Genomic DNA, 114865 nt, shown 5'->3' on the forward strand with positions numbered 1-114865 from the left:
TCGGCCCAGCGTGCGAGGTTCGGATGTGCCTCGAACCGGTCGCCCGCCATCGCCTGGAGCCGCAGCCAGAAGCGCGACGCCAGGGTCGGTCCGCTCGCATCGCGCCGCGCGCGGGTCAGGATCGCGCGCGGCGCCCCCATCGCCTGCGCGAGGTCATGCGCGGCGATCCCGATCCGCTGCTCCAGCCCGACCAGCCCCAGCAGCGAGCGGATACGCGGTGCCAGCCAGGGGTCGGGTGCGGGCCGCCCCGGCCAGACGCCTTCGTTCAGCCCCCCCGCGATCATCAGATCGGCGGTCTGGAGACGCGCCTCGATCGGCCCGTAAATGGCGAGGCGGGGATACTGCCCCTCGCGCGGAATGGCGCGCACGGCGATCTCGTCGAACAGGCTGCGCAACAGGCCCGGCAGTTCGGCGGGATCGACGCGGGCCGGGCCGTGATCGGCCTGTTCCTCATAGCCCGCAAGGAACTCCGCCGCTGCGCGTCCCTGCAGCCCCGTCCACAGCGCATCGCCGCATAAGGTCTGCCCGCATTCGCGCAGACAGGCGAGCAAGCTGCGCAAGCTCTGCGGCCCATCGCCGAAGGTCCGCCCCACCGCCTCCAGCATCGGCGCGGCCTTGACCCAGAAGGCGGCGGCGGTCGGCTTGTCGGCAACATGCGCGGCGATGCCCTCCAACCCAGGCGCGGGCCGCGGTCCCCGAAGGGCGCGATCGAGCGCGCGGACGCCGTCCAGCCACTCGACCCGCTCCATATTCCCATGGATCAGCGGATGCTTGAGCAACGCCAGCAGCGGCAGCGGCGCGAAATGCTGCGCCGCCGCCTCGGCCAGTTGGAGCAGGAAGGTGCCGGGCAACAGGATCGACAGGGGCCGCCCCGCCGTATCATCGATCAGGATGTTCCAGCGCCGACAATGCGCCGCCACCCGCCGCGCCAGCGCGCGGTCGGGGGTGACCAGCGCGGCGGTACGGCCCGGCTCCTCGATGGCCTCGCGCAGGGCCAGCGCGATCGCCTGCGCCTCTTCGGCGGGGGTGGCGAGTTCGATGGTGGACACCCCCGACAAGCGCCGGTCGTCCGCAGGCAGGTCGGTCCATTTGCCGGTGAAGTCGGCCGGCGCCATGGCATTGGCGATGGCGCGCCCGCGCGCGGCCCCGGCGTCATAATCGCCGCCGCCGCGCCACACCGTCACCTCGCCGCGCGCGACGCTCATCCGGTCGAGCAGCAGCTTCAGCGCGAATTGCGGATGCGTCTCGATCGACCGGCGGGTGCGCCCGGTCTCGGGATCGGGCTTGTGCGGGCCCAGCGCATCCCATTCCTCGTCGGGCATGGTCAGGTCCAGCCCGGCGAACACCACCGATCCGCCCGGCATTTCCGACACGCAACGTAGCAGCCGCGCGACGGCGGGTGCGGTGTCGGTGACGCCCGCCGCGCAGACGAAGCCGGCGGGCTGCGCCTCGGCCCAGCGCTCGGCGGTACGGTCGAGCAGCAGGGTCCGCCGCCGGGCCGCGTCGATCCGCCCCATCCGTTCCAACACGGCGGGCCAACGGTCGAGCACGACCGAGAAGGTCGCCAGCGCCGACTGCCAATGCTCGGTCAGTTCGGGGCCCAGATCGAGCGCGGCCAATTCCGCCGGATCAACCTCTTCGACCAGCATCTGGTCCAATGTGCGGGCCAGATCGCCCGCCAGCCGCACCGCCTCCGCCGCCGTCACCGGCTGTCCCGCCCGGGCGCGCTCCTGCTCGACCAGCCGGGCCAGGATCATGCGTCTGGCCGAGGGCGAGATGGCGGGCGGCGGCGGCGCCTCCGCATCGGCGGGGTCGAGCGCCGAGCCCGCCGCCTCGCCCAGTTCGGGATCGCCCAGCGCCACCATGCGCGGCAGGATCAGGCCGCCGCCGCTCGCGCGCACGAACGCCTCGGTCACCGCACGGACGCCGCGATTGGTCGGCAGCAGGATCATCCCCTGCGCCAGCGTCAGCGGATCGCCGCCGGTCCGCCGCATCAGTCCGGCGACCAGCGCGTCGGCGAAACCGCGATGGGCGGGGATGGTGTGCAGCCGGGGGCGGCGCGGCTCAGCCATCCGCGAGGATCAGCTCCGTCTGCGGAATGGCGCGCGGCGTACCGACATCGAACCACAGGCCCTGATGCACCTGGCCATAAGCGCGTCCGGCCTCGATCGCGCGGTTCCAGAAGATATTGGTCGAAAAGGGCCCCTCCGGCGCATCGGCGAGCAGGCGCGGATGCAGGATCTGAAGCCCGGTATAGGAAAAGGGCGCGACCCGGTTGGGCGCGCGCCGCGCGGTGATCCGCCCATCGGCCCCCAGATAGAAGTCTCCCCGCCCCTGATGGTTATGCGCCCGCGCGAGCGGCACCATCAGCAACAGCGCATCCATCGTCTCGTCGTCCCAGCGCGAGGCGAGCAGGCGGATCGCATCGACCGGCCCGTCGATCCACAGATTGTCGCTGTTGACCACCAATATGGGTTCGTCGCCCAGCAAGGGACGCGCCTTGACCAGCCCGCCCCCGGTTTCGAGCAATTCCGCTCGTTCGTCCGAGATCAGGATCTCGATGCCCGGAAAACGATCCTTCAGATGCGCTTCGAGCTGGTCGGCCAGATAATGGACATTGACCACCGCCCGCTCGACCCCCGCCGCGACCAGCCGGTCGAAGACATGGTCGATCAACGGCTTGCCCGCTACCGACACCAGCGGCTTGGGGCGCGTGGCGGTCAGCGGGCGCATCCGCTTGCCGATGCCCGCCGCCATCACCATCGCGGTGCGCGGCACCTGGCCGGAGGGCATGGGACGGAGCGAGAGTTGCCGGGTCATCGGTCGCTTCCTTGGCCTGCCAGGCGTTGCGGATCGCCGCGCAATTCGGGCGGGACATTGTCGTCGAACCAGGCCGCGACGGGCGCGAGCACCGGCTGCGACAGGTCACGTTCCAGATAGGACCAGACGCGCGGGCACAGCCCCGCATAACGCGGCTTGCCGTCCCGCTTCCATAGCCGGGTGAAGATGCCCAGGATCTTGGCGTTCCGCTGTGCGCCCAGCACATGATAGGCATCTAGGAACGCATCGCCCTCGCCCGTCTCGGCCAGATAGCGCGCCAGCATCGCCTGTTCGATCGACGGCTCCACATCGCGCCGTGCGTCCTGCAACAGCGAAACGAGGTCATAGGAGGCATGGCCCGCCAGCGCGTCCTGAAAGTCGAGCAGGCCCAGCGTGCGCAGCGGCCCAACCAGCATCAGATTTTCGACATGATAGTCGCGCAGCACGGTCACCGGGCTGTCGGCGATGGCGTGCGCGAACACCCGCTCCCAGGCGGCGCGATAGCCCTCGACATCGACGTCCAGACCGACCGCCGGGCAATACCACTGCGTAAACAGCCCCGCCTCGCGGTGGAGGACGGCGGCGTCATAGGGGGCCAGCCCCTCGGGCGCATGGCCGCGCAACCGAGCGAGCAGATCGACCGCGTCGCTGTAGAGCTTCACCGTCGCCTCGGGATCGGCCTCAATCGCCTCGCGCATCCGGTCGTCGCCGAAATCCTCGATCAGGACGAGGCCGCGCACCTCATCCGCGCCGAGAATGGCGGGCGCGGCGAACCCCCGCCCGACCAGCCAGCGCGCGAGCGCGATGAAGGGGCGCGGGTCCTCCTGCGGGGGCGGCGCATCCATCAACACGGCGCTGCGCCCCTCCAGCGTCACGCGGAAATAGCGGCGGAACGAGGCATCACCGGCGAGCGGGGCGATCACCGCCCCCTCCCATCCCAGCGTCGTCAGAAAGGCGGCGGCATCCGCCGGAGGGGTCATATCGGCCATCGGCTTTCCCAGCCCGAGGGCACCTTCGCTGTCAAGACACGTCCGCCGCCCGCATCCATTTCCAGTGTCAGGGCCAGCGCCTGCGGCCACGCCCCCTCGCCCGCCCGGTCGGGCCATTCGACGATCAGCGCGGAATCCCACAAGGCCTCGTCCAGGCCCAGTTCCTCCATCTGCTCCGGCCCGTCGAGCCGGTAGAGATCGACATGCAGCACCGGGATCACGGTTTCCGGCGGGGCATAGGGCTGGACGATGGCGAAGCTGGGGCTCGGCGCCTCTCCGGGCAGGCCGAGCGCGGCGAGCAGACCGCGCGCGAGGCTGGTCTTGCCCGCGCCCAATGTGCCGGTCAGCGTCACCACGTCACCGGGGCGGAGATGCGCCGCCAGCCGCCGTCCGAAATCCTCGGTGGCGGCGGCATCGGCCAGGTGGATCGTCATGGCTTGTCCTTCTCGATCACCCGCCGCGGCAGTTCGACCGTCACCAGCGTCCCCTCGCCCGGCTCCGACAGCAAGGCGATAGTGCCGCCATGCGCCTCGACGAACTGCTTGGCGAGCGGCAGGCCGAGGCCGAGCGCGCGCTCGCCCGTCGCCTTGATCCCCGGCTCAGCGAAACGGTCGAAGGCGCGGGCGACGGACTGTTCGTCCATCCCCTGCCCGTCGTCCGACACCACGATCCGCGCCCGCGCCGAATCGCCGTCCGCGTGGAGCAGGATGCGCCCACCCTCCGGCGTCTGTTCGACCGCATGGCGCAGCAGATGCTCGATCGTCTCCTGCAAGCGGCGGCGGTCACCGGTGATGCGGCCCAGCGAGCGCTGTATCTCGACCGCGAAGTCCAGCTTGCGCCGCCCGGCGATCGGCCGGATCGTATCCGCCGCCGCCCGCGCGACGCGGGCGAGTTCGACATCCTCGCGCGCGATCTCCGCATCCACCTGATCCCGGGTCAGGTCGAGCACGTCATCGACCAGCAGGCCCAAGCGCTCGGTCGATTCCAGTATCGCCTCGACATAGCTCGTTGCCGTTTCCGGCAGGGGCCCCGCGAACCCGCCATGCAGCATCTCGGCGAAACCGCTGATCGAGGTCAGCGGGGTGCGCAATTCGTAGCTCATATTGGCGACGAAGGCGGTCTTCACCTTGTCCGCCGCCTCCAGCGCATCGGCGCGGTCGCGCAGCGCTTGCTCGGCCCGCCGGCTATCGGTGATGTCCAGCAGCGTGAACAACGCATTGCCGTCGGGCAGCGGCACGCCCGCGAATTCGAAATGACGGCCATCGGCAAAGGCGACGCGCCCGCCGCGCTGCTGCCGCTCGATCGTCGCGGACCGAACCAGATCGACGATCAGCCCGGACCGGCTCGGCGTCGCGAGGCGTTCGGCGACGCGGTCGGCAAAAGCATCGACGCGCGGATGGCTGGTCAGGAAATCCTCCTCCAGCCCCCATAGCGCGCGGAAGCGGTTGTTCCAAAGCTGCAACCGGCCATCGGCGGCGAAGACGCCCAACGCCTCGAACAGATTGTCGAAGGTCGCGGTCCGCACGCGCAGCAGCGTGTCGCGCGCGGAGGCGAGTTGCACCTCCTCGGTCCGATCCTCGAAGATCAGCAACAGGCCGCCATCGGGCAGCGGCTGCGCCACGACGCGCAGATGCGTGCCGCCGGGCAGATGCCATTGTTCCTCGATCCCGCCGCTCGCCTGGCGGAACCAGCCGACCCGCTCGGCCTTCCAGCCGGGGAAGTCGCGAACCTCGGGGCTGCGATTGGCCTCGCGCATCCGCTCCAGGATACGGTCGAACTCGGGATGATCGGCCAGCCACTCGGCCTTCATCGCGAACATGCGGCGGAAGGGCTGGTTGCAGAAGACGAGGCCGCGGTCCGGTCCGAAATGGGCGACCGCCGCCGACAACCGGTCGAGCATCGCGCGCTGTGCTTCGGCGAAGCGCTTGGCCCCGGCGCGCGACTGTTCCAGATCCTCGATATCGACCGCGAAGCCCGCAATGCCACCGGTCGGCAGCGGCACGTCGAAGATGCGCAATGCGCGCCGGGCCCCGTCGATCGTCGCAGGCAGCACCTGCTCATGCGGCCGCCCCTGGTCGCGTGCCGCCGCCGCCCCCGCCAGCGGACCGCCGCGTCCCGACCCCTCGACCAGTTCCAGCCCACGCCCGACGACATCGGCGGCGTCGCGACCCTCGACCGCCTCGACATAGGCGGTGTTGACCATGGCGAGGCGCAGATCGGCCCCACGATACCACATGGGCAAAGGGGCCGCCTCGATCAGCCCGGTCAGCGCCTGAAACGCATCGCCCAGCCGCTTGGCCTCGGCATCCAGCCGAACGATCTCGTCCTGCGTCTCGGTCATGTCGAAGACCCAGATGACGACCGCGCCCGCCGCCCCTTGATCGCCGGGCGCGCGCGCACCGTCGAACAACAGGGTCCGTTCCGACCCCTGCGGGCGAAAGATGCGGCGAAAGCGGCGACCGGTCTTCTGCGCGGCGTTCAGATCGGCGGCGAGGAGCGCGGCGTCATCGACCGCCAATCCCGTATCGCCCGATGTCAGCTCTTCCAGGAAGCGCGCGACGTCCGGCAGGCCCAGCCAGTCGGCCAGCCGCCGGGGCATTTCGATCCGCCCGTCGCTGCGCATCAGCATCGCCTGGGCCGGTCCCGCGCGCAGCAGCGCGTCGAGCCGGTCGCGCTCCACCCGCACCGCCGACGCCTCGGCCCGCGCGCGAATCCCCAGGAACAACAGGACCATGCCGATCAGGATCAATCCGCACGCCCCCGCCCCCAACAGCGCGGCCTCGACGCTATCGATCGCGATCATCCGATAAGGTCCGGGCCAGAAAGCTGCATTCCCGCATCTCTAGCCCGATCGGCACGCGCTGCGCCACATCGAACAGCGGCGGAACGGCACCCGCCCAAGAAAAAGGGGGACGCCCTTTCGGACGCCCCCCTTTTCCGTTGCCGTCGGGTCGAAACCCGATGGTCGCATCAATAGCGATAGTGATCCGGCTTGAACGGACCTTCGACCGGCACGCCGATATAAGCGGCCTGCTTCTCCGACAGCTTCGACAGCTGGACGCCCAGCTTTTCGAGGTGAAGCGCGGCGACCTTCTCGTCCAGGTGCTTGGGCAGAACATACACTTCGTTCTTGTAGTTCTCACCCTTGGTCCACAGCTCGATCTGGGCGAGCGTCTGGTTGGTGAACGAGGCCGACATCACGAAGCTGGGGTGGCCGGTCGCGCAGCCCAGATTCACCAGGCGGCCCTTGGCCAGCACGATGATCTGCTTGCCGTCGGGGAACTCGACCAGGTCGGTGCCGGGCTTCACTTCGGTCCACTTGTAGTTCGACAGGGCGGCGATCTGGATCTCGCTGTCGAAGTGGCCGATGTTGCAGACGATCGACATGGGCTTCATCGCCTTCATGTGATCGGCGGTGATGACGTCGGCATTGCCGGTCGCGGTCACGAAGATGTCGGCGCGCTTGACGGCCTCATCCATCGTCACGACCTCGAAGCCCTCCATCGCCGCCTGCAGCGCGCAGATCGGGTCGATCTCGGTCACGAGCACGCGCGCACCGCCGTTGCGGAGCGACTGGGCCGAGCCCTTGCCCACGTCGCCGAAACCGGCGACCGCGGCGACCTTGCCCGCCAGCATCACGTCGGTGGCGCGACGGATCGCGTCGACCAGCGATTCCTTGCAGCCATAGAGGTTGTCGAACTTCGACTTCGTCACCGAGTCGTTGACGTTGATCGCCGGGAAAGGCAGTTCGCCCTTCTTCGCGATCTCGTACAGGCGGTGAACGCCGGTCGTGGTCTCTTCCGACACGCCCTTCAGGTTCTGGACGGTCTGGGTCAGATAGCCCGGCTTCTTGGCGATGAAGGCCTTGACCGAACGCTGGAACTCGACTTCCTCTTCATTCTCCGGCTCGCCGAAGGTCTGACCGGCTTCCAGCTTGGCGCCCCACAGCGCGAACATGGTCGCGTCGCCGCCATCGTCCAGGATGATATTGGCAGTCGTGCCGTCACCATTCTTATCCCAGTCGAAAATGTCGCCGACATAATCCCAATATTCGGCCAGCGTCTCGCCCTTCACGGCGAAGACGGGAATGCCGGCGGCGGCGATCGCGGCGGCGGCATGGTCCTGGGTCGAATAGATATTGCAGGTCGCCCAGCGGACATCGGCGCCGAGCGCGGTCAGCGTCTCGATCAGCACGGCGGTCTGGATCGTCATGTGCAGCGAACCGGTGATGCGCGCGCCCTTCAGGGGCTGCGACGCGCCGAATTCCTGACGCAGGGCCATCAGGCCGGGCATCTCAGTCTCGGCGATCTTGATCTCGGCACGGCCGAAATCAGCGAGGCTGATGTCCTTGATGACATAATCGTTCTTGGTGGCGGCAGTCGTGGACACGACGAAACTCCGTGCAAAATGGAGCCGACCAAGACGCATAGGCACGCCGATCGGCACGGCGCCCGCCTTAGCGGCGATCGCCCCCGGGATCAAATATAAAGATATCTTTATATGCTTCAGTGTGAATGGGCAGCAGCTTGCTGTCGCCCCCCACGGGCGTCAGGCGGTGCCCCCGCCCATAACGAGTTGACGCGGATCGACGCCCGCCACGCCGAACGCCGCCCGCCACCGGCCTTCCGCCGGTACGTCATAGAGGATGTCGAGTTCGCCCCCGACATTGAACCAGCAGCCGGGCTCGCGCAGTTCCTCCTCCAACTGGCCCGCATCCCATCCGGCATAGCCCAGCGCGACCACCCAGCGGGCGGGTCCGCGCCCCTCGGCAATGGCACGCAGCACGTCGACCGTGCTGGACAGCATCCATTTGCCGCCGACATCGACGCTGTCCTGCCCCTCCCAATCATGGGAGTGCAGGACGAAGCCGCGCCGGGGCTCGACGGGGCCACCGAGATGGACCGGCGCGTCGGGCACGTCGCCATGGGGTATGTCGAACTGGTCGAGCAGCGCGTGAAAGCCGAGCCCCTCGATCGTGGTGCCCAGCCCGATGCCCAGCGCGCCCCCTTCGTCATGGGCGCACATGGCGATGACGGCATGGTCGAAACGGCGATCGGCCATGCCCGGCATGGCGAGCAGGAATTGGCCGGAAAGATAGGTCAGTTGATGCACCACCCGACTATAGGGATCGTCGCTTCGCCTCGCCATAGCTTGAAATGCTCAGAGCTTCGGGCATGTACGCCGGACCAACGCCCGGCGCGGTGCCGGGCCGATTGCCCTTAGGATCAGGATGATGACGATCAAGGTCGGAGACCGCCTCCCCACCACCACGCTGGTCAAGGTGACGCCCGAGGGCCCCGAACAGGTGACCACCACCGATTTCTTCGCGGGCAAGCGCGTCGCGCTGTTCGCCGTGCCGGGGGCCTTCACCCCGACCTGCTCGGCCCAACACCTGCCCGGCTTCATCGCCCAGGCGGACGCGCTGAAGGCCAAGGGGGTGGACGAGATCGTCTGCACCTCGGTCAACGACGTGTTCGTCATGAAGGCCTGGGGCCAGGTCAATTCGGCGGGCGCGATCACCATGCTGGCGGACGGCAATGCCGACTTCGCCAAGGCGGTCGGCCTGACGATGGACGGATCGAAATTCGGCATGGGCACGCGCAGCCAGCGCTACACCATGCTGGTCGATGACGGCGTGGTCGAGCAGTTGTTCGTCGAGGCGCCGGGCGAATTCAAGGTCAGCTCCGCCGAGCATCTGCTGTCGGCCCTCTGATCCGGCGAACCGCATGCCCGGTCGGATCGGAGGCGGAACAGTGCGGCTCGGTCAGGCGTTTTTCCACCATCTACCGACCAGCATAACGAGAGGAACCTTGGTCATGACCACCTATGTCCCCCCCGAGAAGCAGGCTCCGTCGAAGAGCTTTGCGGAAAAGGCGCAGGGTGCGGCCAAGGCCGCGGGCGACACGGTGAAGGAACATCCTTACGCCGCCGCCGGGATCGCGGCCGGTGTCGCTGCGGCAGTGGCGGGCGCGGCGTTCGGCGCGGCAAAGCTGCGCGGTACGTCCGAAGACGAGAATTCGTCGCAGGGCGCGTGACGTGCGGGGCGCTTTGACGAAAGCGCCCCGCCCCTTCACCATCCTGCGGATGGTCCCCCTCCCCAAGCCTGGCTTGGGGAGAAATCGCGGATAGCCGCCATAACCCAATTCCGCCGCTCCGTTCAGCCTGAACGGAGGTTCTGCGGCTACCGATCCGCGTCATAAAAACGTAGTCCGCTTGCCAGAACCGGTGACACGGCTAAGCTCCGGGCGATGACTCAAGCCCTACAGATCGTCGAGGAACTCGACCGCCTTTATACCGCCTCCGTCAATCGTTTGAAGGAGGCGCTGACCGCCTATCTGGGCGACGGCACCGTGCCGACGCTGGAAGACCGCGCGCATGGCTGCTTCGCCTATCCCGAAATCCGCCTGATCTATCGCGGCGTCGGCGGGCGCCCCGCGCCGATGCGCTCCTTCGGTCGCCTCGTGTCGCCCGGCGACTACCGGATCAGCGTGACCAAGCCCGCGCTGTTCAAGGAATATCTGGTCGAACAGCTGACCCTGTTGATCGAGGATTACGATGTCGAGGTCCAGGCGGTGCCGGGACGGCAGGAAATCCCCTTTCCCTATGTCCTCGACCCCGGCCATGCGCTGAGCCTCGACACGGTGTCGGCGGCCGAGCTGGCGCGCTTCTTCCCCGCGACCGAACTGGCGCATATCGGCGACGAGATCGCCGACGGTCTGTGGATGACCGCCGACGGCAATCGTCCGCTGGCGCTGTTCGACGGGTTGCGCACCGATTTCTCGCTGGCCCGGCTGCGTCACTATACCGGCACCCCGCCCGAGCATTGCCAGCGCTTCGTACTGTTCACCAACTATCACCGCTATGTCGATGAATTCGTCCGCTGGGGCGCGTCGCAACTGGGCGAGGGTTCGCGCTTCACCGCACTGTCGGGCGCGGGCGGCGTGGTGATCGAGCGGCCGGAGGATGTCGACAAGATCGTCACCGACAGTGCGTGGCGGCGGCACCAGATGCCCGCCTATCACCTGGTCGCCAAGGACGGCACCGGCATAACACTCGTCAATATCGGCGTCGGCCCGTCCAACGCCAAGACGATCTGCGATCACCTGGCCGTCATGCGACCCGAGGCATGGCTGATGATCGGCCATTGCGGTGGCCTGCGCCCCAGCCAGCGGATCGGCGACTATGTGCTCGCCCATGCCTATTTGCGCGACGACCATGTGCTGGACGATGTGCTGCCCCCCGAAATCCCGGTGCCCGCCATCGCCGAGGTTCAGGTCGCGCTGGCCAAGGCGGCGGAGATCGTTTCCGGCCAGTCGGGCGACGAGCTGAAGCGGCGCCTGCGCACCGGCACGATCGTCACCACCGACGACCGCAACTGGGAATTGCGCTATTCCAAGTCGGCGCTACGCTTCTCGCTCAGCCGCGCGGTCGGCATCGACATGGAGTCGGCGACGATCGCGGCGCAGGGCTATCGTTTCCGCGTGCCCTATGGAACGTTGCTCTGTGTCTCGGACAAGCCGCTGCACGGCGAACTCAAGCTGCCGGGCCAGGCCAACCGCTTCTACGAGCGCGCGATCAGCGAGCATATGCGGATCGGTATCGAGGCCTGCGAACAGCTTCGACGCGAGGGCAACAAGCTGCACAGCCGCAAGCTGCGCGCGTTCAACGAGCCGCCCTTCCGCTGATCGGCAACCGGGGGCGGAGCGAAGCGTTACGGTGACGAACCGAAGCTATTGGCAACCAGTTGGGGGATTTTGACATGGTCGACACCACCGACCCGAAAAAGCCACGCCCGCCCCGCCGCCGCGCCGCGCCCAAGACGGCGGGTGCCCCCGCCCCGCGCAAGCGCCCCGCACCCAAGGCGGACGTCGCGACCGAAGAACCGGTCCCGCCCCCGGTTGCCGACGAGGCGGAAGGCGCCGCTCCCGAAGCGCCAAAGCCTGCGACCAAGCCCAAGGCCCCGCCCAAGCCCCGCTCAACCAAGCGCACCGCGCCGCGCAAGGCCCCTCCGCGCAAACCCGCCGCGATCACCGCCGCGCCTGCTCCGGTTCTGGGCAAGCACGGGCTGGACCGGGTCGGAGGCAAATGGGGCGTCGCGTCAATCCTGGGGAGCCTGGCGGCGGCGGCCGGGCTGACGGCGGCGTTGTTGTCGCTGAAGGGGAGTACGGCGAAGCGGGATGGGGATCCGGACGGCGAAGAAAGCAGTTGATTTCCTCCGGTCCGTTCAGCCTGAGCGAAGTCGAAGGCCACGGGTAAGTTCGGAAGACCGTCGCCCCAGCGCAGGCTGGGGCCTTTCTCGATTGCAGGATTTCGCTGCCCAAGATCCCAGCCTTCGCTGGGATGACGGGTGTGATATCTCTCGGCTTTCGACTTCGCTCAGGCTGAACGGACGGGAAGAACCAATCTTCCTCCCCTGCAAGGGGAGGTGGCAGTCCGCAGGACTGACGGAGGGGTGTCACCGCTCGCGACCCTGCCCCTCCACCACCGCTTCGCGGCGGTCCCCCTCCCCAAGCGCAGCTTGGGGAGGAATGAGTCCGACCTCGTCATCCCCGATGGGGGGACCGCTCGCATCAGCGCGTGGCGGAGGAGCGGGCAAAGCCCAAGACGTACCCCGCACCCTCCACATGCAAGATCACCAACCCTGCGGCTTGCCCTTGTTCTGCTGATCCAGCCACGCCTTCAACGGCGCGAAATATTCGACCAGCGCCTTGCCCGACATCTCGCGGCTACCGGTGAAAACCTGAAGCGCGTCGGGCCAGGGCTTGGATTGCCCCATCGCCAGCATCGCGTTCAGCTTCTCGCCGACCGCCTTGTTGCCATAGAAGGAGCAACGGTGGAGCGGCCCCTTCCATCCCGACTGCTGGCACGCCGCCTTGTAGAACTGGAACTGAAGCACCCGCGCCAGGAAATAGCGCGCATAGGGCACGCCCGCCGGGATATGATATTTGGCACCCGGATCGAACTTGGTTTCGTCGCGCGCGACCGGAGGCACCACGCCCTGATACTTCAGCCGCAGCGCGTCCCAGCCCGCCTGATACTGGCCCGCCGGGATCTGCCCAGAGAACACGCCCCAGCGCCATTTGTCGATCAGCAGGCCGAAGGGCAGGAACGCGACCTTGTCCATCGCCTGGCGCAGCAACAGGCCGATATCCTTGTCGGCGCTCGGCACGCGGGCCGGATCGAGCAGGCCGATCTTCACGAGGTAATCGGGCGTGATCGACAGGGCGACGGTGTCGCCGATCGCCTCATGGAAACCGTCATTCGCCCCGTTCTTGTATAGGAAGGGCTGGGTCTTATAGGCGCGCTGATAATAATTATGGCCCAGCTCGTGATGGATGGTCACGAAATCGTCGGCATTGACCTTGGTGCACATCTTGATCCGGATGTCGTCCAAATTGTCGACGTCCCAGGCCGAGGCGTGGCAGATCACTTCGCGGTCGGCGGGCTTCACGATCTGCGACCGCTGCCAGAAACTCTGCGGCAGCGGCGCGAAGCCCAGCGACGAGTAGAAGCCCTCGCCCGCCTTGACCATCTTGATCGGGTCATAGCCCTTGGCCTTCAGCAGTTCGCCGGTGTCGTAGCCGACATCGCCCGCGCCCTTGGGGGCGACGAGGTCATAGATATTGCCCCATTCCTGCGCCCACATATTGCCGAGCAGGTCGGCACGGATCGGGCCGGTCTTGCCCTGCACCGCGTCGCCATACTTCTCGTTCAGCTTCCAGCGGACATAGGTGTGCAGCGCCTTGTACAGCGGCTCCACCTCGCCCCAGATCTTGTCGGTCAGCTGCGCGAACTGCTCCGGCGACATGTCGTAGCCCGAGCGCCACAGCGAACCGGCATCGGCATAGCCCAGTTCCTTGGCGCCCTGGTTGGCGAGCGTGGTCATCTGCGCATAATCGGCGCGCATCGGGGCGCCGACATTGTCGTGCCAGCTGACCCACATCTCCTTCAGCTTGGCGGGATCGCGCTCGCTGCCCATCGCGGCCTCGATATCCGATCCGTTGATCGGCTGGCCGTTCAGCACGCCCTTGCCCTTGCCATAGGAAGAGGACATGCGGGTCGTCAGGGTGGAGAGCTGCGCCGCCGCACCCGGCGTGGTCGGCGCGGGCAAGGTGATGCCGCCACGCAGCAGATCCAGCTTGCGCTTGGTATCATAGGACAGACCCGGCACCGCCTGATAGCGCGCCGCGCCCAGGCCATAGCGGACGGCCAGATCGGTCATCTCCGCACCCGAGGCGGCGGCCAGCGCATCGGTGTCGTCGGTGATATAGGTCGCGTTGACCCAGGCGATCTGCTGCGCACCCACCGACTTTTCGGCCAGCGTCTTCTCGGCTTCGGCGACGAAGGCATCGGCGGCGGCGGGCGTCGCCGGGCCCTGCGCGGCCTGCGGTGTCGACGCGGCGGTCTGCGCCTGGGCGGTCCCGGCCAGCAGGAACGCCAGCACGGTGCCGGAAACGGCGGAACGGATCATGCTATCCCCCAAAGATCATGGCTCGCCCTCGAAACGGGGCGGATGGCGTGCAGTTGCGCGGCTTTGCCCGCCGCCGTCAAGCGCTCAGGAACTGTGCGATCGCCGTACCCAGCTCCGGTTTCGTCACCGAACTCATATGGTTGCCGGGAATCTCGACATAGCGGCCACGCGGCAGCGCCTCAGCCAGATCGACCGCCGCACCATTGTCGAAATCGTCGACGCCCGCCACGACCAGCGTGGGCAGATCGAAGGCTTGGATGGCCGACAAGGACGTATCGGCAAAGGTCTGGAGGATATGGAGCAGCGCCACCGGATCGCCTCCAGTGGTCTTCAGGAACGCCTCCGCCATCCATTCCGGCGTGCCGCGCTCATGCTCGCCCAGGCGGGTGAGGATATTGGTGAAGTGATCGACCCGCCGGTCGGTGTGAAGCAGCCCCTCCAGCCCCATCCCTGCGAAGATCGCCTTGCCCGGCGCCGCGCCCGTCGCGAGCATCCGGCTGACCGTCCGCGCGCCGAGCGAATAGCCGCCCAGATCATAGTCGGTCAGCCCCAGATGCTCGACCAGCGCATGACCGTCGCGGGTCAGCGCGTCCTTCGGATAGGCGGCGGGGTCGTGCGGCTTGCCACTTTCCCCATGCGCCCGAAGATCGGGCATGATGACCCGGTAGCCCTTGGCCGCGATGGCGGCGGCATGGCCGTAGCGGATCCAGTTGGTATAGGCGTCGGAGAAATAGCCGTGGATCAGCACCACAGGCCGCCCCTCCCCCATTTCGCGCCACGCGATCGGCGTTCCGTCGAAGCTGTCGAAGAAGCGGGTTTCGGGGGCGGTGTCGGCCAAGGCTCAGGTCTCCGATGGGCAAGCGGTACGCCAGCCCCCTAATCGGATCGGGCGGGATGTGCACGTCTTGATCGGTACATTGGGGGCCCTTCTTTTCCCTCGCCCCTCATAGAGGGGAGAGGGTTGCGCAGACTTGGTCTTTGCGCGAGCAAAGGCTTAGTCGGAGCTGGGTGAGGGGTGAGCGCGCGGAGCGCGCGCGAGCCTGTGGCTCGCTCAACCCCTCACCCAAGCTGCGCTAGCCAGCAAGCTGGCAAGCTCCGCTAACCCTCTCCCCTGTCCAGGGGAGAGGGACGAAGGAGGGGGAGGAATTCAGGGCATTCCGAACTCGCCCCCTATCCGACGTAAATCCCCGCGACCCGCCAACCGCCATTCTCCCGCTCCAGCGTCACCGTCTCGACCACCTCCGCCGCGTTATCGAAGCGCGTGTTGAACCGCACCATCCGATAGCCGGCGGGCGGGGCCGGGATGTCGTCCTGGCTGACGAAGGTCCGCGACACGACCTTCCCCAGCGGCGTTCGTACCTTTTTGGAGGTCGCAGCCCAGACCTTCTCGGTGTTGAGCTTGCGGAAGGCGGCATTGGTCGCGCGGTAGCTCTCGGCCCATTTCCCCTCGTCGATCAGTTGCAGGAAACGCTGCGCGGCGTCGACCACCGCCGGATCGCGAGCGGGGGTCAAAACGGGAGTCGGTGCCGTTTGGGGCGGCGCGGCGATCATATGGGTCAGGCCGCCAAGGGCCAGCAGGCTGAGGGCAAGGGTCATGAGCATCGCTCCGATAAGGGTCCGGGTGCGGCCTTTGCCGGGCCCGACGCCGTCGAGCGGCGCGCGTCCCTGATCCGCCGTCTCGAGAGGCGCGTCGTCCCCGATCCTCATGTCCCCGGCATTTTCGGGGGTGGCCACGACCGGCAATCCGCCCTCCGCGTCGAGCAACAGGCGCGCGGCCTCGCGGCTGCTCGATACCGATAATTTGCGCCGGGCGTCGCGCAGCCGCTCGTTGATGGTGTGGACCGACAAGTCGAGGCTTTGAGCGATCGACTTGGCGTCATGGCCTCGGACGATCAGACGCAGCGTCTGTTTCTCCTTCTCGGTCAGTGCCCCGATGCCCTGTTTCGCCCGCATGGTCATGGGACCCGACTATGCCTCGCCTGGGGTCCCCGCCACCCTCAAAAAATTGTACCTGCCCGGCAAAGGCCGTCATCCCCTGGACGCGCCGTTCCAGACTTTACAGCACTCCTTACAAGGACGCCTCAAGACCCATGGGATTCCATGAATTTTCCGCAGAAATCCACGAGTCGCGTGCATGGACAAAAGGGGTACAAACGGCTAGCCGCCATGAATGGCAGCCTCGCTTTTCCTGTTGGTCGCAGTCGTCCTGGCCTTTGCCGGGGGGAGCGGGCCCTGGGTCCTGATTGCGACCGTCGCCGTCGCGACCGCGGCGGGGACCAAGCTGCCCGATCTGGATACGCCGTTGCAGCTTCAGCATCGCAGTGCGCTGATCCACAGCATCCTGCCCTTCTATGTCGCGCTGTTCGACATCCGCACCTGGGGCGTCGCGGCGGGGCTGGGCTTCGGGGTCGGCTTTCATCTCGCCGCCGATCTGTTTCCCGGCACGATGCGGGGCTTCGCGACGATCAAGCTGCCGATCTGGGGATCGATCGGGGTGCTGCCTTCCTATCTCTGGATCGCGATCAACGCCGCCGCCAATCTGGCGGGTGCGCTGATCGTGCTGGAATGGATCGCCGCCGACCGGGTCGCGGCCTGTGCGCTGGCGGCGACCGGCGTGTTGGGGGCCAGCTATCTGCTGCGTGCGCAGGGCGGGCTTTATGCGCTGGCGGTGATCGTCGGGATCGGTTGGCTGATCATCCGATAGCCCGATTGGCGGCGGCGGTGCTTTGCGATAAGGCATGGGCCTGCCACGAGAAGCAGGATGATCGGGAGCGGATGCCGGACCCATAACCGGACCCTCGATGACCGCAGCCAACGCTTCCCCCGCCGACACCCTTCCCCCCAGCCCGATCGGGCGCCCGCACAGCCTGCTCGAGGATGCCTATGCGATCTTCATCGGCGTCACGCTGTTGATCGTGGGACTGGTGTTCCTGAAGGCGGCGGGGCTGGTGACCGGCGGGATCGCGGGCGTCGCGCTGCTGCTGTCCTATCTGATCCCGCTGCCGGCCGGCGTGTTGTTCACGCTGGTCAACATCCCCTTCTTCCTGTTCGCGCACAAGGTGATGGGCGCGCGGTTCGCGGTGAAGACGGTGCTGGTCAATATCGGGATCGGCGCGGCCTCGGCGATCACCCGCGTCTCGGTGCATGTCGACAGCGTCCATCCGGCCTTCGCCGCGCTGGTCGGGGGCACGGTGATCGGCATGGGCATCTTGGCGCTGGCCCGGCATCAGGCCGGGGTCGGCGGGACCGGCGTGATCACCATCTGGCTCTATCGCAAGCGCGGATGGAATATGGGCATGACCCAGGTCGCGCTGGACGTCTTCATCCTGGCGATGGCCATCCCGGTCGTATCGGGAGTGCAGATGATATGGTCGGCGATCAGCGCGGCGGCGATCAGCCTGATCCTCTTCGCCTGGCACCGGCCGGGGCTTTACATGGGGCGGTGAGTATATCCTCCCCGGCACGGGGAGGTGGCAGCGCGCGAGCGCTGACGGAGGGGGGCTTCCTCATAGGGCATTCCTTGCGGAGAGCCCCCTCCACCATGCTGCGCATGGTCCCCCTCCCCGTCGCCGGGGAGGAGTTTTACGTCAGCCCTTCTTCAGGTGGCGGCGGCCGAGCAGTTCGGCGATCTGCACCGCGTTCAGCGCCGCACCCTTGCGCAGGTTATCCGACACGCACCACAGCGACAGGCCGTTATCGACCGTCGAGTCCTCGCGCACGCGGCTGACGAAGGTCGCGAAATCGCCGACGCATTCGACGGGCGTGACGTATCCGCCGTCCTCACGCTTGTCGACCAGCATGACGCCAGGCGCCTCGCGCAGGATGTCCTGGGCTTCCTCGGCCGAAATCTCGTCCTCGAACTCGATGTTCAGCGCCTCGGAATGGCCGACGAACACCGGCACGCGGACGCAGGTGGCAGTGACCTTCACCTTGGGATCGAGAATCTTCTTGGTCTCGGCCACCATCTTCCACTCTTCCTTGGTCGAGCCGTCGTCCAGGAAGCTGTCGATGTGCGGGATCACGTTGAAGGCGATCTGCTTGGTGAACTTCTTCGGCTCGGCCGGATCACCGACGAAGATGTTGCGGCTCTGCTCGAACAGTTCGTCCATGCCCGCCTTGCCCGCGCCCGACACCGACTGATAGGTCGCGACGACGACGCGCTTGATCGTCGCCTTGTCGTGCAGCGGCTTCAGCGCCACGACCATCTGCGCGGTCGAGCAATTGGGGTTGGCGATGATGTTCTTGGCCGTATAGCCGTCGATGGCGTCCGGGTTCACCTCCGGCACGATCAGCGGCACGTCCGGGTCCATGCGGTAGAGCGACGAATTGTCGATCACGATGCAGCCGGCGGCGGCGAACTTCGGCGCATAGATTTTGGTCGCGTCGCTGCCGATGGCGAACAGCGCGATGTCCCAGCCGGTGGGATCGAAATGCTCGATATTCTTGATGGTGAGTTTCTTGCCGGTCTCACCAAATTCGATCTGGTCGCCCTGGCTGCGCGAGGACGCGACGACCGCGATCTCGTCGATCGGGAATTCCCGCTCCGCCAGAATGTTGAGCATTTCCCGGCCGACATTGCCCGAAGCACCGGCGACCACCACGCGATAACCCATTCAATCCTCCACTCGGAAGCGTGAGCCGGTAGCGACATTGCGCGGATACGTCCACCAACTTTGCGAAAAGTGCGCATTTGTGCTGGGCAAGCGGAGGTTGGCGTCCCCCTCAGCAAGGCCCCAGCCTTCGCTGGGGCGACGGAGCTTATGTCGCTCCAGCGAAGGCTGGGGCCTCCCGCCTCATGCCAATCGGTCGAAGAGATCATCCCATTCAGGGTTTGATGCTTTCGATCAGCCGTATTTTCCATTCCCGCTTCCATGCCTTCATCGCTTTCTCTCGGGCGATGGCATCGTCAATACGCTCGTGCTCCTCGGCATAGACCAGCCGGTGCAAGCCATAGCGGCGACAGAATTCCGCACCCTTGTCGGTGCGGTGCTGATGAGTGCGGGCGGCGAGATGCGCGGTGACGCCGATATAGAGCACGCCGTCCGGCTTGTTGGTCATGATATAGACCCAGCCCGACATCGGTCAGCCTATACGGCGAAAGGCCCCAGCCTTCGCTGGGGCGACGGATAAAGCGTCAGTCATGCGTGCTCGCCGCCCAGGTGGCATGGGCGATGCCGTGGACGGACTGGAAGTGGTCGGTGATGCGGTCGAGTTCTCCCGCCTCGACGATGGTGCTGGTCAGGGTGGCGGTGACGGTCACCTGGTCCTCACCCAGTTCCTGGGTATCCAGTTCGGCCACCGGGAGCCCGGCCCCCTCCAGATGCTCGACCAGCAGATCGCCGACCGGCCCGGCCTGCGCGGCGTCGGTGGTCAGGCTGACCGAATAGGTCGCCTCGACATGCCGCCCCTCGACCGGGATACGGTTGATCGCATCGACCAGCGGGCGCAGCGCGGTATTGGCGAGCAGGACCACGACGGTCAGCAGCACCGCCTCCGCCACCATGTCGCTGCCCGCGATCGAGCCCACCGCCGCCGAGCACCAGAGGGTCGCCGCGGTGTTCAGCCCGCGAACGTTCATCCCCTCCTTCATGATGACGCCCGCGCCCAGGAAGCCGATGCCGGAGACGACATAGGCGATGATGCGGATCGACTCGACATCGCCGCCCAGCCGCTGGCCCAGATCGACGAACGCCGCCGCGCCGATCGCGACCAGCGCGTTGGTGCGCAGGCCCGCCGTGCGTTGGCGGTACTGTCGCTCCGCGCCGATCACGGTGCCGAGGATGAAGGCGGTCAGATAGCTGACCAGTGTGTCGAGGAACGGCCAGAGGTGGAAGGTCTTCAGGAATGCCATGTGAAGGCCCCTAGATCCTCCCCGTTACGGGGAGGTGGCAGCGCGCCAGCGCTGACGGAGGGGGCGTGCCGCTTAGGTCGACCTTCGTGGCACGCCCCCCTCCACCATGCTGCGCATGGTCCCCCTCCCCGTGCCGGGGAGGATTGGGATCACTTCTTCGCCGGCTTGTCCTTCACCGTGCGGTCCAGGAAGTTCAGGATCGTATGCCACAGATGCTCCGACACGCCCGGCCCGCCGACGCGGTGGGTCTGGCCGGGGTAGAGCATCATCTCGAACGGCGTGTCGGTCTTCTGCATCTCGGCCGCGAAGGCGGTCGCATTGTCCAGGAAGACGTTATCGTCCGCCATGCCGTGGATCAGCATCAACGGATCGCGGATCTTCGCCGCCTCTGTGATGGCTTGCGACGTCGCATAGCTTTGCGCGTCGGTACGCGGATCGCCCAGATAGCGCTCGGTATAATGGGTATCGTAGAGCTGCCAGTCGGTGACGGGCGCGCCCGACACCGCCGCCGCATAGACGCCCGGCGTCTTCTGAAGCATCTTGATCGACATATAGCCGCCGTACGACCAGCCATAGGTCGCGATCCGGCCCGCATCGACGAAGGGCAGGTTCTTCAGGTAATTCGCGCCCGCCAGCTGGTCGGCGACCTCGACCGTGCCCATCGCGTGATAGATGGCGTCCTCGAACGCCTTGCCGCGATTATAAGAGCCGCGATTGTCGATCTGGAAGAATATCCACCCCTGATCGACCAGATATTGCGGCAAAGCGCCCTGCCAGCCGCGCGTGACCTGCTGGCCCGTGCCGGGACCGCCATAATGCTGGAAGAAGACGGGGTAGCGCTTGCCCGGCTCCAGCTTCGGCGTGATCATTTCCCAATAGAGGGTCGTGCCGTCATCGGCCTTGATCGTGCCGAACTTGGTTTCGCGGTGGCTGGCGAGATAGGGCGCATAGGGATGCCCCGCGACAATGGCGTTCTCGTTGATCCAGCTCAGCCGCTTGCCGGTCGTGTCGGCCAGATAGACCTGGGTCGGCTGGGTCGGGCTGGAGCGCGAGACGATGAAGCGGCTGGCCGACGAATCCATCGACGCGCTGTTGGTATAGCCGCGCTCGGTCAGGCGGGTGATGACATTGGGATGCGCGATGTCGACGGCATAGAGATGCTGTTCGAGCACATCGTCCTTCAGGCCGGTGAAGTACAGGCGGCCCTTGGCCTCATCCACGCCGACCAGATTGGTGACGACCCAGGCCCCCTTGGTCAGTTGCGCCCACTGACCGTTTGCGAAGTGATAGAGATGGCCATAGCCGTCCCGCTCCGACCGCCAGATGAGACTTCCGTCCTTCAGCGGGCGATAGGCGTCGGACAGGTTCAGCCAGCTCCGGTCGCCCGAACGTTCGGTGAAGAGGAGGGTCGACTGGCCGGTCTTGGGATCGACGCGCAGCATGTCGAGCGTCTTCTGGTCGCGGCTCTGGCGCTGGACCAGCATCGCCGAGCCGTCCGGCGTCCAGTCGACGCGCGCCAGATAGATATCCGGGTTGGTGCCGAGATCGACCTTCACCCGGCTCGATCCGTCCGCCTTCATGACGTAGAGGTCGACCAGCGCATTGGGCGTGCCCGCCGCCGGATAGCGCTGTTCATAGACCTTGGTCCCCGCCGCGCCGATCGCCGCGCGGACCGCGACCTTGACCGGCGCCTCGTCGAAGCGCTCGACCGCGATATAACGTTCGTCGGGGCTCCACCAGTATCCGGTGAAGCGGTGCATTTCCTCCTGCGCGACGAACTCCGCCTCGCCGAAATGGATGGTGCCGCCGCCCTCCTTGGTCAGCGGACGCGCCTCGCCGCCGCCCAGTGGCATGGACCAGAGATTCTGGTCGCGCACGAAGCTGACGAAACCGCCCTTGGGGCTGACGATCGGGTTCAGCTCGCCGCCCGGCGTGTTGGTCAGGCGGCGGACCTGCCCGTCCAGCCCGGCGAGATAGAGGTCGCCGTCCAGCGGCACCAGGATCGACTTGCCGTCGGGCGCCCAGTCATAGGCGACGATGCCCTTCGACCCGCTGATCCGCGCGCGCTCGCGCTGCATCTTCTCCGCCTCGGACAGTTCGGCGCCCGAGCCGACCTTCTTCGAATCGACCAGCATCCGCTCTTCGCCGGTGCGGGTGTCGCGCGCCCACAGGTCCAGCCGCTCACGCTCATCGGCGCGCGGGCGCAGCGAGGTCAGGAGCGTGCCGTCGGGCGACAGGCGAAGACCGCGCGGCTGCGACCCCGACAGGTCCGGGCTGCCGAAGACGCGCTTCAGCGTCAGTTCGCCCTGCTTTTCAGGCTCAGCGGCCATGGCCGGTGCCCCCATTCCCGATGTGATCGACGCCCCCACCGACGCCAGCGCCAGACCCAGCACCCATTTGTGCATTCATACCACTCCAGACCCATATCCGCCGGATCGGTCCCGGCGCGTCGCCGGGCGTTATCGCGACGCCATGCCGATCCGGCAAGCGCGATCCTCCCCGGCCCGACCGGATCCTCCGGAACCCACGGAAAACCGGCCATTTCGACGTCAATTCTTCGTAAACCCGCCATTAACGAAATTTGTTTAGACCCTTCGGGCGGGAACGACACGAGGACATCATCCCCGGCGTCGCGATCCGTACATTATCGGAACGGACATGGCGGCGACCATCGCATTCGACATTCAGAACGATCGGCGGGGTGACATCCGGGCGATCCTGGCGCGCTCGGGCAGCGCGGGGCATCCTCATGTCCAGTCGTTGCTCCTGCCACAGGCGCTGCTGCACGACCTGACCGATGCGGTTCATGCGGTGTGCGCGGTCCATGGCAACCATCCGTGCATGATCGATTACGCCATGGCGCGCGGCATCCAGATCGAAACGCTGCCCTGGTTGATCCAGTCGTCCAACGCCTTCGCCCATGAGCGGGCCTTTCTCGCCAATCTGACCTCGGCGGCGGGTCCGCTTCCCTCGACACCGGGTCAGGCGCAAACCGATGCGGCGCTGACCCAGTTGCGCCAGACGCTGGAGATGCTCGCCAATTCGGATCGTCGCGGATGCGCGACGGGCGCGGTCTGCGCGCTGATCCTCGACTGGCGGACCATCCGACAGCTTCTGGACCAGGCCGCCCGCCGCTTCGGCCTGTCCGCCCCCGTCAACCAGTTGCCCGAGCCGTTGCTCGACATGACCGAGGAAGAGGCGGCGACGCTGGGTCTGGCGCGGGCGCGCGGTTTCGGCGCGACTCAGTTGCTCGTCCAGCATCGGGTGCTGTGGGATTTGCTGGAGGCGCGAGCCAGCGCGCGACGCGGCTAGGGACGACCGACCCCGCGCGTCGTCCGCCCGTCGCGCGAAACACTCGGCCGGGCGAGCTACCGGCCCGTTAACCATCTTGAACAGTTCACGATTAATCCGCCGGGCTTAGCGTGATCGTCATGAAAGCCCTGGTGTCCAAAGCAGTCCTCTCGCTCTGCGCACTGACGGTCGCCGTGTCGGCCGAAGCGCGATCGCTGCTCGATTATGTCGGGCAATGCGTGCCCTTCGCGCGCGAGGCCTCCGGCATTTCCATTTATGGCGACGCCTGGACCTGGTGGAACCAGGCCGAAGGGAAATATCCGCGCGGCCATAACCCCCGCGTCGGCGCGGTCGTCGTCTTCGAAAAGACCAGCCGCCTGCCGCTGGGCCATGTCGCGGTGGTCAGCCGCGTGGTCGAGGACCGGGTGCTGATGCTGACCCACGCCAACTGGTCGATCCAGAATGGCGAGCGCGGCCATGCCGAACAGGATGTGACGTTGTTCGACGTGTCCCCCGCCAATGACTGGAGCATGGTGAAGGTCTGGTTCCGCGACTCGGACGGGTTGGGCAGTTCAACCTATCCGATCTACGGCTTCATCTATGGCAAGGGCCGCGCCGCACCCGAATTGACCAGCGACAAGCCCGATTATGTCGGCGCGCTGATCGACGCCTATGTCGCCCGCTGATTGCCAGTAGCAATCGACATTCATTCTATTCCTCCCCTGGAAGGGGAGGTGGCAGGCCGAAGGCCTGACGGAGGGGTGTCCCCCTTGGAGAGGTCGGCCAAGCTTACGACGGGTTACACCCCTCCACCATGCTTCGCATGGTCCCCCTCCCCTTACAGGGGAGGAATGAAATCGGCATGGCCCGAATGTCGCCCGCTGATTGCTAAGAGGTCATCGTCGATCTAGATTGCTTCCACTTCAGGGAGAAGGTCTATGATGTTGTTCATGACGCTCGCGCTGATCGCCGATAGCGGTATTGTCCGACCGTCGATGCCGCCCCTTGGCGAGGTGCCGCAACGCTGCGTCCAGACGGAAAAGCGGGTCAGCAGGAATGCCCCCTCCGCCGGTCCCCGAAAGCTGAACGAGATGCCCGACGCCGAAGCGCGGTTCGCGGTGCTGCGCAGTGTCGATGGCTGCCCCATCCCCGCCAAGGTCAGCCAGGAAACGGCGAAGCGATAAGTCCTTCCTCCCTCGCGAGAGGGAAATACGGTCAGTTCGTGGCTGGCCGGTGGATCACGCCGCCGGTCATCGCCTGCGCCACACCGGTCGTGCCCGGAAAGCTGATCGGGCGCTCGTTCAGCCGCCTCACCGCCATATAGGCGAAACCCTCGGCCTCCATCGCGTCGCCGTTCCAGCCCAGCGCGTCGGTCGGCTCGGGCGTCAGTCCGGTTTCCTGCCCGATCATGCGGAGCATCGTCGCATTGTGCCGCCCGCCGCCCGCGACCAGCAGCCGCCGGGGACGCTGGGGCAGATGATCCAGCGCCCGCGCGACGGTCCGCGCGGTAAAGGCGGTCAGCGTCGCCGCCCCGTCCGCCGCCGACAGGCCCCGCGCCGGTTGTATGGTGAAGTCGTTGCGGTCGAGCGACTTGGGCGGGGCCAGATCGAACCAGCCATTGTCCATCATCGTGTCCAGCACGGTGGGCTCGACCCGCCCCGTCGCCGCCAACGCGCCGTCCGCGTCGTAACGCTGGCCGGTCTCCACCTCCATCCAGCTATCGATCAGGCCGTTGGCGGGCCCGGTGTCGAACGCGACCAGCGCTCCGTCGCGGCCGACCCAGGTGATGTTCGCGACCCCGCCCAGGTTGAGGATGGCGACCGGCTTTTCCAGCCCGGTGGCCAGTGCCGCATGATAGACCGGGATCAGCGGCGCCCCCTGCCCGCCCGCCGCGACATCGGCGGAGCGGAAGTCGGACACGGTGACGATCCCCGTGGCATCGGCCAGCGCCTGTCCGTCACCGATCTGCCAGGTCCAGCCGCGATCGGGGCGGTGCGCCACGGTCTGGCCGTGGAAACCGATGACATCGACCCGCCCCGCCTCGACACCCGCGTCGCGCAGCAGCTTCTGCACGACCATCGCATGGGTTCGTACGATCAGGTCGCCCGCCGCGACGATGGGCGGGCTGGCACGCGGGCGATCGAAGGTCAGCGCCATCGCGGTCGCCTCCGCCAGTTCGGCGCGCGCGCCGTCCGAATAGGTTTCGGAGCGAAAGGCGACCGGGCGCACCAGCGCCTCGCCATCCGTCTCGACCAGTGCGGCGTCCACGCCGTCTAGCGAGGTTCCCGACATCAATCCGATCGCCAGCATCGCCAATTTAACCTTTGTGAACCCGCCCCCCTCATGCCGGGATCACGGGGGCCTGTCGACCACCTGGCGCAAGCACATCTGGAAAAGCGTTCCGATCTGGACTATGTGCGCGCGTATCCCATGGCAACCAAACTCCCCACTCCGCCGCGCGTCGGCATGGTCTCGCTCGGCTGTCCCAAGAATCTGGTCGACAGCGAACGCATCCTGACCCAGCTTCGCGCCGATGGCTATCAGATGTCACCCGACTATGCCGGGGCGGACGTCGTGCTGGTCAACACATGCGGCTTTCTCGACTCCGCCAAGGAGGAAAGCCTGGAGGCAATCGGCGAGGCGATCAAGGAAAATGGTCGCGTCATCGTGACCGGCTGCATGGGCAAGGAAGCCGAGGCGATCCGCACCCGCTTCCCCGACGTGCTCGCGATCACCGGCGCGCATGAATATGAGCAGGTGGTGGAGGCCGTCCACGCCGCCGCGCCCGCGAACCTGTCGCCCTATATCGACCTGATCCCCGATGCCGGGCTGAAGCTGACCCCGCGCCATTACAGCTATCTGAAGATTTCGGAGGGCTGCAACCACCGGTGCAGCTTCTGCATCATCCCCAGCCTTCGCGGCGACCTGGTCAGCCGCCGCCCCGACGCGATCCTGCGCGAGGCGGAGAAGCTGGTCGCGGCGGGTACGCGCGAGCTGCTGGTCATCAGCCAGGACACCTCGGCTTACGGCATCGACATTAGGCGCGAGCCCCGCATGTGGAAGGGGCAGGAGGTCGTGCCGCACATGACCGACCTGGCCCGCGAACTGGGCAAGATCGCCCCCTGGGTGCGGCTGCACTATGTCTATCCCTATCCTCATGTGGATCAGGTGATCCCGCTGATGGCGGAAGGCTTGGTGCTGCCCTATCTGGACATTCCGTTCCAGCATGCCGCGCCGTCCGTCCTCCGCCGCATGAAGCGCCCCGGCAACGATGCCAAGGTGTTGAGCCGCATTCACCAGTGGCGCGACATCTGCCCCGACATCGCGATCCGCTCGACCTTCGTGGTCGGCTTCCCCGGCGAGACGGAGGAGGATTTCGAATATCTGCTCGACTGGCTGGATGAAGCCCAGCTCGACCGGGTCGGCGCCTTCCGCTTCGAACCCGTCGAGGGCGCCGCCGCCAACGCGCTGCCCGATCACGTCCCCGAGGAGGTGAAGGAGGAACGCTACGCGCGGATCATGGAAAAGACCGCGGCCATCTCCGCCGCCAAGCTCGCCGCCAAGGTGGGCCGCACCCTGCCGGTCATCATCGACGCGGTGGACGAGGAGGGTGGCGCGACCGGCCGTTCCCAGGCCGACGCACCGGAGATCGACGGTGAAGTCTTCCTCCGCGATGCCGGGCATCTGGCGGTCGGCGATATCGTACCCGTCGTAATCGAGGATGCGGACGACCACGATTTGTACGGCGTTCCCGTTACCGGAAACGCGTGAGCATCCATATCCGATAGCCCCGGGCGTTGCCCGGCCCCTCCACCACTCGCTGACGCGAGCGGTCCCCCTCCCCAAGCAAAGCTTGGGGAGGATTGAGGCCTGTCGTCCGCCGGGTATCCCAATTCCTTCCCAAGCTTTGCTTGGGGAGGGGGACCGCCGCGAAGCGGTGGTGGAGGGGCATCCTTCCCACCTTGCTCAGGCCAAGCGGCGCGAGGGGCTCCATTGCAACGACCGTTCCCGCTGAGCGAAGTCGAAGCGCACGGCCCGAACCCGTTGCGCCGCTCCCACAAACCTGCTTCCTTGCCCCCATGAGATACCCGACATTGCTGGCGGCGATCGCGCTGATCGCCCCCGCCCCGCTCGCCGCCCAAGCCCTGACCCCGGCGGAAACCCAGAAGATCGACGCGCTGGTGCAGAAGACGCTGGCGGACACCGGCGTCCCCTCCGCCTCGATCGCGGTGGTGCGCGGCGGCAGGATCGTCCTTGCCAAGGCTTACGGCAAGCAGTTCGAAGGGCAGACCGGCCCCGCCGACCCCAAACTCCCCTATCAGATCGCCTCCGTGTCGAAGCAGTTCACCGCCGCCGCGATCCTGTTGCTGGCGGACGAGGGCAAGCTGTCGTTGGATGACAGCGTCTCCAAATACATCCCCGGCATCACCGATGGCGACAAGATCACCATCCGCCAGTTGCTCAGCCACACCTCGGGCCTGCGCGACTATTGGCCGCAGGATTACAGCTTCAAGGCGATGGCGACCCCGACCAGCCCGCAAGGCATCGTCGACCGATGGGCCAAGGCGCCGCTGGACTTCGCCCCCGGCACCCAGTGGCAATATTCCAACACAGGCTATGTCGTGGCGGGCATGATCGTCGAGAAGGTCGCCGGGCAATCCCTGCTCGATTTCCTCCAGGCGCGGGTGTTCCGCCCGCTCGGCATCCGTGCGGTGGATCAGGACAAGGCGGTCGGCCCCGGCTTCCCCCAGGGCTATCTGCGCCACGCGCTCGGCCCCGTCCGGGTGGAGACCCCCGCCGCCCCCGGCTGGCTCTATGCGGCGGGCGAGCTTTCCATGTCGGCGGAGGATCTCGCCAAATGGGACGTGGCGCGGATGAACCGCACGCTGCTGCCCGCGAAGGACTGGGCCGAGCAGGAACGTCCGGTCAAGCTGACCGACGGCTCCAACACCAATTACGGGCTGGGCGTCGGGGTCGGCAACGACAATGGCCGCCGCATGGTCGAACATAGCGGCGAGGCGGTGGGCTTCCTGAGCGAGAATATCGTCTATCCCGACGACAAGGCCGCCGTGGTGGTCGCGGTGAATGCCTGGTTCGCCGACGCGCAGAACCGCATCGCCAAGGGGATTTCGGACATCGTCCTCCCCGCCCCCCAGGCCAGTGCCGAGGACGCCGCCGCGCTCGACCGGACCAGGCGCGTCTATGCGCAGTTGCAGGCGGGCAATCTCGACCGCACGCTGCTGACCGAGGACGCGGCCTATTATTTCACCCCGGCGACCATCGCCGATTACAGGACCAGCCTGTCGCCGCTGGGCACGCCGGCCAAGATCGAGCAGGTCGGGCGCACCCGCCTGCGCGGCGGGTTCGTCAACCGGTCCTACCGCGTCACCTATCCGTCGCGGTCGCTGCGGATCAGCACCTATGCCGAACCCGGCACGGGCGGAAAGATCGAACAGTTTCTGGTAAGCCCCTCCGAATGATGGACTTCTCCCCCCTGCTGCAACCCGATCGCGGGCAGCCCGCGCGTGCGGTCACGCTTCTCGCGCCGTCCGGCTTCGACGCCTGGCTGACCCGACAGCCCGCCGCGATCCGCGCGCTGGCGGCGGCGCAGCGCTTCACCGCCAAGCCCGACAGCGTGCTGCTGATCCCGCACGAGGCCGATATCGCCGTCGTCGCAGGCGTGGCCGATCCCGCATCGCCCTGGGCACTGGCCAAGCTGGCGGAGTCCTTGCCCGAGGGCAGCTACCGCCTCGACGGCGCGGAGGTCGGGGCGAATGCCCTGGGTTGGCTGCTCGGCCAGTATCGCTTCACCCGCTATCGCAAGGCGGAGGATGCGGGGCCGCGTATCCTGTTGACCCGCGACGCCGGTCACCGCGACGAACTGCTCCGCATCGCCGCCGCCACCGCGCAGGTCCGCGATCTGGTCAATACCGGCGCGGGCGATCTGGGCCCCGCCGAACTGGAGGCGGAGGCCCAGGCGCTGGCCCGCGCGCATCGTGCGGAGATCAGCGTCACCACGGGGGAAACGCTGGCCCGCGATTATCCGATGATCCATGCGGTCGGCCGGGCGGCGGTGCGCGAACGCGGGCCCCGGCTGATCGAACTCCACTGGGGCGATCCCGGCCATCCGCGCATCGCCATCGTCGGCAAGGGCGTGTGCTTCGATACCGGCGGGCTCGATATCAAGCCATCGGCGGGCATGCGCCTGATGAAGAAGGACATGGGCGGGGCGGCCCACGCCCTGGCGCTGGCCGGGCTGGTGATGGCGGCGAGACTGCCGGTGCGGCTCCACCTGCTGATCCCGGCGGTCGAGAATGCCGTGTCCGGCGCGTCCTTCCGCCCCGGCGACGTGCTGAAGACCCGCAAAGGCCTGACGGTCGAGAACACCAATACCGATGCCGAAGGTCGCCTAATCCTGGGCGACGCGCTGACCCGTGCGGGCGAGGAGAAGCCCGAACTGATCCTCGACTTCGCGACCCTGACCGGCGCGGCGCGCGTGGCGCTGGGGCCGGACCTGCCGCCGCTGTTCACCGATGACGAGGCGTTGGCGGCGGACCTGCTGGCGGCGGGCGTCGCCGAGGAAGACCCGGTCTGGCGGCTGCCGCTCTGGGACGGTTATGACGAGATGCTGAAGTCCGACATCGCCGACATGGTCAATGCCCCGGACGGCGGTTTCGCGGGGGCGATCACGGCGGCGCTGTTCCTGCGGCGCTTCGTGCCGAGGGAGACGGCCTGGGCGCATCTGGACGTGTTCGCGTGGCGGCCATCCACCAAGCCGGGACGGCCCAAGGGGGGTGACGCCTATGCGCTGCGCGCGGCGTATCGAATGTTGAAGGGGCGGTATTCGGGCTGACGACCAGTCCCCAACCGTCATCCCAGCGAAGGCTGGGATCTTTTGCGGCCATACCGATCCGCCGCAAAAGGCCCCAGCCTTCGCTGGGGCGACGGTGGCCTCCCGGCGTTACAACCCCGCCGCCGCCTCGATGATCGGCACGAACTTCGCGGCGGTCAGGCTCGCGCCGCCGACCAGCGCGCCGTCGACATTCTCGACCGCCAGCAAGGTCGCCGCATTCTCCCCCGTCACCGATCCGCCGTAGAGAATCCGCACCCCGTCCGCCGCATCGCCGATCAGCATCCGCAGCTTGGCGCGCGCGATGGAATGGATCGTCGCGATCTCGTCCAGCGTCGGCGTGCGCCCCGTGCCAATCGCCCAGCGCGGTTCATAGGCCAGGGTGAACCAGCTTCCATCCGCATTGTCGGGCACCGACTTCTCGATCTGCGCCTGCACCACGCGCTCGGCGCGGCCCGCATTGCGCTCCGCCTCGGTCTCGCCGCAGCACAGGATGACGTTCAGCCCCTGGCGATGCGCCGCCGCCGCCTTGGCCCAGGCGTCCTGGCTGGTCTCGCCCTGGTCCGCACGACGCTCCGAATGGCCGACAATGGTGAAGCGGGCGCCCGCTTCCTTGACCATCGCCGCCGAAACGCAGCCGGTATGCGCGCCCGAATCGGCCTCGTGCACATCCTCGGCGCCGATCGACAGTCCGGGCACCCGCTCGGCGGCGGGGCCGATCAGGGTGAAAGGCACCGCCATCGCGACATCGACGTTCGGGGCCGCTTCCGCCGCCCGCGCCATGGCGTCCAACTCGGCCAGAGCGGCGCGCGAGCCGTTCATCTTCCAGTTGCCCGCCACCAATTTGCGCCTTGCCATATTGAGGCTCCCATTGAGTCGTCTGTTTTACGTGTTCAACACCGATAGCGTATTGCGCTTGTCGCACAAGCTTGATGCGGGGCCGCCTCGCCCCTAAAGCACGTCCCGATTTTCTTTCTTGCCGATCGGTCGTCCATGCTCAGCTTCTTCCGCCGGATCATCAATTCCAAGGCCGGCGTCGTCGTGACCTTCATCGTCCTCGGCGTGATCGCGATCGCGTTCGCGGCGGGCGACGTGTCGAACATCGCCGGCATGGCGGGCGGTCTGGGCGGCTCCGACGTCGCCAAGGTCGGCGGCGCGAAGGTCACCGCCAACGACCTGCGCACCGCCGCGCAGAACGAGGTCGCGGCCTATCGCCAGGAACAGCCGACGCTCGACATGGCGCAGTTCATCGCGGCGGGCGGGTTCGAAGGCGTGCTCCAGCGCGAGATCACCGGCCTGTCGCTCGAACAGTTCGGCAAGGATCAGGGCATGGTCGTGTCCCGCCGCCTGGTCGACGGCCAGATCGCCTCGATCCCCGCCTTTCGCGGGCCCAATGGGCAGTTCGATCCGGCGCTCTATCAGCAGCTTCTGGCACAGCGGAAGATGACCGACGCGCAGGTGCGGACCGATATCGAGCGGACCAGCTATGCGCAGCAACTGACCGTGCCGACCATTGGCGCCACCCAGTTCGCGATGCAGATGGCGCTGCCCTATGCCTCGCTGCTGCTCGAAAAGCGTGAGGGCGAGGTCGGCTATATCCCGACCCGTCTGGTGCCCGCCGGGGCCGCGCCGACCGATGCCGAGATTCAGACCTTCTATCAGCGCAACGTTCAGCGTTACACGCTGCCCGAGCGCCGTGTCGTCCGCTATGCGCTGGTGACGCCCGCCGCCGTCGCGGCCAGCGCGACGCCCAGCGAGGCGGAGATCGCCCGCTATTACCAGACCAACCAGTCGCGTTATGCCGCGACCCAGAAGCGTGATGTGACCCAGGTGATCGTCGCCGATCAGGCGGGCGCCAACGCGCTGGCGGCCAAGGCGAAGGGGGGTGCCTCGCTCGCCGATGCCGCCCGCGCCGCCGGGCTGGAAGCCTCGACCCAGAAGGGCGTCGACAAGGCTGCCTACACGACGCAGGCCTCCACCGCCGTTGCCGACGCGGTGTTCGGCGCCGCGCAAGGGTCGGTCGTCGGTCCGGTTCGCGGCACGCTGGGCTTCGTCGTCGCCAAGGTCGATGCGATCACCCAGGTTCCCGGCAAGACGCTGGCGCAGGCACGGCCCGAGATCGTCGCGGAACTGGCCAAGCAGAAGCAGGCCGCAGCGCTGGGCGAGATGCGCAACACGATCGAGGACGCGCTGTCGGGCAATGCGACCTTCGACGAGGTCGTTACCGATCGCAAGCTTCAGGCGCAGACCACCCCGGCGGTGACCGCGCAAGGGGCCGCCCCCGATGCGCCGACCTTCCAGCCCACACCGGAGCAGCGCGCGATGATCACCGCCGCCTTCACCGCCGAGGAAGGCGATGCGCCGCAGATCGTGCCGGTCGGACAGGATGGCGGCTTCGCGGTCGTCGGCGTCGGCCAGATCCAGCGCTCCGCCCCGCGTCCGCTGGCGCAGGTACGCAACCAGGTCCTCGCCGACCTGAACGCCGACCGCGCCCGTACCGCCGCGCGCAAGCTCGCCAATGCAGTGTTGGCCAAGGTGAACAAGGGCATGCCGATGGCGCAGGCGTTGAAGGAAACCGGCCTGGCCGTGCCGCCGGTCCGCCCGATCGCCGCGTCGCGCCGCGATCTGGCCGCCGCGCAGAACACCCCCGCCGCCGCGCCGCTCGCGCTGCTCTTCTCGATGCCGCAGAACAAGGCGCGCACGCTGGAGGCGCCGCAGAACGAGGGCTGGTACATCCTGCGCGTGAACAAGATCGAGGCGGGCAACGCCGCGGGTAACGAAGCCGCGATCCGCGCCGCGCGCGCCGATATCGGTCGCCTGATCGGCCGTGAATATGTCTCGCAATTCGCCCGCGCCGTCCGCGACTCGGTCGGCGTGAAGACCGATCCCAAGGCGGTGGCGAAGGTCCGCGCAGAACTGCTGAACAATGGCGGCAACTGAGGCGAACGCCGCCGACGGCGCCGCCGACCGGCTTAACGCCGGTCGCCCGGTGCTGATCTGGCGGCGACAGATCGCCGACACCGAAACCCCGGTGGCGGCGGCGCTCAAGCTGATCGAGCCGGGTCGCGGCGACTTCCTGCTCGAATCGGTCGAGGGCGGCGCGACGCGCGGGCGCTACAGCCTGATCGGCCTCGCCCCCGATCTGGTGTTCCGTGCGCACGGCCATGCGGCGGCGATCAACCGTCGCTGGGCCACCGATCGCGAGGCGTTCGAGCCCTGTTCGCAGGCAACGCTCGCCGCGCTCCGCAGCCTGGTCGCCGAATGCCGCGCCGACGTGCCGGAGGGGCTGCCCTCCGCGCTCGCCTGTCTGGTCGGCTATTTCGGCTATGAGACGGTCGGGCTGGTCGAGGATTTGCCCCAGCCGGAGAGCGATCCGCTCGGCCTGCCCGACATGATCTTCGTGCGGCCGACCGTGATTCTGGTCTTCGACCGGCTGGCCGACGCGCTTTATCTGGTCGCGCCGGTCTGGCCCGATGCCGCACGCGATGCCGGCCGGATGATCGCCGAGGCGGAGGAACGGCTGGACGCGACCGCCGCCCGGCTGGCGACGACGGCGCTTCCCTCGCCCGTCCGCGCCGACCTGCCCGAGCCCGCCTACATCCCCGCTTTGCCGCAGGGCCGCTATGCCGAGATGGTGGCCCGCGCGAAGGACTATATCGTCGCGGGCGACATATTTCAGGTGGTGCTGGCACAGCGTTTCTCCGCGCCCTTCGCGCTGCCGCCCTTCGAACTGTACCGCAGCCTGCGGCGGATCAACCCCTCGCCCTTCCTCTACCATCTCGACCTGCCCGGCTTCTCGCTGATCGGGTCGAGCCCCGAGATTCTGGTCCGCGTCCGCGATGGCGAGGTGACGATCCGCCCGATCGCGGGCACGCGTCCGCGTGGACGTACCGGGGCAGAGGATGCCGCGAACCGCGACAGCCTGCTCGCCGATCCCAAGGAACGCGCCGAGCATTTGATGCTGCTAGACCTGGGCCGCAACGATGTGGGTCGAGCGGCATCGGCGGGCAGCGTGCGGGTGACCGACAGCTATACGGTCGAATTCTACAGCCATGTCATGCACATCGTCTCCAACGTCGTCGGACGGCTGGGCGACGACAAGGACGCGCTGGATGCCCTGTTCGCGGGCTTCCCTGCGGGCACGGTCAGCGGCGCGCCCAAGGTCCGCGCCTGCCAGATCATCGCCGAACTGGAGCCCGAGCGGCGCGGCGCCTATGCGGGCGGCGTCGGCTATTTCTCGCCGGACGGGTCGATGGACTCGTGCATCGTGCTGCGGACCGCCGTGGTCAAGGACGGGACCATCCACGTCCAGGCGGGCGCGGGCATCGTCGCCGACAGCGACCCCGCCTATGAACAGCGCGAATGCGAAGCCAAGGCCGGAGCGATGCTCGCCGCCGCCAGGGACGCGGTGGCGCGGGCGGGCGAAGGCGGTTTCGGGCAATAGGGGCGGTTCGGGCGTTTGCCGATTGGGCCGGACGCCTCTTTAAGACCGATGAGCGAGAGGTAGCCCGACCACACCCTCGAACCACCCCGGCGAGGGCCGATCGACATTCACCCATTCCTCCCCTGGAAGGGGAGGTGGCAGGCCGTCAGGCCTGACGGAGGGGTGTCGCACTATCGAGAGGGGGACACCCCTCCACCATGCTGCGCATGGTCCCCCTCCCCTTGCAGGGGAGGAATGAGGACACCGCCGCCTGAATGTCGATCAGGCCCAAGAATTCAAACGAACACGCCAATCCTTTTTTGCGCGCAGAGGCGCGGAGGACGCAGAGATATCATACACGCCCGGTAGCGCGCTTCATGAATCCTCAGATGGCAAAAGCGGACTGCCGTCGCCTCAGGCTCAACCTCTCTCCGTCCTCCGCGCCTCCGCGCGAACACATTCTTCGCGTCTTCGCGTGAAAATGTATCCGGACCGGTTCCAGACCCCGGCCTTCGCCGAGGTGTTTCGAGATCAAGTAATGGCGTCAGGGGCGACGACCGCCTCAATCCCCGTCGGCAGCCGGCGGGGTCTGCTCCGCGCGGCGGGCGCGGCGTTCGTCGGCGAACTGGCGGTTCCAGGTCATGCTGCATCCGCTCTGCCCGCCCGTGCCGACCGGCGAGCAGGTATCGGGGATGCCGCCCGCGACACGCCCGACCTGGTCCATCGTCGCGGCGCGGTTGACCCAGCTCTGGTTCTGCGCCGGGATCGGCTTGTCGTCACGCAGGCCCTTGGGGATGCGATAGGGTTCGTCGTCGCGGCCGCAGACCACCACTTCCTCGGCGGTGCTTTCCGGGCATTTCTGATCGCCGGTCAGCGTCACCTGCCGCACCCGCTTGGGCGGCTGGCCGGTCGCGGCCTGCTGGTCCTGCGTCGCCTGTTGCGCAAACGCGGCGCCCGGGGTCAGCAAGAGGGCGGCAATCAGGGCGGCTCGGACCATGGCAACAGGACTCCTTTGAGACATCAACGTCGAACGCGGCGCATGGCTCCACGCTGAACGGTTCGCCCTAACGGCGTCTTTCGGGCGAAATTGCGGCCATGTATCGTCAAGTCCGTCCGGGCCCGGCATACCGCCCCACATCCCGATTGCGTCAAGCAGGCGTTGCACCGCCCGCACGATCGGCTATGGCGGTCCCCATGATCCTGGTCGTCGACAATTACGACAGCTTCACCTGGAACCTCGTCCATTATCTTCAGGAATTGGGCAGCGAGGTGGAGGTGGTCCGCAACGACGCGATCTCGGCGGGCCAAGCGCTGTCGTCGGGGGCGCAAGCCTTTCTCATCTCCCCCGGCCCCTGCACGCCGACCGAAGCGGGCGTCAGCCTGGACCTGGTCGCCGCCGCCGCCGATGCGGGCCGTCCGCTGCTGGGCGTATGCTTGGGCCATCAGGCGATCGGCCAGCATTTCGGCGGGCTGGTCGAACGCGGCGGGCTGATGCACGGCAAGACCTCGCCCGTCCATCATGACGGCACGGGGCTGTTCCGGGGCCTGCCCTCCCCCTTCACCGCGACCCGCTATCACTCGCTGATCGTCAACGACGTGCCCGACAGCCTGGTCGTCAATGCGCGGGCCGAGGATGGGACGGTGATGGGCTTTCGTCACGCGACGCTGCCGATCCACGGCGTCCAGTTCCACCCTGAGAGCATCGCCACCGAATATGGCCATGCGATGCTCGCCAATTTCCTGCGCGAGGCCGGGATCGCGCACGACCTGCCCGAACGGCTTCGTCCCCCGGTCGAGCGTGCGGCGTGACCACCATCGCGCTGCTGCCCGATCCCGTCAGCCCGCTGTCGCGCGAGACGGCCCATGCCGCCTTTGCCGACATTCTCGACGGGCGGGCGGATGACGAGGCGACCGCCGACTTCCTGACCCGGCTGGCCGAGCGCGGCGAAACCTCGATCGAGATAGCCGAGGCCGCCCGTGCCATGCGGCAAAGGCTGATCCCGATCGAAGCGCCGCCCGGCACCATCGATGTGTGCGGCACGGGCGGCGACGGGCATCACACGCTCAACGTGTCGACCGCCGTGTCGCTGGTCGTCGCGGCGCTGGGCGTGCCGGTCGCCAAGCACGGCAACCGCGCCGCCTCGTCCAAGGCCGGCGCGGCGGACACGCTGGAGGTGCTGGGCCTCGACATGGAGCGTGCCGGACAGGTGGCGCAGGCGAGTCTAGCCGATATCGGCATCGCCTTCCTCTTCGCCGCCAACCACCATCCCGCCATGGCGCGGATCACCCCGATCCGGCGGCGGATCGGGCGGCGGACGATCTTCAACCTGATGGGTCCGCTCGCCAATCCGGCGCATGTCGGGCGTCAGTTGATCGGCATCGCGCGGCCCGATTATGCGACGGTCTATGCCGAAGCGCTGGAGCAGCTCGGCGCGGAGGCCGCGCTGGTCGTGTCGGGCGAAGAGGGCCTTGACGAGCTGTCGGGTGCGGGGCCCAGCATCGCGGTGTCGGTGGGCGGCATCGACGCGCCCGCCACGATCTCGCCGGAGGATGCGGGCCTGCCCCGCCATCCCATCACCGCCATCCGTGGCGGCGACGCGCGGCACAATGCCGAGGCGCTTCGCCGTCTCCTCGCCGGAGAGCCGGGCGCGTATCGCGACGCCGTTCTCCTCAATGCCGCCGCGGCCCTGCTGGTCGCCGGGCATAGCGCCGACCTGTCCGAAGGGGCCGTGGCCGCTGCTCGCGCGATCGATACGGGTGATGCCGCGGCGCTTCTCGATCGATGGATTGCCTACCGATGACGATGCTCGACCGCATCCTGGAAACCAAGCGCGCCGATGTCGCCGCGCGCAAGGCGACGATGTCGCTCGCCGATCTCGACGCCAAGATCGAAACCGTCTCCGCGCCCCGCGGCTTTCGCGCCGCGCTGGACGCCAAGACCGGCCATGCGCTGATCGCCGAGGTGAAGAAGGCCAGCCCGTCCAAGGGCCTGATCCGCGCCGATTTCGATCCCCCCGCCCATGCCCGCGCCTATGAGGCCGGGGGCGCCGCCTGCCTGTCGGTGCTGACCGACGAACGCTGGTTCCAGGGGGCAGACGCGTTTCTGGAGCAGGCCCGCGCGGCGGTGTCGATCCCGGTGCTGCGCAAGGACTTCATGGTCGATCCGTGGCAGGTGCATGAGTCGCGCGCGCTGGGCGCCGATGCGATCCTGATCATCGTCGCGGCGCTCGACGATACGCAGATGCAGGAGATCGAGGCCGCCGCCATCGAATGCGGGATGGACGCGCTGGTCGAGGTCCATGACGCCGCCGAGATGGAGCGCGCCGCCCGGCTCAAGTCGCGGCTGATCGGGGTCAACAACCGCGATCTGCGCGACTTCACGGTCGATTTCCAACGCACCTATGAACTGGTCGGGCGCGCGCCGGAGGGCAGCACCTTCGTCGCCGAGAGCGGCCTGACGACCCGCGCCGATCTCGACGCGATGGCCCAGCATGGCATCCATTGCTTCCTGATCGGCGAAGCCCTGATGCGCGAACATGATGTCGAGGCGGCGACCCGCGCGCTGATCGGATGAGCGGCCTTACCCATCTGGACGATAGCGGATCGGCGCGGATGGTCGATGTCAGTGCCAAGTCGGTGACCGCCCGGCAGGCGGTGGCGGAAGGGCGCGTCACCATGTCGCCCGAGGCCGCCGCCGCGATCCGCGCGGGCAGCGTCCAGAAGGGCGATGTGCTGGCCGTGGCGCGCGTCGCGGGCATCATGGCCGCCAAGAAGACCAGCGACCTCATCCCGCTGTGTCACCCCCTGCCGCTCAGCAAGGTCGAGATCGACCTGGCGCTGGATGCCGAGGGAGTCACCGCCACCGCCACCGCCGCGACGGCGGGGCAGACGGGCGTGGAGATGGAGGCGCTTGCCGCCGTTACGGTAACGCTGCTGACCGTCTATGACATGGCCAAGGCGTTGGATAAGCGCATGACGATCGGCGACATTCGCCTGTTGTCGAAGACCGGCGGCAAGTCCGGCGACTGGCACGCCTGACGCCGGGAACGCGGCCGGGAACGCGGATCGCGGTCTAAGCGTCCTTGGGCCAACAGGAGTGACCGTCATTCTTCTACCCGTCGCCGAAGCCCAGCAGCGCCTGCTCGCCCTCGCCACCGAGCGTCCCATCGTCGAACTGCCCTTGCGCGAGGCCGCCGGTCGCTGGGCCGCGCGCGACATAGCGGCGATACGGACCCAACCGGCGAGCGACCTGTCGGCGATGGACGGCTATGCGATCCGCTTCGCCGATATGCCGGGCCCCTGGACCGTCATCGGCGAAAGCGCGGCGGGGCGGCCCTTTCCCCATGCGATCGAAGCGGGTCAGGCAACGCGTATCTTCACCGGCGCGGCGCTGCCCCCCGGAGCCGATACGGTGCTGATCCAGGAGGAAGCGGGCCGTGACGGCGCGACATTGACCCTGACCGGCGAGGGGCCTGCGCATCGCGGGCGCAACGTCCGGCGGCGGGGGCTGGATTTCACGGCGGGCGACCGGCTGATCGCCGCCGGGCAGCGCCTGACCCCGGCCCGCATCGCGGTGGCGGCGACCGGGGGGCATGGCACCCTGCCCGTCCGCCCGCGCATCCGCGTCGCCATCGCCGCAACCGGGGACGAACTCGTGCCACCGGGACTTGGCGACCCCGACGCCCTGCCCGAATCGAACGGCGTGATGCTCGCCGCGATGCTGGCCGACCTGCCGGTCGACATCATCGATCTGGGTATCCTGCCCGATGATCTGGGGCGGTTGCGTGACGCTTTCGCGGGGGTGGACGCCGATCTGCTGGTTACGACCGGCGGCGCGTCGGTGGGCGATCATGACCTGGTCCAGCCCGCCTTGAAGGCCGCCGGGGGGAGCATCGATTTCTGGCGCATCGCGCTGCGCCCCGGCAAGCCGATGATGGCGGGGCGGCTGGGCGAGACGGTGGTGCTCAGCCTGCCGGGCAACCCGGTTTCGGCGTTCGTCACCGCGACGCTGTTCGTTCGTCCCCTGATCGCGCACATGGCGGGCGCGGCGGACCCCTTCCCCGCGCCGATCCCCGCGATATTGGGAGAGGATCTGCCCACCAACGGGCCGCGCATCGACTATCTCCGCGCCGCGATGATCGACGGACGGGTCCATGCGGCGGCGATCCAGGACAGCTCGATGCTGCTCACTCTGGCGCGTTCGACCTGCCTGGTGATCCGCCCGCCGCATGCCCCGGCGGCTCTGGTGGGCGACTCGGCGGAAATCCTGATGCTCGCTTGACGCAAGCCCAAACGTTCCATATAAGTTCCACGTCTGTTCTGGACGGAGGATCGCGATGCTCACCGCAAAGCAGCATGAGCTTGTCTGCTTCATCAATGACCGTTTGAAGGAAACCGGCGTGTCGCCGTCCTTCGAGGAGATGAAGGAGGCGCTGGACCTCAAGTCCAAGTCGGGCGTCCATCGCCTGATCTCCGCGCTGGAGGAACGCCACTTCATCCGCCGCCTGCCCAATCGCGCGCGCGCGCTGGAGGTGTTGCGGATGCCCGATCGGCCCGAAAAGCCCCTGGCGGCTTCGGCATCGGCTGCGACCTCCGACACGGTCCGCGGCCCGTCGCTCCGCCCCGTGGCGGAGCCCGCCAACGACGTGGTCGAAATCCCGCTGCACGGCCGGATCGCCGCCGGCCTTCCCATCGAGGCGTTCGAGGGTAGCTCGACCCTGGCCGTGCCCGCCGCTCTGCTGGGTTCGGGCGAGCATTATGCGCTGGAAGTCTCGGGCGATTCGATGGTCGAGGCGGGGATTCTCGACGGCGACTATGCGCTGATCCGCCGGACCGATGTGGCACGCGACGGCCAGATCGTCGTCGCGCTGATCGACGAGGCCGAAGCGACGCTCAAATATTTCCGTCGCGAGGGTTCGATGGTTCGGCTCGATCCGGCCAACCGCGCTTATGATCCCCAGCGTTACGCCCCCGCGCAAGTGCGGGTGCAGGGCAGGCTGTCGGGTATCCTGCGCCGCTACGACTGAGCCGGAGGGGTCGCTGTCGCGGCGGCCTCGATCCAGGGGTGACGGTCGCCCGGTCGATGCACCATGTCGACCTGCGGCGGACCAAGCCGGATGGTCACTCCGCCCGTCCGTCGCAGGGCTGGCGCATCGAGCTTCAGCCAGCGCGGACGGCAATCGGGCGGCAAGCGGCGGTCGGCGATGACGATGTCCATGCGTTGGCATAGCGCGATCAGGTCGCGCCAGGGCACCGCATAGCCGCTCCGGGTTGCGGCGATCCGCCAGACCTTGCCGTCCCGCTCGACCCGCGTGACGCACATATCCGGCCCGCATCGTGCACCGGGTCGATCGGCGAGCGCCTGCGGTTCCCCGTCGGCCCCTCCCATTTCCGACAGAGCCGAGCGCATATAATCGCCCGCCCGGTCGCGCAGCAGGGCGACTCCCTTGCCGCTGACCATCGCGACATGGCGTCCGTCCCCCGTGACGATCAGGTCGGGCGTCGGGGCGAGCAGCATCGCGATGAAGCCCAGGGCGAGCATCGGCAGACCCAGCCACCGCCAGCGGGTCCGCCACAGCGCCACCCAGAGACCGCCGCCCACCGCCGCCGCAAAGGCCCAGCCCGGGGCGACCGGCAGCGCGACGACCGCGCCGGGCATCGCGGCGACCTGGTGCGCCAGCGCCAGCAGCAGGCCCAGCGACCGCCCGAGCAGCCACCAGAAGGGTCCGGCCACCCCCAACGGCTCCAGCAGCAGCGCGATCATCTCCAGCGGCATCGCGACGAAGGTGGTCCAGGGGATGGCGACGATATTCGCCATCGCGCCATAAAGTCCGGCCTTGTGGAAATGGAAGATCGCGATCGGCATCAATGCCAGCTCGACCATCAGCCCGGTCACCAGCAGCGCCGCCAGATGGCGAAGCGCCGACCACCGCCAGTCCGGATGCGGCCCGAACCAGCGCCGCATCGCGGGATGATCGTGCAGCGCGACGATGGCGGTGATCGCCGCGAAGGAAAGCTGGAAACTCGCCCCCATCAGCGCCTCGGGCCGGAAGAGCAGGACGATCAGCGCCCCCGCCGCCACCAGCCGCAGGGTCATCGCCTCCCGCCCCAGCGCGAGCGCCGCCAGCACCAGCATCGCCGCCACACAGGACCGGATCGTCGGCACCTCCGCCCCGGTCAGCCAGGTATAGCCGATCGCCGCGACCGCCCCCGCCGCCGCCCCCAGCAACGGCAAGCGGACCCGCAACGCCAGCCAAGGCCATAGCGCCAACAGCCGCACGGTCAGGACCATGACGATCCCGACCACGGCGGTGATATGCAGGCCACTGACCGACAACAGATGGGCGAGCCCCGCCCTGCGCATCGCCTCCGCATCCGAATCATCGATCGCGCCCACATCTCCGGTGGCGAGCGCCGCCGCAATGCCGCCTTCGCTGCCCGCGATCCGCGCCGTGATCCGCGCCGACAGACGCTGCCGAAGCCCCATGGCCTTGGGTGCGGGACGCAACAGCGTAACCGGGGCGAAGCCACGCCCGGTCGCGCCGATCCCCTGAAACCAGGCGGCCCGCGCAAAGTCATGCCCGCCCGGCGCGACCGGACCCGCAGGCGGCATCAACCGGGCCCGCAAACACACCCGAGCGCCCGCGCCCAGCCCTTCGATCGCATCCTCCTCCGCCAAGGAAACCCGGATGCGCGGCGGCAAGGTCAATGCGCGTCCCCGACCATCGCGCGCGGCCAGCGGATGCAGCATCAGCCGCACGACCCGCCGTGCCGCCAGCCGATCCACCCCCTCCACATCCGCCACCAATGTCGCGATGGTCGGTCGGCCGAGCACCGGAGCCCCCACCGATTCGGCACGCGCCCAGGCGAGCAACACCCCCGCGCTCACCAGCAACGCCGCCATCCCCAGCATGCGCGGCACCCGTCCGCCATCCGCCAGCGTCGCCGCGCCGAGCCCCATTCCGGCCAGCGCCAGCACCACGGCGATCCACGCACGTGGATCGGGCAGCATGAACCATGCGGCGATCCCGACGCCCAGCATCACCGGCAGCCATAGCGGCAACTGGTTCCGCTCCGCCTCGGCCCAATGTTCCAACACGCGAAGGCGCGGCATTTGGCGGCGCGGACGCTTGATGCTAGGGGCTGCGGCGGCTGAATGGGCCATCGGATTTCATGATTGGGAGTATGCGCGGTTGAGCGCAACAGATGATATCGCCGCCGGATCGAACGCCACGCCCGTGGTGACCCGCTTCGCGCCCTCGCCGACGGGTTTCCTGCATATCGGCGGCGCGCGCACCGCGCTGTTCAACTGGCTGTTCGCCAAGGCCAATGGCGGCAAGTTCCTGCTGCGTATCGAGGATACGGACCGCGCCCGCTCGACCCAGCCCGCGATCGACGCGATCCTCGACGGCATGCGCTGGCTGGGCCTGGATTGGGACGGCGAGGCGGTGTTCCAGTTCGCCCGCGCGGATCGCCATGCCGAGGTGGCCAAGGAAATGATGGCGCGGGGCCACGCCTATCGCTGCTACATGACCCAGGAGGAGATCGCCGCCCAACGCGAAGCGGCGCAGGCCGCCAAGCAGCCGTTGCGGATCCGCTCGCCCTGGCGCGACGCTGACCCCGCGACCGCCCCCGAAGGCCAGCCCTTCGTCGTCCGCCTGCGTGCGCCGCGTGAGGGGGCCGTGACGATCGAGGACCGGGTACAGGGCAGCGTCACCGTCCAGAATGCCGAACTGGACGACCTGGTCCTGCTCCGCTCGGACGGCACGCCCACCTATATGCTGGCGGTGGTGGTCGACGATCACGACATGGGCGTGACCCATGTGATCCGGGGCGACGATCACCTGAATAACGCCTTCCGCCAGTTGCCGATCTACAAGGCGATGGGCTGGGCCGAGCCCGTTTACGCGCATATCCCGCTGATCCACGGATCGGACGGTGCCAAGCTGTCCAAGCGGCACGGCGCGGTGGGGATCGAGGCGTATCGCGACGAGATGGGTATCCTGCCCGAAGCGCTCGACAATTACCTGCTCCGCCTGGGTTGGGGGCATGGCGATGCCGAAATCATCGCGCGCGAGGATGCGGTGAAGTGGTTCGACCTGTCCGCCGTGGGCAAGGCCCCGTCGCGCTTCGACCTGAAGAAGCTCGAGAACCTCAACGGCCATTATATCCGCGAAGCCGATGATGCGCGCCTGGCCGACCTCGTCGCCCAGCGGATGGGCGTCGAGAATGTCGCGCTGCTGACCGCCGCGATGCCCTCGCTGAAACCGCGTGCCGCGAATCTCAACGAACTGGCCGATGGCGCGCGTTTCCTTTTCGCGACCCGTCCGTTGACCATGGACGAGGCGGCGCAGGGCCTTCTCGACGAAAAGGCACGCAACATTCTCGTTTCGGTACACACCGCGCTTGACGCGGTGCACAACTGGGATACGGAGCTTTTGGAAGACGCGGTACGCAAGGTGGCCGAGGCAGAGGGCGTCAAGCTCGGCCAGGTCGCCCAGCCGCTCCGCGCCGCTTTGACCGGACGCAAGACGTCTCCGGGGATCTTCGACGTGCTCAGCCTGTTGGGCCGTGAGGAAAGCCTGGGTCGGATCGCGGACCAAATGACCGCAGATAGGAAGGATCACTGAGCATGAGCGATACCGCGAATTTCAACATCGGCGGCAAGGGCTTCGACTATCCGGTCATGTCGGGCTCGATCGGCCCGGACGTGGTCGACATCCGCAAACTCTATGCCCAGACGGGCGCCTTCACCTATGATCCCGGCTTCACCTCGACCGCGTCGTGCCAGTCGAAGCTGACCTATATTGACGGTGACGAAGGCGTGCTGCTGCACCGCGGCTACCCGATCGGCGAACTGGCCGAGAATAGCAGCTTCATGGAAGTGGCCTATCTGCTGCTGAACGGCGAACTGCCGAACAAGGCGGAACTGGAGGGCTTCAACACCACGATCACGCGCCACACCATGGTGCATGAGCAGTTGGCCGCGTTCTTCCGTGGCTTCCGCCGCGATGCGCACCCGATGGCGATCATGTGCGGCGTGATCGGTGCGCTGTCGGCCTTTTATCACGATTCGACCGACATCCACGATCCGGTGCAGCGGACCATCGCCTCGCACCGCCTGATCGCCAAGATCCCGACGATCGCGGCGATGGCGTATAAGTACAGCGTGGGCCAGCCCTTCCTGTACCCGGACAACTCGCTGTCCTACACCGGCAACTTCCTGCGCATGACCTTCGGCGTTCCGGCCGAGCCCTATGAGGTGAACCCGGCGGTCGAAAAGGCGATGGACCGCATCTTCATCCTCCATGCCGACCATGAGCAGAACGCATCGACCTCGACCGTCCGTCTGGCGGGTTCGTCGGGCGCCAATCCGTTCGCGTGCATCGCGGCGGGCATCGCCTGCCTCTGGGGTCCGGCGCATGGCGGCGCGAACGAAGCCGCGCTCAACATGCTGCGCGAGATCGGCACGCCCGAGCGCATCCCCGAGTTCATCGCGCGCGCCAAGGACAAGAACGATCCGTTCCGCCTGATGGGCTTCGGTCACCGCGTTTACAAGAATTACGATCCGCGCGCGACCGTGATGCAGAAGACCGTGCGCGAGGTGTTCGACGCGCTGAAGGTCAACGACCCGTTGTTCGAGACGGCGCTCCGCCTCGAAGAGATTGCGCTGAACGACGATTATTTCGTCGAGAAGAAGCTGTTCCCGAATGTCGACTTCTATTCGGGCGTGATCCTGTCGGCGATCGGCTTCCCGACCGAGATGTTCACCGTGCTCTTCGCCCTGGCCCGCACCGTCGGCTGGGTTGCGCAGTGGAACGAGATGATCACCGATCCCGACCAGAAGATCGGCCGTCCGCGTCAGCTCTACACCGGCCCGACGCAGCGCTCGTACGTTCCGGTCGAGCAGCGCTAAGTCATGAACCGGGCCCGGCCGATCCTGATCGCCATCGGCGTCCTTCTGGCGCTGACGGGGCTTTTGTGGATCGGTCAGGGCCTGGGTTATATCCGCTGGCCACAGGAGAGCTTCATGCTCGGCCAGGGCGAATGGGCCGATCGCGGCGCGTTCGTCGCGATCGCCGGACTGGTGCTGATCCTGGTCGCGCGGCGCTTGCCCAGGCGGCGCTGATCGATCCGGCGGATGTGGAAAAGGGCTCCTTCGGGGGCCCTTTTTCTATCGGGCGCGCAGGCCCAAAGTGAAGGTAGCGCCCAGCCCCGGCTCGCTCTCGACCGTCAGGTCGCCGCCCATCGCCCGCGCCAGCCGCCGCGCGATATAGAGCCCCAGGCCATTGCCGCCGGGCTCGGACGGATCGACCCGCTCGAATTTCTCGAAGATGCGCGGCTGGTCTTCGGGGGCGATCCCCTTGCCGTGATCGGTGACGCGGACCATCGCCCAGTCATCCTCCCGCGCGACGCTGACCACCACTTCCCCGCCATGGGGGGAGTAGCGCAGGGCATTGCCGATCAGGTTGATCAGGATCTGAAGCGAGCGGCCGAAATCGCCGATCGCGCTCATCCCCTCCGCCATGCCGGGGCGACGGATCGTCACCCCGGCCGCATCGGCACGCACGGCCAGCAGTCCGGCGGCACGGCGCGCGACATCGGCCAGATCGAGCGGTGTCGCGGCCAGGCGGAAGTCCGGCTGCTCGATCGCCTGCAACTCGACCAGATTGTCGACCAGCCCCAGCAGATGCCGCCCCGCATGGGCGATATCCCCGGCATATTCGGCATAGTCCGCCGCGATCGGCCCGTCGGCACGCGCCGCGATGCTGTCGGCGTTCGCGACGATCCGGGCGAGCGGCGTGCGAAGCGCTCGGTCGAGCCCGGCGGTGAAGCTCTCGGTCAAGGGCGGCTGATGGATCGGCGACGGGGTGTCGCCCTCCCCCTCGCCCGGCTGATCGATCAGGAAGGTCGCACCGGTCAGCCCCGCGATGCCGCCCATCCCGTCATGCCGGATCGCCGCCGACAGCCGGACGGGCGCATCGGTCGGGCGAAGCCGGGCGCAGCGACCGTCGAGCGGCGCGGCGTCGCGCATCAACGCATGGGAATCCCCCGTCGCGGGATCGAAGGCGAACAGCGCGTTCAAAGGCTGCCCGAGCAATGCGTCGGGATCGAAGCCGTATCGCATCCCCGCCTCGCGCGACAGGAAGGTCAGGCGCAGCGCGGCGTCGGTCTCCCAGCGGAAATCGGCTCCCATCGCGGCATGGTCGGGCGGCGTCGCGACGGGCCGCCAGGCGGATTGGTCTCGCCAGCCGCTGACGCTCAGCCTTATCTGCCCCGTCTCGGGTCGCGCCTGCACCCACAGGTCGAGATCGCCTTCGTCATCGGCGACCCGCACCTTGCGCGACACGGATATTCCCAGACGGCGCGCCAGGCGTGCGATCCGCGCGATGGGCGCGACCGCCATCGGATCGTCCGCGCCGCCGCCAGCGCGCATGTGGAGCAACTCGATGGGCGGGTCGGCGGAGAGGAGATGATCGCCCGCGTCCAATATGGCGCGCGCCACCATCGATTCGCCGGGGCCGTCGATCGAGGTCAACGCGCCGCCCCCTCGTCCAGCCGCGCCATGGCATCGCGAAAGGCGCGCGGCAGGCCCAGCGTGGCGATGGCGCGCCGCGCGTCCGCCGCCGGGATCGCCATGATCGCATCCAGCGCCTCGGCAAAGCCGTCCACGTCGCGTCGCCCATCCGCCTCCGACAGGGCAAGCCCGATCCGCGCCACCGCCGCGCGGCCCAGGTCGAGCGACCGCAGGACCAGCCAAAGCCGATCGCCCTCCGGCTCCAGCACGATGTCGCGCAATTCTTCATGCTCAATGCCCGTGGCATGGGCGAGCAGCGCGATGAACAGGCCGAGTTGCCGATCCGACAGGCTTTCCAGCAGAAGGTCGGGCAGTTCGGCGGGACGCGCATCGATCGCCTCGGCCAGCCTCAGGACCGCGGCCCCCGGGCCCTCCGCCTCGCCATGCGCGGCCAGCACCCGCTCCGCCGCCTGCGCCAGGGCACGGTCCAGCCCCGCATCGTCGCCCTGACGCAGCGCGGCGGCGACCGTCCAGACCAGATTGCGACGCACCGCGCCGGGCAAGGCGATCGCCTCGCCATCCGCTTCCACCATGCGCGCGCGGCCCTCGGCGGCCAGTACGGCGCGGGCCGACGCGGCGACGATCCGGTCCGGCGCTTCGATCAGGCGAACGAGCAGGCTGGGCGCGTCGCCCGCCATGTTTTCCATGGGCAGCGCTTCGGCCAGCATCTGCTGGCGGACCTGCGCGACCAGTTCGGCGACCAGATCGGGGGCGTGGAGCAATCCCGCGCGCCGCATTCGCGCTATCGCCTCCGCTGGCGAAGGCGGAGCGACGGGATCGCGTTCGCCATCGTCCTCGGCGCGCAGCCGTTCGGCCTGGTGCAGCAGGTCGGCGGCGGTCGTTTCGACCAACGCGTTCAACCGCGCCGCGACCTCGAACCGTATCCGGTCGGTCAGTCGCGAATCATCGTCGAGCCGCAGGTCGGCCACCGCGCCCTGACGCCGTGCGGCGGCACGCATACGCGCCATGGCCACCCGCTCGGATAGCCGAGCGTGCTGCCAATCAAGGGCATCAAATGGGTCCGGTGCGACCGCCATCCGGCATCGCTAATGCCTTTGATGTTAAAGCGACACTAAACTTGCGCGCGTAATGTCTCGATTGCGGACGCCAAAGTGACAATCGCATAGATGATCGCGATCACCAGTCCGCCGAGCGTCATGCCCAGCATGGTCGCGGGCAGGACGACGAGGAGATAGGCCGGAGGGCTGGCCCACCAGCGCCGCCGAAAGCGATACAGCGCCGCCCGCTCTGTCAGAATCGCCAGGACGATCAGCATGATGGCGAACATCGGCGCCAGATCGTCGGCCCATAGGCGATAATGCTGCCACCCCAGCACGGCGATGGCGAGCGCGGCCAGCCCGGCGATCAGCGCCGAATGCGCCCGCACCGCCCCCTGTTCGTCGCGAAGCCCCGCCAGCGTCTCGGCCAGCCCCAGACCCAGCGTACCGATGATCGTGACGATCAGTCCGAAAGCGGGCAGCCCGAAACCGATCAGCACCAGGCCCAACAGGCCCAGTCCGGTCCCCACTCCGCCCGCGACATGCGCGGGCACGGCCCGCTCGACCAGACGCGGCAGGCTCAACCGTGCGATGGGGGCCAGGATATAACGATCGAACCAGCTCCGCCGCCCTGACACCAGCCGGGCGACCACCGCGCGCCCCTGTGCATCCAGGGCCTCGGCGCGGTGGACGATGCCATGCCCGGCCTTTTGCGCATCGCCGGGCAGCAGGATATGGGTCGCATGCGCCTGTGCCGCGAGCCTTAGCAGCGTCGATTGCAGGTCGTAATCGCGCGGCAGGGCGGCGACCTCGGCCACGCGACGCGGATCGACCCGCGCGACGCCCGCCCAGGCCATCTGGCCGCCGACCCGCTCCAGCCCCGCCTCGGCCCCCGCCTCCGGCACGACGACCAGCGCGTCATGGCCGGTGTCGCGCAGCACGAGCGCGATCGTGTCCTCGGTGGTGATCAGGCCGTCGGCGAGCACCACCAGTCGCGACAGGGGATGCAGCTTTTCCGCCGCTTCCACCGCGCTGCGCACCGTGTCGACCACCACACCGCGCTGGGCGATACGGGCGATGGCGCCCAGCAATTCGGGGGTCAGCCGGGCGACCACGATGATGATCTGCGCCGCGCCCGCCGCGATCAGCAGCCGGGCCTGATATTCGATCAGCGTCACGCCGGCGAACGGCAAGGTGGCCGTCAACCGCCCGGGGCGGTCGTCGGCGTCGTCAATCGCAAAAAGAAGACCGGACAGCATCGTCCGCTGTTAGGCGCTCGGGGCGGTCCTTGCCAGCCCCGACCGCACGCCCTCGCCCACCTCGCTAAAACGCGGGATTCAAAGGCGGGCGACGAGCTTCCCGATCTGGTCGAGCAGCGCGGCGTCGCGGCCGTCGCGCTCCGCCGCCTGGGCGGCCAGGGTCATCAGCGGCAGGGCGTTGACGCTCGCCGCCAGTCCCTTCAGCCGCAGGGCGGCCTCACGCCATTCCTGACCGTTTTCCGCCAGGTGCATCACCTCCAGCACATGGGTGACGCCCTCGACGAAAGCACGGCGCAGATCCTGGATGACGGCGGGCTCATCGCCGGCAACTGCCGCCAGGGCGGAGTCGATCGTTCCATGTTCGTAAGTCATTGCCCCCTCATAAACCGGAACCCGCCCGCCACGGAATAGCGCAAATCGCTTCCTGCGGCGGGCAAACGTGATAAACCGACCCATTGTGACACGGGGGCTTTGATGATCGTGGATGTGCGCGCGGAGCGTCAGGACAGGTCGGACATGCCGGAAACGGCGTCGGATATGGCCGACCATGGCGCGCCGTATACGGCCCATAATGACGCGCCGGACATGGCCGCGATGACCGGCAGCCCCTGGCTGGACGAAGGGGCGGGCCCCGATCCCGTGGCCGAGGAGCCCGCCGCGCGCTGGCCGATGATGCTGGCACTGGCGGGGGCGATCGGCTGGGTCGGGGCGGTCGCCGCCTGGGGCCTGTCGCGCTCGGGCGAATTGTCGATCGCCACCCTGCCGCCCCTGATGACGCTCGCGCTGGCGGGGCCGATGACGATCGCCGTCCTATGGCTGATCGTCCAGCGCAACAGTCGCGCCGAGCAGCGCCGCTTCGCCCTGACCGCGCATGAGATGCGGGCGGAGGCGGCGGCGCTGGAACGCGCGGTCGCCGCCATCGGCCAGGCGCTCGCCACGAACCGGGGCGAACTCGCGGCGCAGGCGGAAAGCCTGTCCGACATGATGGAACTGGCGCAAAGGCATTTCACCACCATCGCGCGCGACCTGACCGACGATATCCAGATGGTCGAGGCACATGGCCGCACCCTGGCCGATGTCGCCGCGACCAGCGGAGCCAGCCTGACCCAGTTACTCGGCGCGCTGCCCCAGGCTGCGGAGGATGTCAGCGAGGCGAGCGACCGGATGGCCGATATCGTCCGCGCGGCGGAAACGCATGTCGCCGCGCTGGACGCGCAACTGGTCGCGCTGGGGCGGCGCGGACAGGATGCCGACACCATCGCCAGCGGCGCGGCGATGCGCCTGGCCACCCATATCGAACAGATGGAGGCGACCAGCCGCTCCGCCAGCCAGCATCTGGAGAAGATCACCGCCACCGTTGCGACGACCATCGACGCCCTGCTCGACCGAACCGCCCAGGCCATCGATCGATTGGGCCAGAGTCTGGGTACGCAAAGCGAAACGATGCTGGCCATGATCGGCGCGAACCAGACGGCGCTGGACAGTGCGGCGCGCGACAGCGCCGAAGCGCTGGCCGAGCGGATCGCCGGTGTCGATGCCGCCGTCGCCCGGCTGACCGAGGAACTGGATGCCCAGCGTATCGCGGGCGAGGCGATCGTCCAGTCGCTCGACGGCGAACTGGAACGGGTCGAGACGCGGATCGCGCTGCTCCATACGCAGGGCACCGAAAAGTCGCAGATGCTGGCCGCCTCGATCAGTGCGCTCGGTGGATCGGCCGATGCGATGACCGGCGCGCTGGAGGCGGGCGAACAGATGGCCAACCGCGTCATCGGCACGACCGAGACGCTGCTGATCGCGCTCGACGCCGCCGCGCGCGAGATGGACGAGACCCTGCCCGAAGCGCTCGACCGGCTGGACCAGCGGATTCTGGGCAGTCACGAGATCGTCGTGCGGACCAAGCCCGAACTGCTGGCGCTGGTCGCCGCGGCGGAGAGCACGCACGAGGCGATCGAGGCGATTGCCGACGTCATCGCCGAACAGCGCCAGACGCTGGAAACGCTGTCGGGCTCGCTGATCGAAACCCTGTCGAGCGGGCGCGCCAAGGCGGATGCGCTGGGCATGATGGTGGACGAGACCATCGAACGCTCGCACCGTTTCGCTGACGAAGCCGCCCCCAAGCTGGTCGATGCGCTGCTCCGGGTGCGCGAAACCGCCGCGACCGCCGCCGAAAAGGCGCGCGAGACGCTGGCCGACGTCATTCCCGAGGCCGCCCATGCGCTGGAACTCGCCAGCGCCGAGGCGATGCGCCGCGCCACCGGCGACACGGTCGAGCGTCAGGTCCATGCCATCGTCGACGCGACACAGGGCGCGGTCGAAGCCGCCACCCGCGCGACCGAGCGGCTGGCCAAGCAGGCCGATCTCATCGTCGAAAAGACCGCGATCGTCGAATCCCGGCTGGAGGAAGCACGGACCGAGCGCGAGGAAGCCGAACGCGACAATTTTGCGCGTCGCGCCTCGCTGCTGGTCGAATCGCTCAACTCGGCGTCTATCGACATCGCGAAAATCTATGCGCCCGAAGTCACCGACAGCGCCTGGGCCGCCTATCTGAAGGGCGATCGCGGCGTCTTCACCCGGCGGGCCGTGCGGATCCTCGACTCGCATCAGGCGCGCAACATCGCCGATCTGTACGATGACGATGCCAAGTTCCGCGACCATGTGAACCGCTACATCCATGATTTCGAAGCGATGTTGCGCGGGGTGCTTGCCCAGCGGGACGGATCGCCGCTGGGCGTGACCCTGTTGTCGTCGGACATGGGCAAGCTCTACGTGGCGCTCGCCCAGGCGATCGAGCGATTGCGGTAACGGGGCGGACTTCCGACCAGGCTCGGTGCGAACCGAGGTTCGAGACACGCAAGGGATCAAGCGGGCCAGCCACCCCCCGCTCAGCCTGAGCGAAGTCGAAGACCACGCCCCGCCCTCGCCTCATCCGTTCAGCGCATAGACCCGCAACCGATGCCCGTCCGGATCGAGCGCGACGAAGCTTCGCCCGAAAGGCCGGTCGGTCGGCGGCATCAGCATGGTCACGCCTTGCTCGACCCAGTCGGCGTGGCACCGGTCGACACCTTCAGTGCTCTGCTTGAACCCGATCTCGATGCTGCCTGTCACCCCGGTCGCGGGCGGATCGATCACGTCGCGACGCCAAAGGCCGAGCGCCTGACCGGACGACAGGAGGAACAGGACAAAGGCCTCGCTGGCATCCACAGGCTCGCGGTCCAAGACCCGGCGATAAAAGTCGGCACTGACGGCCGGATCGGCGACGTGCAGCAGGATGGTGGTGGTGGGACATTCCATGACGAGGCTCCTTGGTTCGAGAGGAGATTTGCCTAGTCGGGACCCGCGTCAGTTTCCGTCAGCAGGAAACGCTCCTGCGGAATGCCCTGGGCCTCGCTCCATTCGCGCAGCAGCACCGCACGGCGACGCGGATAGCGATCGGGCAACGGGCGGGCGGTGACGATCCGGTCGATGCGGAAGGTGCGATAGTCGCCCCGCAACTCGCACCAGCCGAGCAGCACGTCCGCCCGGTCGAACAGCGCGATCGCGAAGGGCCAGATGATCCGTTCGGACGCAGCCCCCTCGGCATCGCGGTAGATCAACGACAGGCGGCGCTCGCTGCGGATCGCTGCGCGCAAGGGCGCGGGATCGACCTCCGCCTCATACGCCTCGGAGCGCGAGGCGATGAACAAATGGGTGCCGCGCATCGCCTCGGCCTGTTCCGGCGTCATCGCGCGCATGATCCGCGCGACCGCACTGCGCGCCGCCTGCCCCATGGCCGGGTCCGCTCGCTCGGCCACCCAGCGCGCGCCGAGCACCAGCGCCTCGACCTCCTCAACCGGGAAGCTCATCGGGGGCAACAGAAAACCGGGTTTCAGGCGATAGCCCAGCCCCGCCTCGCCCTCGATATCCGCGCCCATCGCCTGAAGCGTGGCGATGTCGCGATACAGGGTGCGCAGCGATATACCGAGTTGCTCGGCCAGATGCCGCCCGCTGACGACGCGGCTCTGGCGGTGGAGCAGGTGCAGCAGGTCGAACAGGCGGGACGCGCGCGCCATGTCAGACGCCCCGGCTCACCCCGCTCCAGTCGAGCATATCGGCGGTGATCCAGCCATAGACATAGTTCAGGTAGAACAGCCCGAACATCATTGTCGCGACGATCGTGGTGCGAAGGAAGAAGCGGCCGATCAGAAAGACATGCGGCGCGCTTTCGGCGGTGCCGGGGATATGTTCCGCACCGACCTCGTGCGTAGTCCTGACCCCGAAGGGCAGGACCAAGAACACGGCGAGGAACCAGAACAGGACGTAGATCGCGAGGGCCGACGTCCAGTGCATGGCTTATCCCTCGATCAGCAGGACGTCGACGATCGGCTTCTTGCCGGTCCAGCGGGTAGCGACCTTGCGCACCGACAGGCGAATGTCCTCGCGCAGCTTGTCGGTGGCGCGGCGCGGGCCGTCCACCGCCTTGGCAGCGGCGGCGATCGCCTCGGCGATGAACGCATCGCGTTCGTCCTCGACCGGCACGCCCTGGACACGGACCTGCGGGCTGCCGACCAGCCGGCCCTTGGCAACCGCGACGCCGACCGAAATCTGGCCGTTGATCGCCAGCTTGCGCCGCTCGTTCATGGTCGAGCCGTCCGAGGGCAGGATGACGTCGCCGTCCAGCACCAGCCGACCGACCGGGACATTGCCGATCTTGGTGGCATTGCCCGGCAGCAGGCGGACCATATCGCCGTCCGACTGAACCAGCGTCTGCGGCACGCCCTGCGTCGTCGCGAAGCGGGCATGTTCCATCATGTGCCGCATCTCGCCATGGACCGGCATCAGCGTGCGTGGCCGCAGCCATTTGTACATCTGCGCCAGTTCGGGCTGGCCGGGATGGCCGGAGACATGGACATGCGCCTGGCGCTCGGTGACCATGCGGACGCCCTTGCCCGCCAGGATGTTCTGGATACGACCGACCGCCGTCTCGTTGCCCGGAATCTGGCGCGCCGAGAAGATCACCGTGTCGCCGGTGTCGAGGCGGATCGTGTGGCTGCCCTCGGCGATGCGCGACAGGGCGGCGCGTGGCTCGCCCTGGCCGCCGGTCGCGACGATCAGGACGCGGTCCTTCGGCAGGCGCATCGCGGTCTCGGGATCGACCGTCTCCGGGAAGCCCTTGAAGTAACCACAGGCCTTGCCGACCTTCAGGATCCGGTCGAGCGAACGGCCGGTCACGCACAGCTTGCGCCCCGTCTCCTTGGCCACCTCGCCCAACGTCACCAGACGCGCGGCATTGGAGGCGAAGGTGGTGACGACCACGCGCCCCTTGGCCTTGGCGACCGTCTCGGCGATGCCGGGGCGGACGCTGGCTTCCGAGCCCGAGGCCTCGGTGTTGAACGCATTGGTGGAATCGCACACCAACACGTCGACCCCACGGTCGCCGATCGACGACAGTTGCGCCGGGCTGGCGGGCTTGCCGATCACCGGGGTCGCATCAAGCTTCCAGTCACCGGTATGGAAAACCCGCCCGACGGCCGTTTCGATCAGCAGCGCATTCGCCTCGGGGATCGAGTGCGACAGCGGCACGAAGGTGAAGTCGAACGGACCGACCTCAAAGGTCTTGGCCGTTTCCATCACGCGGATCTTGACGCGGTTGGCGCTGCCCTCTTCCTCCAGCTTGCCGCGGACGAGCCCGGCGGTGAAGGCAGTGGCATAGATCGGCACGCCCAGGTCTTCGGCCAGATAGGGCAGCGCGCCGATATGGTCCTCATGACCATGGGTCAGCACGATGCCGACCAGATCGTCCAGCCGGTCCTCGATGAAGCTCAGATCGGGCAGGATCACATCGATGCCGGGATAGGCCGGATCGGCGAAGGTGATGCCGCAATCGACCATCACCCACTTACCTTCGGTGCCGTACAGGTTCACGTTCATGCCGATTTCGCCCGAGCCACCGAGCGCGCAGAACAGCAATTCTTTCTTGGGAGTCATTCACTTCCTGACAATGGAAGCCCCTCCCCGCTGAAAGCGGGGCCCAGGGGCATTTCGGATTGCGCCGGTCAGGGCGCGGTCATTCCTTCGCGGATACGGACGCCCTGCGGCTTTTCGCGGGCTGTCCGATCCGAAACTTCAGCGTCCAATATGGGCGCGTTCCCACAGGATCGCCAGCCCCTGAATGGTCAGGTCGGGTTCGATATGGTCAAAAACATCGGTATGCGGGCTGAGCAACGCCGCCAGGCCGCCGGTCGCCAGCACCTTGACCGGGCGCCCGACCTGCGCCTTCAGCCGCGCGACCAGCCCCTCGATCATCGCGACATAGCCCCAGAAGATGCCGATATGCATCTGGTCCACCGTGTTGCGGCCGATCACGCTCCGGCTCGCCGGTGCCTCGATGGCGATACGCGGCAGCTTGGCGGCGGCGGTGACGAGCGCGTCGAGCGACAGGTTGATGCCCGGCGCAATGATCCCGCCCTTATAGGCCCCCTGATAATCGCTGATGTCGAACGTCGTTGCGGTGCCGAAGTCAATGGTGATCAGGTCGCCCGGATGAAGCTCATGCGCTGCGATGGTGTTGACCGCCCGGTCCGCGCCGAGCGAAGCGGGCTCGTCGACGTCGATCGCGATCCCCCATTCCACCGGCGCACGCCCCGCGATCAGGGGCTCGACCTTGAAATATTTCTGCGCCAGAACCTGGAGATTATGAAGCGCACGCGGCACGACGGTGGCGATGATGACGCCGGTCACGTCCTCGCGCGCATAGCCTTCGAGCGCGAGCAACTGGCTGAGCCACACCGCATATTCGTCGCCCGTGCGGCGCGGATCGGTTGCGATACGCCAGCGCCCCTTGATCGTCCGCCCGTCGAGCAGCGCGAAGACCACGTTCGTGTTCCCGGCATCGATCGCAAGCAGCATGGTTCGTCCCTCAGACCAGGAAGATGTCACCGGCGTGGATGACATGGGTCACGCCATTCGCCAAGCCGAGCCGCAGCGCCCCGTCGCTTGCCAGCCCCTCGAACGCGCCGGTCAGCACCTGCCCGTCGGGCAGCTTCGCGGTCAGCGAAGTGCCGCGCGGATGGGCCCGTGCCTCCCAGCGTTCGATGACGGCGGACAGGCCATGTTCGCGCCAGATCGCGACCCAGCGGGTCATCGCGTCGGCGAGCAGCGCCTGCATCGTCGCGGGCGCGACATCGACGCCATGATCGCCGAGCGCGGTCGTGGCGCGGTCGGGAAGCTGCGGGGCCGACGCCAGATTGATCCCCATGCCGATGACGACCGCATCGCCGCTACGCTCCAGTAAAATACCCGACAGCTTGGCGCCGTCGATCAACAGGTCGTTGGGCCATTTCAGGCTCAGCCGCGTGCCGATATCGGGAAGGCAGGCCCGAACGGCCTCCTCGATCGCGACGGCGGCAACCAGCGCTAGCGTGGCGGGCACGGGGTCGCCAGCGCGCAATCGCACCAGCGTCGACCCATAGAAATTCCCCGAAGGCGAAGACCAGTCCCGCCCCTGGCGTCCGCGCCCCGCCGTCTGGCGATCGGCGCGGAGCCAAAGGCCGTCTTCACTGCCCGCTTCCGCAAGCTGGCGAAGATCGGCATTGGTCGATCCCGTTTCCGGGACGTGCAGCAATCGGCTCAGAACAGCGCCCGTGCCGCCGCCAGCGACCAGGCGCCGAGCAGCGGGATCGCGAGATACCCGACCGGCGAGACGAACAGCGCCGACAGGGCGATCAGGCCGTTCTCGACCGGCTGGACGTCGCTATTGTCCCAAACCCCGGCTGGCTCATCGAAGAACATCGTCTTGATGATGCGCAGGTAATAATAGGCACCGATCACCGAGGCGACGACACCGATCACCGCCAGCGGGAACAGGCCCGCCGCGACCGCCGCATTGAACACCGCGAACTTGGCGTAGAAGCCGAGCAGCGGCGGAATGCCCGCGACCGAGAACATGAAGAACGCCATCGCCCAGGCCAGCGCCGGACGCGTCCGCGACAGGCCCGACAGGCTGGCAATCGACTCCAGCGGATTGCCGTTCTCATCGCGCATACGGATGACGATCAGGAACGCACCCAGCGTCATGATGACGTAGATGGTCAGATAGGTCAGCACCGCCGCGACGCCCTGCGCCGTGCCCGCCGCCAGACCGATCAGCGCAAAGCCGACATTGTTGATCGACGAATAGGCGAGCAGCCGCTTGATGTTGGTCTGCCCGATGGCCGCGACCGCACCCAGGATGATCGACGCAAGTGCCGCGAAGGTCACGATCTGCTGCCACTGCTGCGCGGCCGAGCCCATCGCCTCGACGGCGACGCGGATGGCCAGCGCCATCGCCGCGACCTTGGGGGCCGAGGCGAAGAAGGCCGTCACCGGGGTCGGTGCGCCTTCATAGACGTCCGGGGTCCACATGTGGAACGGCACCGCCGACATCTTGAACGCCAGCCCCGCAAACACGAACACCAGGCCGAACATCAGGCCCAGCGAGCGCGTCCCCATCGCCGCGTCGCGACCATAGGCGCCCGCGATCTGCGCGAAGTCGGTCGAACCGGTGAAGCCATAGACCAGCGAGATGCCATAGAGCAGGATACCCGAAGCCAGCGCGCCCAGGACGAAATATTTCAGGCCCGCTTCCGCCGAACGGCTGTCGCGACGCATGAAACTCGCCAGCACATAGGCCGACAGGCTCTGCAGTTCGAGACCGACATAGAGGGTCAACAGGTCGCCCGCCGACACCATCATTCCCATGCCGACCGAGGAGAGCAGCATCAGGATGGGATATTCGGGCCGCAGATCCTCACCCGGCGAGCGGGTGAAGAAGCGCGGCGCCATAATGATCGCCACTGCGGTCGCCAGATAGATCAGCACCTTGGCAAAACCGGCAAAGGCATCCGCCCGGTACAGGCCACCGAAAGCCAGGCCGCCGGTGGTTGCCGGGCCAGCGAGCGCGATCATCGCCCCCGCCAGCACGAACACCGCCGCAATCGAGATGCCACGCGTCGAGGCGGTTCCGCCCCAGGCAGCGACGAGCATCAGCGCAATCGCGCCGAGGGTCAGCACCAGCTCGGGCAGGACCATCAAAAGGTTCAACGAATAGCTCATCAGTGCGCCTCCCCGTGCGCAGCTTGGTGCTCAGGGGCATGGGTGGTCACAAGCGCAGGGTTACCGGCGGTGGGGCGGCTGTCCGAACCGGGGTTCGCCCGGTCGATCCGCTGCAACAGCACGGCGACGTCCTTGCGCATCGGCGCCAGGAAGCTCTCCGGATAGACGCCCATCCACAGCGTCACCGCCGCGATCGGGGCCAGCAGCCACAACTCGCGCGCCGACAGGTCGGGCATCGCCGCCACCTCGTCCGACTTGATCTCGCCATACGCGACCCGCCGGTAGAGGTAGAGCATGTACGCCGCGCCCAGGATGATGCCGGTCGTGCAGAGCAGCGCGGTCCAGGTCGACACCTGATAGGTGCCCATCAGCGACAGGAACTCGGCGACGAAGCCGCTGGTGCCCGGCAGACCGATCGACGCCATGGTGAAGAATAGGAACAGCACGGCATATTTCGGCATGTTAATCGACAGCCCGCCATAGCGTGCGATCTCGCGGGTGTGCAGACGGTCATAGATGACGCCGACGCACAGGAAGAGCGCGCCCGACACCAGGCCGTGGCTGAGCATCATGATCATCGCGCCTTCGATGCCCTGCTGGTTGAAGGCATAGAGGCCGATGGTCACGATCGCCATGTGCGCGACCGACGAATAGGCGATCAGCTTCTTCATGTCGGACTGCACCAGCGCGACCAGCGAGGCATAGATCACGGCGACGGCCGACAGCGCGAAGATCAGCCAGGTCAGCTGTCCGCTCGCCTCCGGGAACATCGGCAGCAGGAATCGCAGGAAGCCATAGCCACCCAGCTTCAGCAGCACGCCCGCCAGGATGACCGAACCCGCCGTCGGCGCCTGCACGTGCGCATCGGGCAGCCAGGTGTGGACGGGCCACATCGGCATCTTGACCGCGAACGAAGCAAAGAAGGCGATCCACAACCAGGTCTGGACCGAGGCCGGGAAGTCATAGGCGAGCAGCGCCGGGATCGAGGTCGTGCCCGCCGTGCGCGCCATATAGAGCATCGCAACGAACATCAGGAGCGAGCCGAGCAGCGTGTACAGGAAGAACTTGTACGACGCGTAGATGCGGTTCGCCCCGCCCCAGATGCCGATGATCAGATACATCGGGATCAGGCCGGCTTCAAAGAAGACGTAGAAGAGGAACAGATCCTGCGCCGCGAAGGTGCCGATCATCAGCACCTCGGTGAACAGGAACAGGCCCATATATTCGGGCACCCGCTTGTCGATCGCGCGCCAGCTGGCGCCGATGCAGATTGGCATCAGGAACACGCTGAGCATGATCAGCAGCAGCGCGAAGCCATCGATGCCGAGCGACCAGCCGAACGGGCCGAAAATGCCCGGCGCATGTTCGACGAATTGCCACTGGGCGCCGCCCACGTCGAATTGCGTCCAGAGCACGATGCCCAGGGCGAAGTCGACCAGCGTGGCGGCGAGCGCCAGCATGCGCGCGCCCTGCGCGTTGAGGAAGAGGCAGGCGATCGCGGCAACAGCCGGGACCGCCAGCATGACGGAGAGGATCGGGAAGCCCTGCATCACGCGATCAACCCAAAATGGCCCAGGTGACGGCCGCGGTCAGGCCGATCAACATGACGAAGGCATAGCTGTAGAGGTATCCCGTCTGGAAGCGCGCCGCACCCTTGCTGCCGAGCTGGACGAGCCAGGCGACACCATTGGGGCCGAAGCGGTCGATCGTCTTCTCGTCGCCACGGTGCCACAGGAACCGGCCGATCGCGAAGGCGGGGCGCACGAAAAGGAAATGGTAAATCTCGTCGAAATACCATTTGTTGAGGAGAAAGCGGTACAGGATGCGGAACTGGTCCGCGAACTTGGCCGGGAATTCCGGTGCGCGGATATAGGTCAGATACGCGGTCAGCAGACCGAGCAGCATCACCACCGTCGCCGACAGCTTCACCCACACTGGCACCCCGTGCATCGCATGCATCAGATGCTCGTTGAAGGCGACCGCGCCCTTCCAATAGCTCTCTCCCGACTCCGGCTCGATGAACCAGCCGTGGAAGACGAAGCCCGCCGCGATCGCCCCGATCGACAGGACGATCAGCGGGATCAGCATGACCAGCGGGCTCTCATGCGGATGATATCCACCGGTGCCCTCCGGCAGGTCGGTATGCGCCGCGCCGTGGACGTGCGGCTCATCGCCGGCATCCTCGGCATGGGCGACATTGTGATGCGCCTCGTCGTGATGATGCGCATCATGAGCATGCGCATGATCGTCATGGCCATGGCCGTGCGCGTCATGGATCGCGTGCTGGATATGCTCCGAACCGGTCCAGCGGGGCTTGCCCCAGAAGGTCAGGAACATCAGGCGCCACGAATAGAAGCTGGTCAGCAGCGCGGCGATCACGCCCGCCCAGAAGGCAAAGCCCGAACCACCCGCATAGGCGACTTCGATGATCGCGTCCTTTGAATGGAAGCCCGCGAAGCCGAACGCCATCGGATTACCGAACAGAGCCGGGATACCGACGCCGGTGATCGCCAGCGTACCCATCATCATCGCCCAGAAGGTGAGCGGGATGTGGCGGCGCAGACCGCCATAGTAACGCATGTCCTGCTCATGGTGCATCGCATGGATGACCGAGCCTGCGCCCAGGAACAGCAGCGCCTTGAAGAAAGCGTGGGTGAACAGGTGGAACATCGCCGCGCCGTAAGCGCCGACGCCCGCCGCGAAGAACATATAGCCGAGCTGCGAACAGGTCGAATAGGCGATGACGCGCTTGATGTCGGTCTGCACCGTGCCGACGGTCGCCGCGAAGAAACAGGTGCAGGCCCCGATCACGGTGATCACACCGAGCGCGGTCGGCGAGGTCTCGAACATCGGCGACAAGCGACACACCATGAACACGCCCGCGGTCACCATGGTCGCCGCGTGGATCAGTGCCGACACCGGGGTCGGGCCTTCCATCGCGTCCGGCAGCCAGGTGTGCAGACCCAGCTGCGCCGACTTGCCCATCGCGCCGACGAACAGCAGCAGGCAGAGCACGGTCATCGTATCGAACCGGTATCCGAGGAAACCGATGGTCGAACCCGCCATGCCGGGCGCGGCGGCCAGGATCGCAGGGATCGAGACGGTGCCGAAGACCAGGAAGGTGCCGAAGATGCCGAGCATGAAGCCCAGATCGCCGACACGGTTGACGACGAACGCCTTGATCGCGGCGGCATTGGCCGAGGGCTTGCGGAACCAGAAGCCGATCAGCAGGTAGGACGCGAGACCCACGCCTTCCCAGCCGAAGAACATCTGGACCAGATTGTCCGCCGTCACGAGCATCAGCATCGCGAAGGTGAAGAGACAGAGATAGGCGAAGAAGCGCGGCTGATCCGGCTCCTCGCTCATATAGCCCCAGCTATAGAGATGGACGAGCGCCGAGACGCTGGTGATGACCACCAGCATGATCGCGGTCAGCGAGTCGACGCGCAGCGACCAGTCGACCGACATGTCACCACTGGTGATCCAGTGGAGCACCGGCGTGACGGTCGCGACATTGGCGCCCGACAGATAGCCGATGAAGATCGGCCATGACAGCGCACAGGAAATGAACAGTGCGCCGGTCGTGACGACCTTGGCGGGCACGTTCCCGATGGCCTTGTTGCCGAACCCCGCAATGGCGGCGGCCAGCAATGGCAGGAAGACGATAGCGAGGATCAACCCGATTACCCCTTCATCCGGTTGACGTCGTCGACCGCGATGGTGCCGCGGCCACGGAAATAGATGACCAGGATCGCCAGACCGATCGCCGATTCACCGGCGGCCACGGTCAGCACGAACATGGCAAAGACCTGACCCACCAGATCCTGAAGCGCGGCCGAGAAGGCGACGAGATTCAGGTTCACGGCGAGCAGGATGAGTTCGATCGCCATCAGGATGACGATCAGGTTCTTCCGGTTCAGGAAGATACCCAGCACCCCCATGGTGAACAGGATCGCCGCAACGACCAGATAATGGACGAGACCGATCGTCACAGTTCCACCCCCTGCCCGATGGGCTGATTGATGTTGCGGATCGCCTCATGCGGCTGACGCGCATTCTGCTTGGCGATGTTCTGCGGACGGACGCCGCCGCGCTTGCGGTGGGTGAGCACGATCGCGCCGATCATCGCGACGAGCAGCACGAGCCCTGCACCCTCGAAGATGAACAGATAGCGCGTGTACAGCAGGTTGCCGATCGCCTGGATGTTGGACACCTCCGGCGCGATGGGCGCGGCACGGGCGGCCAGTTGGACACCCCCGACGCTCCACGCCTGAAACGCGATGATGACCTCGGCCAGCAGCGCCACCGCGAGCGCCAGGCCCAGCGGCAGGTAGCGCGCAAAGCCCGCCCGCATCGCCGTGACCTCGATATCGAGCATCATGACGACGAAGAGGAATAACACCGCGACCGCGCCCACATAGACGATGACCAGCAGCATCGCGATGAACTCGGCCCCGCACAGCACCATGAGGCCCGCGGCGTTGAAGAACGCCAGGATCAGCCACATGACCGAGTGCACCGGATTACGCGACGCGATCGTAAGCCCTGCGGACACGATCACCACGGTCGCGAAAATATAGAAGGCGATAGCCTGTATCACTGCCTGTCAGGCCCCTTTTCTGTCCGCCCCGAACCGTTGGTCGCGGGCTTTAACGGTACGGCGCATCGGCGGCAAGGTTCGCCGCGATGGCGCTTTCCCAGCGGTCACCGTTATCGAGCAACTTCGACTTGTCGTAGATCAGCTCTTCGCGGGTCTCGGTCGAAAATTCGAAGTTCGGACCCTCGACAATGGCGTCCACGGGGCAGGCCTCCTGGCACAGCCCGCAATAGATGCACTTGGTCATGTCGATGTCGTAGCGTGTCGTGCGGCGGCTGCCGTCGTCGCGGGGCTCCGCCTCGATCGTGATCGCCTGAGCAGGGCAGATCGCCTCGCACAGCTTGCACGCGATGCACCGCTCCTCGCCATTGGGATAGCGACGCAATGCGTGCTCGCCCCGGAAGCGCGGAGAGATGGGGTTCTTCTCGAACGGATAATTGATCGTCGCCTTCGGCTTGAAGAAGTAGCGAAGGGTCAGCGCGTGGCCCTTCACGAACTCCCACAGCGTAAAAGCCTTGACGTACTGAGCGACGCTCATGCCGGAACTCCCACGCGCGCATACATCAGCACGCCAGACACCAAGAATACCCAGAACAGCGACACCGGCAGGAACACCTTCCAGCCCAGCCGCATCAGCTGGTCGTACCGGTAACGCGGCACGGTCGCCTTCACCCAGGAAAAGACGAAGAAGAAGAAACACATCTTCAGCAGCAGCCAGACGATGCCCGGCACGACATAGAGCGGCGCCCAGTCGAACGGCGGCAGATAGCCACCCCAGAACAGGATCGCGTTCAGCGCGCACATCAGGATGACGTTGGCATATTCACCCAGCCAGAACAGCGCGAACGACATCGAGCTATATTCGGTCTGGTAGCCCGCGACCAACTCCGACTCCGCCTCGGTCAGGTCGAACGGTGCGCGCTGCGTCTCGGCCAGTGCCGAGATGAAGAACATGATCGCCATTGGGAAGAGCAGCGGGTTGAGGAAGAAGCCGTTGACCGGAATCCCCAACACGCTGCGCTGTGCCTCGACGATGTCGGTCAGGTTGAAGCTGCCCGACCACATCACGACCGAAATCAGGATGAAGCCGATCGCCACTTCATAGGACACCATCTGCGCGGCCGCACGAAGCGCCGAGTAGAAAGGATATTTCGAGTTCGACGCCCAGCCCGACAGGATCACGCCGTACACGCCCAGCGACGAGGCGGCGAGGACATAGAGCAGGCCGACATTGATGTCGGCGACGACCACGCCCGGCTGGAACGGCACCACCGCCCAGACGATCAGCGCGACCGTGAAGGTGATGATCGGCGCCAGCAGGAACAGCCCGCGATTGGCGGCGGCCGGAACGATGGTTTCCTGCAGGAAGACCTTCAGACCGTCGGCGAAGGACTGGAGCAGACCGAAGGGGCCGACCACGTTCGGACCGCGGCGCAGCGCCATCGCCGCCCAGATCTTGCGGTCGACATAGATGACCATCGCGACGGCCAGCATCAGCGGCAGCGCGATCGCCAGAATCCCGACCAAGGTCGCGATTCCCCAGGCCCAGCCATAAGGAAGGCCGAGCGTCGTGTTGAAAAACGCGGTCACTCCGCTGCCTCCGCATAGCTCTCACCATGGACCAGTTCGGCCGAGCAGCGCTGCATCGTCGGGCTGGCGCGGCAGATCGCGTTGGTGAGGTAGAAGTCCTTGATCGGATAACCCTCGATCACACCGGTCGCGGTCGCGTCGAGCGATGGCGCAGCCCAGTCGAAGGTCACCAGGTCGAGCTTGCCCAGCACCGGAACCTCGGCGGCCATGGCAGCGCGCAGTTCGTCCAGCGTGTCGAAGGGCAGCGTCTGGCCCAGCACTTCCGACAAGGCGCGGAAGATCGTCCAGTCGTCGCGCGCATCGCCCGGAGCGAACACCGCCCGCTCGCCGCGCTGCACCCGGCCTTCCAGATTGACCCAGGTCCCCGACTTCTCGGCATAGGTGGCGCCCGGCAGGATGACATCGGCGTGATGCGCGCCCTTGTCGCCATGATGGCCGACGAACACCTTGAAGCTGCTGCCGAACTTGGCGAAATCGACCTCGTCGGCGCCCAGGAAGAAGGCCAGCTTCGGCGCGGCCGCGACCACGTCGGCGATGCCGCCCTTCTGCGCATAACCGAGCATCAGCCCGCCCATGCGCGCAGCCGCCATGTGAACGACGTTATAGCCATTCCAGGCCGAACCATCCTCCAGCGTCCGCACCAGATTGAACTGGTCGACCAGCTTCAGGCTCGCGCCATGCGCACCCTTCAGCGCACCGCCACCGACGATCACCATCGGACGCGCGGCCTTGCCCAACAATTCGGTGACAGCCTCGGGCAGGTTGCCCAGCACCGACAGGTCGGCGCCCAGCCACTCGACCTTATAGGTCAGGTCGGTCTCGGGGCCGATCGCGAAGACCTTGGCGCCCTTCTTGATCGCCTTGCGGACGCGGGTGTTCACCAGCGGCGCTTCCCAGCGCAGGTTGGTGCCGATCAGCAGGATCGCATCGGCCTTCTCGACGCCAGCGATGGTCGTGTTGAAGTTGACCGCGGCCAGGCTCGACGTGTCGTAATCCATGCCGGTCTGACGGCCCTCGAGCAGGGTCGAGCCCATCTTGCCGAGCAGCGCCTTGGCGGCGAACATCGTCTCGCAATCGACCAGATCACCGGCGATGGCGGCGACGCTCGAACCGGCGTTCACGTCACGGATCGCGGCGAAGGCCTCGTCCCAGGTCGCGGGCACCAGCTTGCCATCGCGGCGAATGAAGGGACGATCGAGACGGCGACGGACCAAGCCGTCGATCGCGTGACGCGTCTTGTCGCTCGCCCACTCCTCATTCACCTCGTCATTGATGCGCGGCACGCAGCGCAGCACCTGACGACCCCGGCTGTCGAGGCGGATGTTCGTCCCCACCGCGTCCATCACGTCGATGGCCAGTGTCTTCTTCAACTCCCAGGGACGCGCCTCGAACGCATAGGGCTTGGACGTCAGCGCGCCCACCGGGCACAGGTCGACGACATTGCCCGACAGTTCGCTCGACACGGCCTGTTCGAGATAGGACGTGATCTGCATGTTCTCGCCGCGATAGATCGCGCCGATCTCCTCCACGCCCGCAACCTCTTCGGCGAAGCGGACGCAGCGGGTGCACTGGATGCAGCGGGTCATGACCGTCTTGACGATCGGCCCCATATACTTCTCGGTGACGGCCCGCTTGTTCTCGTCATAGCGGCTATGGCCCTTGCCATAGGCCATGGACTGATCCTGCAGGTCGCACTCGCCGCCCTGGTCGCAGATCGGGCAGTCCAGCGGGTGGTTGATCAGCAGGAATTCCATCACGCCTTCGCGCGCGGCCTTCACCATCGGGGTGGTGGTGAAGATTTCCTGATTCTCCGCCGCCGGCAGCGCGCACGACGCCTGCGGCTTGGGGGGCCCAGGCTTCACCTCGACCAGGCACATGCGGCAATTGCCCGCAATGGACAGCCGCTCATGATAGCAGAAGCGCGGGATTTCCTTGCCCGCCAGCTCACAGGCCTGGAGCACGGTGGCGCCCTGGGGCACCTCGATCTCGACGCCGTCGACTTTGACCTTAGGCATTATTCGGCAGCTTCCATCATCGGGGCGTTGCCGCCCGTCTCGCCTTTGCGTTCGCGAATGCGGCGTTCCATCTCCGGGCGGAAGTGGCGGATCAGGCCCTGGATCGGCCAGGCCGCCGCGTCGCCGAGCGCGCAGATGGTGTGGCCTTCGACCTGCTTCGTCACCTGGAACAGCGTGTCGATCTCGGCCACATCGGCATCGCCGGTGCGCATCCGCTCCATCACGCGCCACATCCAGCCGGTGCCTTCACGGCACGGCGTGCACTGGCCGCAGCTCTCATGCTTGTAGAAGTACGACAGGCGGCTGATCGCACGGACGATGTCGGTCGACTTGTCCATGACGATGACGGCCGCCGTGCCGAGGCCCGAACCGACCGCCTTCAGGCCGTCGAAGTCCATCGGCGCGTCCATGATCTCGGCAGCGGGCACCAAAGGCACCGACGAGCCACCCGGGATCACCGCGAGCAGATTGTCCCAGCCGCCGCGAATGCCGCCGCAATGCCGCTCGATCAGCTCGCGGAACGTGATCGACATGCTCTCCTCGACCACGCAGGGGCGGTCGACATGGCCGGAAATCTGGAAGAGCTTGGTGCCCTTGTTGTTCTCGCGCCCGAAGGACGAGAACCATTCGGCCCCGCGCCGCAGGATCGTCGGGGCGACCGCGATCGATTCGACATTGTTGACCGTGGTCGGGCAGCCATAGAGGCCCGCACCCGCCGGGAAAGGCGGCTTCAGGCGTGGCTGGCCCTTCTTGCCCTCCAGGCTCTCGATCATCGCGGTCTCTTCGCCGCAGATGTACGCGCCCGCGCCGCGATGCACGAAGACGTCGAAGTCGTAACCCGAGCCACAGGCATTCTTGCCCAGGAAACCCCGATCATAGGCCTCGGCGACCGCCGCGAATAGCGTCTCGGCCTCGCGGATATATTCGCCGCGGATATAGATGTACGCCGCCCGCGCGCGCATCGCGAAGCCCGCGACCAGCGCGCCTTCGATCAGCTTGTGCGGATCGTGGCGGATGATCTCGCGGTCCTTGCAGGAACCCGGCTCGGACTCGTCGGCATTGATGACCAGGAAGCTCGGCCGGTCGGGGCGCGGTTCCTTGGGCATGAAGCTCCACTTCATGCCGGTCGGGAAGCCCGCACCGCCGCGCCCGCGCAGACCCGACGCCTTGATGACGTCGATGATCTTGTCCTGGCCCAGTTCCAGCAGCGCCTTGGTATTGTCCCAATCGCCGCGCTTCATCGCCGCGTCGACGTTCCACGGCTGATAGCCGTAGAGATTGGTGAAAATGCGGTCCTTGTCAGCGAGCATTATGCGCCCCACTCCCCGCGATAGTCGTGATTGTCGCCGACCATGGCGGTCAGCGTGGTCGGACCGCCCAGCGGCTCGACCGTGTGGCGACCCGGCTCCTGGGTGCCGGTCTTGGGGCTCTCACCCTTGGCCAGCGCCTCCAGGATCGCGACCGTGCGATCGTAGTCCAGATCTTCGTAATTGTCGTCGTTGATCTGGACCATCGGCGCGGAGGCGCAATTGCCCATGCACTCGACCTCGGTCAGGGTAAACAGGCCGTCAGGCGTGGTCTTCCCCTTGATCAGACCCTTGTTCTTGCAGGCCGCCAGCACGTCGTCCGACCCGCGCAACATGCACGGCGTCGTGCCGCACACCTGGACATGATAGCGACCGACCGGCGCCAAGTTGAACATCGTATAGAAGGTCGCGACCTCATAGATGCGCATATAGGCGACACCCAGCTGGCGCGCGACGAACTCGATCACCGGCACGGGCAACCAACCTTGCGTCTGCGTCTCGGCGCCGACCTGACGCTGGGCCAGGTCGAGGAACGGGATCGAGCAGGACTGTTCGCGACCCTTGGGATAGCGCGCGAGGATCTCGTTCGCCTTCTTCTGGTTCTCGTCCGTCCAGGCGAAATTGCCCCAGCGGGCGCGGACTTCGGCCTCGTCGGGAATGATGGCTGCGTCGGCCATTAGCGAATGAACTCCACGCGCGACACCTTGTCGTTCTCGAAGGAATAGATGGACATGACCTCGAACGCCTCGCCACCCGGCGCGCGTTCGACCTTTTCATGCAGCAGCACGGTTTCACCGAACGCCTGTTCGGAGACGATTTCGGCGTGGTTCTGCGGGAACTGTGCGAACATCGCCTTCAGCCCCGAGCGAACGCCCTCGCGCCCTTCGCGCAGGACGGCCCCGCGATAACCCGCTTCGCAGGCATCCTCGGTCATCAGCGCGACATAGGCGTCGGCGTCCTGTGCGTTGTAATGCGCGACCATCTGGCGTGCGATCGCGATGCGCGCAGGAGTATCGATCGCGCTCAACGATCGCACTCCCCGAACACGATATCCATCGCGCCCAGGATCGCGGTCGTGTCGGCCAGCATATGCCCCTTGGACATGAATTCCATGGCCTGGAGGTGGCTGAACGCGGTCGGGCGGATCTTGCAGCGATAGGGTTTGTTCGATCCGTCGGAGACGAGATACACGCCGAACTCGCCCTTGGGGCTTTCGGTCGCGACATACACTTCGCCGGCGGGGACGTGATAGCCCTCGGTATAGAGCTTGAAGTGGTGGATCAGCGCTTCCATCGAGCGCTTCATCTCGGCGCGCTTGGGCGGCGTGACCTTGCGGTCGGTCGCCAGCACCGGACCTTCGGGCATCTGCGCCAGGCACTGCTTCATGATCCGGGCCGACTGGCGCACTTCCTCGACGCGCACCATGAACCGGTCATAGCAGTCGCCGCTGGTGCCCACCGGCACGTCGAAGTCCACCTTGTCATAGGCGTCGTAAGGCTGCGACTTGCGCAGATCCCAGGGAATGCCCGAGCCGCGGATCATCGGGCCGGAGAAGCCCCACTTGATCGCGTCCTCGCGGTTCACCACCGCGATATCGACGTTGCGCTGCTTGAAGATGCGGTTGTTGGCGACCAGGCCGATCGCATCCTCGAAAAGCTGCGGCAGACGGGTGTCGAGCCAATCGGCGATATCGGTCAGTAGCTTGAGCGGCACGTCCTGATGGACGCCGCCGACGCGGAAGTAATTCGCGTGCATGCGCGCGCCCGAGGCCCGCTCATAGAAGTTCATGCAGTCTTCGCGAATCTCGAACATCCACAGGTTCGGCGTCATCGCGCCGACGTCCATGACGTGGCTGCCCAGGTTGAGCATGTGGTTCGAGATGCGCGTCAGCTCGGCGAAGAACGTCCGCAGATATTGCGCGCGGATCGGCACTTCCAGATCGAGCAGCTTCTCGACCGCCAGCACATAGCTATGCTCCATGCACATCGGCGAGCAGTAATCGAGGCGATCGAAATAGGGCAGCGCCTGCGAATAGGTCTTGTATTCGATCAGCTTCTCGGTGCCGCGGTGCAGCAGGCCGACATGCGGATCGACCCGCTCGACGATCTCGCCGTCCAGCTCCATGACGAGGCGAAGCACCCCGTGCGCCGCCGGATGCTGCGGGCCGAAGTTGATCGTATAGTTCTGGATCGACACGTCACCCGTGGTCGGGTCGGCCGCATCCGTCTTGTTGAGCAGTTCGTCGACATAGTCGCTCACTGATTCTGTCCTCCGCCCTTGCTAGGCACCACGTCCGGGTCCTTGGGCTTGTCCTCGGCCTTGTTGCCCGGATGCGGCTGGCCCGCGCCTGTCTGCTTGGGGCTCTCGGTGGTCTTGCTCTCGGGCGCGTTGGCCGCGGCGGTCTTGTCGGGGGCAGCGCCCGCCCTCTTCACCGCATCGGCGCTCGCCGGAGTCTGTGCGCCCTTGCCCTCGGGCTGCGCGCCCTTCTCATCGCCCGGCAGCACATATTCGGCGCCTTCCCACGGGCTCTGGAAGTCGAAATTGCGGAAGTCCTGCGCCAGCTTCACCGGCTCATAGACGACGCGCTTTTCCTCTTCCGAGTACCGCAGCTCGGTATAGCCGGTCAGCGGGAAGTCCTTGCGCAGCGGATGGCCGCGGAAGCCGTAATCGGTCAGGATGCGACGCAGGTCGCTATTTCCCGAGAACAGCACGCCGTACAGGTCATAGACCTCGCGCTCTAGCCAACCCGCGACCGGCCACAGGCCCGTCACCGACGGCACCGGCTTGTCCTCGTCGGTCGAGACATGGACATGCAGGCGATGGTTGCGGGTCAGCGAAAGGAGGCAATAGACCACCTCGAAACGCTCGTCGCGCTCGGGATAGTCGACGCCCGCGATTTCCATGAGCTGCTGGTACTCCAGCCCCTTGGTATCGCGCAGCGCGATCATGGCGGGCACGAGGTTCGCACGGTCGACGACCAGCGCGACCTCACCGACATGCTCACGCGCATCGATCAGCCAGGGGCCGAGCGCGGCGCCAGCCGCATCGATCACGCCGTCGTTCGAGGCGAAACGGGGAGCAGGCGCCCTCACCGTTCGATGCTCCCGGCGCGACGGATCTTCCGCTGCAACTGCATCACGCCATAGAGCAGCGCCTCGGCAGTCGGCGGACAGCCGGGGACATAGATGTCCACGGGCACGATCCGGTCACAGCCGCGCACCACCGAATAGCTGTAATGATAATAGCCGCCGCCATTGGCGCAGCTACCCATTGAGATGACGTATTTCGGGTTCGACATCTGGTCGTACACACGACGCAGCGCCGGGGCCATCTTGTTGCACAGCGTGCCTGCGACGATCATCACGTCCGACTGGCGCGGCGACGCGCGCGGTGCGGCGCCGAAGCGTTCCATGTCGTAACGCGGCATGTTGACGTGGATCATCTCCACCGCGCAGCACGCCAGGCCGAAGGTCATCCACCAGAGCGAGCCGGTGCGCGCCCATTGGAACAGTTCCTCGGTCGAGGTGACGAGGAAGCCCTTGTCGGTCAGTTCGCCGTTCAACCCGTCGAAAAAGCCCTGGTCGGGCTGAATGACGGCCTGGCCGTCATGGACGACTCCGCCATGGGCCTGCGGCTTGAACTCGACCGGACCGGAGTGAAGATTTACTCCCAATCCAATGCTCCCTTCTTCCACGCATAGACGAGCCCGAGCGCGAGCTCGCCAATGAAGATCATCATCGAAAACCAGGCGGTCCAGCCGAGGCTGAAGACACTCACCGCCCAGGGGTACAGAAACGCCGCTTCCAGATCGAAGATGATGAACAGGATCGCGACGAGGTAGAAACGCACGTCGAACTGGCTGCGCGGGTCTTCGAACGCGGGGAAGCCGCATTCATATTCGGACAGCTTCTGCTCGTTGGGCTGATGTGCGCCCGTCAGGCGCGCCACGAGCATGGGCAGAAACACAAAGGCCGTCGACAGTGCCAGGGCAACGCCCAGGAACAGGAGGATCGGCAGATATTGCGACAGATCGACCAAGTTTTCTCTCGCAGATGCGGAACTGGATGCGGATGGCTTTAGGCCGATGGGTCGGCCGGAGCAAGCCAGCGGAGGCATGAGAATGAATCGCAACTGAACCGTGCCACTCATCCCCACCGACAGGAAATTACATGGTATTTTCGTGTGTTAAGCGCAAGAGGCAGGCCCTCTTGCGCCCAAATTCCCGAAAATCGCTTATCGCAGGGCGTTCGCCAGCAGCTTGTGCAGCTTGGAATGCAGCCCTTCGTTGGCGGCCAGATACTCGCCGCGCTCGAGCGACTTGTCGCCGCCCCGGAAATCGCTGACGAAACCGCCGGCTTCTCGCACCAGCAGCATGCCCGCCGCCGCGTCCCAGGGCTTCAGCCCGGACTCCCAGAAACCGTCATAGCGACCGGCGGCGACCCAGGCGAGGTCGAGCGCGGCCGAGCCGAAGCGGCGGATGCCGGCGACCTGCGGCGCGATCGCACCGAAAATGCGGCTCCACTGGACGAAATCGCCATGACCCAGGAACGGGATGCCGGTGGAGATCAGTGCTTCCGACAGATCGCGGCGCGACGACACGCGCAGGCGGCCGTCCTGCAACCAGGCGCCCCGGCCCTTCTCGGCCCAGAAGCTCTCATCGGTCAGCGGCTGATAGATCAGGCCGGTCGTGACCTCGCGCTTGCCGTTCGCGAGCTGCTCCTCGACCGCGATCGAGATGGCGAAGTGCGGGATGCCGTGGAGGAAGTTCGAGGTGCCGTCGAGCGGATCGATGATGAAGCGCGGCTTGGACGGATCGCCTTTGACCTCGCCGCCCTCCTCCATCAGGAAGTTCCAGTCGGGACGCGCCTTCTTCAATTCCTCGAAGACGGTTTCCTCGGCGCGCTTGTCCGCCATCGACACGAAGTCAGCGGGACCCTTGCGGCTGACCTGGAGGTGCTGGACCTCGTTAAAGTCGCGGCGGAGACGCGGGGCGGCCTTGCGCGCCGCGCGTTCCATGATGGTGAGAAGCCCGGAGTGCGAGGCCATGATCGTCCTTTCGATCGCGCCGCTGCATCTCCACGGCGCCGGAAGTGAAAAGGCCCGCCGCGAACGACGGGCCGGGACGGCGGATGACGGGGTCGCGCTTATATCGCGCCGGTCATCCGCCGATACCGATTAGTCCGCGCGGCGGACGTAGGTCTGTTCGTACACGTCGACGACGATGCGCACGCCGCTGGCGATGTGCGGCGGCACCATCACGCGGACGCCATTGTCGAGGATGGCGGGCTTGTACGACGAAGAAGCGGTCTGCCCCTTCACCACCGCGTCGGCCTCGACGATGGTCGCCTCGATCTGATCGGGAAGCTGGACCGAGATCGGGCGCTCCTCGTGCAGTTCCATCACCACGTCCATGCCGTCCTGAAGGAAGGCGGCGGCATCACCCAGCAGGTCGCGCGGCAGCGTGATCTGCTCATAGGTTTCCTTGTCCATGAAGGTCAGGTCGTCACCCTCGGCGAACAGGAACTGGAAGTCCTTGGTATCCAAGCGAACGCGCTCGACCGTCTCGGCGGAGCGGAAGCGGACGTTGGTCTTGCGGCCGTCGATGAGGTTCTTCATCTCGACCTGCATATACGCACCGCCCTTGCCGGGCTGGGTGTGCTGAATCTTCACGGCGCGCCAGATGCCGCCTTCATACTCGATGATGTTGCCGGGACGAATGTCCACGCCGCTGATCTTCATGGGTCTTCAACCTGCTGGAAAGAGCGAAGGATGCCGGGGCGTGAACGCGGCCCGGCGGTCCGTGGACGTCGCTTTAACTCGAAGCGGTCTTTCCGGCAAGCAGCGGATAGGGATCGACCGGCTCGCCCTGATACCAGGCGTCGCCCGCGCGCATCCAGCTGATCCCGAAATGGAGATGGGTGTTGCCCGCGCCCGCATTGCCGGTATCCCCAACATAGCCGACCACCTGCCCCTGCGCGACCCGCTGTCCTTCGGCGAGGCCCGGCGCATAGCTTTTCAGATGCGCGTAATAGAGGCTCCAGCGCCGGTCCAGCGAGCGGATATAGAGCGTGTGGCCGCCCCGCGCGCTGTCGAACAGCTTCTCGACCGTGCCGGGCAGTGCCGCCACGACCGGGGTGCCGCCGGGGGCCATCAGGTCGATCCCTCGATGCTGGCGCTCGCCGCCTTCGCGCGGGTCGCCCCAATCGTGGCGGAGCGAAGTCACCGAATAGTCGGCGATCGGCATGATCAGCGCCGCCGCGCCGCCCGTCACGCCGCCGGAGGCCGGCGCCTGTGCTTCGGGCACCACGACATCGCCCGATCCGAAGGACAGCATCGACAGAAAGCCGCCGACCCCGACCACGATCAGGCCCAGCATCACCCAGCCGAAACGCGACAACGGGCCCCTGCCCGCGCTTCGCCTCATTCCTGCGGCACTTTGCGCGTGCCCGGTGGCGCGATCGCGCTTGCGGGAGGAGAGCCGACGCCGCTCGGCGACGCCGCCCCGGTGCCCGGCTCGATCGGATAGGCGGGTGCGGGCGTGGGATGCGTCGCCACCGCCACCAATGCCATGGCCACCCCCGTCCCCAGGGCGATCGCCAGTCTCTTCATGCGCCGCTCCTCCGCGCCGTTCGTAAACTGTCTGTTGAACGCAGGCGAAGGACGCTTGTTTCCGATGCGCAACGGATGGGCGATTATACAGGCGGGGCCCCGCAGGGCCTGCGGCCAATCGACATTCAAGCTACCTCTTCTTCCCTCTCCCCTGGATAGGGGAGAGGGTTAGCGAAGCTTGCCAGCCTGCTGGCTAGCGCAGCTTGGGTGAGGGGTTGAGCGAGCCAAAGGCTTGCGCGCTCTTCGAGCGCCCACCCCTCACCCAGCTCCGACTAAGCCTTTGCTTTCGCAAAGACCAAGTCTGCGCAACCCTCTCCCCTCTATGAGGGGAGAGGGAAAAGAAGGGCATCTGCGAATGTCGATCCGGCCGATCGCGATCGAACATGGACCAATGCCATGCCCCGACCGAAGCGCCTTACTTCAACACCTCGGCAAAGGCCTTGACCGCCGCCGCCTCGTCGCCGTTCCACACCGCGCCCGACACCGCCAGGAAGTCCGCGCCCGCCTTGACCAGCGTTCCCGCATTCTCGGGCGTGATCCCGCCGATCGCGACGCAGGGGAGTTCGAACAGGGTCGACCACCAGGACAGCACCACGGGTTCGGCGCGATGCTTGGTTTCCTTGGTCGTCGTCGGATAAAAGGCACCGAAGGCGACATAGTCCGCCCCGGCCTCGCCGGCCTCCATCGCCAGATGGCGGCTGTCGTGACAGGTCACGCCGATCTGCACCGCCGGTCCCAGCACGTCGCGCGCCTCGCGGGCGTCGCCGTCCTCCTGGCCCAGATGGACCCCGTCCGCACCCAGCCGCTTGGCCAGGCTGATACTGTCGTTGACGATGAACGCCACCTCGCGGTCGGCGCAGATGCGCTGAAGCGGCTCGGCCAGCTTGGCGGCGGCGTGCTGATCCATGTCCTTCACGCGATACTGAAAGGCCGCGACCGGCCCGGCATCGAGCGCGCGCGCCAGACGGTCGGCGAAACCGCCGGTCACGTCGAGCGGCGAGATGAGGTAGAGCTGGCAAGGGGGCCGCCGCATGTCGCGGACAAAGGCGCGCGCGAAATCGGGATCGAGGGGGCCCAGGGGATCGTCATCAAGCGTCATGCCGCCTTCCCTAGCGCCTGACGCACGCCCCGTCACCTGTGACGGCGGCGGAAGGAATGGGCGTCCCGGTTCCCCAACCGAAACGCCCAGCCCTGCAAGAACTTATTCTTCGTTCTTGTAGATCGCGATCAGCTTGTCGAGCATCGCCAGCGCTTCGTCGCGCGGACGCTGGAAGGTGTTGCGGCCGATGATCGAGCCGTTGCCGCCACCGTCGCGAATGTCGCGCGCGTCCTGATAGACGGCATCGGCCCCCTTGGCGGCACCGCCCGAGAAGACGACGATGCGGCGGCCCGCAAAGCTCGACTGGACGACATGGCGCACGCGGTCGGCCTGGTTCGACCAGTCGGTGCCCTCATAGACCTTCTTGGCCTCGGGCTGTTCGATATGGTCGGTCGGCAGTTTCACCTTGATGATATGCGCGCCGAGCAGCGCCGCCATGTGCGCGGCATAGGCCCCGACGTCGAGCGCCAGTTCGCCGTCCTTGGTCAGCTTGCCGCCGCGCGGATAGCTCCAGATGACCGTGGCGAGGCCCGCCTCGCGCGCTTCGGCGGACAGGATCGCGATCTGATCCATCGCATCGAAAATCCCGTCGGAGCCCGGATAGATGGTGAAGCCGATCGCCGCGCAGCCCAGCCGCACCGCATCCTGCACGCTGCCGGTGACGGCCTGGGTGATCGAGGTGCCCCAGCTGTTCGAGCTGTTGATTTTCAGGATCGTCGGAATCTGCCCGGCAAAGGTGTCGGCCCCCGCCTCCAGCATGCCCAGCGGCGCGGCATAGGCGGAGAGCCCGGCATCGATCGCCAGCTGGAAATGGTAATGCGGGTCATAGGCGGACGGGTTGACCGCGAAGCTGCGCGCCGGGCCGTGCTCGAAACCTTGGTCGACCGGCAGGATGATCAGCTTGCCGGTGCCGCCCAGCTTGCCCTGCATCAGAATACGGGCGAGATTGGCCTTCACCGCGGCGGGCGTGCCTTCATATTTGTCGAGAATGGCTTTCACGGTCGGGGTCATGAATTCTCTCCAGATCGGGTCGTTGGGTCGGAAAAACGGGGCGTCAGAGCATCAGCCAGCGGCGCATGGCCTGCTCGACCTGCTCCATCCGGGTGGGCGAAGCATGGCCCAGCACCTTGACGATATGATTGCGCGGAATAGACAAAATCTTGTCGACCTGTACCTCGCACTCGACGGTCAGGCCGGTATGCTCGCGGGGCGAGAAGGCGACACGGAACAGCGCCTCGCCGCCGACCACCGAGGTCATCGGGCACACGGTGATGGTGTTGTGGGTCTCGTTGTACAGGTCCGACTGGACGACCAGGAAGGGACGGTGATCCCTGCCCTCGCCCGTGGTCGCAAGTACGATGGCGGCGTGGGAAATCTTCACGCGTCCGGCTCCTGCGCCGCCGAATCCGTGGCGAGCGCGTTCCAGAAGGCGAAATCCTCCGCCGTGTCGCGCTTGGAGGCGCGGGTCGACTGGCGACGCGCCTCGCGGCGATAGGCTTCGTCGTGCAGGTCGACATAGCGGCGCACCGCTTCACGCGCGATGTCGCTCTTGCTGCGCCCCTGGGTGCGCGCCACGGCCGCCAGCCGCTCTTCCAATTCGGTGTCGAGGCGGACGCCAAGCATTGCCCATTCCTTCGTTTAACGCGTTAAACCTAGCAAGTCCGACAAGTGGATTCAAGCATTGTCGAGCGCCCACGAAAAAACCCCGCCGCCCGGAAGGCGACGGGGTTCTGTCGGATCGTCCCTGCTAAGAGGGACGGTCAGTGAAGCATCAGGCCGTCAGCGCGGCGACGCCGGGCAGGTCCTGCCCTTCCATCCATTCCAGGAACGCGCCACCGGCGGTCGAGACGAAGCTGAACTGTGCCCCCACACCCGCCTGGTTGAGCGCGGCGACCGTATCGCCGCCGCCAGCGACCGAGACGAGGCTGCCATCCTGAGTCAGTGCCGCCGCCGTCTTGGCGAGCGCCACGGTCGCCATGTCGAAGGGCGGCGTCTCGAACGCGCCGAGCGGACCGTTCCAGACGAGCGTCCGGCAATTCTTCAGCACATCGCCCAGCGCCTCGACCGCATTGGGGCCGAGGTCGAGGATCATCTCGTCGGCGGCGACCTCGTGCACATTGACGGTGCGGGTCGCGGGGTTGGGCTTGAACTCCTTGGCGACGACCACGTCATAGGGCAGGTGCACGGTGCAGCCCGCCTTGTCGGCGGCATCCATGATCTCCTCGGCGGTGCCGGTCAGGTCATGTTCGCACAGCGACTTGCCCACATCGACCCCGCGCGCGGCGAGGAAGGTGTTGGCCATGCCCCCCCCGATGATCAGGTGATCGACCTTGCCGACCAGATGCTTGAGCACGGCGAGCTTGGTCGAGACCTTGGCCCCGCCGACGACCGCCGCGACCGGATGCTGAGGGTTGCCGAGCGCCTTTTCCAGCGCGTCGAGTTCGGCCTCCATCGCTCGGCCCGCGAACGCCGGAAGCTGGCGCGCCAGCCCTTCGGTCGAGACATGCGCACGGTGCGCCGCCGAGAACGCGTCGTTGACGTAGAAGTCGCCCAGCTTGGCGATCGCCGCCGCCAGTTCGGGATCATTCTTTTCCTCGCCCGCATGGAAGCGGGTGTTTTCCAGGATCGCGATATCGCCGGGGTTCAGAGTCGCGACCGCGGCTTCCGCCGCCTCGCCCGCCACATCGTCGATGAAGCGAACCGGGCGGCCCAGCACGTCGCTATAGGGCTGGGTCAGCATCGCCAGCGAGAATTCGGGGTTACGCTGCCCCTTGGGGCGGCCGAAATGGGCCAGGATCAGGACGATCGCGCCCTTGTCGGCCAGTTCGGTCACGGTCGCGATCGTCGCGCGCAGGCGGGTGTCGTCGGTGACGCGGCCATCGGCCATCGGCACGTTCAGATCCTCGCGGACCAGCACGCGCTTGCCGGACACGTCACCCATATCGTCGAGCGTCTTGAAAGCCTTGGTCATGATTCCTCGATCCTGATGTTATCGCCGATGCGGATCGTGCCGCCCTCGATCACGCGGGCACATGCGCCGCCGCGCCAGTCGGGCTTAAGAGCCGCCTGCAAGCCGTCGGCGATCGCGTCCATGCGGTGGCACGGATCGCATTCGATGGTGATTTCCAGAAGCACGGGCCCGATGCGTAACCGAGTGCCCGCTATTTGGGGAAGGTCGAAATCCTCGACCAGCAGGTTCGCGCGGCGCTCCTGCCAGGGGATGTCGCGGCCGATCTCGGCCAGTGCGGCGTCCCAGTCGGCACGCTCGATCAGCGTCACCTGCCGACGCCCACGGCCACCATGTTTCAGCCGCCCGCGCGCATCGCCTTCCACCCCGCCGTCCAGGGTGACGATGGCGGTGTCGATCACCTCCATCGGCCCCTTCGGCACGGCGTGGCGGGCGATGCCGGCCAGACGCCCGGTCATCCCCCGCCCCTCGTTCATTACAGGAACTTCGCCATCGCGGTCGCGGTGTCGACCATGCGGTTCGAGAAGCCCCATTCATTGTCGTACCAGGACACGACGCGCACCAGCTTGCCGTCGATCACCGCCGTCTCCAGGCTGTCGACGGTCGAGGACTGGGGCGAGTGCATCAGGTCGATCGAGACCAGAGGCTCGTCGGTATAGACCAGCACACCCTTCAGCGGGCCTTCCTCGGCGGCCGCCTTCAGGATGGCGTTGACCTCTTCCTTGGTCGTGTCGCGCGCGGGCGTGAAGGTCAGGTCGACCAGGCTGACGTCCGGCACCGGCACGCGGATGGCCGAGCCGTCCAGCTTGCCCTTCAACTCGGGCAGAACCTCACCCACCGCACGGGCAGCGCCGGTGGTGGTCGGGATCATCGACATGGCGGCGGCGCGGGCGCGGCGCAGGTCGGGGTGGATCTGGTCGAGGATCTTCTGGTCGTTGGTGTACGCGTGGACCGTGGTCATCAGGCCGCGCTCGATCCCGATCGCGTCGTTCAGCACCTTGGCGACCGGCGCCAGACAGTTGGTGGTGCACGAGGCGTTCGAGACGATGGTGTGCTCGGCGGTCAGCTTGTCGTGGTTGACGCCGTAGACGACGGTCAGGTCGACATTCTTGCCCGGCGCCGAGATCAGCACCTTCTTGGCGCCCGCCGCGAGATGCTTCTCGCACGACGCCTTGTCGGTGAAGAAGCCGGTGCACTCCAGGACCAGGTCGACGCCCAGTTCCCTGTGCGGCAGGTTGGCGGGATCGCGCTCGGCGGTGACGCGGATGCGCTTGCCGTCGATGACGATGTCGTTGCCCTCGGCCGAAACCTCACCCGGATAGCGGCCATGGACGCTGTCGCGGCTGAACAGCCAGGCGTTGGACTTGGCGTCGGCCAGATCGTTGATCGCGACCAGTTCCAGGGCATCGCCGCCGCGCTCCAGGATGGCGCGCGCGACCAGTCGACCGATGCGGCCGAAACCATTGATTGCAACCTTGACCGTCATGCCAGCAAGCTCCTGTGTGTCTTTGCCGCGATGCCTGAACGGCACCGCCCCGGTAGGATGGAAGTCACCATCATAGTGATTCCTCTCGCGCCACGCCTTTCGGAGCCGACGGGTTCGCTGTCAACCGCCCCTCGGCCTCGCATCGTCCAATTGCGGGTTGCCGCGAGAGGTCATCCTGCTAAGCCGATCCCATGCCCGAACCTATTGCCGACGATGTCCTCTCCTCCGTCGAGCGCATCGACCGCGCGATCGCCCGCATCGAACAGACGATCCGCACCCGCGCAGCCAAGGAAGACGCGCTCGCGAGACGCCATGCCGCCCTCAAGGCCCGCATGGCCGACGCCGTATCCGCGCTGGACGAAGTGATCAGCCGGGGGAGCGCCGTCTGATGGCCGAAGTCACGATCACGATCGGCGACCGCCCCCATACCGTCTATTGCCAGGAAGGCGGCGAGGCGCGGGTCCGAATGCTCGGCCAGATGCTCGACCAGCGTTGGCCGGCGGCGATGCGCGCCTCGGGCGGGCATAATGGCGAACGCGCGCTGCTGTTCGTCGCGCTGATGCTGGCCGACGCGCTGGAAGAGGCGGAGCGGCGCCCGCCCGCCGGAGCCGCGGTCAGCGAGGCCGCGCTCACCCGGATCGCCGAGCGGCTGGAGGGATTGGCCGATGCGCTGGATTCCGAAGGACGCGGGCCCCTTGAGTAAGCCGCGCCTCTCCCCTACATGGGTCAGTGGCGGGCTCTGCCCGGTACGAGCCACGATAATCCCTGAGGCTATTCTTCATCCAAGGGGGCTGTCCCTGCCCGGACCCTGGTCCGACGTACATGGTCCCCACCTGACGTATCGGGCGTCGGTGGATATTACGGCAAACGGCCATGGCGGTCCCGCCACCTGCCTTCCTCGTCCATGACGGACAAGCGCGCCCTTCGTGCCCGGATGCGGGCGGCGCGTGACGCGCACGGCCCCGGCCTGCTGCCGGTGGCGCGCCCCTTTCTCGACCGATTGCTGCCTGGACAGATCGTCGCCGCCTATCGCCCGATCGGGGCGGAGGCCGACCCGGCGCTGTGGGTCGAGGCGGCATTGCACGCCGGTGCGACCATTGCCCTGCCCCATGTCGTCGACCGCGCAAGCCCGATCAGGTTCCTGACATGGGCGCAAGGGCAGGATCTGCACATCGGCGCGTTCGGCCTTCACCAGCCCGATCCCCATGGCCCCGAATGCGCCCCCGACATCATCCTGACGCCGCTGCTGGGCTTCGACCGGCGCGGCAACCGGCTGGGACAGGGCGCGGGGCATTATGACCGCGCCTTCGCCGCGCACCCCGATACCTGGCGTGTCGGCATCGCCTGGAGCTTGCAGGAGGTCGAGGTGCTGACCCCAGACCCGTGGGACGTACCGCTCCACGCCATCGCCACCGAATCGGAATGGATCGTCCCATGACCCCCAGTTGGCGCAAACCCGCCGGAATGCTGCTGATCGTCGCGATCATCGTGCTGTGGGCGGTGCTGGTCGCCAGCCTGTCGGGCGTGGTGGGCCAGTGGCACTGGGTGTTGCAACTGACGTTCTATGTGGTCGCCGGGATCGTGTGGATCACGCCGATGAAGCCGCTGTTGCGGTGGATGGAGGGGGGCCGGGGTTAGGGCTTCCCTTCGACTTTGGCAGCGCGCCGGAGTTTATCCTGAGCGGAGATCCAATCGCGTCGCCCCAGCGCAGGCTGGGGTCTTTCTCGATCGCAGTGGCCCGTCGCCAGAGATCCCAGCCTTCGCTGGGATGACGAATGGAATGTCGGGAGAAATGGAACGTCCCCGTAACCCGGAAACGAAAACGCCATCCCGAAGGATGGCGCGAGTGACGGGGCTCGAACCCGCGACCTCCGGCGTGACAGGCCGGCGCTCTAACCAACTGAGCTACACCCGCTTGAAAGCCATATGATGCCGCATATATCCGGCATCGGCCCTTTCGGGGATTTCGATATTTTCCACCATTCCCAGGAAGGAATGGCGCGAGTGACGGGGCTCGAACCCGCGACCTCCGGCGTGACAGGCCGGCGCTCTAACCAACTGAGCTACACCCGCTGAAAGCGTCGAGGCGCGCCAACTAGGCGAGCCTCCCGACCCTGTCAACGCTTCATTTCGAACTTTCTTGCGGAACGTCCTCCGGGTCGCTGTCACGGTCGAGATAGGTCAGCGTGCCATGCTCGAACAGGAAGCCCGCAATGTCCGGCTTGCCCGCCGCCTTCAGCACGGTTTGCAGGATGATCAGCAGCGGAACGGCCAGCAGCGCGCCCAGCGTCCCCCACACCCATCCCCAGAAGCTGAGCGAGACCAGGATCATGACCGGGCTGATGGTCAGGCGGTGCCCGACGATCAGCGGGGTGATCAGGTTCGCCTCGATCAGGTGCATCCCGTACATGATCGCGGGCGGGGCGAGCGCGACCCAGATGTCGCTGAACGTCATCAGCCCCCCGACCGCGAGCAGCAGCGCGCCGATCACCGGCCCGAAATAGGGGATGTAGTTGAGCAGCGCGACGATACCGCCCCACATCAACGGATAGGGCATGCCGAACAGCGACAGCGCCCCCGCCACCGCGCCGCCCAGCGCCAGGTTGATGATGGTGATGGTCCCCAGATAGGCGGATACGTCGTCGACCACCTCCTGGATCACTCGCGCGGTCGCCATCGCGCCGTCGAAGCTGGTCCGCCCCCGGATCGTCTCGCGCCGCATCCGAGTCCAGCCCGACAGGACGAAGAAGACGACGAGGACGCCGAACAGGAACTGGACGATCAGCGTCGGTGCCGAGGTCGCGGCAAGCTCCAGGATCGAGCTGGGCGGCGACACCGCGCTCGTCTGCGGCTGGCGGATCGGGGTCGAGGCGACCTGCCGCAGCGCCTTGTTCACATAGCGTTCGAGGTTGGAATACAGGTCGAGCAGCGGCGCCAGATTGTCCTGGATGCGTCCGATCCGACTGGGGAGCAGGCGAAAGAAATCGGTCGCGGGCACGATGATCGCGGCCAGCGCGATATTGGCGACGACGAGGAACAGCAAGACGCACAACAGAGCCGCCAGCGGAGACGGCACCCGCCGCCGCTCCAGCCATTCGAGAATGGGGACCAGCGCGATCGCGATGACCAGCGCGGTGGTCAGCGGCAGGAAGAACTCCGCCCCCTCCTTGAGGGCGAAGGGCAGCGCCAGGGTGAACCCCGCCCCCGCCGTCAGCGTCAGCCCGGCGAGCAGGCGGTCACGCCGCATCGCGATCCGCATCGCCTCCCGCGAGCCCATGCCCGCCGGGGTCCCCAGGATCGAATCGCCGGCCATGGGAGCCTTGGCGGTCGCGTCGTCATGCACGTCACTCATGACGATCACGTTAGCGGCTTTCCCCGGTCAGGAAAGCCGCTAACGCCGTGCGGGGATGACGTTTGTGTCATGAAGCGCACCGATCACCGGCGCGCACGGCCTTACCAGGCGCGCGGGATGCCGCCGGTCCGCTCGGCGACCGCATTCTCGATCGACTGGAGCTGCGTGCGGGACAGCACGCCCGCCTCCATCAGGTGACGCATCAGTTCTTCGGTCAGGGCCGCCAGAAAGTGCAATTCCGCACGCTCCGACGCGCCGTCTTCGTTCAATGCGTCCATCGCCAACTCCCGGATCTGATCGACCGCGACTGTGTAGCGATGCCCAGGCACCGGTGAAAGTATCTTTTCTGCACAAGGGATCAGCGGTTGACGTTTACGTCAAGGATAACCATCACCAAGCCATGGATCATCGACCACCCCCTTCCCCCGAAATCATGGCCCAGGGCCTTGTCGCGCTGCTGGATGTCGAGGAGATCGACACCGACCTCTATCGCGGCGCGCGGCGCCCCGGCGGCGAGGGGCGGGTCTTCGGCGGACAAGTGATCGCACAGGCGCTCCAGGCCGCGCAACGCTCGACCGAGGCGCCGCGCACCGCCCATTCGCTCCACGCCTATTTCATGCGGCCGGGCGACGAACGTTATCCGATCGTCTACCGCGTCGAGCGCGATTTCGAGGGGCGCAGCTTCGCGACCCGGCGGGTGATCGCGATGCAGAAGGGCAAGCCGATCCTCAACCTGGCCTGCTCGTTCCAGACGCCGGAGGAAGGGCTGCATCATCAGGACGCGATGCCCGACGTCCCCGCGCCCGATACGCTGACGCCCGAACGGGAGTTGCTGGCAGCGCTGGGCGACCAGATCCCCGCGCCGCTCCGCGCCTTTCTCTCGCGTCCCCGCCCGATCGAACTGCGCCCCGTCGATCCCCGGCAGTTGCTCAAGCCCGAGCCGCGCGCGCCGTCCCAGTCGATCTGGTTCCGCCTCGTCGCGCCGGTCGGGGACGATCCCGCCCTGCACCGCGCGATCCTGGCCTATGCCAGCGATTTCGCGCTGCTCGGCACCTCGACCCTGCCGCACGCGGTCCACTGGCTGATCGACGATATGCAGACGGCCAGCCTCGACCACGCCCTGTGGCTGCACGAGCCCTTCCGGGCGGACGAATGGCTGCTCTACACGACCGACAGCCCCTGGGCGGGCCATGCGCGCGGGTTCAACCGGGGCCGCATCTTCACCAGCGACGGACGGCTGGTCGCCAGCGTCGCGCAGGAAGGGCTGATCCGCCTGCGCACGCCCAAGGCCAGCGATTAACGGCGCAGCATCTCGCGGACCGACTGGGTGGCGCTGCGGGTATCCTCGGCCAGTTTCTTGACTTCGGCGGCGACGATGCCGAAGCCGCGCCCGGCGGGGCCCGCCCTTGCCGCCTCGATGCTCGCATTCAGGGCCAGCATGTTGGTCTGTCCGGCGATGGCGGCGATACGGTCGACGAGGCCCTCCATGTCGCGAAGCATGGTTTCCAAAGCGGTCTGGCGATCCTCGGCCATCAGGCGAAACCGCTCCGCCTGATCCAGCCGCTCGCCCGCCTCCGCCTCCAGCCGGACCCGGTCCGTCATGTCGGTGGCGAACTTCACGATCTTGTACGGCACGCCCTCGGCGTCGAGGATCGGGGTGTAGGTGGCCTGAAGCCAGAGGGCCATCCCGTCGGCGCGCCGCCGCTCGAACCGCCCGGCGATGAACCGCCCCGCCGCCAGATCGGCCCAGAAGCGGGCATAGGCAGGCGACCGGACATGATCGGCACTGCAAAAGCGGCTGTGATGCACCCCGACCGTCGCCGCGCGCGAATAGCCGATCAACGACAGGAAGATGTCGTTCGCGGCCAGCACATGGCCCTTCAGGTCGAATTCCACCACCGCCTGCGACAGGTCGATGGCGGCGAGTTTGCCATGCGCCTCCCCATCGGTCAGGCAGCGCCCGGTGATATCGGTCGCGATCATCAGGACCTGGGTGACGGTCCCGTCCGCATCCAGGACGGGCAGATAGCGCGCCTCCAGCCAGATCGACCGCCCCTGCCGTCCCACCCGGCGATAGACCCCGCTATGGGGCACACCCCGACGCACATCCGACCAGATTTGTTCATGATCCGCCGACCTGGCGATATCGGGCTGACACAGCATCGCATGCGACCGCCCCACCAATTCGGTAGCGGTATGACCGAAGACGTGAAGGAAATTGTCATTGGCCCATTGGATGACGCCATCCGTATCGAACACCACCAGCAGATGCGCCCGATCGATCGACCGGAACATCATGTCCTCCCGCTGCCAAATCTGGCCGACCTTCGCGGGGAAAAGTTCGATACCCATGGGCCTACATTGCCCAAGATGACCTAAACCTCTGTTAATATTTCGTTGCCGATGCGATATGATCTAAATTAGGCCCAAGCCGTTTCGGCCATACCCGATTTCGGATTTGACAGGGTAGAACCGCCACCCGATCCTCGATTCCGCAAAAAGCGATGACCGGCGTCGCTTTTCGCGATAGGAATATCGGTCCGACGCGGATCGACGGTCCGACGGGCGAGTATCGAGAGGGTGACGGCAATGGCGGCAACGTCCGTCGAGGAAGAACAGAGTACCGAACGCTATCGACAGAAGCGTGACGCCATCCTGGCGGCGGCGGCCCAGGCGATCAACGAACAATCGGCCAAGGGCATGACCTTCGCCGATGTGGCGCAGCGCGTCGGGTTGAACACCACCAGCGTCACCTATTATTTCCGTCGCAAGGACGAACTGGCGGCGGCGGCGTTCGAGCATACGCTGGATCGGCTGCTGGAGATGCTGGCGCTCGCCGCCGAGGCACCCACGCCACAGGCCCGCGTCGCGCGCTATCTGTCGATCAACATGGCCCGGCTCGCCCGGATCGAGCGGGGCGAGGAAGCGCCCTTCGCCGTCCTGTCCGATCTGAGGGCCATGGAGGAGCCGATCCGCGGTCGCCTGATGGCCGGGTGGCAGAAGGTGTTCCGCGCCACGCGCAGCCTATGGGGTCCCGCCCCCAGCCGCGCGCATACCGACCTGCACGGCGCGCGGGCGCATGTCCTACTGGAAAATACCTTCTGGCTGCCGATCTGGCTGGTCCGCTACGAACTGGACCAGTTTCCCCGCGTCGAGGAACGGCTGCTCGACGTGTTGACCCATGGCATCGCGGCGGGGGGATCGACCTGGTCCCCCGCCATGCTCGACCTGGACGCGCGGATGGCGCAGCGGACCGAGCCGGGGCGCGAGGCGTTTCTGCTGGCCGCGACCCGGCTGATTAACCAGCTCGGCTATCGCGGGGCCAGCGTGCAGCGGATCGCCAGCGAGCTGAACGTCACCAAGGGCAGCTTCTACCACCATCTCGACGCCAAGGACGATCTGGTCGCCGCATGTTACCGCCGCAGCTTCGACACGATCACCGCCGCGCAGCAACTGGCCGATGCGGCCGGGGGCAGCCATTGGCACCGGCTGTCCAGCGCGATCGCGACCCTGCTGGACGTCCAGTTCGCCGAGCGCGGGCCGCTTCTCCGCACCACCGCGCTGGCCAGCCTGCCGGGCGACGTGCGCGCGCAGATGGTCGAGCGGTCCAACGGGATCGCGCGGCGCTATGCGGGCACGATCATGGATGGCGTGGCGGAAGGATCGATGCGCGCGGTCGATGCGCTGATCGCGGCGCAGGCGCTGATGGCGATCCAGAATGCGGCCTTCGACATGCGCAAATGGGCGGGCACGATGGAGCGCCCCCACGCCATCGCGCTCTATGCCTCGACCATTCTTTACGGGATGTTCGACGACCGTTTCCTGGACTAGCTCCTGCGGCATTCATGCCACTCCTTCTTCCCTCTCCCCTGGACAGGGGAGAGGGAAGAAGGAGCTTGCCAGCCTGCTGGCTAGCGCAGCTTGGGTGAGGGGTTGAGCGAGCCAAAGGCTCGCGCGCTCGCTTGCGCAAGCGCAGCACCCCTCACCCAGCTCCGACTAGGCCTTTGCTTCGCAAAGACCAAGTCTGCGCAACCCTCTCCCCTCTATGAGGGGCGAGGGAAAGTAAGGGCATATTGGAATGTCGATCCGGCCTGGGGCGCACAATTTGCAACAATTGCGGCTGTCGCCCGACATGATCGGGCGACAGCCCTGGGCGAGAAGGGCCATCGATCGGAGGGGATTTTCCGCTCCGCCGCAAAGGACCCGAAACCCATGCGAAAGACCCTGATCGGCCTTTCCCTCGCCACCCTGCTGACCGCCACCGCCGCGCAGGCCCAGACCTCGGCCCCCCCTCCCCCGCCGCCCGGCCGGATGGGTGGTGCGATGATGGGGATGCAGCCCGATGCCTCGGGCAACATCACCCGCGCCGCCGCCATCGCCGCTGCCGACCAGCGCTTCGCCGCGATGGACGCCAATCACGACGGCACCGTGACCCCGGACGAAATGCGCGCCTATCGCGAGCAGCGCCGTACCGAGTGGCAACAGCGTCGCCAGGGCGGCGGTGACCGCCCCGGCCGTCGCGCCCCGCAACCCATCACCGCCGACGCCTTCCGCGCCCGTGCCGTGGCGATGTTCGACCGTCTCGACACCAATCATGACGGCAAGATCGACGCGGCCGAGCGCGCCGCCGCCCCCCGGTTCAGTGGCCGCCGCCATGGCGGCATGGCCCCCGGAGCTCAGCCTGCCCCCCAGCAGGACGACTGAGCCGTCGGGCGGGGCGACCGATCCCCCCATCGGTCGCCCCGCTTGCGAGCCGCGCTTGCCATGCTAGACCCCTCCCCCATGTCCGACACGCCGCACCTGCTGCTCGTCGATGACGAGCGTTCCATCCGCGAGCCGCTCGCCGTCTATCTGACCAAACAGGGGTTCCGCGTGACCCAGGCGGGCGATGCCGCCTCGGCGCGCACCCGGCTGGCGGCCTATGCCATCGACCTGGTCATCCTCGACATCATGATGCCGGGCGAGGACGGGCTATCGCTGTGCCGCCATATCGCGGCGACCAGCGAGGTGCCGGTCATCCTGCTGACCGCTCGTGCGGAGGAGACGGACCGGATCGTCGGGCTGGAGATGGGCGCGGACGATTATGTCGTGAAGCCCTTCTCCCCGCGCGAACTGGCGACCCGGGCCAAGGTCGTGCTCCGCCGGACCCAGGCGGGCGGCGCGCGGCTCCATGCGCCGGACAGCGGCTCCTACGCCTTTGCGGGCTGGGTGCTGAAATCGGGCGAGCGGTCGCTGGTCGATCGCGAGGGCGTGTCGGTGATGCTGTCGACCGGCGAATATAATCTGCTGCTCGCGCTGGTCAGCCGTCCGCGCCAGGTGCTGACCCGCGACCAGCTGCTCGACCTGACCCAGGGGCGCGAGGCCGCCGCCTTCGACCGAGCGATCGACAATCAGGTCAGCCGCCTGCGCCGCAAGATCGAGGCGGACCCCAAATCGCCCGAGATCATCAAGACGGTCTGGGGCGGCGGCTATACGCTGGCCGCCGAAGTGACGCGCCTGTGAGACTCCGCTTCTGGCCGCGTCGGCTGGCGGCGCAGATGGCGCTGCTGCTCGCCATCGCGCTGTTCGTGGCACAGGCAATCAACTTCGCGCTGCTGTTGCACGAGCGGCGAACGTTGCTGCTGGAACAGACATCGGGGCCCGCCATTGCGCGGCTGACCGACGCGATCGACCGCGCCGCCAATGGCCGCCCGCCCGCCCCCGATCGCGGCCGGGTGCGTATGTCGCTCTACAATCCGATCCGCCCCGACCTGCCGCGCGTGCCCGCGGTGGAGGCGCTGGTGCGCGAGGGGCTGGTCGAATCGGGGCATCCGGTGCTGCGCGTCGTCACCGGCATCCGCCCGTTCCGCCCGGAGGATTTCGATTGGGCCCGCCGCCGTGTCGACCGGCGCCGTCCCCCGGCGCAGGAATTGCTGATCGCCGTCGAGCGAAAGACCGGCGGCTGGCTGGTCACGCGCTCCTTCTGGCCCAATGACGGGATGTTCCTGGTCTGGCGGCTGATCGCGCAGACATTGATCCTGTACGGCGTCATCCTGCTGCCCGTACTGTGGATCGGACGGCGCATATCGCGCCCCTTGCGCGACCTGACCCGCGCCGCCGAACGTTTCGACCCGCGCGAGCCCGGCGAGCCCATTCCCGAACAGGGGCCGCTCGACGTCTCCGGCCTGATCGCGGCGTTCAACGCGCTGCGGCTGCGGATCGGGGCGATGCTGGAGGAAAAGGATCGGATGCTCGGCGCGATCGGTCACGACCTTCGGACGCCACTGGCGGCGCTTCGGGTGCGCATCGAGTCGGTCGAGGACGAGCAGGACCGGCTGCGCATGGCGGACACCATCGCCGAGATGAACAAGACGCTGGAGGACATACTTTCGCTCGCCCGTGCGGGGCGACCGAGCGAAGCGGAGACCGATGTCGACCTGAACGCGCTGGTCGATGCGGTCGTCGCCGATTTCCTCGACCTGGGACAGGATGTGACCTTCGAGGAAGGCGGGCGGCTCCGGCTGAAGCTGCGCCCCACGCTGATGCGGCGCGCGGTGCGCAACCTGATCGAGAATGCGGTCAAATATGGCCATTCCGCCGATGTGCGCATCGATGCGCAGGCCGATCATGTCGCGATCATCGTCGCCGACCGAGGCCCCGGCATCGCCGCCGATCAGTTGGAGGCGGTGTTCGATCCCTTCATCCGCCTGGAAAGCTCGCGCAACCGGGATACGGGCGGCATCGGACTGGGCCTGGCGCTGGCCCGTTCGATCGTGCGCGAGGCGGGCGGGGATATCCGCCTCTCCAACCAGCCCGAAGGAGGGTTGGCCGCAACGATCACGCTGCCGAGATAATCCTTCCCGGCACGGGGAGGATTGGGCTCAGGCGTCCTTGGCCACCCTCAGCATCGCCAGTGCCGCCAGTCCCATCACCCCCGCCGCGATCGCCATCGCCCAAACCAGATCGCCGGGGAAGAAATGGCCGACCACCGCCCCCATGATCGACGACACGATCAGTTGCGGCAGCACGATGAAGATGTTGAACAACCCCATGTAAATGCCCAACTTCTCCGCCGGGAGCGCCGCCGACAGGATCGCATAGGGCATGGTCAGGATCGACGCCCAGGCGACGCCGACGAACACCATCGCCCCCAATAGCCACCAGGCGTCCCGGATCACCAGGAACGACGCGAACCCCGCCGCGCCGCACAGCAGGCCGACGACATGCGTGTTCCGCCGCCCGATCGCCCGCGCCAGCCATGGCAGCGCAAAGGCCCAAAGTGTCGCCACGCCGCTATAGACCGCGAACAGCACGCCGACCCAATTGGCCCCCTCGTTGAAGGCCGCGCTGGAGGCGTCGGTGGTGTGGAAGACCCGCGCCGCAACGATCGGCGTGGTGTAGATCCACATGATGAACAGCGCCGACCAAGTGAAGAACTGGACCAGCGCCAGCCGCTTCATCGTCGCGGGCATCGCCGCCAGATCGGCCAGGATCTGGCTGAGCGCATTGGCCCCTCGCCCGCCCCGCACCAGCGCCGCGCTGACGATCCGCGCCAGACCGAAGGCGATCAATCCACCGCCCAGCAGATAGACCGGCTTGTCGAGCCCCAGCAGCCCCACGCCCGCGACGACCAGCACGCCTGCGACGATCCAGAGCGGCGCGGTGCCGATCCGGTCGGACGGCACGGCATCGCTATGCACCACCCGCCCCTCGTCGCTCTCGGCAAAGGCCGCGATCTGCTCGGGCGAATATTCGCGGGTGGTCAGCACGGTCCAGAGCACCGCGCCGAACAGGGCGGCCGCCCCGATATAGAAGCCATAGCGCACCGATGGCGGCACCTCGCCCGGCCCGGCGACATTGGCGACATGGAAGACATCGGTCAGCACCATCGGCGCGAGCGACCCCAGCACCGCGCCCGCCCCGATGAACCCGGTCTGGAAGGCATAGCCCGCCGTCCGCTGGCGGCTGGGGAGCATGTCGCCCACAAAGGCGCGGAACGGCTCCATCGACACGTTGAGCGAGGCGTCGAGCAGCCAGAGCAGCATCGCGGCGCCCAGCAGCCCGCCCGCATTGGGCATCCCCACCAACGCCAGCGTCGCCAGCACCGCGCCCGCCAGGAAATAGGGCCGCCGCCGCCCGAACCGGCCCCAGGTCCGGTCGCTATAATGGCCGATCACCGGCTGGACGAGCAGCCCGGTCAGCGGTGCCGCGATCCACAGGAACGCCAGGTCCTTCTCGGCGGTGCCCAGCGACTGGAAGATGCGGCTGATATTGGCGTTTTGCAGGGCAAAGCCGATCTGAATCCCGAAAAAGCCGAACGAGGTGTTCCACAGCCCCCAAAAGCCCTGACGCGGCTTCTCCATAACCTCTCCCAATATTCTGTTATCGTTGTGTTTTACGGCCGGATGCTAGACCCGCGCACGACCAGCGTGGCGGGCAGCAGGGTCGGCGTCCGGGGCTTGCCCGAAATCTCGGCAAGCAGCGCGCGGACGAGCAGCCGCCCCGCCGCCGCCGCATCCTGCACCACCGTGCTGAGCGGCGGATGCGCGAAGCTGGCCGCCGGAATATCGTCGAACCCGACCAGCGAGACATCGTCGGGCACCCGCAATCCCGCCTCGGCCAGTACGCGCATCGCCGCCAGCGCGATCAGGTCGCTCGCCGCCATGATCGCGTCGAAGGGCCGCCCCCGCGCCAGCAATTCGCGCGCGGCGCGTTCGCCCTCCTCCTCGCTGGAGATCGCCCCGACCTGAAGCGCGGGATCGCAGGGCAGGTCCGCTTCGGCCAGCGCATCGCGATAGCCTCGATAACGGTCGTGGAATTCGGGATAATGGTCGGTCGCATCGCCCAGGAACGCGATCCGCTTGCGTCCCTGCGCGACCAGATGCCGCGTCGCCGCGAGCGCCCCCGCATGATTGTCGCACCCGATGGTCAGCCCCGGCTGGCCCGGCGCGACCGAGCCCCAGCGCACGAAATGGGTGCCGCGCGCGACCAGTTGATCGAGCTGCTCGCGATAATCGGCATAGTCACCGTAACCGAGCAGGATCAGCCCGTCGGCACGGTGGCTGTCCTCATAATCGGCCTGCCAGTTGCTGGTCGGGTTCTGGAAAGAGACGAGCAGGTCGTATCCGACCTCCGCACAACTCTCCATGATCGAACCCAGCATGCCGAGGAAAAAGGGATTGATCAGCGTCCGCCCCGGCGAAGGATCGCGGAACAGCAGCAGCGCCAGGGTCCGGGTCTGCCCGCTGCGCAGATTGGAAGCGGCGCGGTCGACCGTATAGTTCAGCGTCTTGGCGATCGCCTCGATCCGCGCACGGGTAGCGGCGCTGACCGACGGACTTCCCCGGAGCGCACGGCTGACCGTCGGCTGCGACACGCCCGCCATTTGCGCGATATCGAACGATGTGGGCTTTCGCTGGCCGACCAAGATCAGGGCATCCTCCTTGCCCCCCAATACCTGCTTTGCTGTATCAGGTTAAGCGGGAGCCCTGTCGTAATAATGCAACAGGCCGATATGGCCGCATTGAATACGTATGCGGCATCATTCCCTTTCATCGCGATCGATTTCACAGGTGCGGCAACAACCATACCCGTTCGTCGAAAGAAAACGGGGTTTCCTGGAGGGGATTTCATGACGGTTCGCCCTGTGGCGCCGGCCGATGCCGCGCGCTCGTTCCTGAAGCTCGGGGTCAGCACGCTGGCTCTGGTCGTCGCCGCGCCGGTCTGTGCGCAGAGCGTCGCGGTCGTGCCCGCGCCGAACACCGGCACCCCGGACACCGCCGCCCAGCAGGCGCAGGACAATGCCGAACCGGGCGATATCGTCGTCACCGGCTTCCGCGCCGCGCTGGAAAACGCCGTCGCCGAGAAGAAGAACCGCGACCTGGTCGTCGAATCCGTCTCGGCCGAGGATATCGGCAAGCTGCCCGACGCGTCGATCGCGGAGTCGATCGCCCGCCTGCCCGGCGTGACGTCGCAGCGGGTCAACGGCCGCTCCAACGCCATCTCGATCCGCGGTTTCGCGCCCGACTTCTCGACCACGCTCTTGAACGGTCGCGAGCAGACCTCGACCGGCGACAACCGCGCGGTGGAATATGACCAGTATCCGGCTGAAGTCGTCAACCAGGTGCTGATCTACAAGACCGCCAATGCCGCGCTGATCGGCCAGGGCCTGTCGGGCACGGTCGACCTGAAGACCATCCGCCCGCTCGACTATGGCAAGCGCGTCTTCTCGGTCGGCGCGCGTGGCACCTATGCCGATATCGGCAAGCTGAACGCGGGGTCGAAGGACTTCGGCTATCGCGCTTCGGCCACCTATGTCGACCAGTTCGCGGACGACACGATCGGCGTCGCGCTGTCGGCCAGCTATCTGAACGAGCCATACCAGATTCAGGAAGGCAATGCCTGGGGCTATGCGCCCGTCACGGTAAACGGTGCCTCTGCCAACGTCATCGGCGGCTCCAAATCCTATGTCACCTCGACCACGCTGAAGCGCCTGGGCCTTTCGGGCACGCTCCAGTGGAAAATGAGCGACACCTTCACCAGCACGCTCGACGGTTTCTATTCCGACTTCAACGACGACCAGATCAAGCGCGGGATCGAACTGCCGCTGGCCTGGGGCAGCGGCACGACCCTGACCAATCCCACCGTCAGCAACGGTCTCGTCACCTCGGGCACGTTCAGCGGTGTCGAGGGCGTGGTCCGCAACGACTCGTTCCAGCGCAAGGCCAAGCTCTATTCGTTCGGCTATAACGGCAAGTATAAGGGCGATGACGGCTGGAGCGCGTTCATCGACCTCAGCTATTCGCGCACCGACCGCGACGAGGTGACGCTGGAGACCTATAGCGGCACCGGTTACGGCCAGGGCAATGGCGCGACCGACACGCTGGGCTTCACCACGGGCCGCACCGGCACCGTGTTCCAGCCGACGCTGAACTATTCCGACCCCAATCTGATCCAGCTCACCGATCCGCTGGGCTGGGGCGGCACGACGCGCCAGGCGGGCTATTATAACGACCGCAAGGTCACCGACGAGATCAAGCAGTACCGCGTCGAGATCGAGCGCGAGGTCGAAACCCCGATCGTCCATGCCATCCGCTTCGGCCTGAACTACACCGATCACGCCAAGTCGCTGGCCCCCAACGAGGCGTTCGTCACCCTGCCCGGCGGCGCGACCATCGCGCCGCTGCCCCAGCAATATCGCCAGACGCCGACCGACCTGACCTATCTGGGTCTGGGACCGATGCTCAGCTACGACCCGCGCGCGCTGCTGGCGGGCGGCGTCTATACGCTGACGCCCAACACCAGCCCGGACGTGCCCGCCAAGGCGTACACCACGACCGAGCATCTGATGACCGCCTATCTCCAGGCCGATCTGCGCGCGCAACTGGGCGCGGCGGAGCTGACCGGCAATATCGGCGTGCAGGCGGTGGGAACCGAGCAGAAGTCGCGCGGCCTGGTCTATAACGGCACCGGCTTCAACGCGATCGTCCAGGGCGACGATTACTGGGACATCCTGCCCAGCGCCAACCTGTCGCTTCGCCTGCCCAGCGACTGGGTGTTCCGCGTCGCGGCGGCGCGCCAGATGATGCGCCCGCGCTTCGACGATATGCGCGTCGCGCTATCCTATGGCTTCGACACGGCGCAGGGGATCATCTCGGGCAATGGCGGCAATCCGTTCCTCCGCCCGATCCGGTCCAATTCCTACGACGTGACGATCGAGAAGTATTTCGGCACGCGCGGCTATCTGGCGGCGCAGGGCTTCTACAAGGATCTCAAGAGCTTCGTTTACAATCTTGAGCAGCCTTACGACTATACCGGCCTGCCGCTTCCCGCGTCTCTGCCGGTCGGCATCCCGCTTCAGGGCCGGATCACTCGTCCGATCAACGGAACCGGCGGCACGATCTACGGCGTCGAACTGGCGGGCACGCTGCCGCTGGGTCAGGTGGTCGGCTTCCTCGACGGCTTCGGCCTGACGGGCGGCGGGTCGTACACCAAGACCGAGATCACCCCGACCCCCGGCGGCGAGCCCGAGGATATTCCCGGCTATTCGCGCTGGGTGGCGAACGGCACCGCCTTTTTCGAGAAATGGGGCCTGAACATCCGTGGCTCGGTCCGGTACCGCTCGACCTTCGTGGGTGAGTTGTCGGGCTTCGGCGCCAACCGCGTCCGCCGCCGCGCGATCGACGAGACGATCGTCGACGGCCAGATCGGCTATGACTTCCAGGACGGCACGTTCAAGGGCCTGTCGCTGTTCGTCCAGGGCCAGAACCTGACCGACACGCCGTTCGTCACGACCAATGGCGGACAGCGCGATCAGGTGATCGACTATCAGAGCTATGGTCGCCGGTTCCTCGCCGGGTTTACCTATCGCTTCTGATACAAGTTTCCCGCGCCGGTCCCCCATATCCGGCGCGGGAATCCCGAATGTGAGACGCCGCATGGACGCCCGCCCCACCACAGACCGTATCGCCAGAAAGGTCGTGATCGTCGGCGGCGGCACCGCCGGATGGATGGCGGCGGCGGCGCTGGCGCGGTTCCTGCCCCCCTCGACCCGCATCACCCTGATCGAGTCCGATGCGATCGGCACCGTCGGGGTGGGCGAGGCGACGATCCCCGGTATCCGCCTGTTCAACCAGATGCTCGGCCTGGACGAGGCCGAGTTCCTGCGCGCCACGTACGGCAGCTTCAAGCTGGGCATCCGGTTCGAGGGCTGGTCGGGCGAAGGCAGCGGTTATCTCCATGCGTTCGGCAGCATCGGGCGCGGGCTGGGGCTGGTGCCGTTCCACCATTACTGGCTGCGCGGCGGCGGTGCGGCGAACCCCGCCTCGCTCTGGGGCCATATGGCGAGTGCGCAAGCCGCGATGAGCGGACGCTTCGCCCCCGATCCGGGCCGCCCCGACCTGCCGAGCGGCCTCGCATGGGCCTATCATTTCGATGCCAGCCTCTATGCCGCGCTGCTCCGCCACCATGCGGAAAGCGCGGGCGTGGTACGGGTTGAGGGTCGCATCGCCTCGATCGCGCGCGATCGGGGCGGTCGGATCGACCATGTCGTGCTGGAAGGTGGCGAGAGCCATGCGGGCGACCTGTTCATCGACTGCACGGGCTTTCGCGCGCTGCTGATCGGCGAAGCGCTGGCCGAGCCGTTCGACGACTGGTCGGACCTCCTGCCCTGCAACCGCGCGCTGGCGGTGGCGGGCGAGCGTGCCGCCCCCCTGCCCCCCTATACCCGCGCCATCGCCCATGGGGCGGGGTGGCGCTGGCGGATTCCGCTTCAGCATCGCACCGGCAACGGCTTGGTCTATGACAGCCGCCATCTGTCGGACGACGAAGCTGTCGACCGGCTGCTCTCGGCACTGAACGGCGAAGCGGCGGGCGATCCGCGCCTGTTGCGCTTCACCACCGGACGACGGCGGCGCGCCTGGGTGGGTAATTGCGTCGCGCTCGGACTGGCGGCGGGGTTTCTGGAGCCGCTGGAGTCGACCAGCATCCATCTGATCCAGTCGGGCATCGCGCGGCTGCTGGACTATTGGCCCGGCCAGACGCTCCAGCCGGTCGAGATCGACGCCTATAATCGCGAGACCGAAGGCGAGTGGCGGGCGATCCGCGACTTCCTGATCCTCCATTACCACGCCAATGCCCGCCCCGAGCCCTTCTGGACCGAGCGGCGCGCGGTGCCGCTGCCCGCCAGCCTCGCGAGCCGCATCGCGCTGTTCCGCGCCAATGGCCGGTTCCGCCGCGAGGGCGACGAGCTTTTCGCCGAGCCCGGCTGGATACAGGTGATGATCGGCCAGGGCATCGTCCCCGCCGGGCATCACGCACTCGCCGATGAGCTGTCGGCGGACGAGCTGGACGATTTCCTCAGTCTCACCCGGCGTCACGCCGCGCAGGTGGCCGCCCGGCTGCCCACGCACGACGCCTTCCTCGCCGCGCACTGCGCCGCGCCCCATCACAAGGTTCTCGCATGAAAAAGCTGCTGCTTGCCCTGCTCGCCACCGCCACGCCATTGGCGGCGCAGGATTATCGCCAACGCCTGCCGCAGGACGAGGTGATCTATTTCGTCCTGCCCGACCGGTTCGAGAATGGCGACCCCGCCAATGATCGCGGTGGCCTGAAGGGCGGGCCGCTCACCACCGGCTTCGACCCGGCGCACAAGGGCTTTTACCATGGCGGCGACTTGAAGGGGCTGACCCAGCGGCTCGACTATATCCAGGGGCTGGGCGCGACCGCGATCTGGCTGGGGCCGATCTTCAAGAACAAGCCGGTCCAGGGCGCCAAGGGCCGGGAGAGTGCGGGCTATCACGGTTACTGGATCACGGACTTCACCACGGTCGACCCGCATCTGGGGACCGAGGCCGATCTGCACGCCTTCATCGACGCCGCGCATCAGCGGGGGATGAAGGTATATATGGACATCATCGTCAACCACACGGCGGACGTGATCCAGTATCGCGAATGCGTCGAAGGCTCGCCCTGCCCCTATCGCGACCGGGCGACCTACCCCTATCAGCGAAGCGGTGGTGTCGATGGCAAGCCGATCAATCCCGACTTTGTCGGCGACGATGGGCAGACGGCGGCGAACTTCTCGAAGCTGACCGACCCGACCTATGCCTATACCCCTTACATCCCGGCGGGTGAGCGGAACGCCAAGACCCCGGCCTGGCTCAACGACCCGATCTACTACCACAATCGCGGCAACACGACTTTTGAGGACGAAAGTTCGACCACCGGCGACTTCTCGGGGCTGGACGATCTCTATACCGAAAATCCGCGCGTCATCGCGGGCATGATCGACATCTACGGCAGTTGGATCGACCGGTTCGGCGTCGACGGCTTCCGCATCGACACCGCCAAACATGTGAACCCGGAATTCTGGCGGAGCTTCGTCCCCGCCATGCTGACCCGCGCCCAAGCCAAGGACATTCCGAACTTCCATATCTTCGGCGAGGTGACGGCGGGCATGGATCCCGGTTATCTCGCGCGCTGGACCAAGATCGCCGACTATCCGGCGGTCCTCGACTTCGCCTTCATGAACGCGGTGATTCAGACGGTCGCGGAGAACAAGCCGACCCGCACCCTCGCCAGCCTGTTCGAGGGCGATGTCCTCTATGCCAAGGGTGAGGCCACGGCGGACATATTGCCGACCTTTCTCGGCAATCACGACCATGGCCGCTTTGCCCGTGATGTTCGGCAGGCGAACCGCGACGCCTCGGACGACGAAATCCTGAAGCGGGTCGAACTGGGCCATGCGATGCTGCTCACCTTGCGCGGTGTGCCGACCATCTATTCGGGCGACGAACAGGGCTTTGCGGGCGACGGCAACGATCAGGACGCGCGCGAGGACATGTTCGCCAGCAAGGTCGCGAGCTACAACGACAATCGCCTGGTCGGCACGTCGAAGACCACTGCCACCGACAGCTTCGTGCCCGCCCATCCCCTCTACCGCGAGATCGCGACGCTTGCCCGGCTGCGCGTCGCCAACCCCGCCCTCACCCGCGGGCGGCAGGTGATCCGCGCGCGCGGCGATGCCCCCGGCCTGTTCGCTGTGTCCCGCTTCGATCCCGCCACGGGGCGCGAATATGTGATCGCCTTCAACACCTCGGCCAAGCCGCTGCGCCAGGCCGTACAGGTCGAAACGGCATCGCAACGTTTTGCGGCCATGGCTGGCCCCTGCGCCCCGATTGCCGCCGCGCCCGGCAGCCTGATGTTTGACTTGCCCGCCTTCGGCTATGCCGTGTGCGCGGCGGAGAGCCGTTGATGACCCATAGTGTTCCCACCGCCCCCCGCCCCTGGTGGAAGGGCGCGGTGATCTACCAGATCTATCCCCGCAGCTTTGCCGACAGCAATGACGACGGCATCGGCGACCTGCCCGGCATCACCGCCAAGCTCGACCATGTCGCGGCCCTGGGCGTGGATGCGATCTGGTTGTCGCCCTTCTTCACCTCGCCCATGAAGGATTTCGGTTATGACGTGGCGGATTACCGCGATGTCGACCCGATCTTCGGGACGCTCGCCGATTTCGACGCGCTGGTCGCGCGCGCGCACGAACTGGGGCTGAAGGTCGTCATCGACCAGGTGTACAGCCACACCTCCGACGAGCATGTCTGGTTCACCGAAAGCCGCTCCAGCCGCACCAATGCCCGCGCCGACTGGTATGTCTGGGCCGATGCCAAGCCCGACGGCTCGCCGCCGTCCAACTGGCAGTCGGTGTTCGGCGGCCCCGCCTGGACCTGGGACGCGCGGCGCGGGCAATATTATCTGCACAATTTCCTGAAGGAGCAGCCGCAGCTCCACGTCCATCACCCGGACGTGCAGGCCGAATTGCTGGCGACCGCGCGCTTCTGGCTGGACCGGGGCGTGGACGGGTTCCGGCTGGATGCGATCAACTTCATGATGCACGAGCCGACCCTTCGCGATAACCCGCCCGCGCCCGACACCGGCAAGACGCGGACCCGGCCGTTCGATTTCCAGGTCAAGCTCTACAACCAGAGCCATGCCGACATCGTGCCCTTCCTGGAGCGTATCCGCGCGACGCTGGACGGTTATGGCGACCGCTTCACGGTGGCCGAGGTCGGTGGCGACGAAGCCGACCGCGAGATGAAGCTGTTCACCGCCGGGGATCATCGGCTGAACACCGCTTACGGCTTCGACTTCCTCTACGCCGACCGTCTGGCCCCACGCATCGTCGCGGAGGCACTGGCGAAATGGCCCGCCGAGCCAGGTGTCGGCTGGCCGAGCTGGGCATTCGAGAACCATGACGCGCCGCGCGCCGTGTCGCGCTGGAGTACGCCGGAGCACCGCGAGGCCTTCGCGCGGGTGAAGATGCTGTTGCTGCTGTCGCTTCGCGGCAATGCCTTTCTCTATCAGGGCGAGGAGTTGGGGCTGACCCAAGTCGATGTGCCCTTCGAGCGGCTGCAAGACCCGGAGGCCATCGCCAACTGGCCGCTGACCCTGTCGCGCGACGGGGTGCGTACGCCGATGCCGTGGAGCAGCAATGCGCGTCACGGTGGCTTCTCGGATGCCGAGCCTTGGCTGCCGGTCGGCCCCGATCACGCCGCGCTGGCGGTCAACCGGCAGGAGGGCGACCCGGACTCGCTGCTGAACCTGACGCGGCGATTGGTGCGGCTGCGCGCGGAGACGCCTGCACTCGCGGTCGGCGACCTCACCCTGCTCCACGCCGACGAGCAGTTGCTCGCCTTCGAGCGGCGCGAGGGGACACAACGCCTGCTCTGCCTGTTCAATCTGGGCGACACGCCCGTGACCATTCCGCCCGCCCTGCCACGCGGCGGGCGAGTGCTGGTCCATGTCAATAACGCCACCGACGAACGCCTGGGCGCGTTCGGGGCGGCGATCCGGGAGATGACTGCATGAAAACCACCATCGCCATCGGGCTCGGCCTGATCGCCAGCGCCGCCCAGGCCCAGAACGGCCCCGCCGATCCGGCGGTCAACGAGACGTTCAAATTCGCCAAGCCCGCCGGACAGCCCGACGCCATCGAGACCTCGCCCAACGGCCAGATCACCGTGCAGGTGTCGACCGACAATGACGGCCGCGCGGTCTATATGATCGCACGGGGCGGCAAGGCGATCATCGCGCCCTCGCGCCTGGGCATGATGTTCACCGACGCGCCCAAGATCGAACGCGGGATGAAGATCGAGGGCGTAACCCACGCCAAATCGGACAGCGGCTGGACCCAGCCCTGGGGCGAATGGCGCACCATCCGCGACAATCACCGCGAGATGCGCGTCCGCCTGATGGAATCGAGCGCGCTGCACCGTCGTTACGACGTGGTGTTCCGGGTGCAGGACGACGGCGTCGGCTTCCGCTACGAATTTCCCGAGCAGCAGGCGAAGCACAGCACCAACATCGCGGAGGAACTGACCGAGTTCAACATCGCGCAAGGCGGCACCGCCTGGTGGAAGCCCGCCTTCCTGTGGAACCGCGAGGAGTATCTCTACAACCGCACGCCCATCAACGCGGTCGGCACGGCGGCGACGCCGATCACCATGAAGCTGGACGACGGCACCCATATCGCCATCCATGAGGCGGCTTTGGTCGACTATGCCAGCATGGGCGTCATGAAGACCGAGGGGAACGGGTTCAAGGCGATCCTCACCCCCGGTTCGGGCGCGCCCAAGGTCATGAAGACCGGCGCCTGGACGACGCCCTGGCGGACCTTCCTGATCGCCCCCGATGCCGGCGGGCTCTATATGAGCCATTTGATGCTCAACCTGAACGAGCCCAACAAGCTGGGCGACGTGTCCTGGGTGAAGCCGGGTAAGTTCGTCGGCGTCTGGTGGAAGATGATCAAGGGCGAATGGAGCTGGGCGCGCGGGCCCCGGCATGGCGCCACCACCGCCAATGTGAAGACCTATATCGACTTCGCCGCCAAATACGGCATCCCCGGCGTGCTGGTCGAGGGGTGGAATATCGGCTGGGACGGCGACTGGGCGGGCAATGGCTCGGCGATGCAGTTCGCGACCCCGGCGGAGGATTTCGATGCCGATGCGCTGGCCAAATACGCCAAGGCCAAGGGCGTCTCGCTGATCGGCCATCACGAGACGGGCGGCGCGGTCAGCCATTATGAGAGCCAGTTCGACCCGGCGTTCAAATTCGCCGCCGATCATGGCGAGCATGTCGTCAAGACCGGCTATGTCGCCGATGCGGGCCAGATCGAGCGGGTAAACGTGGACGGCTCGGTGTCGCGCGAGTGGCATGAGGGACAGTGGATGGTGAACCACCATCTGCGCGTGCTGGAGGCCGCCGCCAAATATAAGGTCTCCATCGATTCCCACGAGCCGGTCAAGGACACAGGGCTCCGCCGCACCTATCCCAATTGGCTGGCGCGCGAGGGCTCGCGGGGAATGGAATATAACGCGTGGCCGGGCAAGAACCCGCCCGAGCATGAGGTCAACCTCGCCTTCACCCGGATGCTCGAAGGCCCGATGGACTTCACGCCCGGCGTGCTCAGCCTGACCGGCAGCGACAACAGCCCGATCCAGTCGACCATCGCCAAACAACTGGCGCTGTACGTGGTGCTCTACTCGCCGGTGCAGATGGCGGCCGATACGCCGGAGAATTATGCGAAATACCGCCAAGCCTTCCGCTTCATCGCGGATGTGCCGGTCGATTGGGAGGACAGTCGCGTCCTGAACGGCGAGGTCGGCGATTACGTCACCTTTGCGCGGCGGGACCGGAAGAGCCGGGACTGGTATGTCGGCTCGATCACCGACGAGAACCCACGCGAGCTGACCGTGACGCTCGACTTCCTAGAGCCGGGCAAGGCGTATGAGGCGCAGGTCTATAAGGATGGCCCCGGCGCGACCTATGCCACGGAAGCCCGCCATTCCATCGCGTTCGAGGCCAAGCGGGTGAAGAAGGGCGATACGTTGACGCTGTCCCTCGCCCCCGGCGGCGGCCAGGCGATTCGGTTGAAAGCGCTGTAACCCCAATTCCTCCCCATCTTTGATGGGGAGGGGGACCGCGCCCGCAGGGCGTGGTGGAGGGGCATGGCCGGTCCGTCCGCCCCTCCACCATCGCTGGCGCGATGGTCCCCCTCCCCAAGCGAGCTTGGGGAGGATCAGGTTTACTTCGTCGGGAAACCCCGCTGCTTGAGCAGCGCATTCACGTCCGGGTCGCGGCCCCGGAACGCGCGATAGGCTTCGGCGCGGTCCGTTTCGTTGCCGGTCGACAACAGGATGCGCGCAAAGCGATCCGCCGTCGCCTTGTCCCAAGGGCTCCCGGCTTCCTCGAACGCGGCGAAGGTGTCGGCGTCCATCGTTTCCGACCAGAGATAGCTATAGTAACCGGCCGAATAGCTGTCCGACGAGAACAGGTGATTGAACTGCGGCAGGCGGTGCCGCATCACCAATTGCCCAGGCATCCCGATCTCGCGAAGGGTCGCCGCCTCGAACGCCGCTGGATCGACCACGCCGTCGGGGATGGTATGCAGCTTCATGTCGACGATCGCCGAGGACAGATATTCGGTCGTCGCGAAACCCTGGTTGAAGGTCTTCGACGCCTCGATCTTGTCGAGCAGCGCCTGCGGCATGGGCTGACCGGTCTTGTAGTGGCGGGCATATTTGTCGAGCACGTCGCGGGTCAGCAGCCAATGCTCGTTCACCTGGCTGGGATATTCCACGAAGTCGCGCGGCGTGCCCGCCAGCCCCGGATAGGTGACGTTCTGGAGCATCGCATGGATCGCGTGGCCGAATTCGTGGAACAGCGTCTCGGCATCGTCCAGGCTGATCAGCACCGGCTCGCCGGGTGCGCCCTTGGCGAAGTTGTTGTTGTTCGACGACAGGACAGTCTGCACCGGCGGCAGGTTGCGCTGGCCGCGATAGGTGTTCGCCCAGGCCCCCGAACGCTTGCCGGTCCGCGCGAAATCGTCGCGGTAGAACAGGCCCACTTCCTTGCCGTTGCGGGTGACATGCCAGACGCGCATGTTCGGCTCGAACACCGGGACCGTGCCGGTGATCTCCTTGAACTCCAGCCCATAGAGCCGGTTCGCGGCATAGAGCGAACCCTGGATGATGTTGTTCAGCTCGAAATAGGGCTTTAGCTCGGCCTGATCGAGGTCGTAGCGGCTCTTGCGGACCTTCTCCTGATAGAAGCGATAGTCCCAGGGCTCGATCGTGATCTTCGCCCCTTCCTTATCGGCGATCGCCTGCATGTCGCGGACCTCTTCGGCGACGCGCGCCTTGGCGGCGGGCCAGACGCGCATCATCAGGTCCATCGCGGCGGCCGGGATCTTGGCCATCGTGTCCTGCATCCGCCAGTCGGCATGGGTCTTGAACCCCAGCAGATGCGCGCGGCTGGCGCGCAGGCGGACGATGCGGGCGATGGTCGCCTTGGTATCGTTGATGTCGCCATTGTCGCCGCGCTTGGTGAAGGCACGCCACACCTGCTCGCGCAGGGCCCGGTCGGTGGCGAAGGTCAGCACCGGGTCGACCGCCGAGCGCGTGTTGACGATGGCCCAGCCATGCTGTCCGCGCTCGGCCGCCGCCGCCTTGGCGACCGCCTTCACGCTGTCGGGCAGGCCCGCCAGCCGCGCCTCGTCGGTAACGATGATCGCCGTGCCCTCATCCGCCAGCAGCCGCTGCGAGAACTCGCTGAAGTTGATCGCCAGATTCTGGTTGAAGGCGGACAGTTCCGCCTTCTGCGCCGGGGTCAGCTTCGCGCCCTGCCGCACGAAGCTGTCATAGGTGCGCGTGACCAGCCGCTTCTGCTGCGCGTCCAGGCCGCTTGTGTCACGCGCCTTGTAGATCGCCTCGATCCGCGCGAACAGTTTGGGGTTGAAGGTGATCTCGTCCGACGCCTTGGCCAGCTTGGGCGACCATTCGCGGTCCAGCGCCTGATAGGCGGGCGAGTTCATATTGCCCGTCATCACCCCGAACAGCGTCATCACGCGGTTCAGCGTCTGCCCGGCATTCTGCATCGGCACGAAGGTATTGGCGAAGCTCGGCTTGGCAGGATCGTTGGCGATCCGCTCATACTCCGCCCGCCGCTCGGCCAGCGCCGCCGCGAAGGCCGCCGGGAACAGCTCGGGCTTCACCTTGTCCCAAGGGGGCACGCCGCCATAGGGGCCGGTCCAGGGGCTGAGCAGCGGGTTGGTGGCGGGGGCCTGAGCCGCTTGAGGCGGGCTGGCCGTGGCGGAGGTGCTCATAAGGGCCGCCAGAGCGGCGGCATGGGGCAGATGACGCAAAGTGAACTCCCGGTCATGAAAGACGCGTCATCACCATAAGCCCCGGGCCCATGAGGTAAAGTCCGGCGGCGGCACAGTTTATCCCTTGCGTTGCTGCTTTTCCGCCAGTCGGGCGGCAGCGACCAGCCCCTCGCCCGTCGCCAGCGCGGCGGACGGGGTCATCGACACCGCCACGCCGTTGGGCCCGTCGAGCATCACGATCCCCTGTTCCGCCGTCGCCAGCCCGGCCTCGCTATGCACCGGCGCTCCGGCGACAGGCGGCGTCACGACCCCGATCCTTCCAGCGTCGGTCCGCCACCATAAAGATAGGCCGGGTCGAAATCGGCAAGCGCGGTCAACGCCGCGATATCCTGGATATGCACCTCGCCGCCGCGAAAGGTCATCAGCCCCCGCTCCCGCAGTGATCGCAGGACGCGGTTGAGATGGACGGGGGTGACGCCCGCCGCCTCGGCGATGTCGATCTGGGTCACCGGAAAGCGGAACATGCCGTCCCGCACCAGGTCCACCATGGCCAGCCGCGCATGAAGCTCGCAAAACAGATGCGCCACGCGCCCATCCGCTTCCAGCCGTCCCAGGCGGAACACCCATTCACGGTGCATCGCGGCGTCGAGCAAGGTGGAGAACCACAAAAGACGGGTCAGACGCGGCTGCTGCTCGACGATCTGCTCCAGCCGGTCATGCCCGACCAGGGCCACCCGCGTCGGGGTAAGCGTCGCGACGTCATGATCCAGATACCGCATCGCAAAGCCGTGCAGGTCGACGAAATCGCCGGGCACGTGAAACGCCACGATCTGCCGATTGCCCTGCCGGTCGTCCATGTAACGGCACATCACGCCCTCTAGCAGCAGGCTGCTGTTGCGGACGCGCTCGTCCCGGCGGATGACGATGGTGCGGGCGGGGATGGAGCGAACCTCGTCCACGCTGTTTTCCAGCGTCGCGATCTCCTCGGGCGTCATCGTCTCGCGCCCGCGCTCCTTCAGGAACAGGCTCGTCAGCGCGGGGCGATCCTTGCTCGGCCTTGGCTGTCTCAGCGTATCGATGGCGGACACCGACATGGCGCGATCCCTCCCGTGGCAGACAACGAGCAAATCCCCGGCCGGGGCAAAGGGTTCCGTCGCCGACCGCGAGTGATTACTCGCCGAGCGATTTGCCGGACGGGCGGACCGGTTGAGCCTCCTCCAGCGCCTGTTCGGGATGCCGGCGATTGCTGCGCACCGATGCCCAGAAGGACAGGCCGATCAGGGTCGCGCCGATCAGGCCGGTGATCGTCTCCGGAATGTGAAAGCGTACCGACAACAGCATGATCGCGGCCAGCGCGACGATGGCATAGAAGGCGCCGTGTTCCAGATAGCGATATTGGGTCAGCGTCCCCTTATCGACCAGCATGATCGTCATCGATCGGACGAACATCGCGCCGATGCCCAGACCCAATGCGATGATGAACAGGTTGTTCGACAAGGCGAAGGCGCCGATCACCCCGTCGAACGAGAAGCTGGCGTCCAGCACTTCCAGATACAGGAAGGCCGCGAACCCCGACCGCGCCGCCGCCCCCGTCACAGCGTCGCCATCGCCTTCCAGCAGCACGCCGATGGCATGGACCACGATATAGGTCAGCAGGCCGAAGATGCCCGCCGTCAGGAAGGTCATCGCCTCTTCCGCCGGAATGAACTGGCCGATACCGTACAGCGCGAGCAGGACGATCCCCATCGCCAGTCCCGAAATCCGGCGCAATGCGGTCAGCGGACGCTCGATCGGGCCGATCCAATGTTCTTCCTTCTCCTCATCGAGGAAGAAGTTGAGGCCGACCATCGCCAGGAAGCTGCCGCCGAACCCCGAAATGCCGACATGGGCCGAGGTGATGATCTGTTCATACCGGACGGGGTCGCCGGCGGCCAGCTTGACCGCTTCGATGGGGCCCATATGCGCGGCGATCGCGACGATGGCGAGCGGGAAGACGATCCGCATCCCGAACACGGCGATCAGGATGCCCCAGGTCAGGAAGCGATGCCGCCATTTGTCGTCCATGTCGCGCAGGACGGTCGCGTTGACGACGGCATTGTCAAACGACAGCGAGACCTCCAGCACGCCCAGCACCAGGACGATCCACAGGACGCCGAACGTACCGGGCAGGCTTCCCGTGCTCTGGAAACCCAGCCACGCCGCCGCCGCCAGGCAGAGTGCCGTGAAGAGGAAGGAACCCTTATAATATTTCAGCAGCACTCACGAATCCCCTGTCGCTTCCGCACCGACCGCACATGGCGATCCGGCGGTCGGACGGTAAAGTCCGGGCCGCTGGATTTGTTCATCGGGCAAGGGCTCTATCGCCGCGAAGCGGGATCGCGACAAGCCGCGATCAGACGCGCAGGTCGCCGCCGATCAGCTGTTCCGAAACCTGCTTCGCCGCATCGCATATTTCGGCCAGGGCCTCATCCTCGCTGGCGACTGCGTCGATGATGCGGACGAAGGGCACCGTCAATACCGCGCAGGCGCGCGATCCCCGCATGATCGGCGCGGCCAGTTCGACCATGCCGAGCAGTTCGACGCTTTCCGCCTGGGCGAAACCCTGTGCCCGCATCGCATCCGCCTCGATCCGCAATTCGCTCAGCGCCTGTTCGGATAAGGGCGGATCGAACATATCCTCCCAAGCCCGGCGGGTCGCCTCCGGCTGGAATGCGTAAAGCAGGATGCCCGAGGGCGTCTCGTGCATGGGACGGCGATAGCCGACACGTACGGAGAAACCGACGGTGGTGTCCGCCTCCATGCGCGCGATCACCGACGAAGCGGCACCCGATGCGATCGCGAGATAACAGGATTGGCCGATCCGATCCGACAACAGTCGCATCTCGGGCAGCGCCTGTTCCATCAGGCTGCGGACCGGTGGGCGCTTCAGCCCCAGATGGAACAGGCGCGAGGTCATGACATAACCATCGGGACCCTGCGTCACGTAACCCCGATGTTCGAGGACCTGGATCATCCGAAACAACTCGCCTGTCGACCGCCCCAGCCGGTTGACGATGGCGCTCATCGTCAGGGGGCTTTCCTCGGCCGACAGCAGTTCGAGTATGTCCAGCCCCTTTTCCAACGCCGGCGCGCGGTAAAGGCGCTTGTCGTCAACGTCGGCAACCCTATCCATAATCAAGCGGGAATCTCCATCGCGATCCCAGTACCGCCCGGTCGGAATCGCTCCATGCAACGTTCCGCGACGCCTACTCCGATTGCCCAATGGGCGGCAATATCATAAACTTAAATCCAACTTAGTTTAACCGTCGAGCAGATGAACGACGTTCCGCCCGACGCGCGCCAGCCCCCGCGCAGACGACGGAAGCTCGGCCGCAACCTTGGCGTCGTCCTTCAGTTCGACGCGCCAACGCCCGGCATATCGGGTGACCGACAGAATGTTGTCCGATCCGCCCAGGACGCGCGCCAGCGCATCGGGCAAAGTTTCCGGCTTCGCGGCCACGGGGGCGGATACCGCCGGGTCGGCGGCAATCGGTGAAGCGGTTACACGCGCCGCCGACGCCGCGATCGGCCCCGACTCCATCGCCGCCCGCATCTCCATCGCAACCGTATCGGCCACCGGACCCAGCACGACCTGCACCCCGTTCGCAGAGGGTCGCAATATGCCACGCGCGCCCAGTCGCTTCAATCCGGGCTCGTCAACCTGGGCCGGATCGGCCACGATCAGGCGCAGGCGCGTGGTGCAGGCGGCAACCTCGGTCAGGTTGGCGCTGCCCCCCATCGCGGCGACGAAGGAGGCGCCCCGCCCGCCCTCGACCGCAGACCCGGCCTCGTTCGCCGTATCGCCCTCGGCCACCGCCTCGACATCGCGGCCCGGCGTCTGAAGGTTCCAGCGGCGAATGGCGAAGCGGAACACGGCATAATAGATGAGCGCATAGGCCGCCCCGACAGGGATCAGCAGCAACGGCTTGGTCGCCTGTCCGAAGTTCAGCACATAGTCGAACAGCCCGGCCGAAAAGCCATAGCCCAGCCGCACGCCCAGCGCGTTCATCAGCGCTTCCGACAGGCCGGTCAGAACGGCGTGGAAGGCGTAGAGGACGGGCGCGAGGAACATGAAGCTGAATTCGATCGGCTCGGTCACGCCGGTCAGGAACGACATCAACGCCAGGCTGAACAGCATCCCGCCGACCGCCTTCTTCCGCTCCGGCAGCGCCTCGTGATACATGGCGAGGCAGGCGGCGGGCAGGCCGAACATCATGACCGGGAAGAAACCGCTCATGAACGCGCCCGCCGTCGGGTCGCCCGCGAAGAAGCGGTTCAGGTCGCCGGTCTTGCCGTGGAAGTCGCCGACCACGAAATAGGCGACGGTGTTCAGGATATGATGGAGGCCGGTGACGATCAGCAGCCGGTTGAGCACGCCGAACGCGAACAGCCCCAGGCCACCGGCCTGCACCACGCCCTGGCTGAGGCCATCGATCCCGGCATTGACGGGCCCGAACGCCACGCCCAGCAGGCCCGCCAGCGCAAGGCCCGCAATCCCCGAGATGATCGGCACGAACCGCCGACCGCCAAAGAAAGCCAGATATTCCGGCATCTTGATCGTGGCGAAACGATTGTAGAAGCTGCCGCCGATCAATCCTCCGACGATCCCGACCGGCACGTCGAATTTGTGAACCGCCTTGGTCCGCCACGCGGCATCGATCGTCGCGGCGATATCCTTGGCCAGCCCCGCACCGGTACCCGGCGGCGGCACGACCAGCGTCTCGGCGCCCTTGATGGTGACGAGGTAGCAGGTGATCCCCGCCAGCGCCGCCGCGCCATTGCCGTCGCGGGCAAAGGCGGTGGCGACGCCGACCGCGAACAACAGGCCGAGATTGTCGAAGATCGCATTGCCGGCATTGGCCATGAAGGCGATGTTCAGCAGGTCGGGCTGCCCCAGCCGGAGCAGCAAGCCCGCCACCGGCAGGACCGCAATGGGCAGCATCAGCGCCCGACCGAGCGATTGAAGCGAGGCCATGGGCGAGCTCATGCGCCGATCTCCTGAAGCATCTTGGTGATATGCGCGCGCACCGCCGGGGCGGAGGGCAGCGCGAGCGCCTGCATCGCCGCCGCGCGGCAACGCGCGAGGTCGAGTTTGCCGACCAGCGCCTTGATCGCGGCGACGCGCGCCGGGGGCACCGACAATTCGGTCACGCCCAGCCCCAGCAGGATGGGCACCGCCAGCCGGTCGGCGGCGAGCGATCCGCACACCCCCACCGGCGTATCGTTTCGCGCCGCGCCGTCGCAGGTCGCACCGATCAGCCGCAGCACCGCCGGATGAAGGCCGTCGACCCCCGCCGCCACCGCCGCGTTGCCGCGATCCATGGCGAGCGTGTACTGGGTCAGGTCGTTGGTCCCGATCGAGAAAAAGTCCGCCTTGCGCGCGAGGATATCGGCGGAGATCGCGGCGGCGGGCGTTTCGATCATCACACCGACCTCGGCCTTTCCACCCTGTCGCTCGACGACCGCACGGACCGCCTCCAGTTCCGACAGGCTGGCGACCATCGGCGCCATGATCCGGCATGGCTGGCGGACCGACAGGATCGCCCCGACCTGATCCTCCAGCAACTGCGGATCGGCCAGCGACACACGAATGCCGCGCAGGCCCAGCGCCGGGTTCTCCTCGACGGGCAGGTCCATATAGGGCGCGGGCTTGTCGCCGCCGACGTCGAGCAGCCGGACGATCATCGGCCTGTCGCCCAGCGCATCGGCGATCGCCTGATAATCCTTCGCCTGTTCCTCGCGGGTCGGCGCGGTGGCGCGGTCCAGGAACAGGAATTCGGTGCGCAACAGGCCACAGCCCTCCGCGCCTTCCCGCACCGCCGCCTCGGCATCGGCGACCGAGCCGAGATTGGCGAACATCTCGATCCGGGTGCCGTCGAGCGTGCGGCAAGGACCTTGCGCGGCGCGGGCGGCCTCCATCTCGGCCTTGCGGCGGGCGATGGTGTCGCGCACCTCCGCTTGCGCCTCCGCATCCGCGTCGGGATCGATCAGGCCACGATCGGCGTCGAGGATGATGACGCGGCTATCCTCCAATACCGCCAGCGGATCGCCGAACGCCACCGCCATCGGCAGGCCCATGCCCGCCGCCAATATGGCCGCGTGCGAGGTCGGCCCGCCCCGGACCAGCGCGATGCCCGCGACGCTGGCGGCGTCGAGCGCGGCGACCTGGCTGGGCAGCAGGTCTTCGGCAACCAGGATCGCCCCGGCGGGGACGCTGGGCCCCTCGATCGGCAATCCGGCCAGGGCGGCCAGGACATGACGTTCCAGATCGCGCAGATCGTCGGCCCGCTCGGCAATGCGCCGGTCGCCGCTCGACAGAAGAATCGCGACCTGTTCGGCGATCGCCTCCTGCCACGCCACGCCCGCGCTGAGGCCCCGGCCGATCGCCGCCGATGCCGCCTCGCCGAGCGTCGGATCGGACAGCATCGCGCCGTGCGCGGCCATCACCCCACCACGCGCGCCACCGGCGGTGGCGGCCTGCTCCAGCCCTTCGCGGACGCGGGCCAGCGCATCGTTCAGCTTCGCGGCTTCTTCGTCCGCCGATCCGGCGACCGTCTCGACCGGGATGGCCGCACGGGTCAGGCGGTGGATCGGTCCCACCGCCAGCCCCGGCGCGGCGGGGACGCCGCCCAGCCCCGGCCCCTCGGCACGGGCAGGTTCGGGCGCCTCCATCGGAGTCTCTTCCACCGTGGCGTCGTTCAGGAACGCAATGACATCGGCCAGCGCGACGGCGGCCTGCGCGCCGCTCGCCTCGATCCGAACCGTCGCGCCATGGCCCAGGCCCAGCCCGAGCAATCCGACCGCGCTCAGCGCCGAGGCATGGCGATCGCCATGGTATAGCGTGACCTTCGCCTCATGCCGCCGCACCGCCTCGACCAGTCGCGCGGCGGGGCGGGCGTGAAGGCCGTGCGACAGTGCGACGACCGTTTCCTGCACCAGCGTCTCGCCACCGGCGACGCTCTCGACGGCCTCACCCGCGAGCGGCACGACGCGCAACAGCGGATCGCCGACGGCGACCAGCCCCTTGGCGATCAACTCGACACCATAGCGCGTGGCATCGGCGACGATGATCGGCGTCACCACCGCGGGCGCGTTCTGGACCAGATGGTCGAGGTCGAAGCGGATCAGCGGCTGCCCCGCCAGCACCTTCGCCCCCGCCTGCACGTGCGGGGTCAGCCCCTGGCCGCCCAGCGACACGGTGTCGATGCCGATATGGCAGATCAGCTCATAGCCATCGGTGCTGCGCAGGGTGACCGCGTGCCCCGCCTCGTGCACGGTCAGGACGACCGCGTCGCAGGGGGCGCAGAGCGTGTCGTTCACCGGGTCGATCGCGATGCCATCGCCCAGCATCTTCTCGGCGAAAACCGCGTCCGGCACATCCGCCAGCGGCGTCACCCAACCCGCCAGAGGAGCAAAAACGGTCAGGTCACTCATTGCAGTCACTTTCGCCAAATCGCTTCCTCTGTCGGTCGAACATGCGCCGCCGGTCAGCGGTCGCGCACCGACACCCGGCCCAGCAGGCCGCTCTCGATATTGCCCAGCCCCGCGACGATCAGGACGATCGTCCGCTTGCCCGCCCCCGGCGCCAGCGGCGCGACGAGCGGGCCGGGCTGCGGATCTCGCTTTTCCGCGACCATCTTCCCATCGACCCACAGGCTGGCCATGCCGCCGACCGAGGCGAAGCGGATCTCGCCGCCCCGCGCCGCCACCGCATGGCGCGGCGTCATCACGGTGCGATAGACGCGGTATCCCGCCGCCTCCGCCGGGGTCGGCGTGCCCGCCCGGACAAAGGCCCAGCCGTTATTGTCGTTCGAGGCGGGGGCGAAATCGGGCGAGGGCCTGGTATCCTGCCGCTCCGACCGCCGCCAATCGCGCAGGTCCATGTCGCCCGCCGCCACCGGCACCTGCGCGCGCGGGACCACGCCCAGCCGATCGAGCCGCAGGGTGGCCGGCTTCAACCCGTCCGCCGTCGCCCGTATCACGATCCGCCCACGCCCGGTATCGGGCCGCACGATCATCTGCGCTAGACCGTTGAACAGCGAGCGCTGATTGCCCTTTTCGGGTTCGTGGCTGTTGGGATCGCCATTGCCGACACCGATGATCGCCCCGCCGTCTATGGTGAAGCGGCTCATCAGATTGGCGGTGGGGATGTGGCGCCCCTTGGCATCGACCGCGTCGATGGTGATCGCCTGCGCATCCTCGGTATCGCCCGCCATCACGGTGCGCGCCGGGGTCAGGCGGAGCGCGACCGGCGCGCCGGTGGTCTCATGCGCGGTCCGCGCCACCTCGCGCCCGTCGCGATAGGCGATCGCCTCGATCCGGCCCGGCGCGTACGGCACGGTCCATTCATTGCCCATCAGCCGGTCGACCGCCGCCTCGCCCACCGTCTTGCCGTTCAGGCGAAGGACGACGCGCTCGGCATTGGACAGGACCATGACCTTGGTCGGCTTGCCCTCACGCCCCGGCCAGGTCCAGTGCGGGGCGATCGCCACCACCGGCAGATCATCGACCCAGGCGGCACGGTGGATATCGAAGGCGGTCTTGGGGAAGCCGCACAGATCCATGATGCCGAAGAAGCTGGCGATGGTCGGCCATTCATAGGGCGTCGGCTCGCCATGATAGTCGAAGCCGGTCCACACGAAGCCGCCCGCGACATAGGGCCGGTCGGCGATCTTCTTCCATGCGATACGGTGCGTCGCGCCCCAGCTTGCCGCCTCGTCGTCATAGCTGGAGGCGATGTGGCGCGCGGGGTCGCTCTCGAACGCGCCGCGCGTCATGAAGGCGCTGGTATCCTCCGAGCTGGTCATCGGCTTGGTCGGATTGAGCTGATGATAGCGGTCGTAATCGCCCTGATAGTAATTGAACCCGGTCACATCGACGACCTGCGCGACGTTGATCGGGTTGAAGAACGCCCCGTTCATCGCCGCCGTCACCGGGCGGCTGTCGTCCAGCGCACGCACCCAGTGGGCCATCCGCTTGACCATCTCGACGCCCGAGGGCGTGCCCTGCATCGGTTCCTCATTGAAGACCGACCACAGGATGACGCTGGGATGATTGCGGTCGCGGCGGACCAGCCATTCCAGTTGCGCGCGAAATTCGGGCGCGGGGTTGAACTGGCGGTTCTCGTCCATCACGACCAGACCCAGCCGGTCGCACCAGTCGAGAAGCTCCGGCGTCGGCGCATTGTGGCTGGAGCGGACCGCGTTGCAGCCCATCGCCTTCAACCGCTCCAACCGCCAGCCGATCAGCGCATCGGGGATCGCGGTGCCCACGCCCGCATGATCCTGATGCAGGCAGACGCCCTTCAGCTTGACCGGCTTTTCGTTGAGGAAAAAGCCCTTGTCCGCATCGAAGCGGATGGTGCGAAAGCCGATCGGCACGCGGCGCTCATCGACCATCTGCCCATCGCGGAGCAGCCGGACATGCAGGGTGTAGAGCGTCGGCCGCTCGATCGACCAGAGCGTCGGATCGCTGACCGGCAGGTCCAGCGTCGCGGTCCCCTCGTCCAGCGACGGCACGCTCGCCTGCGCCTGACCCGTGGCGACCACGCGGCCCTGCGGATCGA

Annotated in this window: 103 protein-coding genes, 2 tRNA genes and 2 pseudogenes (1 of these 107 cut by a window edge); 38 read left to right on the forward strand and 69 right to left on the reverse strand. The window is 66.9% G+C overall.

The genetic code is table 11. From position 1 onward, the window contains the following. From OXQ33_RS04970 to OXQ33_RS05000, 7 genes are all read right to left on the reverse strand, one after another. On the reverse strand, positions 1–2072 hold a 2072-nt coding region (locus tag OXQ33_RS04970; protein ID WP_267433593.1), incomplete at its 3' end, for a double-strand break repair protein AddB. Further along, complete coding sequence (locus OXQ33_RS04975; protein ID WP_267433594.1) at positions 2065–2820, reverse strand: nucleotidyltransferase family protein; 756 nt, start codon at positions 2818–2820, stop codon at positions 2065–2067. The genes OXQ33_RS04970 and OXQ33_RS04975, both read right to left, overlap by 8 nt. After that, entirely contained in the window at positions 2817–3800 is a 984-nt protein-coding gene (locus tag OXQ33_RS04980; protein ID WP_267433699.1) for a phosphotransferase, read from the reverse strand. Before OXQ33_RS04980 ends, OXQ33_RS04975 begins: the two co-directional genes overlap by 4 nt. Beyond that, positions 3797–4243, reverse strand: coding sequence for a tRNA (adenosine(37)-N6)-threonylcarbamoyltransferase complex ATPase subunit type 1 TsaE (gene tsaE, locus OXQ33_RS04985; RefSeq protein WP_267433595.1), 447 nt, complete (start codon positions 4241–4243; stop codon positions 3797–3799). The genes OXQ33_RS04980 and tsaE overlap by 4 nt, the downstream gene beginning before the upstream one ends. Then, positions 4240–6612, reverse strand: a complete 2373-nt coding sequence (locus OXQ33_RS04990; protein WP_267433596.1) for a PAS domain-containing sensor histidine kinase — start codon at positions 6610–6612, stop codon at positions 4240–4242. The genes tsaE and OXQ33_RS04990 overlap by 4 nt, the downstream gene beginning before the upstream one ends. A 167-nt stretch (positions 6613–6779) precedes the next feature. Further along, positions 6780–8198, reverse strand: a complete 1419-nt coding sequence (gene ahcY / locus OXQ33_RS04995; protein WP_267433597.1) for an adenosylhomocysteinase — start codon at positions 8196–8198, stop codon at positions 6780–6782. A gap of 159 nt (positions 8199–8357) precedes the next feature. Beyond that, complete coding sequence (locus tag OXQ33_RS05000) at positions 8358–8957, reverse strand: YqgE/AlgH family protein (RefSeq protein ID WP_267433598.1); 600 nt, start codon at positions 8955–8957, stop codon at positions 8358–8360. 85 nt (positions 8958–9042) lie between these two features. Here OXQ33_RS05000 and OXQ33_RS05005 point away from each other — a divergent pair, with 85 nt between their 5' ends. The 4 genes and pseudogenes from OXQ33_RS05005 to OXQ33_RS05020 all read left to right on the forward strand — a co-directional run bounded on the left by OXQ33_RS05005 (position 9043) and on the right by OXQ33_RS05020 (position 12018). Further along, positions 9043–9522 (forward strand): peroxiredoxin, encoded by a 480-nt coding sequence (locus OXQ33_RS05005; RefSeq protein ID WP_267433700.1) that lies wholly within the window; start codon positions 9043–9045, stop codon positions 9520–9522. A gap of 103 nt (positions 9523–9625) precedes the next feature. After that, entirely contained in the window at positions 9626–9844 is a 219-nt protein-coding gene (locus OXQ33_RS05010; RefSeq protein ID WP_267433599.1) for a hypothetical protein, read from the forward strand. Positions 9845–10054: 210 nt separating this feature from the next. Next, a pseudogene (locus OXQ33_RS05015) lies at positions 10055–11494 on the forward strand (AMP nucleosidase); the annotation flags it as partial. 74 nt (positions 11495–11568) lie between these two features. Then, the gene (locus tag OXQ33_RS05020; RefSeq protein ID WP_267433600.1) at positions 11569–12018 is read left to right on the forward strand and encodes a hypothetical protein; all 450 of its coding nucleotides are present in this window, start codon (positions 11569–11571) and stop codon (positions 12016–12018) included. Positions 12019–12441: 423 nt separating this feature from the next. On the opposite strand, the gene OXQ33_RS05025 is transcribed toward OXQ33_RS05020, so the two are convergent. The 3 genes from OXQ33_RS05025 to OXQ33_RS05035 all read right to left on the reverse strand — a co-directional run bounded on the left by OXQ33_RS05025 (position 12442) and on the right by OXQ33_RS05035 (position 16239). Next, positions 12442–14280, reverse strand: coding sequence for a M2 family metallopeptidase (locus tag OXQ33_RS05025; protein ID WP_267433601.1), 1839 nt, complete (start codon positions 14278–14280; stop codon positions 12442–12444). Positions 14281–14356: 76 nt separating this feature from the next. Beyond that, the gene (locus OXQ33_RS05030) at positions 14357–15118 is read right to left on the reverse strand and encodes an alpha/beta fold hydrolase (RefSeq protein WP_267433602.1); all 762 of its coding nucleotides are present in this window, start codon (positions 15116–15118) and stop codon (positions 14357–14359) included. Positions 15119–15450: 332 nt separating this feature from the next. Next, the gene (locus OXQ33_RS05035; protein ID WP_267433603.1) at positions 15451–16239 is read right to left on the reverse strand and encodes a DUF4019 domain-containing protein; all 789 of its coding nucleotides are present in this window, start codon (positions 16237–16239) and stop codon (positions 15451–15453) included. Between the two features lie 211 nt (positions 16240–16450). Here OXQ33_RS05035 and OXQ33_RS05040 point away from each other — a divergent pair, with 211 nt between their 5' ends. Further along, complete coding sequence (locus tag OXQ33_RS05040) at positions 16451–16984, forward strand: hypothetical protein (RefSeq protein ID WP_267433604.1); 534 nt, start codon at positions 16451–16453, stop codon at positions 16982–16984. Between the two features lie 97 nt (positions 16985–17081). Beyond that, a complete protein-coding gene (locus OXQ33_RS05045; protein WP_267433605.1) occupies positions 17082–17726 on the forward strand; it encodes a YitT family protein in 645 nt (214 codons plus the stop codon). A gap of 141 nt (positions 17727–17867) precedes the next feature. Here the strand turns inward: OXQ33_RS05045 and OXQ33_RS05050 are convergent, their stop codons facing one another. From OXQ33_RS05050 to OXQ33_RS05065, 4 genes and pseudogenes are all read right to left on the reverse strand, one after another. After that, positions 17868–18893 (reverse strand): aspartate-semialdehyde dehydrogenase, encoded by a 1026-nt coding sequence (locus tag OXQ33_RS05050; protein ID WP_267433606.1) that lies wholly within the window; start codon positions 18891–18893, stop codon positions 17868–17870. Positions 18894–19073: 180 nt separating this feature from the next. Further along, a pseudogene (locus OXQ33_RS05055) lies at positions 19074–19359 on the reverse strand (GIY-YIG nuclease family protein). Between the two features lie 55 nt (positions 19360–19414). Further along, on the reverse strand, positions 19415–20131 hold the full coding sequence (locus OXQ33_RS05060; protein WP_267433607.1) for an MgtC/SapB family protein: 717 nt from the start codon (positions 20129–20131) through the stop codon (positions 19415–19417). A 149-nt stretch (positions 20132–20280) separates the two neighbouring features. Further along, positions 20281–22536 carry a DPP IV N-terminal domain-containing protein gene (locus tag OXQ33_RS05065; protein ID WP_267433608.1) on the reverse strand — a complete coding sequence of 752 codons (2256 nt, stop codon included), beginning with the start codon at positions 22534–22536 and terminating at the stop codon, positions 20281–20283. A 253-nt stretch (positions 22537–22789) separates the two neighbouring features. Here OXQ33_RS05065 and OXQ33_RS05070 point away from each other — a divergent pair, with 253 nt between their 5' ends. The 3 genes from OXQ33_RS05070 to OXQ33_RS05080 all read left to right on the forward strand — a co-directional run bounded on the left by OXQ33_RS05070 (position 22790) and on the right by OXQ33_RS05080 (position 24606). Beyond that, on the forward strand, positions 22790–23443 hold the full coding sequence (locus OXQ33_RS05070; RefSeq protein ID WP_267433609.1) for a hypothetical protein: 654 nt from the start codon (positions 22790–22792) through the stop codon (positions 23441–23443). 119 nt (positions 23444–23562) lie between these two features. After that, a complete protein-coding gene (locus tag OXQ33_RS05075; protein WP_267433701.1) occupies positions 23563–24108 on the forward strand; it encodes a CHAP domain-containing protein in 546 nt (181 codons plus the stop codon). Positions 24109–24360: 252 nt separating this feature from the next. Then, positions 24361–24606: a hypothetical protein gene (locus OXQ33_RS05080; RefSeq protein ID WP_267433610.1), complete on the forward strand. Its 246-nt coding sequence runs from the start codon at positions 24361–24363 to the stop codon at positions 24604–24606. Positions 24607–24637: 31 nt separating this feature from the next. Here OXQ33_RS05080 and OXQ33_RS05085 read toward each other — a convergent pair whose 3' ends face one another. Beyond that, a complete protein-coding gene (locus OXQ33_RS05085) occupies positions 24638–25732 on the reverse strand; it encodes an anhydro-N-acetylmuramic acid kinase (protein ID WP_267433611.1) in 1095 nt (364 codons plus the stop codon). Between the two features lie 120 nt (positions 25733–25852). Between OXQ33_RS05085 and rimO the strand changes: the two genes are divergently transcribed. From rimO to OXQ33_RS05100, 3 genes are all read left to right on the forward strand, one after another. Continuing rightward, positions 25853–27193 carry a 30S ribosomal protein S12 methylthiotransferase RimO gene (gene rimO / locus OXQ33_RS05090; RefSeq protein ID WP_267433612.1) on the forward strand — a complete coding sequence of 447 codons (1341 nt, stop codon included), beginning with the start codon at positions 25853–25855 and terminating at the stop codon, positions 27191–27193. A 308-nt stretch (positions 27194–27501) separates the two neighbouring features. Then, entirely contained in the window at positions 27502–28902 is a 1401-nt protein-coding gene (locus OXQ33_RS05095) for a serine hydrolase domain-containing protein (RefSeq protein WP_267433613.1), read from the forward strand. Further along, positions 28899–30275, forward strand: coding sequence for a leucyl aminopeptidase family protein (locus tag OXQ33_RS05100; RefSeq protein ID WP_267433614.1), 1377 nt, complete (start codon positions 28899–28901; stop codon positions 30273–30275). Before OXQ33_RS05095 ends, OXQ33_RS05100 begins: the two co-directional genes overlap by 4 nt. A 108-nt stretch (positions 30276–30383) precedes the next feature. On the opposite strand, the gene tpiA is transcribed toward OXQ33_RS05100, so the two are convergent. Continuing rightward, a complete protein-coding gene (gene tpiA / locus OXQ33_RS05105) occupies positions 30384–31130 on the reverse strand; it encodes a triose-phosphate isomerase (RefSeq protein ID WP_267433615.1) in 747 nt (248 codons plus the stop codon). A gap of 135 nt (positions 31131–31265) precedes the next feature. Between tpiA and OXQ33_RS05110 the strand changes: the two genes are divergently transcribed. After that, positions 31266–33212 (forward strand): peptidylprolyl isomerase, encoded by a 1947-nt coding sequence (locus OXQ33_RS05110; protein ID WP_267433616.1) that lies wholly within the window; start codon positions 31266–31268, stop codon positions 33210–33212. Further along, a complete protein-coding gene (trpE, locus tag OXQ33_RS05115) occupies positions 33199–34716 on the forward strand; it encodes an anthranilate synthase component I (RefSeq protein WP_267433617.1) in 1518 nt (505 codons plus the stop codon). The genes OXQ33_RS05110 and trpE overlap by 14 nt, the downstream gene beginning before the upstream one ends. Before the next feature lie 541 nt (positions 34717–35257). On the opposite strand, the gene OXQ33_RS05120 is transcribed toward trpE, so the two are convergent. Continuing rightward, entirely contained in the window at positions 35258–35692 is a 435-nt protein-coding gene (locus OXQ33_RS05120) for a hypothetical protein (RefSeq protein ID WP_267433618.1), read from the reverse strand. Between the two features lie 197 nt (positions 35693–35889). Between OXQ33_RS05120 and OXQ33_RS05125 the strand changes: the two genes are divergently transcribed. From OXQ33_RS05125 to lexA, 6 genes are read left to right on the forward strand one after another with little or no spacing between them, the layout of a single operon-like run. After that, entirely contained in the window at positions 35890–36504 is a 615-nt protein-coding gene (locus tag OXQ33_RS05125) for an aminodeoxychorismate/anthranilate synthase component II (protein WP_267433619.1), read from the forward strand. Next, on the forward strand, positions 36501–37496 hold the full coding sequence (trpD, locus tag OXQ33_RS05130; protein ID WP_267433620.1) for an anthranilate phosphoribosyltransferase: 996 nt from the start codon (positions 36501–36503) through the stop codon (positions 37494–37496). Before OXQ33_RS05125 ends, trpD begins: the two co-directional genes overlap by 4 nt. Further along, positions 37493–38269 carry an indole-3-glycerol phosphate synthase TrpC gene (trpC, locus tag OXQ33_RS05135; protein ID WP_267433621.1) on the forward strand — a complete coding sequence of 259 codons (777 nt, stop codon included), beginning with the start codon at positions 37493–37495 and terminating at the stop codon, positions 38267–38269. The genes trpD and trpC overlap by 4 nt, the downstream gene beginning before the upstream one ends. Then, entirely contained in the window at positions 38266–38733 is a 468-nt protein-coding gene (moaC, locus tag OXQ33_RS05140; RefSeq protein WP_267433622.1) for a cyclic pyranopterin monophosphate synthase MoaC, read from the forward strand. Before trpC ends, moaC begins: the two co-directional genes overlap by 4 nt. A gap of 58 nt (positions 38734–38791) precedes the next feature. Next, the gene (gene glp, locus OXQ33_RS05145) at positions 38792–39976 is read left to right on the forward strand and encodes a gephyrin-like molybdotransferase Glp (RefSeq protein WP_267433623.1); all 1185 of its coding nucleotides are present in this window, start codon (positions 38792–38794) and stop codon (positions 39974–39976) included. Between the two features lie 55 nt (positions 39977–40031). Then, the gene (gene lexA, locus OXQ33_RS05150) at positions 40032–40721 is read left to right on the forward strand and encodes a transcriptional repressor LexA (RefSeq protein WP_267433624.1); all 690 of its coding nucleotides are present in this window, start codon (positions 40032–40034) and stop codon (positions 40719–40721) included. Here lexA and OXQ33_RS05155 read toward each other — a convergent pair. Then, positions 40712–42808 carry a ComEC/Rec2 family competence protein gene (locus OXQ33_RS05155; RefSeq protein WP_267433625.1) on the reverse strand — a complete coding sequence of 699 codons (2097 nt, stop codon included), beginning with the start codon at positions 42806–42808 and terminating at the stop codon, positions 40712–40714. The genes lexA and OXQ33_RS05155 overlap by 10 nt on opposite strands. 79 nt (positions 42809–42887) lie before the next feature. On the opposite strand from OXQ33_RS05155, the gene gltX reads away from it, so the two are divergent. The 3 genes from gltX to OXQ33_RS05170 are packed head-to-tail and all read left to right on the forward strand — an operon-like array spanning position 42888 to position 45823. Next, a complete protein-coding gene (gene gltX / locus OXQ33_RS05160) occupies positions 42888–44324 on the forward strand; it encodes a glutamate--tRNA ligase (RefSeq protein ID WP_267433626.1) in 1437 nt (478 codons plus the stop codon). A gap of 2 nt (positions 44325–44326) precedes the next feature. Then, positions 44327–45610 carry a citrate synthase gene (locus OXQ33_RS05165; RefSeq protein WP_267433627.1) on the forward strand — a complete coding sequence of 428 codons (1284 nt, stop codon included), beginning with the start codon at positions 44327–44329 and terminating at the stop codon, positions 45608–45610. Between the two features lie 3 nt (positions 45611–45613). Continuing rightward, the gene (locus OXQ33_RS05170; protein WP_267433628.1) at positions 45614–45823 is read left to right on the forward strand and encodes a hypothetical protein; all 210 of its coding nucleotides are present in this window, start codon (positions 45614–45616) and stop codon (positions 45821–45823) included. 45 nt (positions 45824–45868) lie between these two features. Here the strand turns inward: OXQ33_RS05170 and OXQ33_RS05175 are convergent, their stop codons facing one another. The 4 genes from OXQ33_RS05175 to OXQ33_RS05190 all read right to left on the reverse strand — a co-directional run bounded on the left by OXQ33_RS05175 (position 45869) and on the right by OXQ33_RS05190 (position 49901). Then, positions 45869–47233 carry a HAMP domain-containing sensor histidine kinase gene (locus tag OXQ33_RS05175; protein WP_346015341.1) on the reverse strand — a complete coding sequence of 455 codons (1365 nt, stop codon included), beginning with the start codon at positions 47231–47233 and terminating at the stop codon, positions 45869–45871. Continuing rightward, complete coding sequence (locus OXQ33_RS05180) at positions 47230–48240, reverse strand: DUF2336 domain-containing protein (RefSeq protein ID WP_267433629.1); 1011 nt, start codon at positions 48238–48240, stop codon at positions 47230–47232. Before OXQ33_RS05180 ends, OXQ33_RS05175 begins: the two co-directional genes overlap by 4 nt. Before the next feature lie 104 nt (positions 48241–48344). Next, complete coding sequence (locus tag OXQ33_RS05185) at positions 48345–49475, reverse strand: hypothetical protein (protein ID WP_267433630.1); 1131 nt, start codon at positions 49473–49475, stop codon at positions 48345–48347. Between the two features lie 132 nt (positions 49476–49607). Next, the gene (locus OXQ33_RS05190; RefSeq protein WP_267433631.1) at positions 49608–49901 is read right to left on the reverse strand and encodes an Hpt domain-containing protein; all 294 of its coding nucleotides are present in this window, start codon (positions 49899–49901) and stop codon (positions 49608–49610) included. A gap of 102 nt (positions 49902–50003) precedes the next feature. Between OXQ33_RS05190 and OXQ33_RS05195 the strand changes: the two genes are divergently transcribed. After that, a complete protein-coding gene (locus OXQ33_RS05195; protein ID WP_267433632.1) occupies positions 50004–52331 on the forward strand; it encodes a hypothetical protein in 2328 nt (775 codons plus the stop codon). Between the two features lie 120 nt (positions 52332–52451). Here OXQ33_RS05195 and OXQ33_RS05200 read toward each other — a convergent pair whose 3' ends face one another. The 32 genes from OXQ33_RS05200 to gap all read right to left on the reverse strand — a co-directional run bounded on the left by OXQ33_RS05200 (position 52452) and on the right by gap (position 80269). Then, the gene (locus OXQ33_RS05200) at positions 52452–52820 is read right to left on the reverse strand and encodes a VOC family protein (protein WP_267433633.1); all 369 of its coding nucleotides are present in this window, start codon (positions 52818–52820) and stop codon (positions 52452–52454) included. Between the two features lie 32 nt (positions 52821–52852). After that, on the reverse strand, positions 52853–53578 hold the full coding sequence (locus OXQ33_RS05205) for a YafY family protein (protein ID WP_267433634.1): 726 nt from the start codon (positions 53576–53578) through the stop codon (positions 52853–52855). A gap of 1 nt (position 53579) precedes the next feature. Continuing rightward, a complete protein-coding gene (locus OXQ33_RS05210; protein WP_267433635.1) occupies positions 53580–53855 on the reverse strand; it encodes a DUF1467 family protein in 276 nt (91 codons plus the stop codon). A 3-nt stretch (positions 53856–53858) separates the two neighbouring features. Next, on the reverse strand, positions 53859–55493 hold the full coding sequence (locus OXQ33_RS05215) for a ribonuclease J (RefSeq protein WP_267433636.1): 1635 nt from the start codon (positions 55491–55493) through the stop codon (positions 53859–53861). A gap of 138 nt (positions 55494–55631) precedes the next feature. Continuing rightward, positions 55632–56414, reverse strand: coding sequence for a type III pantothenate kinase (locus OXQ33_RS05220; RefSeq protein WP_267433637.1), 783 nt, complete (start codon positions 56412–56414; stop codon positions 55632–55634). 10 nt (positions 56415–56424) lie between these two features. Next, positions 56425–57129 (reverse strand): biotin--[acetyl-CoA-carboxylase] ligase, encoded by a 705-nt coding sequence (locus OXQ33_RS05225; RefSeq protein ID WP_267433638.1) that lies wholly within the window; start codon positions 57127–57129, stop codon positions 56425–56427. Positions 57130–57134: 5 nt separating this feature from the next. Continuing rightward, on the reverse strand, positions 57135–58598 hold the full coding sequence (gene nuoN, locus OXQ33_RS05230; protein ID WP_267433639.1) for an NADH-quinone oxidoreductase subunit NuoN: 1464 nt from the start codon (positions 58596–58598) through the stop codon (positions 57135–57137). Further along, positions 58598–60148 (reverse strand): NADH-quinone oxidoreductase subunit M, encoded by a 1551-nt coding sequence (locus OXQ33_RS05235; protein ID WP_267433703.1) that lies wholly within the window; start codon positions 60146–60148, stop codon positions 58598–58600. Before OXQ33_RS05235 ends, nuoN begins: the two co-directional genes overlap by 1 nt. A gap of 7 nt (positions 60149–60155) precedes the next feature. After that, positions 60156–62282, reverse strand: coding sequence for an NADH-quinone oxidoreductase subunit L (gene nuoL, locus OXQ33_RS05240; RefSeq protein WP_267433704.1), 2127 nt, complete (start codon positions 62280–62282; stop codon positions 60156–60158). Continuing rightward, positions 62282–62584 (reverse strand): NADH-quinone oxidoreductase subunit NuoK, encoded by a 303-nt coding sequence (nuoK, locus tag OXQ33_RS05245; protein ID WP_170170841.1) that lies wholly within the window; start codon positions 62582–62584, stop codon positions 62282–62284. Before nuoK ends, nuoL begins: the two co-directional genes overlap by 1 nt. A 2-nt stretch (positions 62585–62586) precedes the next feature. After that, entirely contained in the window at positions 62587–63198 is a 612-nt protein-coding gene (locus OXQ33_RS05250; RefSeq protein ID WP_267433640.1) for an NADH-quinone oxidoreductase subunit J, read from the reverse strand. Between the two features lie 49 nt (positions 63199–63247). Then, the gene (gene nuoI / locus OXQ33_RS05255; protein WP_042483186.1) at positions 63248–63733 is read right to left on the reverse strand and encodes an NADH-quinone oxidoreductase subunit NuoI; all 486 of its coding nucleotides are present in this window, start codon (positions 63731–63733) and stop codon (positions 63248–63250) included. Continuing rightward, positions 63730–64785 (reverse strand): NADH-quinone oxidoreductase subunit NuoH, encoded by a 1056-nt coding sequence (gene nuoH, locus OXQ33_RS05260; RefSeq protein ID WP_267433641.1) that lies wholly within the window; start codon positions 64783–64785, stop codon positions 63730–63732. Before nuoH ends, nuoI begins: the two co-directional genes overlap by 4 nt. Next, complete coding sequence (gene nuoG, locus OXQ33_RS05265) at positions 64782–66800, reverse strand: NADH-quinone oxidoreductase subunit NuoG (protein ID WP_267433642.1); 2019 nt, start codon at positions 66798–66800, stop codon at positions 64782–64784. Before nuoG ends, nuoH begins: the two co-directional genes overlap by 4 nt. Beyond that, positions 66800–68110: an NADH-quinone oxidoreductase subunit NuoF gene (gene nuoF / locus OXQ33_RS05270; protein ID WP_267433643.1), complete on the reverse strand. Its 1311-nt coding sequence runs from the start codon at positions 68108–68110 to the stop codon at positions 66800–66802. The genes nuoG and nuoF overlap by 1 nt, the downstream gene beginning before the upstream one ends. After that, positions 68110–68784 carry an NAD(P)H-dependent oxidoreductase subunit E gene (locus OXQ33_RS05275; protein ID WP_267433644.1) on the reverse strand — a complete coding sequence of 225 codons (675 nt, stop codon included), beginning with the start codon at positions 68782–68784 and terminating at the stop codon, positions 68110–68112. The genes nuoF and OXQ33_RS05275 overlap by 1 nt, the downstream gene beginning before the upstream one ends. Further along, complete coding sequence (locus tag OXQ33_RS05280) at positions 68784–69089, reverse strand: nuclear transport factor 2 family protein (RefSeq protein ID WP_267433705.1); 306 nt, start codon at positions 69087–69089, stop codon at positions 68784–68786. Before OXQ33_RS05280 ends, OXQ33_RS05275 begins: the two co-directional genes overlap by 1 nt. A gap of 41 nt (positions 69090–69130) precedes the next feature. Beyond that, positions 69131–70366 (reverse strand): NADH-quinone oxidoreductase subunit D, encoded by a 1236-nt coding sequence (locus OXQ33_RS05285; RefSeq protein ID WP_267433645.1) that lies wholly within the window; start codon positions 70364–70366, stop codon positions 69131–69133. After that, positions 70363–71199 (reverse strand): NADH-quinone oxidoreductase subunit C, encoded by an 837-nt coding sequence (locus tag OXQ33_RS05290; protein ID WP_267433646.1) that lies wholly within the window; start codon positions 71197–71199, stop codon positions 70363–70365. Before OXQ33_RS05290 ends, OXQ33_RS05285 begins: the two co-directional genes overlap by 4 nt. Then, positions 71196–71699, reverse strand: coding sequence for an NADH-quinone oxidoreductase subunit B (locus OXQ33_RS05295; RefSeq protein WP_042469354.1), 504 nt, complete (start codon positions 71697–71699; stop codon positions 71196–71198). Before OXQ33_RS05295 ends, OXQ33_RS05290 begins: the two co-directional genes overlap by 4 nt. A 71-nt stretch (positions 71700–71770) precedes the next feature. After that, a complete protein-coding gene (gene ndhC / locus OXQ33_RS05300; protein ID WP_230481820.1) occupies positions 71771–72145 on the reverse strand; it encodes an NADH-quinone oxidoreductase subunit A in 375 nt (124 codons plus the stop codon). 195 nt (positions 72146–72340) lie between these two features. Continuing rightward, on the reverse strand, positions 72341–73153 hold the full coding sequence (locus tag OXQ33_RS05305; RefSeq protein WP_267433647.1) for an inositol monophosphatase family protein: 813 nt from the start codon (positions 73151–73153) through the stop codon (positions 72341–72343). A gap of 129 nt (positions 73154–73282) precedes the next feature. Further along, the gene (gene efp / locus OXQ33_RS05310) at positions 73283–73846 is read right to left on the reverse strand and encodes an elongation factor P (protein WP_267433648.1); all 564 of its coding nucleotides are present in this window, start codon (positions 73844–73846) and stop codon (positions 73283–73285) included. Positions 73847–73919: 73 nt separating this feature from the next. Then, positions 73920–74504 carry a M23 family metallopeptidase gene (locus OXQ33_RS05315; RefSeq protein WP_267433649.1) on the reverse strand — a complete coding sequence of 195 codons (585 nt, stop codon included), beginning with the start codon at positions 74502–74504 and terminating at the stop codon, positions 73920–73922. Positions 74505–74527: 23 nt separating this feature from the next. Further along, positions 74528–74716: a hypothetical protein gene (locus OXQ33_RS05320; protein WP_267433650.1), complete on the reverse strand. Its 189-nt coding sequence runs from the start codon at positions 74714–74716 to the stop codon at positions 74528–74530. A gap of 415 nt (positions 74717–75131) precedes the next feature. Then, positions 75132–75815, reverse strand: a complete 684-nt coding sequence (gene thiE, locus OXQ33_RS05325; protein ID WP_267433651.1) for a thiamine phosphate synthase — start codon at positions 75813–75815, stop codon at positions 75132–75134. 102 nt (positions 75816–75917) lie between these two features. Continuing rightward, the gene (locus OXQ33_RS05330) at positions 75918–76826 is read right to left on the reverse strand and encodes a class I fructose-bisphosphate aldolase (RefSeq protein WP_267433652.1); all 909 of its coding nucleotides are present in this window, start codon (positions 76824–76826) and stop codon (positions 75918–75920) included. Positions 76827–76869: 43 nt separating this feature from the next. Further along, complete coding sequence (locus OXQ33_RS05335) at positions 76870–77196, reverse strand: type II toxin-antitoxin system PemK/MazF family toxin (RefSeq protein ID WP_267433653.1); 327 nt, start codon at positions 77194–77196, stop codon at positions 76870–76872. Further along, complete coding sequence (locus tag OXQ33_RS05340; protein WP_267433654.1) at positions 77193–77438, reverse strand: ribbon-helix-helix protein, CopG family; 246 nt, start codon at positions 77436–77438, stop codon at positions 77193–77195. The genes OXQ33_RS05335 and OXQ33_RS05340 overlap by 4 nt, the downstream gene beginning before the upstream one ends. A 148-nt stretch (positions 77439–77586) precedes the next feature. Further along, complete coding sequence (locus OXQ33_RS05345) at positions 77587–78786, reverse strand: phosphoglycerate kinase (RefSeq protein ID WP_267433655.1); 1200 nt, start codon at positions 78784–78786, stop codon at positions 77587–77589. Beyond that, positions 78783–79241: an MOSC domain-containing protein gene (locus OXQ33_RS05350; RefSeq protein ID WP_267433656.1), complete on the reverse strand. Its 459-nt coding sequence runs from the start codon at positions 79239–79241 to the stop codon at positions 78783–78785. The genes OXQ33_RS05345 and OXQ33_RS05350 overlap by 4 nt, the downstream gene beginning before the upstream one ends. Before the next feature lie 17 nt (positions 79242–79258). After that, the gene (gene gap / locus OXQ33_RS05355; RefSeq protein ID WP_267433657.1) at positions 79259–80269 is read right to left on the reverse strand and encodes a type I glyceraldehyde-3-phosphate dehydrogenase; all 1011 of its coding nucleotides are present in this window, start codon (positions 80267–80269) and stop codon (positions 79259–79261) included. A gap of 191 nt (positions 80270–80460) precedes the next feature. On the opposite strand from gap, the gene OXQ33_RS05360 reads away from it, so the two are divergent. The 4 genes from OXQ33_RS05360 (at position 80461) to OXQ33_RS05375 (ending at position 81907) form a co-directional block, all read left to right on the forward strand. After that, on the forward strand, positions 80461–80658 hold the full coding sequence (locus OXQ33_RS05360) for a hypothetical protein (RefSeq protein WP_267433658.1): 198 nt from the start codon (positions 80461–80463) through the stop codon (positions 80656–80658). Further along, positions 80658–80972, forward strand: coding sequence for a cell division protein ZapA (locus OXQ33_RS05365; RefSeq protein ID WP_267433659.1), 315 nt, complete (start codon positions 80658–80660; stop codon positions 80970–80972). The genes OXQ33_RS05360 and OXQ33_RS05365 overlap by 1 nt, the downstream gene beginning before the upstream one ends. 201 nt (positions 80973–81173) lie before the next feature. Further along, positions 81174–81707, forward strand: a complete 534-nt coding sequence (locus tag OXQ33_RS05370; RefSeq protein WP_267433660.1) for a 5-formyltetrahydrofolate cyclo-ligase — start codon at positions 81174–81176, stop codon at positions 81705–81707. Beyond that, on the forward strand, positions 81704–81907 hold the full coding sequence (locus tag OXQ33_RS05375) for a DUF2842 domain-containing protein (RefSeq protein ID WP_267433661.1): 204 nt from the start codon (positions 81704–81706) through the stop codon (positions 81905–81907). Before OXQ33_RS05370 ends, OXQ33_RS05375 begins: the two co-directional genes overlap by 4 nt. Before the next feature lie 200 nt (positions 81908–82107). Here OXQ33_RS05375 and OXQ33_RS05380 read toward each other — a convergent pair. The 4 genes from OXQ33_RS05380 to OXQ33_RS05395 form a co-directional block, all read right to left on the reverse strand. Continuing rightward, positions 82108–82184, reverse strand: a tRNA-Asp gene (locus OXQ33_RS05380). Between the two features lie 81 nt (positions 82185–82265). Beyond that, a tRNA-Asp gene (locus OXQ33_RS05385) sits at positions 82266–82342 on the reverse strand. A 52-nt stretch (positions 82343–82394) separates the two neighbouring features. Then, entirely contained in the window at positions 82395–83582 is a 1188-nt protein-coding gene (locus OXQ33_RS05390; protein ID WP_267433706.1) for an AI-2E family transporter, read from the reverse strand. A 140-nt stretch (positions 83583–83722) separates the two neighbouring features. Then, positions 83723–83899 carry a hypothetical protein gene (locus tag OXQ33_RS05395; RefSeq protein ID WP_267433662.1) on the reverse strand — a complete coding sequence of 59 codons (177 nt, stop codon included), beginning with the start codon at positions 83897–83899 and terminating at the stop codon, positions 83723–83725. A 155-nt stretch (positions 83900–84054) separates the two neighbouring features. Between OXQ33_RS05395 and OXQ33_RS05400 the strand changes: the two genes are divergently transcribed. Continuing rightward, positions 84055–84921, forward strand: coding sequence for an acyl-CoA thioesterase II (locus OXQ33_RS05400; RefSeq protein WP_267433663.1), 867 nt, complete (start codon positions 84055–84057; stop codon positions 84919–84921). On the opposite strand, the gene OXQ33_RS05410 is transcribed toward OXQ33_RS05400, so the two are convergent. After that, positions 84918–85973 (reverse strand): PAS domain-containing methyl-accepting chemotaxis protein, encoded by a 1056-nt coding sequence (locus tag OXQ33_RS05410; RefSeq protein WP_276039830.1) that lies wholly within the window; start codon positions 85971–85973, stop codon positions 84918–84920. The two genes, OXQ33_RS05400 and OXQ33_RS05410, sit on opposite strands and share 4 nt — an antisense overlap. A gap of 237 nt (positions 85974–86210) precedes the next feature. Between OXQ33_RS05410 and OXQ33_RS05415 the strand changes: the two genes are divergently transcribed. The 4 genes from OXQ33_RS05415 (at position 86211) to OXQ33_RS05430 (ending at position 90454) form a co-directional block, all read left to right on the forward strand. Then, entirely contained in the window at positions 86211–87452 is a 1242-nt protein-coding gene (locus tag OXQ33_RS05415) for a TetR/AcrR family transcriptional regulator (protein WP_267433664.1), read from the forward strand. Between the two features lie 381 nt (positions 87453–87833). Continuing rightward, positions 87834–88325, forward strand: coding sequence for a hypothetical protein (locus OXQ33_RS05420; protein ID WP_267433665.1), 492 nt, complete (start codon positions 87834–87836; stop codon positions 88323–88325). A 78-nt stretch (positions 88326–88403) separates the two neighbouring features. Continuing rightward, entirely contained in the window at positions 88404–89123 is a 720-nt protein-coding gene (locus OXQ33_RS05425; protein WP_261268163.1) for a response regulator, read from the forward strand. A gap of 35 nt (positions 89124–89158) precedes the next feature. Then, positions 89159–90454, forward strand: a complete 1296-nt coding sequence (locus OXQ33_RS05430) for an ATP-binding protein (RefSeq protein ID WP_267433709.1) — start codon at positions 89159–89161, stop codon at positions 90452–90454. A 27-nt stretch (positions 90455–90481) separates the two neighbouring features. On the opposite strand, the gene OXQ33_RS05435 is transcribed toward OXQ33_RS05430, so the two are convergent. Together OXQ33_RS05435 and OXQ33_RS05440 are read right to left on the reverse strand one after the other, a co-directional pair. Beyond that, the gene (locus tag OXQ33_RS05435) at positions 90482–91963 is read right to left on the reverse strand and encodes an MFS transporter (RefSeq protein WP_267433666.1); all 1482 of its coding nucleotides are present in this window, start codon (positions 91961–91963) and stop codon (positions 90482–90484) included. A 32-nt stretch (positions 91964–91995) separates the two neighbouring features. Next, entirely contained in the window at positions 91996–93027 is a 1032-nt protein-coding gene (locus tag OXQ33_RS05440; RefSeq protein ID WP_267433667.1) for a LacI family DNA-binding transcriptional regulator, read from the reverse strand. A 204-nt stretch (positions 93028–93231) separates the two neighbouring features. Here OXQ33_RS05440 and OXQ33_RS05445 point away from each other — a divergent pair, with 204 nt between their 5' ends. The 5 genes from OXQ33_RS05445 (at position 93232) to OXQ33_RS05465 (ending at position 103042) form a co-directional block, all read left to right on the forward strand. Next, a complete protein-coding gene (locus OXQ33_RS05445; RefSeq protein ID WP_267433668.1) occupies positions 93232–95976 on the forward strand; it encodes a TonB-dependent receptor in 2745 nt (914 codons plus the stop codon). A 61-nt stretch (positions 95977–96037) separates the two neighbouring features. After that, on the forward strand, positions 96038–97564 hold the full coding sequence (locus OXQ33_RS05450) for a tryptophan halogenase family protein (protein ID WP_267433669.1): 1527 nt from the start codon (positions 96038–96040) through the stop codon (positions 97562–97564). Continuing rightward, positions 97561–99354: an alpha-amylase family glycosyl hydrolase gene (locus OXQ33_RS05455; RefSeq protein ID WP_267433670.1), complete on the forward strand. Its 1794-nt coding sequence runs from the start codon at positions 97561–97563 to the stop codon at positions 99352–99354. Before OXQ33_RS05450 ends, OXQ33_RS05455 begins: the two co-directional genes overlap by 4 nt. Then, the gene (locus OXQ33_RS05460; RefSeq protein ID WP_267433671.1) at positions 99354–100967 is read left to right on the forward strand and encodes an alpha-glucosidase; all 1614 of its coding nucleotides are present in this window, start codon (positions 99354–99356) and stop codon (positions 100965–100967) included. Before OXQ33_RS05455 ends, OXQ33_RS05460 begins: the two co-directional genes overlap by 1 nt. Then, positions 100964–103042, forward strand: a complete 2079-nt coding sequence (locus OXQ33_RS05465; protein ID WP_267433672.1) for a glycoside hydrolase family 97 protein — start codon at positions 100964–100966, stop codon at positions 103040–103042. Before OXQ33_RS05460 ends, OXQ33_RS05465 begins: the two co-directional genes overlap by 4 nt. Before the next feature lie 140 nt (positions 103043–103182). Here the strand turns inward: OXQ33_RS05465 and OXQ33_RS05470 are convergent, their stop codons facing one another. From OXQ33_RS05470 to galA, 8 genes are all read right to left on the reverse strand, one after another. Continuing rightward, a complete protein-coding gene (locus tag OXQ33_RS05470; protein WP_267433673.1) occupies positions 103183–105261 on the reverse strand; it encodes a M3 family metallopeptidase in 2079 nt (692 codons plus the stop codon). A 117-nt stretch (positions 105262–105378) separates the two neighbouring features. Then, on the reverse strand, positions 105379–105567 hold the full coding sequence (locus OXQ33_RS05475; RefSeq protein WP_267433674.1) for a hypothetical protein: 189 nt from the start codon (positions 105565–105567) through the stop codon (positions 105379–105381). Continuing rightward, positions 105564–106355, reverse strand: a complete 792-nt coding sequence (locus OXQ33_RS05480) for a Crp/Fnr family transcriptional regulator (protein ID WP_267433675.1) — start codon at positions 106353–106355, stop codon at positions 105564–105566. The genes OXQ33_RS05475 and OXQ33_RS05480 overlap by 4 nt, the downstream gene beginning before the upstream one ends. A gap of 76 nt (positions 106356–106431) precedes the next feature. Continuing rightward, positions 106432–107517 (reverse strand): DUF475 domain-containing protein, encoded by a 1086-nt coding sequence (locus OXQ33_RS05485; RefSeq protein ID WP_267433710.1) that lies wholly within the window; start codon positions 107515–107517, stop codon positions 106432–106434. Positions 107518–107653: 136 nt separating this feature from the next. Beyond that, the gene (locus OXQ33_RS05490; RefSeq protein ID WP_267433676.1) at positions 107654–108433 is read right to left on the reverse strand and encodes a helix-turn-helix domain-containing protein; all 780 of its coding nucleotides are present in this window, start codon (positions 108431–108433) and stop codon (positions 107654–107656) included. A 126-nt stretch (positions 108434–108559) separates the two neighbouring features. After that, the gene (gene nagE / locus OXQ33_RS05495; RefSeq protein ID WP_267433677.1) at positions 108560–110287 is read right to left on the reverse strand and encodes an N-acetylglucosamine-specific PTS transporter subunit IIBC; all 1728 of its coding nucleotides are present in this window, start codon (positions 110285–110287) and stop codon (positions 108560–108562) included. Beyond that, the gene (ptsP, locus tag OXQ33_RS05500; RefSeq protein WP_267433678.1) at positions 110284–112734 is read right to left on the reverse strand and encodes a phosphoenolpyruvate--protein phosphotransferase; all 2451 of its coding nucleotides are present in this window, start codon (positions 112732–112734) and stop codon (positions 110284–110286) included. The genes nagE and ptsP overlap by 4 nt, the downstream gene beginning before the upstream one ends. Positions 112735–112787: 53 nt before the next feature. Continuing rightward, positions 112788–114865, reverse strand: the 3' portion of a protein-coding gene (galA, locus tag OXQ33_RS05505) for a beta-galactosidase GalA (RefSeq protein ID WP_267433679.1). The gene runs 832 nt beyond the window's last position; only the last 2078 of its 2910 coding nucleotides appear in the window; its start codon lies off the right edge, out of view; it ends in the stop codon at positions 112788–112790.

Source organism: Sphingomonas sp. GM_Shp_1 (assembly GCF_026540895.1).
In the GTDB taxonomy this organism is placed as follows: domain Bacteria; phylum Pseudomonadota; class Alphaproteobacteria; order Sphingomonadales; family Sphingomonadaceae; genus Sphingomonas.

What these genes read in the sequence shown, in the direction of transcription:
- OXQ33_RS04975 (WP_267433594.1), bottom strand. Translation starts at nt 2,820, where the DNA reads ATGACCCGGCAACTCTCGCTCCGTCCCATGCCCTCCGGCCAGGTGCCG.
- OXQ33_RS04980 (WP_267433699.1), bottom strand. Translation starts at nt 3,800, where the DNA reads ATGACCCCTCCGGCGGATGCCGCCGCCTTTCTGACGACGCTGGGATGG.
- tsaE (WP_267433595.1), bottom strand. Translation starts at nt 4,243, where the DNA reads ATGACGATCCACCTGGCCGATGCCGCCGCCACCGAGGATTTCGGACGG.
- OXQ33_RS04990 (WP_267433596.1), bottom strand. Translation starts at nt 6,612, where the DNA reads ATGATCGCGATCGATAGCGTCGAGGCCGCGCTGTTGGGGGCGGGGGCG.
- OXQ33_RS05000 (WP_267433598.1), bottom strand. Translation starts at nt 8,957, where the DNA reads ATGGCGAGGCGAAGCGACGATCCCTATAGTCGGGTGGTGCATCAACTG.
- OXQ33_RS05005 (WP_267433700.1), top strand. Translation starts at nt 9,043, where the DNA reads ATGACGATCAAGGTCGGAGACCGCCTCCCCACCACCACGCTGGTCAAG.
- OXQ33_RS05010 (WP_267433599.1), top strand. Translation starts at nt 9,626, where the DNA reads ATGACCACCTATGTCCCCCCCGAGAAGCAGGCTCCGTCGAAGAGCTTT.
- OXQ33_RS05020 (WP_267433600.1), top strand. Translation starts at nt 11,569, where the DNA reads ATGGTCGACACCACCGACCCGAAAAAGCCACGCCCGCCCCGCCGCCGC.
- OXQ33_RS05025 (WP_267433601.1), bottom strand. Translation starts at nt 14,280, where the DNA reads ATGATCCGTTCCGCCGTTTCCGGCACCGTGCTGGCGTTCCTGCTGGCC.
- OXQ33_RS05035 (WP_267433603.1), bottom strand. Translation starts at nt 16,239, where the DNA reads ATGACCATGCGGGCGAAACAGGGCATCGGGGCACTGACCGAGAAGGAG.
- OXQ33_RS05040 (WP_267433604.1), top strand. Translation starts at nt 16,451, where the DNA reads ATGGCAGCCTCGCTTTTCCTGTTGGTCGCAGTCGTCCTGGCCTTTGCC.
- OXQ33_RS05045 (WP_267433605.1), top strand. Translation starts at nt 17,082, where the DNA reads ATGACCGCAGCCAACGCTTCCCCCGCCGACACCCTTCCCCCCAGCCCG.
- OXQ33_RS05050 (WP_267433606.1), bottom strand. Translation starts at nt 18,893, where the DNA reads ATGGGTTATCGCGTGGTGGTCGCCGGTGCTTCGGGCAATGTCGGCCGG.
- OXQ33_RS05060 (WP_267433607.1), bottom strand. Translation starts at nt 20,131, where the DNA reads ATGGCATTCCTGAAGACCTTCCACCTCTGGCCGTTCCTCGACACACTG.
- OXQ33_RS05065 (WP_267433608.1), bottom strand. Translation starts at nt 22,536, where the DNA reads ATGCACAAATGGGTGCTGGGTCTGGCGCTGGCGTCGGTGGGGGCGTCG.
- OXQ33_RS05070 (WP_267433609.1), top strand. Translation starts at nt 22,790, where the DNA reads ATGGCGGCGACCATCGCATTCGACATTCAGAACGATCGGCGGGGTGAC.
- OXQ33_RS05075 (WP_267433701.1), top strand. Translation starts at nt 23,563, where the DNA reads ATGAAAGCCCTGGTGTCCAAAGCAGTCCTCTCGCTCTGCGCACTGACG.
- OXQ33_RS05080 (WP_267433610.1), top strand. Translation starts at nt 24,361, where the DNA reads ATGATGTTGTTCATGACGCTCGCGCTGATCGCCGATAGCGGTATTGTC.
- OXQ33_RS05085 (WP_267433611.1), bottom strand. Translation starts at nt 25,732, where the DNA reads ATGCTGGCGATCGGATTGATGTCGGGAACCTCGCTAGACGGCGTGGAC.
- rimO (WP_267433612.1), top strand. Translation starts at nt 25,853, where the DNA reads ATGGCAACCAAACTCCCCACTCCGCCGCGCGTCGGCATGGTCTCGCTC.
- OXQ33_RS05095 (WP_267433613.1), top strand. Translation starts at nt 27,502, where the DNA reads ATGAGATACCCGACATTGCTGGCGGCGATCGCGCTGATCGCCCCCGCC.
- OXQ33_RS05100 (WP_267433614.1), top strand. Translation starts at nt 28,899, where the DNA reads ATGATGGACTTCTCCCCCCTGCTGCAACCCGATCGCGGGCAGCCCGCG.
- tpiA (WP_267433615.1), bottom strand. Translation starts at nt 31,130, where the DNA reads ATGGCAAGGCGCAAATTGGTGGCGGGCAACTGGAAGATGAACGGCTCG.
- OXQ33_RS05110 (WP_267433616.1), top strand. Translation starts at nt 31,266, where the DNA reads ATGCTCAGCTTCTTCCGCCGGATCATCAATTCCAAGGCCGGCGTCGTC.
- trpE (WP_267433617.1), top strand. Translation starts at nt 33,199, where the DNA reads ATGGCGGCAACTGAGGCGAACGCCGCCGACGGCGCCGCCGACCGGCTT.
- OXQ33_RS05120 (WP_267433618.1), bottom strand. Translation starts at nt 35,692, where the DNA reads ATGGTCCGAGCCGCCCTGATTGCCGCCCTCTTGCTGACCCCGGGCGCC.
- OXQ33_RS05125 (WP_267433619.1), top strand. Translation starts at nt 35,890, where the DNA reads ATGATCCTGGTCGTCGACAATTACGACAGCTTCACCTGGAACCTCGTC.
- trpC (WP_267433621.1), top strand. Translation starts at nt 37,493, where the DNA reads ATGACGATGCTCGACCGCATCCTGGAAACCAAGCGCGCCGATGTCGCC.
- moaC (WP_267433622.1), top strand. Translation starts at nt 38,266, where the DNA reads ATGAGCGGCCTTACCCATCTGGACGATAGCGGATCGGCGCGGATGGTC.
- lexA (WP_267433624.1), top strand. Translation starts at nt 40,032, where the DNA reads ATGCTCACCGCAAAGCAGCATGAGCTTGTCTGCTTCATCAATGACCGT.
- OXQ33_RS05155 (WP_267433625.1), bottom strand. Translation starts at nt 42,808, where the DNA reads ATGCCGCGCCTTCGCGTGTTGGAACATTGGGCCGAGGCGGAGCGGAAC.
- OXQ33_RS05165 (WP_267433627.1), top strand. Translation starts at nt 44,327, where the DNA reads ATGAGCGATACCGCGAATTTCAACATCGGCGGCAAGGGCTTCGACTAT.
- OXQ33_RS05170 (WP_267433628.1), top strand. Translation starts at nt 45,614, where the DNA reads ATGAACCGGGCCCGGCCGATCCTGATCGCCATCGGCGTCCTTCTGGCG.
- OXQ33_RS05180 (WP_267433629.1), bottom strand. Translation starts at nt 48,240, where the DNA reads ATGGCGCGTATGCGTGCCGCCGCACGGCGTCAGGGCGCGGTGGCCGAC.
- OXQ33_RS05190 (WP_267433631.1), bottom strand. Translation starts at nt 49,901, where the DNA reads ATGACTTACGAACATGGAACGATCGACTCCGCCCTGGCGGCAGTTGCC.
- OXQ33_RS05195 (WP_267433632.1), top strand. Translation starts at nt 50,004, where the DNA reads ATGATCGTGGATGTGCGCGCGGAGCGTCAGGACAGGTCGGACATGCCG.
- OXQ33_RS05200 (WP_267433633.1), bottom strand. Translation starts at nt 52,820, where the DNA reads ATGGAATGTCCCACCACCACCATCCTGCTGCACGTCGCCGATCCGGCC.
- OXQ33_RS05205 (WP_267433634.1), bottom strand. Translation starts at nt 53,578, where the DNA reads ATGGCGCGCGCGTCCCGCCTGTTCGACCTGCTGCACCTGCTCCACCGC.
- OXQ33_RS05210 (WP_267433635.1), bottom strand. Translation starts at nt 53,855, where the DNA reads ATGCACTGGACGTCGGCCCTCGCGATCTACGTCCTGTTCTGGTTCCTC.
- OXQ33_RS05215 (WP_267433636.1), bottom strand. Translation starts at nt 55,493, where the DNA reads ATGACTCCCAAGAAAGAATTGCTGTTCTGCGCGCTCGGTGGCTCGGGC.
- OXQ33_RS05220 (WP_267433637.1), bottom strand. Translation starts at nt 56,414, where the DNA reads ATGCTGCTTGCGATCGATGCCGGGAACACGAACGTGGTCTTCGCGCTG.
- nuoN (WP_267433639.1), bottom strand. Translation starts at nt 58,598, where the DNA reads ATGAGCTATTCGTTGAACCTTTTGATGGTCCTGCCCGAGCTGGTGCTG.
- OXQ33_RS05235 (WP_267433703.1), bottom strand. Translation starts at nt 60,148, where the DNA reads ATGCAGGGCTTCCCGATCCTCTCCGTCATGCTGGCGGTCCCGGCTGTT.
- nuoI (WP_042483186.1), bottom strand. Translation starts at nt 63,733, where the DNA reads ATGAGCGTCGCTCAGTACGTCAAGGCTTTTACGCTGTGGGAGTTCGTG.
- nuoG (WP_267433642.1), bottom strand. Translation starts at nt 66,800, where the DNA reads ATGCCTAAGGTCAAAGTCGACGGCGTCGAGATCGAGGTGCCCCAGGGC.
- nuoF (WP_267433643.1), bottom strand. Translation starts at nt 68,110, where the DNA reads ATGCTCGCTGACAAGGACCGCATTTTCACCAATCTCTACGGCTATCAG.
- OXQ33_RS05275 (WP_267433644.1), bottom strand. Translation starts at nt 68,784, where the DNA reads ATGGCCGACGCAGCCATCATTCCCGACGAGGCCGAAGTCCGCGCCCGC.
- OXQ33_RS05280 (WP_267433705.1), bottom strand. Translation starts at nt 69,089, where the DNA reads ATGGTCGCGCATTACAACGCACAGGACGCCGACGCCTATGTCGCGCTG.
- OXQ33_RS05305 (WP_267433647.1), bottom strand. Translation starts at nt 73,153, where the DNA reads ATGGCCTCGCACTCCGGGCTTCTCACCATCATGGAACGCGCGGCGCGC.
- efp (WP_267433648.1), bottom strand. Translation starts at nt 73,846, where the DNA reads ATGAAGATCAGCGGCGTGGACATTCGTCCCGGCAACATCATCGAGTAT.
- OXQ33_RS05320 (WP_267433650.1), bottom strand. Translation starts at nt 74,716, where the DNA reads ATGAAGAGACTGGCGATCGCCCTGGGGACGGGGGTGGCCATGGCATTG.
- thiE (WP_267433651.1), bottom strand. Translation starts at nt 75,815, where the DNA reads ATGACGCTTGATGACGATCCCCTGGGCCCCCTCGATCCCGATTTCGCG.
- OXQ33_RS05330 (WP_267433652.1), bottom strand. Translation starts at nt 76,826, where the DNA reads ATGACCCCGACCGTGAAAGCCATTCTCGACAAATATGAAGGCACGCCC.
- OXQ33_RS05340 (WP_267433654.1), bottom strand. Translation starts at nt 77,438, where the DNA reads ATGCTTGGCGTCCGCCTCGACACCGAATTGGAAGAGCGGCTGGCGGCC.
- OXQ33_RS05345 (WP_267433655.1), bottom strand. Translation starts at nt 78,786, where the DNA reads ATGACCAAGGCTTTCAAGACGCTCGACGATATGGGTGACGTGTCCGGC.
- OXQ33_RS05350 (WP_267433656.1), bottom strand. Translation starts at nt 79,241, where the DNA reads ATGACCGGGCGTCTGGCCGGCATCGCCCGCCACGCCGTGCCGAAGGGG.
- gap (WP_267433657.1), bottom strand. Translation starts at nt 80,269, where the DNA reads ATGACGGTCAAGGTTGCAATCAATGGTTTCGGCCGCATCGGTCGACTG.
- OXQ33_RS05360 (WP_267433658.1), top strand. Translation starts at nt 80,461, where the DNA reads ATGCCCGAACCTATTGCCGACGATGTCCTCTCCTCCGTCGAGCGCATC.
- OXQ33_RS05365 (WP_267433659.1), top strand. Translation starts at nt 80,658, where the DNA reads ATGGCCGAAGTCACGATCACGATCGGCGACCGCCCCCATACCGTCTAT.
- OXQ33_RS05370 (WP_267433660.1), top strand. Translation starts at nt 81,174, where the DNA reads ATGACGGACAAGCGCGCCCTTCGTGCCCGGATGCGGGCGGCGCGTGAC.
- OXQ33_RS05375 (WP_267433661.1), top strand. Translation starts at nt 81,704, where the DNA reads ATGACCCCCAGTTGGCGCAAACCCGCCGGAATGCTGCTGATCGTCGCG.
- OXQ33_RS05390 (WP_267433706.1), bottom strand. Translation starts at nt 83,582, where the DNA reads ATGGCCGGCGATTCGATCCTGGGGACCCCGGCGGGCATGGGCTCGCGG.
- OXQ33_RS05395 (WP_267433662.1), bottom strand. Translation starts at nt 83,899, where the DNA reads ATGGACGCATTGAACGAAGACGGCGCGTCGGAGCGTGCGGAATTGCAC.
- OXQ33_RS05400 (WP_267433663.1), top strand. Translation starts at nt 84,055, where the DNA reads ATGGCCCAGGGCCTTGTCGCGCTGCTGGATGTCGAGGAGATCGACACC.
- OXQ33_RS05410 (WP_276039830.1), bottom strand. Translation starts at nt 85,973, where the DNA reads ATGGGTATCGAACTTTTCCCCGCGAAGGTCGGCCAGATTTGGCAGCGG.
- OXQ33_RS05415 (WP_267433664.1), top strand. Translation starts at nt 86,211, where the DNA reads ATGGCGGCAACGTCCGTCGAGGAAGAACAGAGTACCGAACGCTATCGA.
- OXQ33_RS05420 (WP_267433665.1), top strand. Translation starts at nt 87,834, where the DNA reads ATGCGAAAGACCCTGATCGGCCTTTCCCTCGCCACCCTGCTGACCGCC.
- OXQ33_RS05425 (WP_261268163.1), top strand. Translation starts at nt 88,404, where the DNA reads ATGTCCGACACGCCGCACCTGCTGCTCGTCGATGACGAGCGTTCCATC.
- OXQ33_RS05430 (WP_267433709.1), top strand. Translation starts at nt 89,159, where the DNA reads ATGGCGCTGCTGCTCGCCATCGCGCTGTTCGTGGCACAGGCAATCAAC.
- OXQ33_RS05435 (WP_267433666.1), bottom strand. Translation starts at nt 91,963, where the DNA reads ATGGAGAAGCCGCGTCAGGGCTTTTGGGGGCTGTGGAACACCTCGTTC.
- OXQ33_RS05445 (WP_267433668.1), top strand. Translation starts at nt 93,232, where the DNA reads ATGACGGTTCGCCCTGTGGCGCCGGCCGATGCCGCGCGCTCGTTCCTG.
- OXQ33_RS05450 (WP_267433669.1), top strand. Translation starts at nt 96,038, where the DNA reads ATGGACGCCCGCCCCACCACAGACCGTATCGCCAGAAAGGTCGTGATC.
- OXQ33_RS05455 (WP_267433670.1), top strand. Translation starts at nt 97,561, where the DNA reads ATGAAAAAGCTGCTGCTTGCCCTGCTCGCCACCGCCACGCCATTGGCG.
- OXQ33_RS05460 (WP_267433671.1), top strand. Translation starts at nt 99,354, where the DNA reads ATGACCCATAGTGTTCCCACCGCCCCCCGCCCCTGGTGGAAGGGCGCG.
- OXQ33_RS05465 (WP_267433672.1), top strand. Translation starts at nt 100,964, where the DNA reads ATGAAAACCACCATCGCCATCGGGCTCGGCCTGATCGCCAGCGCCGCC.
- OXQ33_RS05470 (WP_267433673.1), bottom strand. Translation starts at nt 105,261, where the DNA reads ATGAGCACCTCCGCCACGGCCAGCCCGCCTCAAGCGGCTCAGGCCCCC.
- OXQ33_RS05480 (WP_267433675.1), bottom strand. Translation starts at nt 106,355, where the DNA reads ATGTCGGTGTCCGCCATCGATACGCTGAGACAGCCAAGGCCGAGCAAG.
- OXQ33_RS05490 (WP_267433676.1), bottom strand. Translation starts at nt 108,433, where the DNA reads ATGGATAGGGTTGCCGACGTTGACGACAAGCGCCTTTACCGCGCGCCG.
- nagE (WP_267433677.1), bottom strand. Translation starts at nt 110,287, where the DNA reads ATGAGCTCGCCCATGGCCTCGCTTCAATCGCTCGGTCGGGCGCTGATG.
- ptsP (WP_267433678.1), bottom strand. Translation starts at nt 112,734, where the DNA reads ATGAGTGACCTGACCGTTTTTGCTCCTCTGGCGGGTTGGGTGACGCCG.